This is a genomic window from Dyella sp. GSA-30, assembly GCF_027924605.1.
Lineage (GTDB): Bacteria > Pseudomonadota > Gammaproteobacteria > Xanthomonadales > Rhodanobacteraceae > GSA-30.
Map to the genome: position 1 here is coordinate 3,668,635 of NZ_AP027042.1, position 115,343 is coordinate 3,783,977.

Genomic DNA, 115,343 nt, shown 5'->3' on the forward strand with positions numbered 1-115,343 from the left:
CGGTCGCCATGACAGTCTTCAGGAAATCACGTCTGAGCATATCGTCCTCACGTGCTGCCGAATGAGTCAGTGCAGCGGCGATCCGCCGGTGGCTGCGGTGTGGTCACGATCTATCAGCGAGCAACTCGTCCAGCTGCGCGAACTGTTCGGGCAGGCCTTCCGCCGAACCGGCAAGAGCTTCTTCGAGGGCTGCTGTCGTGGGGTAGAGTTCGTGCAGCGTGACCAGCGTTTTGCCGGCCTGTTCTTCGAACGTTACCGTAGTCACGGCGCCTTGATCGCTTTCCTCGTTCGTCCATACGAGGCGCTTGTTCGGCGTTACTTCTTTATACGTACCGAAGAACGCCATCGGCTGATCGAAGGCCGGATGACTGAACACAAGACGATACGTACCTCCGGCACGAACATCCATGTCGCACGAGACCAGCGACATGCCCGCGGACTTCGGCACCCACCAGAGCTTGAACAAATCGGGGTTGCTCCACGCCTCGAAGACGATGTGCGCTGAGGCATCGAACGTTCGCGTTACGACGAGTTCGTAATCGGATTTGCGTTTCACGGCGGTGCGGTTCATGGCGGCGGGGCTACCTTCTTTTACGTTGGTCATCTGCCTTCTCCTTGCTTTTCAAGTGTTCGACAAGTTTGTCCAGCGCATCGAAGCGCGCGCTCCAGAGCTGGCGGTGCTGTTCGATCCAGGCGGCCTCTTCTTCCAACCGGCGCTGTCCTAGCTTGCAGGTTCGTACGCGCCCAACCTTTTCCGTAGCCACGAGCCCTGCCTGCTCCAAAACGTTGATGTGCTTCTTCATGCCCGTGAGGGTCATGTGAAACCGTTGGGCGAGGTCGGTGATCGAGGCGTCTGAATCTCCAAGCTGCTCCAGTACGCCGCGTCGGGTGACATCGGAGAGCGCAGCGAACGTGGCGTCGAGGCGGGCTTGATAGTGAACCATGTGGTTCACTGTACGGCGCGTCTGGGTGATTTGCAAGCGGATGACTTCAAGGGCCCCGCGCTCGAAAACTTGACGCTATCACTGGTAAGAAATTAGAGTGAGCACTCACTTTATTTTTGATGCTCATGGACCCCTCCTTCGGAAATGCTTCCCGTCGCCGATTCTTGAAGCTCGGCCTGACCGGTGGCCTGCTGCTCACGGCTGCCCCGCTCGCGCGGCTGGCGGGCTTCGGAGTGCACAGTCCATCCAAGCTACCTGTCCGGTTTTCGACCCCACTCCCCATTCCACCCGTGCTGGAACCGTTCCGAGTCGACGAGACCGGCGTCCATTACGCGCTGGAGCAACGCGAGGACGTGGCCCATCTCTTTCCAGGTCAAGCGACCCGGATATGGGGCTATAACGGTTTGTTTCCCGGGCCTACCATCCGTGCCCGGCGTGGCGTTCCGGCGCATGTGCATCACACCAACCACTTGAGCACCCCAACGGTCGTGCATTTGCATGGCGGGCGCACGCCAGCCGATTCGGACGGATTCCCTAATGACTTTGTCATCCCCCGTGGCTTTTCGGCGGCTGATTTCCCTATTTGCGGCACCAGCAATCCGGACAGCCTGAAGAAGCTGCAGGATTTCGCCAGCAGCGCCACCTATACCTATCCGAACGATCAACGTGCAGCGACGCTCTGGTATCACGACCACGCGATGGGTGGCACCGGCAAAAACGTCTACATGGGTCTGGCGGGCTTTTACCTGATCGATGACGAGGAAGCGTCCGCACTGCAGTTGCCCGCCGGAGCGTTCGATGTCCCATTGATGATTTGCACCAGGCAATTCGACGATGCGGGGCAACTGGTCTATGCCGACCATGGCAAGCGCGGCGCGAGCGGCGACACGGTGCTGGTCAATGGCGCACCGTGGCCCGTGTTCCGCGTCGAACGGCGGCGCTATCGCTTCCGCCTGCTCAATGCCTGTAACGCTACCACCCTGACGCTGGCACTCAGCGAAGGCTCGATGACACTTATCGCCACCGATGGCGGCCTGGTGGAGCAACCGTTATCCCTCGACACACTGCCGCTTGCTATGGCGGAGCGCGCCGACGTAGTGATCGATTTCTCACGTTATCCGGCCGGGCAACAGGTGATGCTGCACAATCGGGAAGCACTCGGTACGCTTGGTGACATTCTGCGTTTCGAGGTGACTGAGGCCACCGGAACGGACGACTCCGCCGTGCCGGCGAAACTGACTGCCATCGCGCCGTTGACGCCGCCCAAGGGCGCTCGCGAGCGCAGCTTTGTCTTCGGTGCCAGACCCGAGTTTGTGTTGCGGGTGCCGCCTATCTATTGGTCCATCAATGGTCAGCGGTTCGATCCCGAACGAGTCGACGCCGATCCCGTACTGGGCGACGTGGAAGTGTGGCGATTCATCTATGCCAGGACGATGTTCCCTACGTCGGTCCATCCGGCCCATATTCACGCGGTCCAGTTCCAGATCCTTACTCGCAACGGTGAACCACCTGCGCCACATGAACGCGGCTGGAAAGACACCGTGCGTCTGGTTGAAGGAGACGACGTTCGGGTAGCGGTGCGTTTCGATGCTTATCCGGGGCGCTACCTGCTTCATTGCCACAACCTGGAGCACGAGGACCACGACATGATGGCGCGCTTCGACATCCGCCCCGCGGCTCAGAACCCGGTTTAATCGAGGAAACATTTATGCGGGTCATCATCATCGGTGCGGGCATCGGCGGCCTGTGCCTCGCCCAGGGTCTTCGACGTTCAGGCGTCGAGGCGGTCGTGTTCGAACGCGCCGCTTCTGCGCAGGCGCAGGTCAGAGGCTACGGCATCCATCTGGACCATCACGGCATGACAGCTCTCAAGGCTTGCCTGCCGAAGGCGATTTTTTCCGAGCTCGATCGCGCAGCGAGTTACGCGGGTACGGTCGCACGTTTTTTTGATCGACGCCTTCGTTTCCTGGCGTCCACAAGCGAACGGGCACCCGACGGAATGGGTGGTCACACCCTATCCCAGCGCCGCGGCATCGGGCGAGCATTGCTCAACCGCTTGCTGCTCTCCGATTTGCCCGATGTGCAATGGAACAAGACGTTTCAACGATATGCAGTCGGTGCAGATGGCCGGGTCACCGCGTATTTTTCAGACGGTAGCTCGGAGACCGGTGATCTCCTCGTCGGTGCCGATGGCAGCAACTCGCGCGTGCGCCAGCAGTATCTCCCCCATATCGAGCGGATGAGCGTGGGCGTCACCGCTATCGCCGGGCGCTACGTGCTCTCGCCGGAACGCAACGACACATTGCCGGCAACGCTGGTGGACGGAGCACCTAATATGCTCGTGCCCTCCTCGCCTGACTGGCTGTTCTTTTCCGCGTGGCTCACGCCGAAGGACGCTTCGAGCGACGAGCCACCAAGTAACGCCCGCGATTATGTCGTCTGGGCATACGTGGCAAATGCACGCGCACTGCCGGCCCATCTTGATGCAATGAATGACGCGGCATTACAGGAAATGGTGCTGAAGCGTACGGTAGGCTGGTCCGATCAGGTACGTACCCTCATACGGGACGCCGAGCCTGGTTCGCTATCGGTTATTCCGCTGAAAAGTATGCCGCACCTCGAACCCTGGCCCGCATCTTCAGTCACTTTGCTCGGCGATGCCATTCACAACATGACGCCTATGGCCGGCATTGGTGCAAATACAGCCTTGCGTGATGCGGCTAACCTGGTGCAATGCCTGTCGGCGGTGATTCGTGGCGAAGCATCACTGAAGGATGAGGTCGCTCGTTACGAAGAGCGCATGCGCAGCTATGCAAATCCCGCCGTATTGAAATCACTTGGTAACGCGCAACGCGCGGGCTCGGGGCATCGCTTAGGCCGCATGATATTTCGCACTTTACTGCGACTCTCCGGGAGATTGCCCTGGGTCGAGCATCGACTGTTCCACGGGGAGGATCATTGACGTTCCGCTTCGCGGGCGCGTCCGTATAGCGGAAAAGCAGCGGTTAACGTTTTGTGCGGGATGCTTTCGTTTTTTCTGCCGCCTTGGCCGTTTTCGTTTTGACAGCAGTATTTTTGCCCGATGGGCCGGCAACTTTCCTGGACATCGTCGGAGTGGCGCGATCGTGATTCACACCAAGCCCTGCGATCTGGCCGGCGACCAGGCGTTGTGCAAATGCTTTGGCGGACATGTCCGGAAAGATCGACATCCCGGTAGACCGCGTGGAGAACACCCATTGGAAACATGGCGCCATCAGCGCAAATGCTGCGAGTGAAGGATCTATTGCTGCATTGATTCGCCCAAGTGCCTGCTCGTTCTCAAGATAGTGAGCAATGGCACGAATCATGTGCTGAGGCCCTCCTTTGCGCAGGTCCACGGCTTCATGATGGCGCGCCAGAAGCTCGGCATCGGCAAACACCGAAAGAATGACCGGAAGCACATCGTCGTAGAACGTGATCACGCCACCGGCAATCTCAACAAGATTCCGCTCAACGGTCTTTGTGCCCGCTTCAGGAATAGTGAGCAGAAACTTGGGTGCTCGCTCCAGGATAACCGCCAGGACCAGATCGTCTTTACGGGCAAAATGATTAAACAGCGTGCCTTCCGCCAACCCGGCTGCTTTGGCGATGTCCTTGGTCGTCAGGCGGGCAACACCGCGCGTACGAAGCAGATCTTCCGTGGCAGCGAGGATGCGCTGCCGAGTGTTGGCGGCCATGGCGATTTCCGGTAAACCCAACGGCACGTTAGGGAGGTCCGCGTCGATCGTCAACTGTCGTTCCCAGATTCGACTAGGGGATATGCAAGTGGCCCCAAGCGTGTTGCTCGTCATTGCCGTAGCCGGCAGACTGCCCTGCACTCACGCACAGCCGTTGCCCGGTCCAAAGGAATCTCGACGTGGAATGGAGCGATCTTCGTATCTTTCTTGCCGTCGCCCGCCGGGGCTCGCTAGGGGCCGCTGCTCGTGCCATGGATCTTAGCCATCCTACTGTCGGTCGGCGGATGCGTGCGTTGGAACAGGACGTGGGTCAGCCGCTTTTCCAGCGGCACAACAACGGGGTACTCCTTACCGAAGCCGGATCCACGGTGTTTCAGCTCGCGGAAGAGATGGAGATATCCGCACTGACCATCCAGCGTCGATTGGCTGGCGAAGACAGCAGACCTGCGGGGCCGTTACGCATCTCCTCGGCAGACTGGTTTGCAACCTACGTCTTGCCACCTGTCATTGAAACGCTACTACGCGATTACCCTGGCGTGCTGCCAGAGCTCATGGTCAGTTCCCGGCGATACGATCTTTCGCGCCGAGAGGCGGACGTGGTGTTCCGGGTGGTGCCCTTCGAGGAGCCAGGCGTAGTCCAATGTCGGCTCCTGCGTGTCGCCTACGGTCTGTATGCCAGGGATGGTTCGGCGCTCCCCATTCGCGGCGATGGTAAGGAGTCGCGCCTGTTACTCATGGATACGGCAACGCATAGCTATCCGGAAGTTGAATGGCTCCGAGATATCTTGCCGAATGCACACCCGGCCGTCATTGCCAATCACCGCGCCTTGCAAGCACGGTTGTGTCAGCAAGGCATGGGGTTGGCCGTGCTGCCCCGTGTGGTTGGCGACGCGACGATCGGACTGATGCACATTGATCTGGGCGAAGCGCCGCCCTCCCGGCACATCTGGATGGGCTACCACGAGGACATGCGTGGCATGGACAGGATCCGGGCAATCGCGGATATCGCTAAACGTCTGCTCGGTAACGCCGATGATGCGGAGCCCGAACAATAGTGAAGGGGTGACGAACGTTCATGTCAGTGTGCACCTGAGCCTGTAACCGCCAGGCTAGAGCTCCCTTTGCTTCTGAGCCTTGACGATGTGCGACGACAGCCTGTCCGTGTCTCTGCCCCCCGTTCCTGAAAGCCCCCCGGCATCCGCCGAGGCAGGCTTTCATCGCTTCCATATCGGAAGGATGACAATCACGGCATTGTGTGACGGTCACTTCCCGCTATATGCCCAAGACATATTGCGCAGTGGCGAGTCACCACTCGACAAGCTCTTGATGGAAGCTCGTCTGGGCAATGTCGTGCCCAGTCATGTCAACGCGTTTCTGATTGAGGATGGCCAGCACCGCATTCTCATCGATACCGGCGCGGGCGAGCTTCAGGATGCAACGTTGGGCCGACTGGGAGCGAGCCTGATATCGGCGGGCCATCAACCAGCCGACGTCGATATCTTGCTGGTGACGCATCTTCATGCCGACCACATCGGCGGCCTGACCCGGCATGGCGAGGCGGTATTTCCGCGCGCTGTCGTCTATGTGCCGCATGAGGAGGCAGCGTTCTGGCTGGAAGCATCCGATCGCGATATTGTCGACCCCAGCGTGCGGGCGACGTTCGACCATGCTCACCGGATGCTGGCGCCTTATGTCGCTGACGGACGCTGTCGCTGGTTCGGCTCGGAGACCTCCTGGTACGGATGTCTCACGCCAGAATGGCTGCCAGGCCACACCCGTGGCCATACCGGATACCGTCTGCAAACAGGCGAACGGGATATCGTGTTCTGCGGCGACCTTTTCCACGTGGCCGCCGTACAACTTGCCGAGCCCGAGGTGACCGTCTGTTACGACAGCGAGCCGATGCAGGCGAAAGCGACAAGGCAAGCCTTTCTGGCAGAGGCCTGTCGCCGGGGAGACATCGTAGGCGCAGCTCACGCGCCGTTCCCCGGGCTCGGACATATTCACAAGAGCGCACGGGGATACGTATGGCATCCCGTGGGCTAATCCTTGCCGGTGATGCGGCAACGTTCCCTGCCACCTAGCGCGCTGCCCGCTCGCCCCGTGAGCCTCAAGTTACGTACGGATTGCTAGTGTTTTATCGCTTCTTACCCTTCTCCCGACCGGGCTTTGCGCGCGTCGGACGACTCATCATGTATTCCGGAGATTCCGGTATGGCTCGGTTTTTTTAAAACCCTAACCTATGTCCACCGCAACACACCGACCTAACCGACTCGAACTTCACTACAGGAATCTCTCTCATGAAACTCGTTCTCGCCGCTCTCATCTCCTCCGCTCTCGCCTTCGGCACCAACGCCATGGCCGCCGAAAAGCCGCCGATCGTGCTGGTCCACGGCGCATTCGAAAATGCCTCGGTCTGGGGCCATGTGACCGCCAAGCTTCAAGCCGACGGTTATAAGGTCGTAGAGGTCAATCTGCCGGGCCGCCCGGGGAATCCCGCCGCACCGGACAAAGTCAGCCTGAGCCTGTATGGCGACACTGTCGTCGGTGCGCTGACGAAGCTCAACCGTCCCGCGGTGGTCGTGGGCCACAGCTTTGGCGGTATCGTGATCGCCGACGCGGCTGAAAAGGCGCCGGCGAAGGTCAAGACGCTCGTGTTCACGGCTGCCTACTTGCCGCACGATGGCGACTCGCTGGTGTCGATGGCGAATAAAGACGCCGATGCCAAGATTGGTCCCCACCTGCAGATCAAGAAGGAACAGGGCATCGCCTCGATCGAGTACTCGGCGCGCGCGGATCTGTTCGCCAACGGCGCTCCCGAAGGCCTGCGCAAAGCAATCCCCGACTTGATCCTGGACGAGCCGCTCGCCCCGTTGGCCACGCCTGTGCACGTCACGGCTGGCAAGTTCGGCAAGGTCGACAAGGTCTATATCCATACCGCCAATGACCAGGTGATCAGCCCGTCCTTCCAGGCGCAGATGGTCGCCAGCACACCGGTGCGCCGCGAGTTCACCGTGCAGACCGGCCACACGCCGTTCCTGACGGCACCCGATGAGCTGGCCGCGGATATCGAAGCCGCCGCCACCCGTTGATACCGTCGATCCACTCGCGCGTACGGGGCGGTAAACGCATCGCCCCGTACGTGCACTCATTTTGCAGATCTCGCAGGAGTCGCTCATGTCTCACAATATTGAACACAAGCCTTTCAATGGCGTGCGTATCGAAGTTACCACCTCGACCGGTTTTGACGAGGTACTGAACCGCCTTCGTTCCCTGATGGGACGCGTCAGCACGTCGGAGATCGTGGCTCTGGCGCAAACGGACATCTCTGAAGCGGAATTCGTCCGTACCGTGCAAGAGCGGTTCGAAGGAGAAAGCGGGTTCATGCTATTTGCCGAGATCGATCACGGCGGCTGGCTATCTAAATTCCAGATCCAGCGGCGCACGGTTCGTTGGATTCTTGGCAACCCGGTGATCGCCGTCACGATGATTCGGCATGACATCACCGCTGGTCTTTTCGCGCCCGTCGAGATTCTGGTCACGGAAGCCGAGGACGGTCAGGGTACGATGGTGACGTACGTGCGTCCCTCTTCGCTGATGGTGATCGAGGAGAATCCGCCACTCCTTGCCATGGCGACGCTGCTGGATGCCAAATTCGACGCTCTCATTGCTAGCGCTACCCGTTCCTAAGCAACTAAGCGAGCCTCGAATAACCTCAGTTTTTATGTCTCGTCATTCCGGCGCAGGCCGGAATCTAGTGGCTCTGCATTCGGTTATCGCGAAAGTCTGCAAGCGTCTGCTCTATCGCGAAAACTGAAAACTGATGCCACTGGGTTCCGGCCTGCGCCGGAATGACGAGTTAGGAGAGGTTTTTTTTGAGATCCGCCGAAATCGGAAAGCGTTTGAGCAAAAATACTGCCGGGCTGATGCACGGTCAAACTGCAGTCGTCTGAATCTTCGCCTCGCTGGGCGCGTATCCGAAGTGGCTCTTAAACGCCCGGCTAAAGGCAGCATCGGAGGCGTAGCCTGTTTTGTACGCCGCCTCTGTCACCTTGAGCCCGCCACTGCGAAGCATGTCCGCAGCGATGGTCAGGCGCCACCGGGAAAGGTAACGCAGCGGCGGCTCGCCGACGGCTGCGGTAAAGCGTTCGGCAAAGATCGAACGCGACATCGCCGCTACGGAGGCAAGCATCTCGACCGTCCACCGTTTGAACGGGTCTGCGTGCATCGCTGCGAGCGCACGTCCGATCCGTTCCTCGGCCAGCCCCCCAAGCCATCCTACGCGGTTCGCTTCGCTGGCCGCCCAACTGCGCAGTGTTCGGATAACGAGCAGATCGATCAGCCGGGAGATCATCAGCGACGATCCTGGATCGGGCCGCTGCGCTTCGTCGACGAGAAAGTGCGAGATAGCCGCAAGCCATGCCGGCGCACCTGCATCTCCCTTCGGGATGTGGATCAAGGCAGGAAGCGCCGACATGACCGCAGGCAGCGGGCTGCCCTCGAAACTGAAAAAGCCACAAACCAATTGGCTTGTCGGCCCCTCCCCGCCATGGCGGAGAATGAGCTTGTCGCGATCGAAGTGATCGGGAGCAATGGCGTCAACGTTATCGATCGGCGAGCCCGCCGCATCCGTAATGGTGTGACCTTTCCCGAGCGGCAAAAGCACCAGATCGCCGGCGTTGATCCACAGAGGCGGATGCCCGGTGGGTGTCACCCAGGCTCCGCCAACCTCCACGAAACAAAAATGCGCGGGTCCCGCCGGAAAGCGCAATCCCCAGGGCTGGCTCAGACGCGTCGTGTAGACGAGGTCCCCGCGCAGCCTGATCAGGGTGAGCACCTGCGAAAGCACATCGGTACGCGCTGCGGACATTCCGAAATCGGCGGTCATGTCGGACGATCCATCATGTAAACGGGAGGCCATGATATATCTCATCGTCGGTGCTCTGACTACTATTTTCTCACGGCATTGAGCCGCTTACTCACACTAAAGAGAGGATAATCGTCATGAGCCACGCAAATTCAGTTGAAACGAACAACAACGGCAACATTGCAGAAAAGCCGGCCGTCATTCTGGTGCACGGCGCCTTCTCCGATGGCCAGGTCTGGGGCTACGTCGCCGGAAACCTTCGCGCTGCAGGTCACCCTGTCGTCACTGTCGACCTGCCCGGCCGTCCGGGCTCGCCCATGGCCGCCGACCAGGTCAGTCTCGACCTGTATCGCGATACGGTTGTCCAGGCTTTGAACAATGTTTCGGGCCCAGCGATTCTGGTGGGCCACAGCTTTGCCGGCATCGTTATCGCTGCCGCGGCCGAACAGGTACCAGAGAAGATCAAGACTCTGGTGTTTACCGCCGCCTATCTGCCGCAGGATGGTGATTCTCTGCTGTTGCTGGCCCAACAGGACCATGACGCCAAGATCGGCCAGCATCTGACGATTGATAAAGAGCGCGGGATGGCCGTGGTGGAATACGCGGCACGCGCGGAACTCTTTGCCAATGACGGCCCCGCTCCGCTGAAGGCAAAACTGCCTGATCTCATCCTTGACGAACCGGCAGCACCGCTGGTTACCCCCGTCCGCGTGACTGCCGAACGGTTTGGCCAGGTCGACAAGATCTATGTGTCCACTCAAGTGGATCAGGTCATCAGTCCCGCTTTCCAGGCCCAGATGATCTCGCGCACTCCGGTGCGAAAGGTCGTCTCGCTCCAGACCGGTCACCTGCCCTTTCTGACGAACATCGAAGGCATGGTGCAGGCGATCGAGAACGTTGCGGCCTGAAGCTTGCGCATTCGATGGAATACCGCGGCGGGATTACGCTCAAAGGGTTTCCCGCCGCGAGTTTTACTTCGAAGCATCTGCTAGCCGGCGTGCAGTCTCGTAGGCTGCGTCATGGCCCGTGTTCCAGTCTTCAAACCTGAGCGGTACGACAATATCCGGCTGCAGGCTCGTCACCCTGACTGGATAAAACCAGTTGAGCCAAAAACATTCGCGCCAGTTTTCGCAAGGGTATTGGTAGTCGTGTTTCGCCGTTTGCGGATAGACGCACACCATTAGATTCGGCAAGCAGGCTTTGTTGCCTTCAGAAAAAAAGGACAAACGGTCGCCCACTGGTTCACCAATGATGGTGACCCGGTCGCCGCCAGCGTCTTTGACGAACGCGGCAGTTGTGATGGCGGCGGAAAAAGTCTGCGAATTGGTGAGTACGAATAGGCGACCGCCTGGCGCGAGCAAGTTCGGCAGCATGTGCGTGAAGTGCCAGACGTTGGTGTAATCGCCACCATCATCGCCGCGCAAGTCGAGGATCACGGCGCAAGGCGGGTTTGCGCGAAGCGTTGCTTCCGTTGCGGCGAGAAATGGCGCAATGCGATAGCTTCCGACGTCTCCGATACTCTGCAGCCGCACCACCTTGGCGCAGCTACCCGTGGCCGGAAATATCCGGAAAGGATTCTCAAAATCCAGCCATGTTTCCGGCAGTTCGGCGGATTGGGGATGGTAAGCGCTCCAGTCTTGCTCGACGCCCTTGCTCGGTTCGGGCGACAACCAACGTCCGCTCGAAGGAATGCTGTCGCCTCTTTGCATCGAGTAAGCATCTAGCCGACGCGTCACCGTTCGACCATCGGACAGTACGACAATCCAGGTCGAAGCCTTGGCGTCGGTAGCAATGCCCAAACCGTAGAGCAAGCCCTGTACGACGATATATCTTGTGTCGTTTTCCCGACGAAAACCCTCTACGCCGCCGCGAAGCGTGTCCAGCTGAAGCAATATCTGATCGATCGGATGCCCGTCGATGCTTACCACGCGCCCGCCAAGCATCTCGCGATAGGCTGCCGCCGCCCGAGTGACGTAGAAACCTTCCGCAAAGCGCGTCACTCTTAGCGGAACGATCAGCGTGCCCTGATCGGTCGTTGCATCCATCCGAGAATGACCATTGTCGGCCAGCGCCATCACTTGCATCAGCGCTACGTGCAACATGGGTGACGGCAGCGCATTCGGCAGCGCTCGGAGAGCGGCGATACGTGCTTCCGCCGTTTTGCGTTCGTCCGGCGAAAAAGCACGATCGCGCGCTATCACTTTGGCGAAATAGTCGACATCTTGCTGCTGGGCCTCAAGTGGCGATGTCGGCGTCGAATAGCTAGCGCTTGGCGCTGCGCGATGGAAATTGAAGTGGAATGCAAGGATCAATCCGCCCCATATCACAATGAGGGCCAAGGCCACGCTTGCGAGAACGAGAACCACTCGTCGAAGGATTGCGCGCACTGATCACCCGTTTGTCCAGCCCATGACGCTCAGCAGCAGAGATAGCTTGCATCGGGAGCCTGATAAGCCAGTAGTGCCGCAAGTCACGCGAACCTCGACTAAGAGTGATTGACGAACTCATCTGGCAGATGCAGCCCTGTCCCCCTCTGGCCGGATGCGCTGCATATGTTCGTGGCACAGCTGTTCGACCAGCGCACGATGATCTGGCAGGTCGTGGAGTGCACGAGTAGCCGCCTGCTGGATCATCGCGAACTCCTGGCGCGCCGCTTCCATGTGCGGATAGGCGCTGCGCATGGATTCAAGATCGGTCCGGAACTCCATGCCGTACAGAATGTACTGCCAGCTGGCGGTCATGAACATTTCCAGGTCGCCAACGAAATCCAATCGATGTGGTGGGCGCTGCGTCCACTTCGCGAGCTTCTCTTGCAGGGTTTGCGGGATGCTGGCGACGTCGGCGTTGTCGATCCAGAACTGCGAATCACGGCGCTGGCTCAGGCAGTAGTGCATCTTGATGAAGTCGATGATGCGGTCGTAGCGTGCAACCATCATCTCGTTGAAATGACGCGCCGTACTTTCCATGGCGTCGGTGTCGCTGGGCAACAGATGCGTGAGCAGGTAGGTCGCCAGCTCGATCAGCGCGATGCCGGTGGATTCCAACGGCTCGACGAAGCCGCCGGCCAGTCCCACCGCCACGCAGTTCTTGCGCCAGTGCTCGGGGCGATATCCCGTCTCGAACTTGATGTGCATGGCCTTCAGGCCTTCGCCGGCACGGCCCAGATAACGCCGGAAGACTTCTTCGGCACGATCGTCGGTGGTGTGCCGCGATGAATACACATAGCCGGTACCACGCCGCTTCTGCAAACCGATGTCCCAGATCCAGCCGGCCTCCTGGGCGGTGGAGATGGTGTACGACGGGATCGGTGTATTGGGTGTTTCGTACGGCACCTGCATGGCCACCGCGCGATCGGCGAACAGCACGTCCGCACGGCTGCGGAAGGGTGATTGCATCACGTTGCCGATCAGCATGCCGCGCAGCCCGGTGCAGTCCACGTAGAGATCGGCGGTGAGTTCGCCCGCCTCCTTCGTCACCACACGCGCGATGGCGCCGTGTTCGTCCAGCTCCGTGCGCTCCACCGTCGCCACATGCCGAACCACGCCGAGCGCCTGCTGGCCGTGCTCGGCAAGCAGGCGCGCGAAGCAGGCGGCATCGAAGTGGAAGGCGTGATTCATCGGCCCCTGATAGTCGGCATCTCTTGCACGCTTGGGCGCGCGCGAGTGATCGGCCAGTGTGCTCTGCATCGACACAGCATCCGCGAACGGCATGCCCTCCGGTGCGGCGCCGAGCAGCCAGTACGGCAACAGCTCCGGGCCACCCGGACGCTGACTGGGTGCATTGAATGGATGAAAGAAGTGATCCGCTCCGGGCGTTCCTTGCGGCCGTACCCAGTGGCGATAGTGGATGCCCTGTTTATACGTTGCGGTGGCGCCGACCAGAAAGCGGCGCTCGTCGAGGCCGATGGCCGACAGCGTGCCGCGAATGGAGGGAAACGTGGCTTCGCCCACACCAAGCAGGCCGATATCTGGCGATTCCACCAGATGCACCTGCACGCTCCGGGGATCGACCGCGTTGACCGCTTTGGCCAGATAGCACGCCGCCAGCCAACCGGCGGTGCCGCCACCCACGATCAATACCTTCTTCAGACGCGCCATGGTGTCCCCGCCGGTACTGCATGATGAAAGAAAGAATTGCCGGCCCCGCCCCACGCGGACCCGGCAAAGAGCCGTTCAAAGGGAGGATCGGCGGCGCCCACCCAGAGCGTCGCCGGCAGAACGGCAAACCTCAGGCGGCACGTGCGTCATGGCGGCCGCCGTGCATCACCTCAGAACCACACGCCGAGTTGAACGCCATAAGTACGCGGGGCGAGATACTGCGACACGTACTGCAGCGAGCCATCGGACATCAGGAAACGGCCGGCACTGGTGCGGATCTTGTCATCGGACACGTTCTGCACGTATGCGTTGACCCACCACTTGTCGCCCGGCTCGGTGTAACGCAGCGACAGGTCGCCGCGCGTGTACGCCTTCTGCTGGTCACCCGAATCCAGGTTGAAGTAACTCAGCCACTGCGTGCTCTGGTACTGCACGCTGATGCGCGGCGTGAGGCGTCCACCGTTGGAAAGGTGAAAGTCGTGCTCGTAGATGCCGGTGAGCGACACGTTCGGCGCATGCGGCAGATCGTTGCCGGTAACGTTCATGCAATTGGCAAGGTTGGACTGCGGCGGGCATGCCGGCAGGCCCTGGTAGTCGTTGGAACCGGCGTAGATCAGCTTGCCGAGTTCCTTCTTCGGAATGGCCGAGAAGATCAGGTTGAGGCGATCGTCCTTCTGCTGATAGGCCAGCTCCGATTCGATGCCGAGCACCTTGGTGCTGCCGCCCACGTTGGAGAAGCCCAGGCCGTGGTTGCCGTCCGGATAGACGATGGGCGCGGAGAGCTGGAAGTTCTTGAAGTCTTCGTAATAGATGGCCGAGTTCCACGTCATGTGGCCATCGAGGAAGGAGAACTTGCTGCCGATTTCATAGTTGGTCAGCGTCTCGGGCTTGTACAGCGTGCCCGCGTCCTGCGTGCCACCCGACTTGTAGCCGGTGGACACGCTGGCGTAGACCATGCCGTTTTCGCCAACGTCGGTATCCAGGCGCAGCAGCCAGGTCGGCTTGCTCTTGCTGTACTTGGCGGTGTTCCGCTGCGAGATGCTGAAGCCGTTCGACGGATCCGGATACACGCCCGGAGAGATCGGCACCTGCGGAACAGTCGGGTCGTAGTCCCAACCCCAGTTGATGCCGCCCTTGTTCTCCTTGTCGTCATGCGACCAGCGCGCGCCACCCGTGAGGCGCCAGTGATCGCTGAGATGCCAGGTGGCCTGACCGAACAACGCGTACGACTCCACCGTTTCCTTCGGCTGGATAAAGGAACCCTGCCAGTTCACGGTGCCGTAGCGCGTACCGTTCATGATGGGGATGTCGAAGCGGATGTTGTTGTCTTCGTAGGCGTAGTACGCGCCGACGATCCAGTCCACGGTCTGCTGCCCGCTGGACTTCAGGTCCACTTCCTGGCTCCAGCTTTCGTAGTTGGAATAGTTGGTGCGGTCGTCCTGATAGACGCCATTGGTGGTGAAGCTGGTGGGTACGCTGACGCCGACGTCCTGGTCGAAGTCGCTCTTGCCGGAGTAACGGTTGTAGCCGGCGATATAGCTGAGCTGCATGCCATCGTTGATGTTCCAGTCGATGCGGCTGCGCACCGTCTTGGACGTACGGTCCAGGTACGGTGCGGTGTCGATCAGCGCGGACCAGAAATCCTGCCCCTGTCGCGGCGTCTGCATCAGGCTGAGGCTGGGCGTGCCGCGATCGGCGAAGTACTCGTACGACAGGTTCCACTTGAACGCATCGCTGGGCTGCCACAGCGCACTGACGCGCGCGGCGGACTGATCCTGCGCGTTGTACTTGTTGCCACCCTGCACGTACTGACTGGGATCGATCGGCTTGAAGTTGGCCAGCGTACCGCCGGAAGCGAGATACGCCTGCTGCTGTTGCGCCACGGTGGGCAGTTCGCTCGACGGATTCTGGTAATCGACGTAGCCATCGTGTTGTTCGTGCACCACGGCAACGCGCATGGCGAAGGTGTTGCTGATGGGCAGGTTGAACGCGGCGCGTGCGCCGATCAGGTTGTAGTTGCCCGCTTCAACCTGCGCATTGCCGTAGAAGCCCGCGCCGATTTCCGGTTTGGCCGTCTGGAAGCTGATGGCGCCGGCGGTGGAGTTGCGACCCCAAAGCGTGCCCTGCGGACCGCGCAGCGTTTCGACACCATCCATGTCCAGCAACAGGCCCGATGCGGCCTCGGCGCGAGGCGCATACACGCCGTCGACGAAGGTCGCGACTTCGGGATCGGCGTACTCGGTCTTGGCGCTGTCGTTGCCGATACCGCGCATGGTCAGCGTCACCACACCATGATCGCCCTCCGACGTACCTTGCAGACCTGGTACCAGTTTGGTCAGGTCCTGCACGGTCATCACGCGCTCCTTATCGAGCGTGTCCGCCGAGATCGCCGTAACTGCCACCGGCGTTTTCTGAAGCGGCGTCTCGCGCTTGGTTGCGCTAACCGAGATGGCATCCAGATTCTTTACTTTCTTGTCGGCGCCTGCCGGATTCTGGGATGACGGGTTTTGCGCTGTCGCGTCCTGATCGGCTGCAAGCAACGTACCCGGTGCAAGCACGAGTGACATGGCGACATACAACAGCTTGTGATGCAGATTCATCTGGCTCTCCCCTCTAAATCGTTCGGATCAGTGTTGTCTGCCGCACAAACGGCCATGACAAAGGTTTCCCAACTCCCCAACCGGCACGTCATTTATCCCGAAATGACAGCGCTGTCATTTCGGGATAATAAAGCGCCACCCCAATGAATGCTTGCCGCATGGCAGCAAGTGATCGAGACAAAGCAAATAGACGCCCTGGCGCCCAATCTCACGGAGACGCGAGCCAGCTGTTAAGGCGTAACCGATGGCCAAGCCGCGCTGGCGCAACGATCCCGTCGATATCGCGAAACCGGCCAACATCAGCAACATAACCATTACGGGTAGCGACTCGACATTCATGGCTTGTCCCCCTGCGTCGCGCATGTCAGCGTCCGGTCCGCTACCGTGCCGAGCGACACCTCGGACACAGCGATCCGATCGCCGGAATGACTGGACCATTCGAAGGGCCGGTCCAACCTGCCCATGCTGGCGCCGGCGTCACGGAAACATTTCAACGGAATGCCCAGACGCAGCCACTGCCCCTGAGGCAGCTCAGCGAGCTGTCGCCCCACCGGTACCTGAGCACCACAACCGACACCACAGCCGACACCGATCATCGCAGCACTCCCTGGCGACACTGTGTCGATCCTCAACGTGGTTACCAGCAACACATCGCCGTTGGTTTCGCGTTCCACATCGAGTGGCGTTGGCGCCACCAGCTCGACACCTGCGGCGCCGGTGCCAGACCAGCTCAGGCTGCGCGCGTCTTCCTGTGCCTTGTAGTCGAGCGCGCTGATGCGCAGGCTACCGTCTGGCGTGGCGGCCGGTACGGCGTCGACATTCATCGCTGCGCCGTTTGCGCCGGTCAGGCGCACCACGAAACCTTGTGCCGGTTTGCCGCGAGTGAAGTAGACGCCGGCCTGTGCGGCATTTAATGCGATCCCTGCATCCTCGGACAAAGGAGCGGTAGTGCCACGATCGGCATAGGTCAGGCCGAAGCCGTAGGGAAACTGCAGATGCTCGCCTCGTGCGACTGCGGCGACGGGTACTTGTGCTGCGCTGAGCGGCCACGCATACGCCAGCTTGCCGTGAAAGTCATACGCTATACGACCGTCACGGGTACGCAGCAGCACGTCGGCAATACCCTCGCCTTCGCTACCCGGGAGCCACGCCACCACAAAGGCATCAGCGGCGTTGATCTCGCGATTCATCCATAGCGGCCGTCCAGTCAGGAATACCGCAACTACGGGCACGCCCTGCCCGCGGAGCCGCCGAAGCAGGTCAAGATCGTGATCGTTGCCCGGCCGGTAGGCCAGGTTCGGCAGGTCTCCCTGGAATTCGGCGTAGGGATCTTCGCCGAACACGACGATGGCCACATCGGGTTTCTGCTTGTAGTCGCCTTCCACCGACAGCTCGGCGCTGCCGCCAGCTGCCTGCACCTGCGCCTGGAGGCCGGCCCAGATGGAGGTGGCTCCGGGGAAATTTGCATTGGTCAGGCCCGTGCCCTGCCAGGTCAGTGTCCAGCCGCCGTTCTGCTTGGAGATGTTGTCGGCACCGTTACCGGCAACCAGAACATGCTTGCGCGGATCGATCGGCAGCACGCCCTGGCTGTTCTTCAGCAGCACCAGCGACTCACGTACTGCTCGACGCGCCAGCGCACGATGCGTAGGACTTCCGATCACCTGCGCCGACCGGGCCACCAGCGGGTTGGTCGATGGCGCCCCGGTCTCGAACATGCCCAAGCGCATCTTTACCCGCAGGATGCGCATCACCGCATCGTCGACGCGACTCATCGGAATCACTCCGGCCTTCACCTCGGCCAACGTGTTCTTGTACAGACCTTTCCAGGAATCGGGCGCTTCGAGCATATCCAACCCGGCGTTGTACGCCGCTGCGCAATCCTCGCTGGTGCAGCCAGGCACCTGGCCATGCGCGTTCCAGTCGCCCAACACGATCCCGTCGAAACCCATGTGCTCTTTCAGCACACCGGTGATCAGTGCCTTGTTGCCGGCCATCTTCACCCCGTTCCAACTGGAGAACGAGACCATTACCACCTGCACGCCGGCCTTGATCGCAGGCGGATAGCCGGCTGCGTGCACGTCGCGCAGCGTCGCCTCGCTGATCTGGGCGTCGCCCTGGTCCTTGCCGTCGTGGGTGCCCCCGTCGCCGACGAAATGCTTGGCGGTAGCGATCACATGCTCGGCGTCCAGGAACTGCGCTGTACCCGGCTTGCCCTCCAGACCGCCGATCATGGCGGCGGCGTATTGCGCTACCAGCGCCGGATTCTGCGAATAACCTTCGTAGGAGCGACCCCAGCGCACATCTTGCGGCACGGTGAGCGTGGGCGCGAACGTCCAGCTGATACCGCTGGCACGCAGTTCTTGCGCGGTGGCCTCGCCAATATCGTGGATCAGCTGCGGATCGCGCGTAGCACCCAATGCGGAGTTCTGCGGGAACAGTGTGCTGCCGACGAGGTTGTTATGGCCATGCACGGCATCGATGCCAAACAGCACCGGGATCGCCAAGCCACCCTTCGAGGTATCCATCGACGCGCGGTAAAACGCGTCGGATAGCGCCTGCCACTGCGATGCCACGGGGTATGGCTGTCCGGGCGGCTTGGAATTGCCGCCGGCCAGAATCGAGCCCAGGTGGTACTCGCGTACATCGTCCGGCGTCACGTACTTGATGTCGGCCTGGATCATCTGGCCGACCTTGTCCGCCACCGACATCTTCTTCAGCAAAGCCTGCACCCGTGACTCGATCGCCGGGTCAGCCGGCAGCGGCGAGCCGCCTTTGGGCCACTGTTCGGGGTGAACGACGGTCGCGTCGCCGGCCATGGCAGGGACGGCCATCAGCAGTGCGCCGACTAACGGCAGGCTTATGGAAACGCTTCGCGGGAACGAGCTCAATGACTGCAGCAATGGCACGGCAAAGCCCTAGGGTGGCGTACCGGCGGTACGCGTCGAGCCGCATGGTGGCAGGAATGACAGCGCTGTCAATTTGCTCTGCAACATGACCCGGGACGATTCAGCCGAGCGGGAGACCTTAAGGTACGGCGGCCGTGGAGCCGCGGATCTGCAGGGAGAAAGGCACCTGCACCAGTCGGCCGGGGCCATGGCCGCGCAATACGCTTAGCAGTTGTTCGGCCGCAAGCTTGCCCATCTCACGACTAGGCTGCTGGACGGTGGTGAGCGCCGGCCACAGCTGTCGCGACAGCGGCGTATCGTCGAAGCCGCAGACCGACAGATCATGCGGCACCTTCAAACCGTACTCGCCCGCCGCCCACATGACGCCGGTGGCCATGTCGTCGTTGGCAGCGAACACCGCCGTCGGACGCTTGGCCAGCGAAAACAGTTGCCGCGCCGCTTCCACGCCAGAGCCGAAAGTAAAAGCGCCCTGCACTACCAGCGCTGGATCCTCGGGGATAACCGCTGCAGCCATGGCGTCGCGATAACCGGCCAGTCGCCAGCGGCTGGCGCCATGGTCGGCAATGCCGATCACATGAGCGATCCGCCGATGGCCCAGCTCCAGCAGGTGCTCCATGATCGCCCGCGCAGCCCGCTGCTCGTCCATCGTTACACCGATGGTTTTGCCGTGCCGTAGCGGCGACACGCTGGCGTAAGGCACATCGCGCTCGCGCAGGCGTTTCAGCAGCGGCGCATAGTCGGTGATCGGTGGCGTCAGCACGACGCCGTCGGGGTGGTGATCGGAAATCAGCGCATCGAAGCGGCGGATGAAATCGCGGTCACGCATGCGCAGCGGCCGTACCATCATGCTGTAGCGATGCGCATCGCAGGCCTCGAGCACACCATCCTGGATCTCGGCCAGATAGGTCGAGGCCGGGTTGTCGTTGTTGTCGTACAGCATCGCCACCAGGAACGAGCGATTGCCCGCCAGGCTGCGCGCCGACGGATGCGGGCGATAGTCCATCGCCTCCATGGCTGCGCGCACGCGCTGACGCGTGGCGTCGGTCACGTTGGCCTCGTCATTGAGCACGCGCGACACCGTCTTGGGCGATACGCCCGCTGCGCGCGCCACATCTTCGAGGCGTACCCGCATGGATTCTCCGCTGTCATCACACTGTCGATTGACTATGCCGCCAGAGCCCTCCGCTTTACAAGGACGATCGGCGTTGCGGTGAATACTTGCGCAGGCGCCGGTTACCGTGCGGCGGCCTTGCGTACCATGCAAGCCCGTCCCTGGCAACAAAAGGTGTCGATGCTGCGGTCGCAGCATGCGGGATGCGTTACGCCATGACATAACTGCTGCTGGAGGGAGGCATCCATGACGAATTCGACCACCGCGCGGACCCCACGCTGCGCGCGATACGGCGCCACCTATGACAAAGGGTAGGCTCCGATGACACAGAAATCCGCACTGTCGTTCTGGCAGATATGGAACATGTGCTTCGGCTTTCTTGGCCTCCACTTCGGCTTTGCATTGCAGAACGCGAACGTCAGCCGGATCTTTCAGACACTGGGTGCGGACGTAAACGACATCCCGGCTCTATGGATCGCTGCGCCGCTGACGGGGTTGATCGTGCAACCGATCATTGGCCACTACTCCGACCGCACTTGGAACCGCCTGGGCCGGCGGCGGCCGTACTTTCTGTTCGGCGCGGTGTTCGCCTCGCTGGCGCTCCTATGGATGCCGAATGTACCAGCGTTGTGGATGGCTGCCGGCCTGCTGTGGATTCTGGACGCGTCGATCAACGTGTCGATGGAGCCATTCCGCGCGCTGGTCGGCGATCAACTGCCCACCCAACAGCGACCCGCCGGTTATGCGATGCAGAGTTTCTTCATCGGTGCCGGTGCCGTGATCGCCTCGATGCTCCCATGGGTCTTGGCCCGGTTCGGCGTGGCCAACGTAGCGGCGAACGGGGGCATCCCCGATACGGTGAAGTACGCGTTCTATGGCGGCGGCGCAGTACTGCTGGGCGCGGTGCTTTGGACCATCGTAACCACGCGTGAATACCCGCCTGCACAGCTGCAATCGTTCAACGACAACGTGCCCGATGGACCGGCGGCGGACGTGTCGCGCGCGTGGCAACCGGGTTTGCTACTGCTGCTGGTCGGCATGGCGGTATTGTTCGCGATCAGGTACTTCTCACTGGAAAAAGAGGTTTACCTGCTGGCCAGCGGCCTGATCGCGTTCGGCCTGCTACTCACATGGCTGAGCCACACCCGTAGCCACGGAATGCTACGCGACGTGATGGGTGATCTCTATGGCATGCCCATCTCGATGCGTCGCCTGGCCGGCGTGCAGCTGTTCTCCTGGTTCGCGTTGTTCGCGATGTGGATATATACCACCGCCGGCGTGACGCAGACGATTTACGCCACCACCGATACCGGCTCATCCGCCTACAACGAAGGCGCCAACTGGGTCGGCGTGTTGTTTGCCGCGTACAACGGGTTTGGCGCGCTGGCCGCGGTGGTTATCCCGCTGATGGTGCGCCGATGGGGCCTGCGCATCAGTCACGTCATGAACTTGTGCCTTGGCGGAGCCGGCCTGCTGTCGTTCCTCTACATCCGCGATCCGCACTGGCTGCTCGCGTCGATGGTAGGCGTCGGCTTTGCGTGGGCTTCGATTCTGTCACTGCCTTATGCGCTGCTTTCCGACAGCCTGCCCACGGCGAAGATGGGCGTCTACATGGGCATCTTCAATTTCTTTATCGTGATCCCGCAATTGCTTGCTGCCAGTGTGCTCGGCCTATTGCTGCGCCTGTGTTTTCACAACCAGCCCATCTGGGCGTTGGGCCTCGGTGGCGCGAGTCTGCTCGCGGCGGGACTTTGCACTCTGCGTGTAGCCGAGCCCGAAGGCGCCTGACCAGGCACGTTTGCGTCACTAATCACCATCTGACAGCTGGCGCAGATACCCACCAAGCATTTGGAACGCCCCATCAACCATCCGTTTTACGTCAGCGCCATGCCGAATCTTGTATAGCAAATTCGGCTCTGCGGTCACAAAAGCTCCCCACTCATCGGTGGTATCGAAGCGGTTGCCACAGCCAACCCATAGCGGAAATGGCTTTCGCTGGAGCATGACGCACCAACCCCAGTCTTCACCCAGCACTTTGGCACCCTGGAAGACCTCGCCTTCTGAAAATTTCCAGGCCAGCCAGTTCGCCATTGATTTCCCGAATCGACCTGGATTGGTCGCTTCATCCTCCCCGGGCTCTATGTCAAAGAAATCCGTCTTAATCCAAATCTGTGGTGATGATGTCATTCTATAAATGCTCAGCTTTGATATTGATGCCGCGCCGATACAGAACCAATTCAGTGGCTTTTCTTCAACCGCCAAGCGTTCCAATATTCTATAGCCGTCACCACAGAGAAAAATGCAGAGATGCACGTAAGCACCTTAGCCGCCGGGTAGAACTTAAATACAAACAGAACCACACACAGCACCACAAGGAATCCCACCAATCTGAGCCCGCTCCTGACACGGATATCAGATTGTCTAATGCGTTCTTCTCTCTTCATATCCGTCAACCGCGCTTTATACAATCGTGTAGAGCCGAGGCCCAAAGGCTTTCTACGCACTTCGCCTACCAATCAAGCTCTCTCTCGAGTCAACTCGTATCAGGCGTTAAGAGTAAGCTGACCATCGCCCGAGACAACGACCGCAGGCGCCTCCGCACGAGTGTCCGCCACGACCTGGTTGCGACCGCCCTCTTTCGCCCGGTAAAGCGCCGCGTCGGCATCAACCAGCAACACGCGCAGCATATAGCTCGAACTGCTGGCGCAGGCGAGCCCCAGACTGGCAGTCACCGTGACGGTGACCTGAGAATCCAGCGTCACCGGCGTAGTGGCCAAGGTATGGCGGATGCGATTGGCCACCTCCAATCCCTGGTTGCACGAACAGCCAGTCATCAGGATGCCGAACTCCTCGCCGCCGAGGCGACCGAGCAGATCGGTGGAACGCAATTCGTCGCCTATGATCGTCGCGGCAGAACGTAATACCTGGTCGCCGGCGGCATGTCCGTGCGTGTCGTTGATCCGCTTGAAATGATCCAGGTCCAGCACAACCAGACAGGCGTCGGTCCCTGCCTTGTGCAGCCGCCGCAGCGTGCGCCCCGCTTCGACGAAAAAGTGTTCGCGGTTGTACGCCCCGGTCAAGCCGTCGTGCCGCGCCATCCAGCGGAAACGTCGCCAGGAACGCCACAGCCACAGCAGCGCCAGAACGAAAAAGGCGATCACCGTCAGCAGCAGCGCATTGAACAACTCGCTGCTTTTATGTGCCTGGCTCGCCAGAGCCTGGCTAAGCTGCAGGATCCTGTTCTCCTTGCTCAGCGCATCCAGCTTCATCTTCTCGGACAGCACCTGCTGCCTGACCGTCTGGTAGGCCAAGGCGATGGCCCGGGCGTTGTCCAAGGCGGCGGTTTTCTGGGCGTCGTACTTCTCGTAATAGTTGAGCGCGGCGGTATCGTGGCCCTCTTTCTTTTCCGCCTTATAGAGCACCTCATAGGCGGCCCGCAGTGTCCACAGCGGACTGTCCGGTCCTGTGATGGCAATGCTGTCCAGGGCGAACTTTCGTGCATTGGCCCCGTCGCCGAGGCTGAGGTAAGCCTGCGCCTCGGTGACAGGCAACGAGGCCAGATAGGGTGTGTACCCGGTAGCCTGAATCTCGGGGGCGATGCTGCGTAACAAGGCGATGGCTTGATCGGCATGGCCTTCGTCAATCATGGCGCTGGCCAGATCCAGGCGCACCGCAACAGCTTGACGCAGCTCCCCCGCTGCAAGGCATGCGTTGACCGCAGCCTGAAAGGCAGGATGGGTCGAGGACAATTTACCCGCATAGAGCAGGGACTGCGTTTCAAATGACCTGGCGTGACACTGGCCTTTATCCGAAGGAAGCAACCCCTTCATCTGCCGGGCATAGTCCAGCGCAAGGTCGTATTGCCCCACAGCTTCCTGGTTCAACATACGGATGACTTCATCCATGCCTTCCAGGCGAGCCTGCGGATCAACGCTCTTGGGCAGCTCGGCCATCAAGGTGTTGGCCAGCGCATAGGCACTCACATAGTCCCGGCTGAAGAACTTGCCTCGGATCAACGCCGCCGTGGCGCGAACGGAGAGGGACTGATCGCCTGAGTGATCGATGATGTCGTGGAGGGTCGGCTCGACTTTCGCATAGTCACCGTCGGACACGGGCAGACGTGTATCAAGCAGTCGCAAATGCCAGCGCTGTGTGGCGCTCAACTGATCTTCGCGCTGATGAAGCTGCGCCAGAATGTGTCGGAAACGGAAAGTATCATCTGGCCACGCATCATCAGCCTGGGTGAACCATGCCGCGACCGGCGCGGCATCTGTCGATGCGCCGCTTGCCTTTGCCGTGCACAGCAGGAACACCGCCATTGCGGCGGCGCCTGCCAGACAAGACAACACTCGACGGGCCATCGAATAACTAGCCGGTCATGACTTGCGCTCCGGAGGCTGATGCGTTTCATCCGCTTCGCCGCCCTCGCGCCGTGGCTCGTTTTGCGTATCGTCTTCGTCGGGCTCGCACCCTCCGGTATTGTGGTTGACGCGCACCGGCGGACGATTGTTTCCAAGCTCCTCCTCGAGACGACTCTTGTCGCCAGATGCCGCGGCCACTTTAAGCCCCTCACTGGCATTCAGTGCATCAAGCGCCTGCGCCAGGTCTTCCTGAGATGCGTGACGCAACGACGCATCCTGCCCGATAAGTTCCAGCAGCTCGATCGTCTTGGACATGTTTACCCCCTGCTTCTTTTGTGGATGAATCGTTCACCCTGCGGGACACGATGGAATGCCTCTCCAGGGTGATCACGCTGTATGCAGACAGGCGCACAGCTCCGAATTTCATCGCAGCTCGGCGCCCCCAACGCCACTATGCAGCCTACCACCGATCGGCAAGCCACACGATGACTCCGGGCGGCCCTGCTGGCCCTAGGCCGGCGACTCTGTGCCCCGATCCAGCACGGCCAGCCGCTCGCGTACTGCATGATTGGCGCGCAGCGGCGCAGCCGGGCGCAGAACGACGGTTTCGTCGCTGCCCACCTCCGTTGCTGGCAGATCCCGCAAGGCCACGTGGCGAATACGCGGCTGCTCGACCGGCAACGTGGCTCCGCGGTAAATGATGACCTCGTGGTCTAGCGGGTAATCCCGGCTTAGCACGTCCACCAGCACCTGCCGGTACTCGGGTCCGGTGGAAAAACGCGCCATCGAGCGGTCGCCGACCAGGCCCACCTGCCACAGCACCAGACAGGCGCCAGGGTTGATAGGTGTCTCGTAGAACAGCAACTGGCTGGCCTCGTAATGCTGGCAGCCAAGGCGTCCCGGGTCGATGCCGAGGTCCGCATACAGGCAGTCCTCGGCGGAGATGCCAGGCTCCATATGGGCCCGGAAACCTTCCGTGCGAGCCAGCCTGATCACTTCATGCGGCGACCAGGCAAAGATGCCGGGATGGCCGTAGAACACGGCACAGACCCGTTTGCCCGCCCGTACCTCGGCCATCATCACCTCGACCCATTCGCGATAGGTGACTGCGCGCGACTTGCCATTCTTGCCGTCGCCGTAATACGGCTGCAGGCTGCGCACGTCGGGGTGCATGTGCTCCAGCCACAGCTCGACAATAGCGTCGGAAAGTGCCGCGAACACCACCTCCGCCCCCTGGATATGGCTGCGCGCCAACGGCGAGAGATGCGACCCCAGGGTCATGCCCAACCCCACGCACACGATGCTGCCGCGTGGCTCCGCGTCTGCGGGCTTGGTCGGTAATACAGATGTCATAGTAGATATCCAGGAAATTTAAGGAATAGCGCCAGCATCCGCGCGCCGAAACTCCTTTTCGGCGTTGGCAAGTGGCAAATATACAGTTTCGCGGGCTCGCGTCGCAGCTGCCTGGTTTTTCATCACTCTTTACGGTCCGCCGCGAGTTAAGGGCCAGATTTATTTGCTTATGCAACGGCATGCAAGAAAAAAACAAACCCGATCGCCCGGCCTGTATTCCCGTTGACGGGTAGCCAAAGCACGCCACAGAATTCGGAGCACGGCCCACTATGGGGTCTATTCGCAGTCAGGTTTTATGAAGAATGCTCCACCCGGATACGAGTGTCCCTTCTGCGGCATTGCTGAAACGCTTCCCTCGCCTGCTCCAGAATCAGCCGTTGTCCTGGTGGATGCCAACGTGTTCGCTTTGGTTCCGACGCACCACTACGCTGGAATAAAAGGCAATTGCCTGGTGGTGCCTCGGGGCCACTATGAGAACGTGCTGGACATCCCGGACAACCTTGGCAGCGACTTCTTTCGTGCAACGCGCCGACTGGCACAGGCTATGCGGAATGCTTTCGGGTGTGAGGGAATCTCCACGCGCCAACACAACGGCCCAGCCGGCAACCAGGATGTGTGGCACTACCATCTTCATGTATTTCCTCGTTACCCAAACGACGGACTGTATGGGGGGCAGAAAGTGCCATACACCACTGAGGAGCGTATTGAGTTGGCGGCCAGTCTCCGGACTGCGTTGCGGTAGCGCATACCGTCTGATGTCAGAAAATTTTCCACCAAGGGCGTTTTGGGGCTTTGGTTTTGGCCGCAGCATCCGCTTGAGCGGCGTCTTCTTGCACTACCAGCTCACCATCCGCCCCGTACTCCTCGCCATCATCTCCAAGGACGCGCGCGCCAAGTGCTTGGGCAATCTCAAACATCTTCTGGCGGATTTCTTCATCTGGGTTCTTGGCAATTATTCCGGCTGATCCAGGGTAAAGCCATGCCATGTTGCCGTTGACGCCGTGTCCAGAGTAAGCGATCCAGACAGCAAGCCCTTCGTGTTCGACTCGAAGAACGTCTCCATTTCCGGAGGTTGCTTCCGCATAGCCGTCTAGACGCATGTCAGGGTCAGAAGATAGGTAGGCCTTCCAATCCTCTAAGGAGATATTTGGCCCGTCGTTGTCGAGCCACTCCTTCTTGCGGGTGATATGAATTTCGTAGCCCATGACATCTTCCTTGAAAGCCAATCACAAACTTCGGGGCCAGGGGATGGTTAAGAGGATCTAATTGCCTCCGTCCCGACAGCTCCGAGTCCCATCAACCGCCGTATTGCTTTGGGATTGGCAGACCGGGGCGCTCGCCTTGCCAATAGATCGTCACTACCCACCAGCGGTGACCGTCGAACAACAATTGAAAGCTGTTGATACCACGCTGGAATGGCTCGGCATCTTTCGTATGGCGCGATTCGTACGTGCTGAACACCTGGGCGATGTTGCCGTAACGGTCTTCGGCGCGGTGTGCCTCGCGTTCGAAGAAGCCGTCCTTTTTCAGCAAAGGGGCGCCCAATCGGATGTAATCCTCCACGCTCATCACATGTGCCGTGGTGAGGCCATCCTCGCCGGTATGCGCGGAAATCAAGCGTGCGCCCGGCACAAATAGCGAGCGCATGCGATTCCAGTCGCGGTTCTGCCCTTTGGGGCCCGAAATCACGTCGTAGACGGCGTCGATGATGGCGCTCATCGACGCCACGTCCGCGGGGCGTGCGGCCGGGATTTCTGTCCCGCTCGTGGCGGTTTGAGAGGATGCCGGAGCGCTTTGCGCGGCGGCAGACTGCAGCGGCACCCCGGCGAGCGCCAGGGCGCAAAACATCGTCAACTTGCGAAGCGATAAAAGGTCCATGGCGTGCCCTCAGTAGTAAAGGTAGCGCTTCCCAACGTCGAAGCGGTGGGAACTATCCGAAAGTTTGACGCCCCGCTGGCAGCTTGGACTTAGTGGCGTAACGCGGGCAATCCAGGTGCGCTCAAATTTCACGATAAGGAGCTTGGCAAGCGCGGGCAAGTGCGCTTCGTCATGCCGATACAGCTGGTTTGAAATCAATCGGCGCCATTGATACTGCGCGCTACCGCTTCGGCCACACGAATGCCATCGACCGCGGCGGAAAGGATGCCGCCTGCGTAACCGGCGCCCTCGCCGGCGGGAAACAAGCCGTGTGTGTTGAGGCTCTGGTAATCGTCGTTGCGGCGGATGCGCACCGGCGATGAGGTGCGGGTCTCTACGCCGGTGAGCAATGCGTCGTGCATGGCGAAGCCCTTGATCTGGCGATCGAATGCCGGGAGGGCTTCGCGGATGGCGTCGATGGCGTACTCCGGCAGGGCCGGCGCGAGATCGGTCAAATGCACGCCAGGCTTGTACGAAGGCTGCACGCTGCCCAATTCGGAGGAAGCCCTGCCTTTGATGAAATCGCCCACCAGTTGGCCCGGCGCGCTGTAATCGCGACCGCCCAGTTCATACGCGCGTGATTCAAGGGCGCGCTGCAAAGCGATGCCGGCCAGCGGGCTGCCGCTGTCGTCGAAAGCGGCAAAGTCCTTCGGCTCGATACCCACCACGATGGCCGCATTCGCGTTGCGTTCGTTGCGCGAATACTGGCTCATGCCGTTGGTCACTACGCGCTCCGGCTCGGATGCTGCAGCGACCACGGTGCCACCCGGGCACATGCAAAAGCTGTAGACCGAGCGACCATTCTTGCAATGGTGCACCAGCTTGTAATCGGCAGCGCCGAGCAAGGCATGCCCCGCCTGCGAACCAAAACGCGCCTGGTCGATGATCGACTGCGGATGCTCCACGCGAAAACCGATGGAGAACGGTTTCGCCTCCATGTACACACCGCGGTCGTGCAGCATGAAGAACGTGTCGCGCGCGCTATGCCCGACGGCGAGGACGACATGATCGCTCAGCAGCTGTTCGCCGCTGGCCAGCACCACGCCGCGGATCTGGCGTGAACCATCGGTGGCGGTGTCGACCAACACGTCGTCAACGCGTTGGGTGAAGCGAATCTCGCCCCCCAGCGCCTGGATGGTCTCGCGCATGTTTTCCACCATCGTCACCAATCGAAAGGTGCCGATGTGCGGCTTGCTGACGTAGAGGATTTCCTCCGGCGCGCCGGCTTTCACGAACTCGGTGAGCACCTTGCGGCCATGATGGTGCGGATCGGAGATCTGGCTATGCAGCTTGCCGTCGGAGAACGTGCCTGCGCCACCTTCGCCGAACTGCACGTTCGACTCGGGTTCCAGCTTGCGCTTGCGCCACAGGCCCCAGGTGTCGACGGTGCGCTCGCGCACCGCCTTGCCGCGGTCGAGAATGATCGGCCGGTAACCCATCTGCGCGAGCAACAGGCCAGCGAACAGGCCGCACGGTCCAAGGCCGATCACGATGGGGCGCTGTTTGAGGTCGGCCGGCGCTTGCGCCACGAATCGATAGCTGGTGTCCGGAGAGGGCTGCACGTGCTTGTCATCGGCGTGCCGCTTGAGCAGGCCAGCTTCGTCCGCCACTTCCACGTCCAGCGTATAGATCAGCTGGATGTTGCCGCGCTTGCGCGCGTCGTAGCCGCGGCGGAACACCGAGAAGCCCAGCACACCGCTTTTGCCCAACCCCAGCTTGGCGCGGATGGCTGCCTCGACGGCACCTTCGGCGTGATCGAGCGGGAGCTTGATGTCGGTGAGTCGGATCATGCGAGAGGTCGGCCAGACGGTGTGGCCGAGTATTTTCGCATGTCTGGGCAGTCGAGGGCTTGCAAGCCCCCCGCCTTGAGGGAACGGCCCGGTACGTTCAGTGCGAACCCGCGCTGGAGGAAGCCGCTGGTGCGGACGACTCGGTGGCGGCGCGCTTGGGCGTGTCGGCTGGACACCAGCTCTTGAGCCGCTTGCCCGCACGGTACAGATCGATGCATTCACGCATTTCGGCCTGGAACGCCAGGTCAGGCGTGTTTATCGGGCAGCCCTGCGACAGCGACTTGCCATCGTTGTACTCGGCGATGCAGGTAGACAGTGGCATCGTGACCGGAGGTGGGTCACCGACCAGCGATGCGGGCGGTAGATTGAGGCGCTCGTCATGATTCTTGCGCGACGGCGGCAAGGGAGGCGTGCCGCACAGCAGGTCGGCAGCCGTACTGTGCTTGGTGGGATCGCAGATGCTTTTGGTGATCGCCTTGATCGCGTTATCTATGTGACGCCCCGCCGCGCCGCCCGCCGTTTCGTTCGGCGGCGGGAAATACTTATCGAAACGGGTGGGATTGACGGGTGGCCGGCTGCTGTCGTGCTGCATGATCTGATGATCGTCTGCGGACTGGGTCGGCTTGGCCTCCGCACCTGCAGTTACCGAGGCACCCGTCGACACAGGCGGTAGTCGTAAGTTGAGGGAGGCCGGTGTCGCCGTAGAGGCTGCCGGCGCAGGTGTCGCCCCATGATCCTGCACGACCATCGCATCACGGCGCGGCTTCTCGTGCGGCACAGGCCGAGCGCGTGGAGGCGCTGCCTGCTGTGGTGGTATCAGCGCAGGCGGCGCGGGCGGCGGCGCGGCACGCCGCGTGCTGGCGCCATCCAGTAGCCGCACGATCAGCACCGGGTCGCTATTGGCAGGTGCTATCGGCTGGATCGCAGACCACAGCATCAGCGCGAACGCCACGTGTAGTGCCAGTACCACAGCAAGCACGAACACCCGCGCCTGACGCGGCAGCGTCAGCTGTCGCCAATGCCTGTGACCCAAGGTTTGATGTCGGCCCTGCCCGGAATGTTCGATGACACAGCCTCATTCAAGCCCATTACCCGCGCAAAAAATTACGCCTATCGTCATGCGCGTGTAGCGGCCGACGGCGGTAGACAGGTTCTTTCATCAAGGGTTCCCTTGAAATGGCGGGATGTCCGAAAGGTATGGATCGGCATACCATGAACATGCATCCCCAGCCGGGAAGAATCGCCATGTCCACCCTGATCAAAATCCTCGCCTTGAGTGTCGCAGCCCTCGCCGTTTCCACCAGCGCCTTGGCTGCAGGCAAGGACGACCCCGCCGCCGAGTTGGCCAAGTTGCTGGAGGGCCGAGTGGCCGGACCTCCCGTGAACTGCATCAGCCTGTCCCAGGCGCAAGGTACCCGGGTGATCGACCGCACGGCCATCGTGTACGACTTCGGGACGACGATCTACGTCAATTACCCCAGGGGTAGTGCCGACGCCTTATCCAGCGACGATATCCTGCTGACGAAAACCTTCAGCACGCAGCTGTGCAAGATGGATATCGTGCGCATGGTCGATCGGACCGGGCACTTCCCGAAGAGCTTCGTGAGCCTCGGACAGTTCATTCCCTATAAGCGGTCCGCCGGGGCGAAGTGATAACAACGGCTCAAGCTTCAGGCTGTGCCAGCGGAAACTTCCATCTGCCGTCCAGAATTTTCGTCTGCGGGCGGAACAACCGCACCGTATAATTCCAACCCTTGATGATCGGCAGGCAATTGGGAATTTTTCCATCGCACCCGCCGAATTGAATAGGGATCGCCCCATCGGGATTTTTCACTGCCGTGAGGCTATTGAGGGCATAGGCCTCATAGGGGTTGGGCTGGAGATAGCCGTCTTCGTTGTATACCGTCAGTGACCAGAAACCATCGACGGGGACATCCTTGACCGTCAGCTTGTAAATGGTGTTGCCATCATTGCGCGTCGGTGTGATCGGCAAATAGAGGGCATCTTTTTCGGGATAGCCGCCCCATAGCATGGCGGTTCCAATCAGATGTTTCACGGGATCCACTTGATGTTCGTCAGCGCCGAACATGTGCCGCGTGTCGGAGATCGTAGAGCCCAATTGCAAGAGCGCTGCCTGCACTTTTTTAAGGCTCGCCATATCCCACAGAGGGACATCGAAGTTGCCAGGACTTTTCTGGCTGAGCTTGATCGCATCCTGTAAAGCATGGACCTGCCTGACATCGTCCTTGTCCGAGAAATTGACCAGGAAACGGACCACGGCGATCGCATAACGGGTGCCGATTGCCGCCCGGGTCAAGGTATAGGTTCCCCTGCTGTAATACGTGGCCCGGGTGTACTGGTCTTGATTGACGACCTGCATTCCCATGAATCGATGGCCGGCGTCAGGCAGCGTAATGGTTGCCGGGCCGGCATCGAGGTCGATGATCGCGAATGAATACAAAGTGTCGCGATTGGGCCGGACGATGCCTCCCTGAGCGGGCGGGGCAAGCTCGCGGCCATGCCGGAAGGTACCAAAGCCTCCGCTTTTGACCACACCCTCAAAATTGACGTCCGTCTGAGCGCGGTTGTAGTTCTCGATAGTGACGGGAACGGTTTGAGAGGCGGCTGTTTGTATAGAGGCTGTCGCGCTCATTGCCGCCAGCGACAGGATGGCCAAGGCTCTCGCATTTGTCTTCTTCATGGTGTTCCCGCAGCAAACTGGCTATATCAGTCAGGCACTGTAGGCCAATCAAATATGTGGAATGAAGGCGTAAAAATGGCAACTGGCCTATCATATTTGATAGGCTTGGTGGATGGATTTAAACGCCATCCGGATGTTTGTCGCCGTTGTGCAGGCTGGCAGTCTTTCCACGGCCGCTGCCCGCCTGGGAACACCACTCCCCACGCTGAGCCGCCGGATCCGCGATCTGGAGCGGCAACTCAACGTGCAGTTGCTGGAGCGCTCAGCGCGTGGCACCAAGCTTACCGATGCGGGCACCCGCCTCTACGAGCATGCCAGCCGCGGTATCGAAGCGCTGCTGGAAGCCAAGCAAGCCGTAACCAGCGACCAGGCACGCTTGAAGGGGCACCTGAGGCTATCGTTACCTACGTCGTTCGAGCCGTGGTGGGACTTGTTGGCTGCTTTCCAGGAGCGGTATCCGGATATCCAGGTTCACGTCTACGCCACCGAGCGACGCGTTGATCTCATTGAGGACGGTATCGATGTTGCTCTTCGTGTCGACGCGATCATTCACCAAGGCATGGTGGCGCGGCATGTTCTGTCGTATCGCCACATTCTCGTGGCCAGTCCGAAGCTGATCGAGCGTTTAGGCATGCCGGCGACGCCCGACGAGCTTCAACGCTTTCCATGCGCTGTCTGGTCACCGCGTGTTGACGTCATAGCCACGTGGGCTTTGGGCGAGCAGATGGTTGTGCCCAAGGCGGTATTGTCTGTTAACGACTATCGACACCTTTACACCTGCGCAGTCGATGGTCACGTTGTTACCGAGCTGCCGCCGTTCATGGTACGGATAGCCATCAAGGAAAAGCGCCTGGTGCCGCTGCTGCCGCAATGTCCGCTGCCTGAGCAGCCGATCCATTTGCTTTATCCACGCCACCGGCACCCATCGGCGATCGTCCGAACCTATCTGAGCTTCTGTCAGGAGCACGTGCCGCAGGTTTTGGATGCTTGCGATATCGCTGTGCGGCGGGATGAACGTATTGGGTGATTTGTATTTATTGAATTGCCAGGGAGCAGTCGGCGATGTGTATAGAGTCAATGAAAGCACGCAGCGCGAAATAAATTCTCCCATAGTGCGAACGAAAGCATTTTCGCCGGAAAATCGACACTTGCGAAATAGTCATACAATATGTTTGCATGCGTATTCGTGCCACCACGAAGAGGCAAAAGATCATGCAACGCACTGTCTGGATAAGTACGATGCTTTATCTCGCAACGCTGGCAACGAGTGCGCATTCAGCCACGGATGCCAAACGTGAAACATTCGGCACGATGCCTGATGGCGCGCGCGTTGACGCCGTCGTACTTACCAATGCGCATGGCGCGACCGCTCGAGTCATTTCATTGGGCGCCACGTTGCAGTCGTTGATGGTGCCGGACCGCCAAGGCAAGTTCGCCAATATCGTGCTGGGCTACGGCGCGCTCGATGGCTACGTCAAGAAGTCGCAGTATTTCGGCGCCACGGTCGGGCGTTACGCGAACCGTATCGCCAAGGGCCATTTCACGTTCAACGGTCAGGCTTACGATGTACCTATCAATGATGGCCCCAATTCGTTGCACGGAGGTACCAAGGGCTTCGACAAAGTCCTCTGGACCATTGGTGAGGTGAAACACGACGTCAATGCAGCCAGTGTCACGCTGACTTATGTCAGCCCCGATGGCAATATGGGCTATCCCGGCAAGCTGACCGTCAAGGCGACCTATACGCTGGACGGAGACAATCGCCTGTCCATCGACTATCGCGCCACGACGGACCGCCCTACCCTCGTCAATCTGAGCAACCACGCGTACTGGAACCTGTCGGGTGAAGGCTCCGGCAGCGTGATGGACCAGCGCCTCACGATTGCCGCCGATGCCTACCTGCCGATCGACGCCACCTCGATTCCAACAGGCGAAATACGCAGCGTCACAGGCACGGTATTCGACTTCCGCCAAGCCAAGCCGATCGGTCGAGATATCCGTGACGGCAGCGAAATCCAATTGCTCAATGGCCGTGGCTACGACCACAACTGGGTCATCAGCCGCACGATGGCATCCGAGCCACGCGTTGTCGCACGCGTGTCCGATCCTGCGTCCGGTCGCGTGCTTACGCTCAAGTCCGCGCAACCGGGCCTACAGTTTTATTCGGGCAATTTCCTCGACGGCACGACCGTCGGCACAGGCGGCCACGTGTACCGCGAAGGCGATGCCTTTGTGCTCGAACCGCAGCTTTATCCGGACACACCCAATCAACCTGCTTTTGGTAGTGCGCGCCTGGATCCGGGCCATGAGTATCGCAACTTGATCGTTTACGAATTCACTACTGAGCCCGGAGGCACCTCCGGTCGATGAAGCTCATTCTGGCGCGGGACTCGGCGCCAGATGAGTGGCTGATGGCCTTGCCCTCGCAACTACCACCTACATACTATCGACGCATCGCCGATACCCTTGCAGCCTATCGGCACTATCTGGCTTCCGGACCTGACGATGGGGAGATCAAGGCTCGTGTGGCATATTTGAGCGCGCCTTAGCTCATCAATGAATCACGTCACTAATCTGCTGTCAATGGCTCCCCTTGTTGGGGGATTCGTAGCGCTTTATCTGATATCGCGCCGCGAATCCTCGGCGCCGGGATTGACGGTTGAGGCCAGCGAACACGCAGTTCAAGTCTTTCAATACCCGCGAGGGATACTGAAAGCTATTCTTGCGTCCGCGATCATCTTGCCTTTGGTCTTCTTTCTGTTACCGGATGAAGCGGTGCAAGATGCAAGGCCATTATTCAATTTTGCTGCCGTAGTCTTGGGCGGTCTGCTGCTCTACGCATGGGTGTACTTGCATCAATATCGGATCGTTGTCGAGCCAGACATGATCAAATATGGCGCCTTTTTCCTGACCTCTGTTGACCTGAGAAAGGTCACATCAATTAAATATTTTTGGGTTGGAAATGGCATCAATCTCAAACTTTTCGACAACAATAAGCGGATCGCCATCTTCGAGGGAGGTGTCGAAAATTTCGACGGCTTTGCTAAAGCTGTAAGACGACGCTTGCCTGATACGATCCATGCCGAGGCTGTCGGGAAAGCATCTTTCTAGTGACATTCTTGCCGCATACATTTTGCCAATCATCCCGCTCCCTTCAATCGTGGCCTCCTCACCTGGATTCGGCCACCAGTGGAAATCAAGTCAATCCAGTAAACATCGGCACTAATAGTCAAACTTGATTTGGCTGCCATCATAATAAACCTGCCCCGTGCAGCCATGCCGATGCCACCGACAGCGCCCGCATCAGTGATCATGCATATCCGCCGGCGTTCCGTCGGACCAATGGGGTGCCGGGACCAGGAAGACAAGAATCGGCGGCAGTCCTTTCATTTGAGTGGGCTCTGTCGAAGTTACGAACCAGTAAGGGCTCGACATGACCGGTGAGCCTTCGGCCCCGGAACCCCAATCGTTGGCGTCTTTGACCTGCGTGTCGAACATCAGATGAGGCATGTTGTGGCCTCCCTGGTCAGTCAGATACGACGACTTCGACATCATGTAATCCATGGCGCCGTCTTCGAGCTCCGGCAATTGCTTGCTTTCGTACGCAGCCTTGACGGCTGCCAGCATTTCCGTCTTGGAGCGACCCGCCATCGCCATCTTGGCGCGCAGATAAAAGATGGGCACCAGCGAGCGTGCGGCTTGAGGGTTCAGGCAGTCGGCCGCCCTTATTTTCGGGTTCCAGAATTCAGGCCAGTCAAACGGCCCCGTCCAGCTTCTGGCCACGATGCAGACAAACCCGTTCTTGCCTTTGACCGCGGTCTCGTAACCCTTGCGTCCCAGAACCAGGATCGTGGCATCGCGGGAAATGGATTCCGGCGCGGCACTGCGCGCCAGGGCTATCTCCGCGGCTTGATCGGCCATGAGGTATTGGTCGAGCGGGGCCATCTTCGGATAGGGTGTGGCGACATCCTGGGCCATCGTCTGGTGCGCCGTCCCTAGTCCGATAAGCAGGACGACGTACTTCATCAAGAAAGCGCCAATCTTGTTCTTACGCACGGTCCTTTCCTCCAGTTAGCTATTTCACGCAAAGAGTGAGGCCGGATGCCCAGCCCTCTCTGTAGTGACGAACGGCAATGTCGGATTTCGACAAGCCGCGCGGAAAAATTTCGGATCTTTCCAACCCAGGTAGACGTGCTCGCGGCACCGTGGCCCACTACACCGGATTGGCGAGCCATGCTTTCCTGGATCGACAGGTATCCATGGCGCGCTGGTAGCCCTCGCGTGCGCTCACGCGAGCCATATAGGACCGCTCCACCTCACCGAACGTCACGCCGCCACATGTTTGCGCCAACTCCAAGGCGTAGGTCACCGAGATGTCGGCAGCAGTGAACGTCTCGCCGGCAAGATAGGGTGTACGTGCAAGCTGGCGTGTCACTAAGGTCAGCCGGCTTTCGAAAACGCTCAGCGCCTGCCCGGCGCTCCAGTTCCCGCGTTCGGATTCCGGTGCAAAAAGGCGCGATCCCACGACGAAGTAGATGGAGGCCGCAAGGCCGGCTTCCCCGAGGTGGAGGAACTGCTGATAAAGGGGGAACGCGGCATCCTGGGGGCCAGGTGCGAGCGGCGTCGGCCCGTAGCGAGCCATCAGGTATTCCATGATCGCGATGGACTCAACCATCGTGACGTCGCCGTCCTGGATCGCCGGAATGAAGCCGGCCGGATTGATCGCAAGAAACTCCGAGTCTTTCTCGACACCGGCCAGAAGATCTACCGGCCTCAACCGGTATGCGACCCCCATTTCCTCCAGGAGCCAAATGACTCGGAAACCTCTTCCTTCGCCAAAAACGGTGATCATGTTTGATCCTTTTGAGATTCGGCCTTATCGCCCTTTACCGGAAAGACGAATGGGCGTTCCCAGAATCGACATGGTCGACAGGATTTTTAGCTCAGCGACGGCGATGCCTTTCGTAAGAAAACCTGAGCTGCGGGCCGCTGACCTCCGTCCAGTCGGAAGACGACATCAATTCGAAGCTGGATCGGTAAATGTCGATGTGGGCAATGCCGCGCTCACAGCAGCCAACAAGATGTTTGCGCTCTCCATAACCCACTCCCTGTAGTGGTCCTCGGCCGCGATTCTCTCCTCGTCGGCCTTGGCCAGCGCATCAGTAGCCCAAAGCTCTCGTACCCGACCGACCGGAAATCTATCCGTTTCAGAATCGACGCCAACGAATGGCCGGAAAAGTTCTTCGTTCAGTCCGTGATTCGACCAACCCCATTGGACAACCTCCCTGACACCCTCAGTCAGGCAGACGTTGCCTGCCAAAAGATCTTCAAGAGCCTGCTTGACGTGCCTCAGGACCACGGTGTTCGAATAGCCGACTTCCATATATCTCCATATGCATGTTCAACAGCAAGGCTCGTCTTGAGTCGGACGCAGACGCTCTCAATTCAATCCAACGATGATTCAAGCCTGGAAATTTCGCGCCGAAGCTGCTCGATTCGAGATTTAATGTATACGCTCCGCTGGCTTGCCTGTATCGACGTCATCAGCGGAGACAAATAGTCGCAAATGGCATCGTGGCCGCCCAGCCGAGCCGTTGTAAATGGCAGGTCGCCTTCGGACTGAGCGAAGAGGTCTGCGCCGTGGGCAACGAGAAGCTCGACAACAGCGATGTGACCTGCCATGCAAGCAATGTGCAGGGGCGTGTAACCTCGTTCACCAAACTGATCAATGTTGATGCCCGCATTGATCAACGTTTTGGCAGCCTCTACGTCACCCCACAGGCATACGCAATGCAGCGCGTTGTCTCCCATGACGTTAGTCGCATTTACGTCCACGAGCTCGACACATGCAAAGTCAGCGGTCGAGGCGACCCTGTCCAAAATCAGTCGCAGTTGGCTGTCCATTACTAGTCCTTCGGGCTATTTTGGCCTGCAGAATTGCCGGCCTTGAGTCGAAAACGGAGCCTTCATAAGGCCAGTTATCTGACCTTAACTACGATCAACTCTGGGCCACCGGCTAGGCTTGGCAGCCTGTCGGTCAAGTGTGCGTGGTCAAAGCCATCACCCTCCATTTCGGAGGCCAACTCAGCGAGGACCTTTGCGATAGCTCTCAGTTCGCCCGGGCTAGCTAAGATGCTTGCCTCAGAGAGTTGGATGGGTGTCTTCTGTTCGTCATTCCCCTCCTCGTAACCAAACAGTTTCATGCCAGTCTCCTTCTTTGATTCTCGTACTTATGAACTGTCCACTTTGAGTCGAAGGTGCACCTTCGTCGCCGTAGCTATGCCCTTTAACGACTCAAGAGTCCAAGCGTTTCACTTGAGCTCAAACGAAGTGCGAAGCGGCACACTGGCTTGGCGAACATTGTCCTTGAGCAACACGCGCAACACCCATGTACCTGATGGATCGCCGGAATCGCCAGTCCACCCTATAACCGCTGGCGATAGGAAAGTATGAGTTGCGGGTTCGTTGATAACGCCCTTGAAACAGGACATGCCGAGCTGATGAAACGTTGCTTTTCCATCGGGCCGAAGCACATCGATATCGCACGTGATATCCGCGGTGCTGCCTTCCTTTAAAAGAGGATTAGCGAAGAAGATCAGGAAAAAGACCTGTTGCCCTCTCGGAATAGCTTTTGCCACAGTAAAATGAGGGATGGTGTCGGATGGCGTTTGCCATTTGGCCTGCCAATCCGCGTCCGGCGTGACCAGCAGCCTGCCGCCAAATCCCTTGATGGACCTCTGGGAGTCGGAATCGGGCACCGGATGTCCATGCTCGTCCCTCCACCCTTCCTGGCAAAACGCTGGCAAAGACAGCAAGGTCATCAGTAGCAAGCTCAGTCGCTTTGGCATGGATCCTCCATTGAGTTGGCAAGCGATGCCAGTGTTCCGGCGTTCCCCTGTGGCGTCAACACGTGTGAAGATGGCCGTTTGGAGTCGACGCGGACTAACGCCATATCAGCTGCTAGCTTCGCGTAAAGGCATAGAGAGCAAAACACCAGCAGTAAACTCCCGCACCTATTTCTGTATGTAATACATAGGCAAAGATGAGGGTTCCCGCGATCCACCCAAGCCAGTACTTTGCGACAGATGCCCAGCCAAGCTGGTTGTGACGGAACGCCGTGAAGAAGGCCATTCCGATGCAGCCAAGAATAAAATTCACCCATCCCCCTAAGTGGCGTCAGATTTCGGGCTCGTGACAGACCGCTTTAATGTTGCGTCCGTCCGGACCCACGACGAAAGCTGCTAAGAAAAAAGCCTTGCTCGCTTCGTAGCCGCTGACTCCGAATACGACATGGTCAAACATGAGTTCTCCTGAAAGGTGTTCGAGCCGCGACTTCCGTTTGACACCCGCTGCGGGTCGAACGCGAATCTTCCTAATCTGACTCGGGACAGTGCGGAAACTCGATATATGGAGCCGGAACATGGTCGGTAAGCCAAACGCCGTTCTTGGACTGATAGAAAACACACCCGCTGTGCCACATGTCCTCGGCCAAAATCGTAAGGACAACGGGTGGTCCATGACGAGCTCCGACCGCGTTCGCCGTGTCCGCATCTTGCGATAGATGGACATGATGCCTCGCGCCTTTTATCAGCCCCGATTGACGGATCGAGGGCAGGAAGCGCGTCGCTGTGCCGTGATAGAGAACGGCCGGTGGCTGGAGGGGCGCAAGTTCAAGATCTACCTCGACGGAATGCCCTTGGTTTGCCCGAATTTTTTGCCCGGACGAATCGAGCGTGAAGCGTTGCTTCTCGCTATTTCTGACAATAACCAGAATATCGTCGGCAGTTATGTCGTGGCCGCTTGCATTGGCGAGCCGAACAAGCTCCTGCAAGTCTGCCCACCCATTTGCGTCGAGGCTTAGCCCAATCAACGCAGGCTGATGTCTAAGCACCAGGCTAAGGAATTTGCTTTTGGAGACAAGGGCTTTGTCCATGTGCTCTAGCTTCCTCCTCAACGGTCATTGGGCTGCACCGCCCTCAATGATATCGGCTGAAGCGCTCGCCCCATACTGTCTCCTCCCGCGCGACGAAGGAAAATGGCACCATGGCGAGGCCGTTTCACCGCTTCGGGAAGACCAAGTATGTTCAACGCATCTCTGCATTCACGCCGTATCGCTCTAGGCCTGGCCATGGCTCTGGTTTCTGCGCCAATGCTGGCTTCGGATGCGGCGCCGAGCGCTGACATCGTCACCGGGCGCCTGTCGGGTATCCACGATGCCAAGACCGGTTTGAACGAGTTCAAAGGCATTCCCTACGCTGCGCCGCCCATTGGATCGCTGCGCTGGAAGCCACCGCAATCGGTCGTTGCATGGAAGGATGTACGCAAAGCCGACCGTTTCGGCCCGCGATGCATGCAGCGTCCCATCTTCAGCGACATGGTGTTCCGCTCCGACGGCATGAGCGAAGACTGCTTGTATCTCAATGTCTGGACACCCGCAGATGCTCCGAACAAGAAGCTGCCAGTGCTGGTGTATTTCTACGGCGGCGGTTTCATCGGCGGCGATGGATCGGAGCCGCGCTACGACGGTGCCAGCCTGGCGCAGCACGGGATCGTGACGGTTACGGTCAATTACCGGCTGGATGTCTTCGGCTTCCTGGCCTCCCCCGCCCTGGCGGCCGAATCTCCCGAGCATGCTGCCGGTAACTACGGCTTGCTCGACCAACACGCGGCGCTTGAGTGGGTGAAGCGCAACATCGCCGCGTTCGGTGGCGATCCGGATCAGGTCACCATCGGTGGCGAATCCGCCGGCTCCATGTCCGTGTCGGCGCAGATGGCTTCGCCACTCTCCAAGGGGCTGATCCGCCGGGCCATCGGCGAAAGCGGCGCCATGCTCGGCAACCTCAATCCGACACCGCTTGCCCAGACCATGCGTGAAGGCGAGGCCTTCGAACGTCGCGTCGGTGCGCGCTCGCTGGATCAGCTTCGTGCGATGAGTGCACAGGCGCTGCTGGATGCCGCGGGCCAAAAAGACGTGCCCGAGTTCAGACCCACGATCGACGGCTATTTTCTCCCTCGCCCGCCCAAGGACATCTACGAGGCCGGCGAGCAGGCGCATATTCCCTTGCTGCTCGGCGCAAACTCGCAAGAAGGCAGCTACGTCAGCCTGTTCGAGGGTCAGCCGCCGAACCAGGCCAATTATCGCGCGGCCGTGCAGAAGCGTTTTGGCGAACATGCGGCCGAAGCCCTCAAGCTCTATCCGGGCGAGACCGACGCCGACATCAAGACGTCCGGTACGGCGCTCGCGGGCGATGACTTCATCGCCTTCTCAACGTGGCAATGGATGCGCATGCATCGCCAAACCGGTCGCGCGCCGGTGTACTACTACTATTTCACGCAGGCACGTCCGTCCAAGCGCGAAGGTAACGCCGGCCCGGATGCCGGCGCCGTGCACAGCGGCGAGATCGAATACGCGTTGGGCAATCTGTCGGGCAACGCAGTCTATGCCTGGACAACGACCGACCGTCACGTCTCGGAAGTGATGCAGGGCTACTGGGCTCGCTTCATCCAGACGGGCGATCCGAATGGTCCAGGCCTGCCGCACTGGCCAGCGGCAGCGAACAAGGACGGCGGTCTGTTGCGTCAGGTCATCGGCACGGATACGCACACCATGATCGATCGCAATGCAGCGCGTTATCAGTTTCTGATGGGCGTCGAGGGCACTAAAGTTCTGTGAAAATCGTTACGTAAAGTCAGGGCCGGGCGTCCACCAAAGCGAAGGAACGATTCCTTCCATCGCAACCTGCTATCAGGCCGCCCTCACATAGCGCACATGCGTGGCGGTTGATCCCTCAAGAACCCTCTCGATGCGAAATTGCGGCGCGGGCTCGTGCAGGTTCTCGAACAGGCGTCGTCCACCGCCGAACAATACAGGTGCCAGGGCGATTTCCAGTTCGTCGACAGCGCCCAGGTTGAGGTACTGCTGGATCGCCTCCGCGCCACCCGAGATGCGGATGTCACGATCGCCTGCGGATTCCCTAGCCAGCTCCAGCGCACGCTCCGGCCCCTCATTGATGAAGTAAAACGTCGTCCCGCCGGAGCGCTCCCAGGGGTCGCGTTTCTCATGAGTAAGGACGTAAACCGGGGTGTGAAACGGGGCGTCCTCCGGCCAGGAGCTCTCGCCCTGGTCGAACATCCGCTTGCCCATGATGTTGGCGCCGCAACGCTCGTTGGTGCTGCGAAGCAGGTCGTTCACCGGGCCTGTCTCACCTCCGGGTCCGAGCTTGAGGAGGTTCTCGCGAAAGTACTGTTGATTGAGGATCCAGGCCATCATCGCACCCCACTTGGCACCCCAGTTCTTGTACTCGGGCTTGCCCATGGTCATGCCTTCCGGTGCCATGTAGCCATCGAGGCTGAGTCCGATGTTGACGAATACCTTGCTCATGATGCTCCTCCGTATGTTCGAATGTCGGCCTGATGCTGGCATCAGGCGGCTGCGAAGCCATCCGCCTCGAACGAGTTGTCAGGTAGCATAATGACGAATGGGTATCTCCAGAATCGACATCGCCGGCTGAACTTTAGCCCGGCGACGGAGATGTCTTGGAGCCGACGTCAGGAACGGCCGGTGCGGGAGATGGCAGGCGGCCAACCGCAAACATCTGCCAAGTAAGCGATGATCCTCGACCCCATGTCTCGCGGTGACCGCGACACACGGGGTCGAACAGACGATTCAGATCCGGAACGTCACGGATTTTGTTCCGAACGGCGTATAGCCATCATCGAAGAAGTACCAGGCGTCATATCGACCCGATGGCAACGCGCCACCGGTGGCTGCTGACAGCGTCACTGAACCCACGCCGCGTGGCGCGCAGACCCAACGCAGAAGATTGGCTTTCGAGGGAGTCGCCCCTGCCGGAAACACGCCGAGCCAATTCTTGGGACTATGACGCCACGGCGGCGTCGCGTAGTCGAAGCGCAGCGTCTCGTAAGTACTCCCGTGAATGGCGAACGACGGCCGGAACAGTCGATCATTGCCGATGGCCGGGTCGGTCATCGGCTCGCGAAGCCGATGCTGGACGCAACCGGCCACTCGCCTGAAGTAGGCGGCATCGCCAGCCACTCGAATACTGGCGTCGTACCAACCCGCACTGCCCTGCCATTCGATCGTTCGCTCGCTTCCGGCATCTACCCGAATCTGGAGCGGTTCGTTCTCGTAGTACGCGTTGTCGGTCAACTGAAAAATACACGCGCTCAAGCTTGCCCGGTTGTCCAGCTTGATAAGCAGATTGCCGCGCAACGCATGCTGCGAAGTGATGACTTCAGGGGCCTGGCCCGATTGCACCATCCCATTCACATCGCCGCGGAACTCGCGCACGAAGCCGTTGGGGCCGAATACGGACCAGTCGTAGACACCCTTGTCGCCAACCGACATGGGAGGCTTGGTCAGCAGTGATTTACCCGCTTCGACGGTGTAGTGATAAGGCTCCTGGGTGCTCGACATCGGGTCACGATATGCGATGAAGGCGACGCCGGTCGTTCCTGTGTTGGTGAAGCGAACCGAAAGGTGATCTAAGTCGACCTGAGCGGCGGCGGAAAAGGCATAGCCCAGACGACACGCCGACCGCATCTTTGGAGCCTGCAGCGGAAACGCCTGCGGGTTGGGCACGGCAGCCTGGGCGGTACCGTTCTTGAACGTCGTGCTTGTGTCGATCGGCCGCAGTTGGCTCGGCCTGAAATCAAGGGCCTCGGTAAGGTCGCCGCAGACCGACCGGCGCCAGTCCGAGATAGCCTGGCATTGCGTGCTTCCGCGTGCCGCGCTTTCGGTCCCGAGCGCCTTGGCGATCGACCATTGCTCCAGAAACTGCAGCACGGACGTGTGATCGCACAGCTGCGAGTAGACCTTTCCGCCTGCGGTCCACGGAGAGATGATCAGCATGGGCACTCGCGGCCCCAGCCCGACGGGAACCGACGCATAGTTTTCCGCTGAGCCAGCATCGGCCAAGGTCATTTCGCCGTAATGGGGACTGATGGCGGGAATCGGCGGAGGAACATGGTCGAAGTAACCGTCGTTCTCGTCGTACATAAGCATGAAGACGGTCTTGCGGAAAACCTCCGGATGATCGTTTACCAGGACGCTGAGCAACCGGGCGGTGAACGACTCACCATCTCCGGGCGAGGAGCTTGGATGCTCGCAAAACTGCGCCGGCGCCACGATCCATGAAACGCGTGGCAGTCCGGATTTCACCGTGCCCAACGCGGGGTTATCGGGCTCCATACCGGCTGCAACGTCCTTGGCAAACTCGGCGATGATGGCATCACCGGTCTTTGCCGCATTGGCGGCGAATACACGCCCACGCTGATACAGCGACTGAAAATAGGGATCTTCGGATTGATTGATCGGCTTGCCGCTGTTGTCGATCCGGAAATTTTTGAAGTACTGAAGGTAGTTGTCACCGTAGTTGTCGTACTCCTGGTAGACCTTCCAGGTGATGCGATTGTCCGTCAAGGTTTCTGCGTAGGTCTTCCAATCCGCGATGCCGGCGTTGACGGCCGCGTCTCTTGCCTGGGGCGTCTGCCCATACATGGCGGGCGTGATGTCCGTGTTGATATCGCACTGAATATCGGAGACGTAACCGCAGCTACCGTAGTTGTCCGGGAAATTCATGGGCGGTGGAACCGTTCCCGACCATAGACAGAATCGGTTGGGGTCCGTCGCTGCGAAGATGGAACAGTGGTAGGCATCGCAGACGGTGAAGGCATTGGCGAGCTGGTAATAGAACGGCAGGTCTTCGGCGTTGAGGCAGCCCATCGATTGCCTGCTCTTCAAAGGCACCCAGGTATCCCAGTTGCGCCACGTATCTTGCGAAGCCTTCCAGCTATGGTCCAGATCCGTCATGTACTGGTACTGCACATTGCCTGGCTGGTTGAGCCTGAAAGGCAGCACGTAATGGGCGGACTGCGCCGCGCGATCGGTGTCGTACCAGCCGGAGGGCGACGTCCAGCTGGCATAGGGCACGTGCGCGCTGAAACCTCTTGAGCCGGGATTCAAGCCTTCCGGTTGATACCAGACATAGTTTCCACTGGGCATCGGCACAGGCCGTGGGTCGCCGTAACCACGAACACCGGGAAGCATGCCGAAGTAGTGGTCGAACGACCTGTTTTCCTGCATGAAGATGATGACGTGTTCAACGTCCGCCAGGCTTGGATTGCCGGTGGGATTGTGTGGCTCGATGGCCAGCGCCTTTTCGATGAGGCCCGGCCACGCCGATAGCGCAGCCAACCCGCCCGCCGTTCCTGCAGTCATTTTCAAGAAGCGTCGGCGCTTGAGGTCGTCAATCTCGCTCATGAGGTCTTCCGGGTGGTTAACAGATGTTGTTGATCTGCAAGTTCACTCCGAATTTGTTGCACGCGGACTTCAACGAGGCGCCATCACCTCGCCGCAGTTCACAATTTGCGAGATTGGCCAGCGCTTATGCATCAGGCTGCGCTACTGCCTTGCGAGATGTCTTCGACGACATCGAAGTCTTCCACCATCGAACCTGTCGCCACAGCCATCCCGATGAGGTCAGCCACGAGCCTTCGAAATGCCTCTTCGTGAGGCCGGCAAGTGTCTTATTATTCGGTGCAGCCCACGTTGAAGGAATAAACCATGTTTTCCGGCTTGAGTGCCTTTCCACTGACTCCCTTGAACGAAACGGGCATCGACGAGACCACGTTTGTCCACCTGATCGAGCGCCTCGCCAGCTCTGGGGTCGATTCCATCGGCGCCCTGGGCTCGACGGGCAGCTATGCCTATCTCACGCGACAAGAGCGGCTGCGCGTCGCGCAACTTGCCGTCCAGCACGCGGGAGATGTTCCTGTGATCGTCGGCATCGGCGCGCTGCGCACGCGTGACGTACTGGAACTGGCACAGGATGCACAGAAGGTGGGCGTGCGCGGCGTGCTGCTGGCCCCCATGTCCTATCAAAAGTTATCCGAGGATGAAGTCTTCGGCCTTTTTGACGCCGTGACGCGTTCTCTGTCCGTGCCACTATGCGTATACGACAACCCGACTACCACGCATTTCGAATTCAGCGATGAATTGCATGGCAGGATCGCGCAGCTCCCCCATGTCGCCTCGATCAAGATTCCAGGCGTACCCGCCGACCTCGACGCAGCACGCTCGCGCGTTGAACGGTTGCGCGCCCTGATCCCCGCGCATGTGACGATCGGCGTCAGCGGCGACGCATTCGCTGCCACCGGCCTGAACGCGGGATGTGACGCCTGGTATTCGGTGATCGGAGGTCTGTTCCCGCAGATCGCCCTGGCGATTACGCGCAGCGCCCAAGCAGGGAACGTGCAGGAAGCCGAACGACTGTCCCAGCGGCTCGCGCCTCTGTGGGCGCTGTTCCTTCAATACGGTGGCTTGCGCGTTATCGCTACAGCCGCCGAACTTCGCGGGCTGGCTGCCAGCAGCCTGCCCTTGCCGGTCAAACCGCTCCAGGGGGATGTGAAGCAACGCCTCCACGCCATTCTCGATGAACTGGAGCTGGCCTGAGACGGCTGTAAAACATGTCGTCGCTCACGCGATGACGATGCCCGGCGGCAGTGCCATCGCTACTGTGGCCGGCTATGACCTCCCCTTTGGAATGATCCCACCATGTCTGTGTCTTATACCCATCGCCTCGCGATCGCCACTTCCATAGCCGAGCCTGGCATCCACCCGGATGACAAGCACCTCGTCGCGTCACTGAAAGGTTTCGGCGTCCAGACGATGGCTTGCATCTGGAATGATCCAGCCGTGGATTGGACCGCATTCGACGCTGTGCTGATACGTTCGATCTGGGACTACTTCAAGCATTACGCCAGCTTCAAGCAATGGCTGGCTCAGCTGCCCGTGCCGACGATCAACAACAAGGAGCTGCTGCTCTGGAATAGCGATAAACGTTACCTGATCGAGTTGGAAAAACACGGGGTTCCGATTATTCCCACACAAGTCGTGTCGGCATCGCAGTTGCAGAACACCTTGGCGGCCATGCCTGCTCGTGAAGTGGTGATCAAGCCAACAGTAAGCGGTACGGCATGGCACACGGTGCGCGGCGTGGCCGGCGAGACGGAGTTTGATCAGGCTGTCGCGCGGCTTCCGTTAGAGCTCGATTACCTGGTGCAGCCCTACCTGCCAGAAGTCGCCAGCGATGGGGAATGGTCCTTGCTGTTTTTCGGTGGGGAATACAGTCACGCCGTCATCAAGCGACCCAAGGCTGGCGATTATCGTGTACAGAGCGATTACGGCGGTGTCGCCCAGGCAGCCGAACCCAGTGCGAGCCTTCTTGCCAGCGCGGCTCGTGTTCTGGAGGCCGCGGCGGCGATCGGCCACGCTGACGGAGCCTATGCACGGATAGACGGGATTGTCTCTGAAGGACGTTTCTTGCTGATGGAGCTGGAAATGATCGAGCCCTTCCTGCATCTCGGACACAGAGCGGACGCGTCAGAACGCTTTGCTGCCCATTTGTTCAAGCGATTGTCGGGCTCGGCAAGCCATGCCGGTCACGCGGTCTGGCAGGCCCCTTAGGGGCCTGCCCTTCCCTATTTTATTCAGCAGCGAAAACGCCGCCGAGGCGCACGCAATCTGTGGGATTACTTTTGTTCGGCCCCAAGCTTCTCGCTCACGCCACCGTTGAAAGGCGTGGGGTCGCTGGTGACAAGGCAGTTGTAATCCTTGCCCTCATTGAGAACCAGTACTGACGACTTGGCTCCCTTGAAGTCGAGTCCAATAGAAAACAGCACGTAGTTGTTCGGCAATGCCGGCGGGCGAAATGCGCCGAAAGCATACTGACCCGCGATACCAAGCGGCGACAGCTTGATGGAGAGCTGAATGGGTTTCGTGGCCTGCGGAGACGGCAATGACGATGTTGCTGTCATGAGCATCGTCTGTGCATCGATGGAGTACTGCGTCGTGACGGTAACGCCAAGATACCGAGAGCCCGGCGCCGATACCTGTTTGCGGCAGGCAGCATTGTCTTCCGGTTTGTTGTCGGGCTGACCTGTCTGCAAGGTTGCAAAGACATGGGTCAGCCGGGCCGATGCTTTTCCTTGCACGGGTGCCGCCAAAGTGGCGGCGCTATAAGACAAGGCGGCGAACGAGGACACGCCGCACGCTAGAAAATAAGCCAGACGATTAACGCGCATATTGACTCCTCCATTATTGATTGAGATACATCTAAGGCACTCAACGAGCGCTATTCGTGAGAACGCATGGGCCATCATGCAAAAAGAGTGCAGCATTTGTCGGCAGCCAAACTGTCGTCTGACTAGTCGAAAAAGTGCAATCAGACTCGCTGAAGCGAGGCCTTGGAGTTAAATAAATCTATCGCCACGCCAAAGCACGCCGAAAGCTCAAGCGGCTGATACTTCTTGTGCGGCACAAACCCCTTTCCGGCCGAGCAGGCCTAATATCTGAATTCCCCGATAGCTATATGAAGCTATCACGCATTTGTGTAGAAATGGCGTGAATATGGGTATGATTACCCTACCTAATGGGGATCGAATGGCTACCAGAGGCTGGAATGCCTCCGGACGAGCAAAATATTGGGGTTTCCATCTATTCGTGTACAAGGCCGGCTCGGTTTACAGCCATCCGAGGGAGCTTGTGATGTCAAACGCCATCAAGGATGGAAAGTATGCCGCGTTTGCGCAGCCATTTTGTCTGATATATCAAACGATATAAGAAGTTTTCCTAGGTTATTGAGAGCCGGGGCTTATGCGCCACTTTCCCCGGCCTTTGGTATCACTTCAAAGCCAGAAAAGGAGCATTCCGCGATGACAACGTCGGCTTCAACCGAACACTCGGCAGTTCAGCCCAGGCTGACTGCCGATCAGGCCCTGCAACGATTGATTGACCTGTTGCGTGACAGCAAAAGCATTAATGATTTCACCCCCGAATTCATTGGCAAGGGCATGGGCGTCGACATCAAGGTCGTTGATGCCGATACCTATGGCTTCGGCGAAAAACTCGATGCCGACTGGGGTTGGGGCATCCAGCGCCAGAACGTAGCCTCGCTCGGGCCGCGCGTGGACTTCGGTTTTAGCGCCAAGCCCGGCACCGAGCCGGCGGCTACCGCGATCTGCGGGATCGACGCGGCTAGATTCGGCTCGGAGCTGGAATCCATAGGCTTTACACGCACGCCTGCTTATGCCGCACGTGGCCGCATCGCGCATTTTAACTTCGACCGCGACAGTCTCCATGTGGAGGTTCTTCCGCAAGCCGAGTTTCCGCAAAACAGAAGCGACGGCGAAAACCGCGCTTGCGTGAAAACGGTTCTCATCCGCTGACTGCTAAGGAGAGCGACATGCCTTTACATGAAGATGCTCAAAGACTTGTTGATGAGTTTGGCCGTCAGCCCGGGGTTAGCGCGACCCAGCTGCAGAACCTGCAACAGGCCATCAATGCCTCGCCCGCATTAATCGACGAAATCAATCAGGCGGTTGCCGGCGGTCATCTCACGCATATCATGCCGGAGACCGATCCGCATATGGGCGGCTCGTTCAACCCGGACAACAAGACGATGAACTTACAGCTTGGCAGCCTGACCCCGGCTGCGGGGCGACCGTTCGAGTCCGGCGAAGTCACGTTCGTGCTCGGCCATGAGTTGCAACATAGTCTCAACGGGCCAACTATCGAACCGGCGGAAGCGAAATTCAGTCGCGACGTGGAGGCCATCGCCAGGTCGCCTGGACCCAATCATGACTACACCGCAGCGGTTCAGGAGGTTGTCGCAGCCAATCGCCGTGATGAAGCCGGCGCGGAAATTTCCGGCTGGAATGCCATCGCCAGCGCAGCTCGCCAAGATGCCACTGCGCAGGGCAAGCCATTGACATTGGAGGCAATCTATAACCGCAGCCCCGAGCGTATGCAAGACTTTATTGACGTCGATCGCACCCAGGTCCCGAACACCTATGCGATCAAACCCAACCTTGCGTTGCGGCCCGATATGAGCATGGAAATGTCGGCGCACAACATCGAGGGCATGGGCAAGAACTTCTTCGATCAACCCAGGCCGCACCCCTTTGGCCTGGGCCAGGGCGGCAATGCGGACTACCAGAATTATTACGGCGCCGTTGCCCTGGGCGAGGCAGCGCAAAACGAACGATTCCACAATCCGCCGCAGGCGGGCGTAGCGCAACCCATCATGCAAGTAAACATGCATACGTTGCGAATGAACCCGCAGACTGTGCAAGACGTCGGCATGTACTTGGGCAATGACCACACACCGGTTCCGTATCAGGACACCGGCACGCAGCCGCCGACAGCACGCCAGTTCACGCACACGACCGCCGATCAGGCGCTTTCACCGCTGACTCGCAGCACTGCTGCCGCCGATCCGCAACTCAATGAGCCGACCCATCCCAACAACGCATTGTTCAACCGGGCTCGGGATGCGGTGTATCACATGGACGCGCAGGAGCATCGCGCATCGGACCGTCTCAGCGATAACCTGGCTGGCGCGATCACGGTGGAGGCGGCAAAGAAAGGCATGACGGATGTGCACAGCGTGCATCTGAGCGACGACAAGTCCAAGGTCTACGCGGTGCAGGGTGACCCGAATTCGCCGCTCAAGCAGATGGCGGAAGTAAGCACCGTACAAGCGGTCAACACGTCGATCGCGCAGAGCACGAATGCGATCAATCAGGTCACACAGCAACATGCTGCACAAGGCCAGTCGCCATCGCAACAACAGAACCAGCAGGCGACGCAGCCCGAAGCGCAGCAGGCTTCGGGCGGTATGCATCATTGATGGTGGCCGGCACGACTGGCTGATCTGTCCAGTCGTGCCGAGCCTTGCTATTGCAGAGTTGGAGAGGTGTCAAGCGAAAATTAAACCTTGATCGCGGTAAATCCTGACGATTGCACCCAACAGTTTCAACCCATCCAATAAGGGGGAATGGATATGAAGACTGTAATGCGTGGTTTCTTTGGAGTAACGATTGCTGTATTGGTTCTCGGCGGATGTGCAACGACCGCGAAATGGCCTTGGATGGTTAAAAGCGGCAACAATGCGTCGCCTTGCGCTTCCGGGACATGCACACCCGCAGATGCCGTCTCCGCTCTCTCTGCTGCAAGTGCATTCTGTAGGCAAGTCCAGAATTATTACGAAGCTAGTGGCACCATAACGAGCAGGTGGAAATTAGCGACAGCGATCACAGGGACATTGGCCGGCGCGGTAGCTGCTCCCATCGCAAAAGGTTCTGGCAAGAACGCGTGGGCGGGATTATCAGGTTCGGCCAATGGTCTACAGCAAGAAATGGAGGACGCGTTCTCGTCCGTTCTCAACGCAAAACGCCGAGCTGCTGTTACGAAAGTCTATCTGGATACCATCAGCTCGTACGATGCGAACAATGCCCCGGATATAAATGTAGCCGTTTCCGTGAGCATGGCGGCTAAATGCGCCATGGCACCCGCGCAGGTAGATGCAGATGGGCTCGCTCAGTTGATGAAACCGAGCGACTCCTCTAACGGCACCGAACAGAACATCAAGACCTCCACACCTCAGCAGCAACCTGCTGCCTCCAGGCCCACAACCGAGAAGGTGCCAGGTGCGGGGGTTGCGGTGCCCAGTTCATCTACTGCTCCCAAACCCCCCGCTACGGACGTGCAACTGATCGCTCCGCCACCCGTGCCGTCCGTTAAATAGTCGAGCAGCGGCTGCCCGCCAGCGCCCTCTGATTAACTGGCATTTACGAGTTCTATCGATCTCCCTGCCCGCCGACTACTTGAACCTCGCAAGCCATTGCAACAAGGCTTGCGAGAGTTCCGTTCGCTTGTCGGAATACGCATGGTCGGTTGCCAGATGAAGCGTCGTCACCCGCGCATCGCCGGCCTGGCGAAGCGCGGCGGCGAAGGCGTCGTCGACAGGTGCCAGTCCATCGTCCGAGGTCATGACGAATACCGGTCGATCCTTGATCGATCCAGCCTTTGAGCGAAATGCCCAGGCGGAAGCATGGTCCGACAGTTCCTGCGCCAAACCATCCGGCGTGCATCCGCTGAGCGGCGCCATGCCTTCATTGGCCAGCAGCGCACTCATTTTCTTTATCCCGGCTGCCTGCGAGTCCTGCGTCTGCATCTGGCTCAACATCCCGGCCATATCGGCTCCAGAGATCATCGCGATGCCTTTGATGGCAGGGTCGGCGGACGCGGCCTGGACGGCCATGAATCCACCCATGCTGTGACCTACCAGCACGATCCTGGAAGGATCCAATCGCAGCCGCTTGGCGTTTTCGGGCTTGCGCAGATAGGCGATGACCGCCGCCACGTCATCGATACCGTGCGAGAAGGAGAAATCCCCGGATGAACCCCATGACCCGCGATAGTTGAAATAGAGAACGTCCCACCCTGCCCGCCGCATATCCTGCGCAAGATCCAGGTTTCGCTCGTTTCCCGGAAAGCCGTGCAACAAAATCACGGTCGGATGTGGCCCGACACCCGCCGCCACATAGACCAGCGCATTCATCGGCGATCCATTGCTGGGAATCTGCATGGTCTCCATCGATGCCTTTGTCTCGCCTTGCAGCCTCGCTGCCGGCTCGACCTTGGATGGCGTGTCGTCAACCATGGCACCGTCATGGGCATGAGCGGTAGAGAACGCTATGCACAGCAACAGATATGCCGCGAACCATGCGGACTTCACGCAGACATTCATCTTGTCTCCTGGAGTGAGATGCTCAGAACCGATAAAGCGGCCAGACCGAACTCTAGGGGGAAAGCACCTTGTCGGGGAAGTCGTTCCGTGTCCTGTGCAAAAAGAGTGGCGATCGACGCCCTGGCTGACGTCCTTAGTGAAATAGTGAAAAGGGACGCAATTTCAGAAATTGATAAATCAAGCTATTTTCTTAAATTACAATAGTGTATATCGCGAATATGCTGTCATTAGTGCAGGGAATATGTCGTATGACATGTAGCGGCGCTTCGACGCCAGCCTGACATTGCATGCTGGACATTTAGGTAAATGTGGGGATGGGCCTGGGGAATGACCGTGCTTCGGTCATAGGCATTCAAGCCTTTGCAGCCTGAGAATTTGGACGAAAACAGCTGGCTGCCGATGTCGCTATTTCACATGGTTGAAGTAGGGAAGCTATGGCCAGCAGCAACGACTCAGATGCGGAACATCTCGATCGGCACGTAGCTGCCATGCGTCGTTTGGGCGAGTTGCCCGGCGTCGTACAGGTCGGTTTTGGCCTGAAAGAAGCCCGTGGGGAAGTTTTACCCGTATGGGCGTATCGGGTTTACGTGCGCCGGAAGCGGCCTCGCGACGAATTATCCAGCGAGGAAATAATCCCCGCGGAAATCGACGGCATAAAGACCGACGTGCATGTGTATACACATGTCCAGCATCACACCAAGACGCCCTCTATCGCCCCAGGCGACGAAATCCAGCGCTGGCTACCCAATAACCCGCAAGATGCCGGAACGCTGGGACTGATTGTTCGCAAGGGCGGCGCCCGCCACATCCTTACGTGTCACCACGTACTCATCGACAGCTCGTTGCTGCTCAGCGGCAACGCGGATGTCTACGATCCGCATCGCAAGAGCTGCGCCGGTATCCAATGCAACAACCCTGTAGCGGCGATCATTCCCAACCAGGGCATGCGCCAGAACTACACCTACGCAGCGGACAGCAAAATTTACTGGGTCGATGCCACGATCGCCACGGTCAATGCGGGGATCGACTCAAATAACGCCATCCCAGGCATTGGAGCGCTCGATCAGGGGATTCGCGATCTCTCTACCGAGCCCCTGAGTGGCAGTGCGCCAACGAGTATCGTCACGGTGCAAAAAGTGGGGCGAAGCACCGGCTTCACTCAGGGTGTGGTGGTTCAATTGTTCTCAGTCATATCGGGCGATACGGTATGGGATATCCGCATCAAACCCTCGCCGGGCTATGCCTATAGCGCGAACTTCGAGCTTGCCGCGGGGGTCGACCCGACTCTCATTATCGATGTGTACAACAGCGATACCAATTTGGGCGTTACCGCAACGCTGGATACCTCATCGGGAAAGAACGTCATCAGGCTGAGCGGTCATGTGTTCTCGCTTCCTGGCGACTCCGGCGCGATCGTGGTGGACAACCAGCGAAAAATCGTCGGCCTGCTGCACGCCGGCTCGGTGGTACCCGACGTAAACGTGATGCAGGATGGGAGCATTCAGACTGTCCCCCTGGAAACAGGCAATACCTACGCGGCTTTTATCAACCCTTGCCTGGTTGCCATGGGCATGGACCTGGCAACGGCAGTGGTGCAGCCCGGCTCGCCCTCGGCGGGCGCGGTCGTGGAAGGCGAACTGCCGCTCGCCGCGCGCGAGCGCGATTGGCATGCAACGCCGCAACGTATCCTTGGCGAAGTGGAGCGACTGGCGGAGCGCTCGCAGACCGGTCGGCGCATGCTTGGCTTGGTGCAGCAGCACTATCCGCAGATCGCGCGCCTCGTGCACCACCGCCGACGAGTGAAGGTGACGTGGCATCGCAATCGCGGCCCTGCCTTCGCCAACCGGCTGTTGCATGCGCTTGGCGAGCAACAGGGCACGTTTCCCGAGGAGATCGGCGATGTGCATCTGTGCGATGCGCTCGAGCGCTTTCGCGCCGTCCTGATGATCGAGGGCGACGACGCGCTTCGCGCATCGCTGGAACGGGATGGCGACCTGATCGTCGACCTGGCCAGGAAGGCAAGAAGCCTGCCCGAGCTCCTCAAACTTATCGAGGGGGAGCCGTAGCCATGCTTCCCATCGTCAATGCGCGTGGCGTTCCCGGTTGTGCCGGAGCATTGGCTCGCGGGGCGGACGGGGCGCGCTACCTGGTGAGTTGCTATCACGTGCTGTATGGACACGGCGCTACCTCGGGCGATCCCGTGTTCGCGATGGACGAGTCAACGGGACGGCGGCGTTATGTCGAGCTTGGCTGTACCGTCCGTGGTTTCATCGGGCATGTCGATGGAGGGAATGTCGATGGACAGACGCACGCCTCCTTCGTCGATTGCGCCATCGTCACCCTCGACAAGGCGACGGAGCTCCCGCCTGTACTGCGCGACACGCTTCACGCCATGGCTTGCCCCGACGGCGTGGGCCATGCGGAACGTGGCTCCCGAGCTTTCAAGGACGGCTGGATCAGCGGTCGCACCGAAGGCGTCGTGGTCGATACGGCGCACTACGAACGCCCCTTTTTCGAAGACGGTCAGCGCGACTCACCAGGGCAGATTCTGATCCAGTCGCTCGAAGACGAACGCGCCTTCTCGGTAGCGGGGGAATCGGGCAGCGCCGTGTTCGACGAGCGCCGTCGGCTTGTCGGTTTCCTGTGGGCATGCAACGCCGCCGGCGAAAGCATTGCCTTCCCTGCACAGGCTGCACTGCGCCAATTGGGTGTGACGGTCGAATCGACATACGGGAGAGGCGGCGATGAGCGATGACCCGAACACCGTTCACAAGCCAGGCGACGTCATCGGCAACCCGTCTGCGTCCGATGACAGCGACTCCGGATCGCTAGGCTGCTTTGCCCGCAACCGGGCCGATGGCTCGGCCGTGTTGCTCAGTTGTGCGCATGTCCTGTTCGCCAACATCACCGATGGCAACGCATTGGCGATCTATTCGCCCGCATCGCACTCCACCTGCTGCACCCATCGTCAGATCGCCTCCACGCTCAGGTCGTGGGAAGAAGGTTTCGGCCCACTCAACAACGCCGGGCAGGCCAGTGCGGTAAGCATGACGGCAGCCGGCGATCCCACCACCTATAACGGCTGGGAGACGGATGCCGCGATCGCGCAGCTCCAGCCCAACGTGCTTTACAGCAACGAGTTACCGGGCGGCCTGGGCATGATCACCGGCGTACCATCCAGCGGCATCGGTGTGCCGGCGGGGCCGGCGTGGGGAACGCCATGGACCGATGCCCAGGTAGTTCGCTTCTTCAGCCCACTCACCGGCAGGGTGCATTACGGCACTCTGGTGCCACCCGATCATCCAGGCACTTATACCAGCGGCGGCAGCGGTGCGGTCGACCCGTTGCGGTGGCCCTATCCCGCACACGATTCGAGCGACACCGCCAGCAATGCGCGAGCCACCATCGGCGCCCTGCTGGCCCTGCCTCGTCCCGGTCCCGGGGAAACCTACGCCGACTACAGATCGCGACCGCTGCTGTTCGGACAGCCCGGCGATTCAGGCAGCGTGGTGGTCAACAACGCCATGCAGGTCATCGGCATACTCGTTCGCTCCGGCCCGCACCCCCGCGGGCTCGATGATCCCGCCTATTTCGCGGCCTGGCAGCAGACGGAATGGATCGCAGCGAACAGCATCGGATGGATCGTGCCCATCCAGCTGGTGCTCAATCGGCTCAATATCGAGATCCCGGCCAGCTACGCGCAAACGACCATGCCGTCGACCAGTGCCGTCGCTTTCGGCGTGCCGACGCTGGAGACGGCCGCCGAGTATCGACTGGAACGTGGCCGTCAACGTATCGCCGATGCGCTTCGTACCTCGCGCATGGGCAAGTTGCTGCTCGGCAAGATTGGACAGCATCGCGTCGAGGCGCGCCGCATTGTCCTGGGTAATCGACGCGCGCAAGTGGTCTGGCAACGTCACCAGGGGCCGTCGTTCATACGCCATTGCGTGGAAAACATGCGGGATTCCACGCATCCCATTCCCACGTCCATCAACGGTGTAGCAAGAACGGATTTCGTCCAGGCCGTTGCCACCATGCTTGCGCGGTATGGCAGTCCATCGTTGGCACGCGACGCGGCAAGGTTCGAGCGAATCATCACCGTGCATGGCATGGACGTCACCACGCTCGACGAAGTACCCACGATCCTAGCTGGCCTGCGTCGTTCACGCGGCACCGATCAGGGCATGCCGTCATGAGCGACTCACAAGGCACCGTCGCCCTCATCCTTGGGGAGATCCACAAAGTCTTCTCACCGCTCGCGGCGGGCCTTCGTCCCGAAGCGGCACCGGGCTTCTTTGCATCGCTAGGTGTCGGCATGACGCCAGCGCAGGTCTCCGCGTTGGCGTCCGCCTTCTCCACCACCCTCAACGACATGGAGAATTTCGTCAGCGTTGTGCAGGAGTTGGTCCAGGCAAGCGATGCCTCCACGGAGATCGAGAAAGGCGTCGAAACCGCGGTCAAGCTCGCACGCGTCATCGCCGACATTCCGCCCTTGATGAGCGCGCTCGGCAGCCTTCCCGGAGTGACTCCGGCGGTGATCGACGCCCTGCCCGATCGCCTGTTCTCGCTGTTGCTGGCCGACTACCTTGGCCGTAGCCGCGGGCTCAACGAGGTGCTGGAGTTCACCGGCATCCTCGAGCGAGAAGATTTCAACCTCGACTCCACCGATCCGACCAAGCCGTTCTACACCATCAACACATTCCACTTCGATCGCGTGGGAGGCTGGCTCAGCAACCCCACCCAGCAGCTTCAGTCACTGTACGACTGGGGTAGTGCCGCGTTCGACGGAAAAAAGTTATTGCAGGCGCTGGACACCTTTTTTGCCATGCTCGGCCTGCCGGTCAGTTACGACGACTCGGGGGCAACGCCGACGCTCGACCTGATCGGTATCGAGGTGGTGCCCAAGACCACCGTGACGCCCAAGGGGCTGGCCATCACGCTGAAGGACAAGTCGGCGCAGTCGACGCTGTCCTTCGACGGCGTCGACTGGACGGTCACGCTGACGCTGGAGTTTGGCGTACTCGCCGGCACCGAGATCGTGGTGCAGCCCGACGGCAACATCACCGTGACGCCGCCGGGCGCAGCTAGCGTTTCGGGCAAGAGCACGATCGCGGTGGTCAAGCAAAGCGATGCATCCAATCCCATCGTGCTGCTTGGACAGCCCGGCAGCAGCCGGCTGGAAGTGCAGAAGCTCGAACTGGACCTGGGCGCGGGTTTCACCTGGAACGCCGGCAAGGCCAGCGGCAGCTTCAGTATTGGAGGCGCGTTGGGTGGCGGCAAACTGGTCATTGGCATGGATCAGGCCGACGGCTTCATCGGTACGCTGCTGTCGGGCGTGCATGTGGAATCGGATTTCGATCTCGGCTTTGGTTACTCCACCGATCATGGTTTCTATTTCGTCGGTGCCGGCTCGCTGGAGATCCAGATGCCGATGCATCTCGACCTCGGTCCTGTCGAGATCAGCGCACTCACCTTCTCGGTGGGCATCAAGGGCCAGCAGTTCCCGGTGGGATTGGCGGTCGATCTCAATGCCTCGCTGGGCCCCTTGCAAGCGGTGGTCCAGCAGGTGGGCATCGAGATCGATTTTGCACTGAAGAACGATCGCAGCGGCAATGCCGGCCCGATCGATGTCAGTGTCGGCTTCAAACCGCCCAAGGGTGCCGGCCTGAGCATCAATACCGGCCTGGTGACCGGCGGCGGCTACCTGTCGTTCGATCCGGACAAGGGCGAGTACTCCGGCGTGGCGCAACTGTCGATCGCCGAGATCGTAACGGTGACCGCGGTATCGCTGATCACGACCAAGATGCCCGATGGTTCCAGCGGGTTCTCGCTGCTGTTGATCATCACCACCGACTTTCCGCCGTTGCAACTGGGCTTCGGTTTTACGCTCAATGCGGTCGGCGGCCTGCTCGGCTTGAACCGCTCCGTGCTGCTCGACGTGCTGCGCGATGGCGTACGCACCGGCGCAGTCGACAGCATCATGTTTCCCACCGACGTCATCGCCAATGCGCCGCGCATCATCAGCGACCTGAAGGCGGTCTTTCCGCCACAGAACGGCACCTTCCTTGTGGGCCCCATGGCGAAGTTCGGCTGGGGCACGCCATCGCTGATCACGCTCTCCCTCGGCGTCATACTGGAGATCCCACCGGGGAACATCGCCATTCTTGGCGTGCTCAAGGTGGCGTTGCCCGATGCGGATCTTGCGCTGATCCAGATCCAGGTGAACTTCGTCGGCACCCTGGACGTCACGCAGCAGCTGATCGCGTTCGACGCGAGCCTGTACGACTCGCACGTGCTCTTCATGACGCTGGAAGGCGATATGGCGGTTCGCCTGAAGTGGGGCGACAACGCCGGCTTCGTGCTGTCCGTGGGCGGTTTCCATCCCTCGTTCACGCCGCTGCCCGGGCTCAACCTGCCGGCGACGATGAAGCGGCTGAGCATCAGCATCCTCGATTACGACTGGGCGAAGATCAAGGTCGACTGCTATTTCGCCGTCACCTCGAACACCGTGCAATTCGGTGCGCACCTGTACCTGTTCTTTGGCGTAGACGACGCCAACATCTCCGGCCAGCTCGGTCTCGATGTGCTGTTCCAGTTCTCGCCGTTCTACTTCGTGGCGCTGATCACCGGCTCGCTGGGCATTTCCGTGTTCGGCTACGACCTGCTCAGCATCGACTTGCGCTTTCAGCTGTCCGGCCCATCGCCGTGGCGTGCCAATGGCACCGGCAGCATTTCGATCCTGTTCTTCAGCTGCGACGTGAGTTTCGACGTGACCTGGGGCGATGCGAAGGACACATCGCTGCCGCCCGTGGATGTCATGCCGATCTTTCTGGGCGAGCTCAACAAGCAGGAAAACTGGCGTGCACTGCCGCCGCCGTCGAGCAATCTGCTGGTGTCGCTGCGCCAGCTCGATCCCTCCCTGCTGATCCTGCATCCGTTCGGCGCGCTGACGGTATCCCAGCGCGCCCTGCCCTTGCACCTGAAGCTGGACAAGATAGGCAACCAGAAGCCCGACGACGTCGACCAGGTCGATATCTCCGGTGCCAACAGCGGGCCGGTCAGCCTTTCCGTGAGCGATGCCAACGAGCAGTTCGCCATCGCCCAGTTCCAGGACATGTCCGATGCGGAAAAGCTCTCGCGTCCGTCGTACCAACCCATCAAGGGCGGTGTGACCATCGGTGCGAATACGGCGATCCAGTCCAGCAAGATGACCCGCCGTACCATCGACTACGACATCACCATCATTGACAGGCAGCCACGCAAGCCGCTTGCGCTCGGCGCGCTCTATCGCGCGAGCAGTGTGTTATTCCACCCCTTCCTGAGCGGCTCCACCGTGGCGCGTTCGTCGCTGTCGCAGCAGACGAAATCTCAGCTTCGGCCCTACGCCGACATGATTGCGGTAGGAGCGGAAAGCTTTACGGTCAGCAACCTTCAAGACAACACGCCGCTCGACGCCAGCTCGACCTTCGGCAGCGAAGCGGCGGCGCGACAGTACATGCAGGAACGTCTCGCGGCCACACCCTCATTGGCCGGCGCCATTCACGTACTGCCCGCCTGCGAGGTAAATGCGCCGTGAGCGACCCGACCTATTCCTTCCTGCCGTGGTTACGCAGCGGCGTCGCCAACAGCATCACGCAGGCGGACGGTGACGCCAGCATCATGGTGCGCGCGACCATTCCCGTCGACCTGACATTGAGCGGCACTCAGCTGGATGGAAGCACTACGACGCAGACGGTTCATCGCGATGTGAGCCTGTACGGTCCCGGCGATATCGTCGGCATCGAAGGCAGGGCGATCGTCAAGGTCGACCCGCGCGACTACATCACCAACTTCGAGCCCAACTATCTCGCCTACGTGGAGTTTTACGACGAGGATTTCCCCTGGCGGTACACGCCCGCGGCCGCCGATGTCGGCAAGAGCCGGTTGCGGCCCTGGATCATGCTGGTCGTGCTGAAGGAAACCGAGTTCACTGACGGCAAGGACATCTCGGGCAAACCGCTGGGATACATCGAACTGGCATCCGGCGTGGACGGCAGCAGTGTCTTCCCCGCGCCGTCCGAACTGTGGGCATGGGCACACGTACACGCGAACGTCGACCTGTCCAATCAGGGTGACGAAGCGATCGGCGGCGTGCTCGACAAGCTGACCCAGACCATCGCTTCCAATGCGGACCTCGCCTATTCGCGGCTCCTTTGTCCACGACGCCTCGAGCCCGATACGGCCTACCACGCCTTCGTCATTCCGGTGTTCGAGAGCGGCCGCCTGGCAGGTTTGGGCGCTGACATCCCTGGTACGACCGTGGCGACCGCCTCGTCCTGGGACAATCACCAGGCGCAGTTTCCCTACTACTACCGCTGGTATTTCAAGACCGGCGATTTCGGCGATTTCGAATACCTGGTCAAACTCCTGCAGCCGCGCCCGGTCGACAGCCGCGTGGGGGTGCGCGACATAGACGTCATTCATCCCGGCGCCAATCTGCCGCCCATCGACACGCCGGCGACATTGGGTGGCGTGCTGAAACTTGGCGGCGCCCTGCGCGCGCCGTTCGCCACGCTGCCGCCGCAGGACCAGGCCCAGGTCACCCAGTACGATCAATGGGACCAACCTTTCCCGCATCCCTTCGAAACCGCGATGGCCGACCGCATCAATCTCGCGGACGACTACACGCGCGACGCAGCTTCCGCGGTCAATCCCGATGGCGATCCCGACCCTGTCATCACCTCGCCGCTCTACGGTCGCTGGCCTGCGCTGGTCAAGCGCGTTCTGAAGGCGAGCGACGGCAGCACTTTGCCGAATGATCAGAACTGGATTCACCGGCTGAACCTGGATCCCCGTTTTCGCGTAGCGGCCGGCTTCGGCACCGATGTGGTCCAGGCCAACGACCAGAGCTATATGGCCGCCGCGTGGCAGCAGGTCGGCGACGTACTCGCCGCCAACGAAAAACTGCGCTTCGCACAATTCGCCATGGCGGCCTCCGCCGGCCTCTACGATCGGCACATCACGACGTTGACGCCCGAGCGACAGTTCCTGCTCACCGCGCCCGTCCATGCGCGGGTCATGGGCAGTCCGACCACGGTAAGCGCCCTGGTGCGCGCCAGCGTGTTGCCGCCCGTGCTCACTTCCGGTGTGTATCGACGGATCACCCGGCAAGGCACGGCACTGATGAATCGTCTGGCGCTGGCGTCGACGGCCCCAGCCGCCATCGTCACTGGTGTCAACGCCGGACAGTGGTTGACCGCGCCACCCAAGATCGCGCCGACCGGAGCGATCGGCATCGGCGATGCCGTCGCTGCGGTCACGCCGTCCAACGAGCCATCGTGGATAGCGCAGCTGCTTGCACAATATCCGTGGCTGCGATTCCTGCCGCTGCTGATTTTGCTGATTGCATTGCTGCTTGCCTTGGGACTTGGCATCGTCGCTCTGGTGGCGGTGGCCGTGCTGCTCGGCGCCCCGCTGGTGATGCTCTTCAAGACCCTGAGCCAGTGGGCTCAAGCCGGTCAGGTGGTGACGTCCATCCAGGAAGAGCAGCAGACACCCGCATCGGTCGATGCGCTGCCGACCGTGCCGAACTTCGTCATTACCGAGCCGGGCACCAGTTTCACGCCGCAATCGGGCACGACGGACAGCATCGAAGCGACGAACTTCAAGCAGGGGCTGCGTGACGCCTACACCTACACGTCCATCCAGTTTCCGGTAGCGCCACGACCGCAACTGGACCTTGCCGCTCTTTCCTCGAAGGTGGTCACCGCGCTCAACCCGAGGATCGCCATTCCAAAACGCATCAAGCAGATCGTCTACCTGCCGTCCTGGCTGCTCGACAACATGGTCGAAGACTTCACGCCGGTGATGGCCTATCCGGTATTCGACCTGCCGATGTACAAGCCGCTCAGCAACCTCTCCATCGAATACTTTCTGCCGAATATCAACCTTATTCCAAACAACAGTTTGACGTTGCTGGAGACCAACCAGCGTTTCATCGAGGCCTATATGGTGGGTCTCAATCACGAGATGGCGCGGGAACTGCTGTGGAACGAATACCCCACCGACCAGCGCGGCAGTTATTTCCGCCAGTTCTGGGATGTGAGCCTGCAACTGCCGCCCAATCCCACGCCGGCCGACAAGGAAGCGCTGCGCGACATTCCCGAGTTGCACAAATGGTCGTTGCATTCGCAACTGGGCGATCACAACCTGCGCGAGCAGAACGGGGCCGCCGCACTGCTGGTGCTGGTGGTGCGAGGCGAATTGCTCAAACGTTATCCGACCGCGGTCATCTACGCGCAGAAAGCGCAATGGCAAACCAAGAACGGCAAGGTGGACACGAGCGAAGACCGCGCACTGGTGGAGCTTTCCCAGGCCGAGGAAGACAGCGACAAGCCGCCCGAATCCAAGGTGAGACTGCCGCTGTTCGAGGCGAAGGTCGACCCCGATATTTACCTGATCGGTTTCGACCTCACCGCCGAGGAAGCCAAGGGCGGGACACAGCCGACCGATGACGCAGGATGGTTTTTCGTGATCAAGGAGCGGCCCGGCGAGCCTCGGTTCGGCATGCAGGACGTTCCCGCCGGCAGCGGCAAACCTCCGCTGGTGAAGTGGAATGACCTGGCCTGGGTAGATACCGACGTCGTGCCCGGTGGAGTCATTCAACTCAACAAGACCATTTCACTGCTGCCACCGGTCGTGCCCACGCCGCCCGATCCGCAAAACCAGTCCGACCCTGCCGATGCACAGGCGAAATGGAACCCCTCCACCGACGCGGCCGAACTTGCCTACATCCTCTATCGGGTGCCGGTGCTGGTGGCCGTCCACGCCTCACGGATGCTGCCGTCATGACATTCACGGACCTTCAGGCCCAGCTGGCTCAGGCCAGGGCGCAAGGCGACGCAGCGCTCACGTCGCTGATGTCGCAGCGCGAACAGCTAAGGTCGGTGCAGCAACAGATCGCCACACTCAAGCGACTGGACAACGGAACCGGACAGGCGCACGAACAACTGCTCCGTTTGCAGGCACAAGCCGACACACTTTCGACGCAGCTGGGCCAGGCGCGCCAGGATGCCTCTCAGCTGCGTGCCAGTGCCGTCGGACTGCTCGGTCAACTCGCGGCACTGGAGCCTCCGCAGCAACAGATCGAGCAACTTGTCGACACGGTGCCGATTCTGCTCTTTCCGGTACGCATCGAAACACGCTTTCAGGTGGCGTCCCAACAGGTCCGCGGCAGTTCCTCCCAACTATGGGTTCGTATTTACCCGGACGATTGCCAGATCGACACGTTCGAGTCGATGCTAAGCGCTACCGAGGTGACTAACGCCACGGCGTTCTGGATCGCCATGTGGCGCGCCGGCAACATCGAGGCGCAGGAGCGCGGCGCATGGAGCACCCTGGTCAGCAGCTCGGGCTCGGGCCGGGCCGCCTATGTGATCCAGCAATTTGCGCCCATCAACGCTGCCGCCAAGCCGACCAAGACCAACCCGCAGGATGTCGTCCTGGTGATCGTGCCGCAGATCACCGTGAGCGCGGCCGAGCAAACCGCCGCCTTTGCTTACTGGATTGCAGTGTGGAGCGCGGATGGTGCGACAGCACCGATCCAGAATGCCTTGACCGCGCTTCAGGCAGCGGTTGGCAACGCAAGGGCCGATCAACTGATCGCCGGCTTCGCGCCCGATCCCAACGGATGGGATCCGCCTACCGGTTACACGCGCGCCCAGGTCAACGCGACCTGCGCTGTGCTGGAGTTGCCCGCATCCCCCGTCACGAAAACGGCGTCATGGACGCAGGCGGCAAAAGCCTTTGCACTGCCCGATCGCTTCGCCGTGCTGGCGTTCAACCAGGGCGTGCAGGTCAAGAACGTGATCGGCAATCCCATTCCCGATGGTCTGGCTACGACGCCCGATCCTTCGCTGCCATCGGGCGACCAGATCACGGTGACCGATGACGATGTGCAGTTCAACGACGATCTGCGCTGGATCGCCGATTTCGATCATGCCGTTGCTGTCGGCATGGGCATCAAGATCGACCTCACCACGGAAGAAGCCGTCAACGGATTCGATCGGCTGCTCGTCGTCGGCATGCGCTTCTCGTCGGATCAGAAAGAGGGCCAGTCGCTGCTGCAAACGTTGATCACCCACCAATGCGCAAGCAAGGGCGGCTACAGCCTGGTCCCGCAGGGCAGCCCTACCAACAACACCGATGGACAGGGCGCCGCCTATTCCTGGGTCGACGATCCCGATGCCGCCTACGACACGCTGTTCAAGGGTAAGGACGAGTACGCCGACAGTACCGACCCCTTGCAACGCAGCGATGGCGAGTGGTTCGCCAAGGCGCTGGGCATCGATGATGCGATCGTCAAGCGTATTCCCAATGCAGGCGGTTTCGATCAGGCCGAAGCGCGGGCCATGAACGTTGCGCTATGGAACGGCACGCTTGGCTATATGTTCGAGGAAATGCTTTCGCCAGTGTTTTCGAAAGCCGACGTAGCGTCGACGCGCCAGTTCTTTACCCGCTACGTCTCGGGACGGGGCGCGCTACCGGCCTTTCGGGTCGGCAAGCAGCCTTATGGGTTGTTGCCGGCCATGACGTTCGCCAACTATCACGGCCCGACCGGGCGGGCCGCGGCCGGCCTGCTGGCCGCGCCATGGTCCAGCTACCTGCAGCGATTGCACACGCTGCTGCTGCGTCTGGATGGCGAATGGAAGACGCTGTCCGCGAATGTTGCCCATATCGGTCAGAGTGGCGACCCGCACCAGTTGTTGCTCGACATCATCGGCCTGAACTCGGGTTCGGTCGAATATCACCAGCGCTACGCCGAGAGTTTCGACCAGCTCTACAACAAGCTCGTGCTTGAACTGGGACAGTTCTTCGGCGGGCTGCTTGCCCAATGGTTGCAGCAGCGCGGTGAGGCATTGCTCACCCAACTCGGAGCCGATCCGACCCTCAAGCCCGCCATCCTGCAGAAGTTCTTCTACGGGCAGAGCGCCCAACTCACCGGTCCTGTCGTCGACGATGTTCCCTTGTCCGAGAGCACGCCCGTTCGCGCCTATACGGCGGACAACAAGAACTACATCCAATGGCTGGCGGGTGCGTCCCTTGACGTTATTCGCCGTCAGGACTTCGGTGGCAACGCGCCACCCAACGCCCTGCTCTATCTGATGCTGCGCCATTCGATGATGCTCTCGCAGTGGGATACCGGCGTGCGTTTCCTGGAATCGCACGGCCTGGCCAGTGCGAACGCACGGCTCGAACCGGCATTCATCAACGTGCAGACCGCAGCCAACACAGGCGAGAGCAAGTTCAATCAGTTGTATCAGCCACAGCCTGCGATTACCGGCGGCGCAGCGGCGACGCTGGCCGACTACGTGCTGTTGCCCGCCATCCTGCACAGTGCGGCCGAAGCAGAAGATTTGAACGAAGTCGTGGCTGCCCTGGGCCGACTTGCCGGACTGCCTACGGCACGTTTGGAGCGGCTATTTACCGAGCACATCGATTGCTGCAGCTATCGCCTCGATGCCTGGAAAGCGGGTCTGGTCGCCACGCGTCTGGAAGAGATGAGAGCACCCGGCAACGCGAGTGCGTCCGACCAAGGTATCTACCTCGGCGCTTTCGGATGGCTAGAAGATGTGCGCCCGCGCGCTGCAGCGCTGGAGGCCGTGCGACTGGAAGGCGACAACCAGAAGGTGTTCCAGCGGCCCGGCGATGCGCCGCTCAAGTACGACATCGCCAATGCCGGCTTCATCCACGCACCGTCATTGAACCAGGCGGCGACGGCGGCGATCCTGAAGAACGCCTATCGCGTCAACGCGTCCCCCGCCCATCCCGACACTATGGCGGTGAACCTCACGTCGGAACGTGTTCGGCAGGCGCAGACCATTCTGGAAGGCATGCGCAACGGTCAGACGTTGCCGGCCCTGCTCGGCTATCGCTTCGAGCGTGGCTTGCACGACGATTACCGGCAGGCGGAGGTCGACAAGTTCATCTACCCGCTTCGTCAGGCCTTCCCGTTGGCAGCCAACAAGCTCAAGAGCACGCAGACCGACGGCACGGTGGACATCAGCCTGATCGACGCCGACAACGTGATCGATGGGCAGGCCCTGATCAATCGCACCCAAACGGCAGGCAACGCGACCTACCCATTCGGGCTGACGATCGGCAGCGGCCCGGGCCAGGTGCCCGCCGCGACATCCACGGAACAGGATGTCATCAACGCACAGGTCGATGCGCTGCGTGATCTGTATGACGCGTTGGGCGACATGGTCATGGCCGAGAGCGTGTATCAGGTCGTGCTGGGCAACTTCGAGCGTTCCGCTGCGGTGAGCAAGTCGCTCAGCTCGGGCGCGCAGCCACCGGATATTCAGGTGGTCGACACACCACGCAGCGGCGTATCGCTGACGCATCGGGTGGCGCTGCATCTCGATCCGACGGTAAACCCGGCCACGTCTCCCAGCAGCGTGCCGATGACGCCGCGCGCTACCGCCGAAGCGCCGCTCAACGCGTGGCTTGCGACCAACATGCCGCCACCTGCCTCGGTGGTGGTCAGCGTCAGCTACAGCACGCCCGCACTCTCCGCACCCAAAACCGTGGTGCTCACACAAGCCGATCTCGGGCTGCAGCCGATCGACTTGCTCTACGTCGCCAACCTCGACCTGGATCAGGCAATGGGCGAACTGGACGACCGCATCGTCCAGGCAGTGCGCTATGGCAGCGACGGGCATCCTGATATGGACGTCTCCATCCAGTATCTGACCCCGGTGCCCGGCAAGACCACCTTCTTCGAATTGGCGGCGATGGTGCGTAGCCTACGCAAGATCATCCTGCAAAGTCGCACCATCGGCCCGACCGACATGACGATGCCGCTGGAGGCAAAGTCCACGGAAGCGATCTGGGACGACGCGGAACTCGCCTCTCGCGTCGATACCGCCATCGCGGCGCTCACCGTACGGCGCGATGCACTCGTCGCCCTGCAAGCCGACGCGTCCGCACTGGACGACTACGCGCACCTGGTGACCGACGAGTTGCTGCGCTGCGCCCTGCACGGTATCGCCCAGGCCGGCACCGGCCAGATGCATGGCGACATGCGCTCCATCTACGACGCCATCACCGTCAAGCTCAATGCCGTGGTCACCCGCTGGCAAGGCAAGAGCAGCGACTTTGCCGCGCTGATGGCTACCTGGCCCTCACTGGCTACCGACCCGGAACGCTTCGCCCTGCTCAAGCAGGCCGAGCGCCTGATCATGTCCAACACCACCGCCACACCACCGGCGGACCCCAATGTCTATAAGGCAACGATCGACGCCGACAAGACGCAGTTCGACCTGCACCTGTCTGCATTGCAGGTGGTGCTCGCCTTCAACGGCGCGCGGCTGGTCGACTACGCCAATGCCGTGACGGCGCTCGAGCCGACAGTCGCGCAACATGACGCCACACCGCTGGACATCAGCGACCAGCAGGCAGCCATCACCAACCTGCGCGTAACCATCGTGTCGCGCATCACCGCCGTGGCCAAGGATCTGACCACGCGCATTACTGCCGCCACCACCATTGTCGGCAACCCGCCGACGGACTCGTCGCAATCGCGCGTGCAGCAGCTGCTGGCCGCGGCCAAGCAGGTACTCGGCGACGAAGCCCAGATTGTCCCGCGCTTCGTGTTGTCCGATGCGCATGGCACTGAGTTCAACAACGCCTGGACCGGCTCGTCCTCGCTGCTGACCGATGTGCTCGCCAAGGGGCGCCAATTCCCGGTAGACGACTGGCTGTACGGCGTGGCGCGCGTGCGCAGCAAACTGGGTGCGTGGGAAAATCTCGCGGTGCTGAGCGAGGCGTTTGGGGCTGCCGCCCCGGCGCTGGTCCCGCTCCAGCTCCCGTTCACCGCAGACGATCGCTGGATGGCCTTGGAATTCGATGCCGTCGCGGCCGGCCAGGGCGACCATCTGCTGTATACGGCGCACTTTGCCGCCCCCTTCGATCCGGGCGCCGATCAATGTGGCCTGCTTATCGACGAGTGGCTGGAGCTGGTGCCGGCAAGTGACGTGTTGTCCGGGCTCACCTTCCATTTCGAGCGACCGAACTCGCAGCCGCCCCAGGCTGCCCTGCTCGTGCTGCCATCGGTGCTGCGCGGCCACTGGCAATGGGACGACCTGGTCGGCGCGCTCAACGACACGCTCGATGCCGCCAAGGCGAGAGCGGTCGAGCCTGCGCAGATCGACACGACAGACTATGCGTCGTTCCTGCCAGCAACAATGATGGCGGTGACGCTGTACCAGATCACGATCGCCACCAATCTCGCGCTCAACAACAATATCTACGCGCGCATGGGGAGCTGACGATGACCATTCCGGAGAAATACACGGTCGCGAATCTGACCCAGGCATTGGCGCAGCGGCTGTATCCCACGGTCACGGTATGGAATCGCCTCGAGGGCCGGCCACGCACTTCCAACTTCGATCGCGCGCTCAAAGCCGAAGTGCGCGATGCGCTCTGGATGCTTACCAAGCAATGGCAGATCGGCGAATTTCGCGCCGACGATGCCGGCTCGCCGGTCTCGGCAAAAGTGCGGATGCGAACCTCTCCCGTCACGAAATACCAGGCGGCGGGCGGCACCGCCGAGGCCTATGACGGCAGCCTCCCCATGGAGGCGCGAACCGAGCAGCTTCCCATCGCCTTGCAGTGGGACAGCAAGGCGATGCGATTGGACTTGCGTGCGCAGTTGGGCCGTCAGTGGCGCAAGCTGCTGGACGGCGCAGGACTTTCGACGTACACGCCACAATACCTTGCACGCTATCCCTTCCAGTTGCCCACGCAGGACACGCTTGGCGACTATGTCTACGCCCATCGCCAGGGCTGGCAGCAATACGCCGCACTGGCGGGGCGCTGCATCGATGGCGGCAACCTGTATGTCTACCTGACAGCCAATCCGGCCCAGCACGCGTCCGACGGCGTGACGTTGTCGTCGCCCGGCGACCAGTCCGCGCTGGACAATCTTGGTGCGCAGTTCGTCGCCTGGTACCACGCACAGTATCTGCAGGAAACCGGCCAGAGCGCGTGGCAGCCCGATTACCTTGAATATCAGCTCGCCTGCTCCGCCACACAGGCTGGCCAGGAAGTCGTGCTTGCAGCCAGCGAGTACGCGCAAGGTCATCTCGACTGGTACGCGTTCGATCGCTCCACACCCGCGGGCGGACTGGGGCAAGTGACACCCGCGCCGACTGCCGTCGAACAGGTGAGTGTCACACCCTTTATTCCCACACCGGTCACCTTCCAGGGCATGCCCGATCCGCGCTGGTGGGCACTGGAAGATCGCAAGACCGATTTCGGCAGCGTGTCGCCATCCACCACCGATGTGGCTCAGTTGCTGCTGATGGAGTTCGGCCTGATCTACGCCAACGACTGGTTCATGCTGCCGTGCCGGCTGCCCGTCGGTGAGCTTGCGCGCATCGAGGGCCTGACGGTGACGAATGTGTTCGGCGAGCGGTTCTGGATCATCACCGCCGGCACGGGAAGCCAGGACAACTGGCATCGCTGGTCGATGTTCCAGCTCAGCTCGGCGCCACCCGCGCAAGGCATGGCCGATACGAGTCTGCTGATTCCTCCGTCGACGGCGACCACCTTCGACGGCGATCCCATGGAGATGGTCGAGTTCGCTCGGGACGAAGTAGCCAACATGGTCTGGGCGATCGAGCGGACCATTCCCGCCGTTGCCGGACAAGGGCGCTCGGGCAAAGACGAGGCGCGTGAGACGTTGCTCTACCAGCAACAGTTGATCACTACCGCCGCACCACCACCTGCGGCCTATGCGGCGCCGATTGCCTATCGCGCGATGAGCAGCGTGCCCGAGCATTGGATTCCATTCGCACCCGTGCATGTGGACGGCTCCAACCGGCAGATCCAGCTTCAACGCAGCCGCATGCTGCGGATCATCGATGGCGATCCGAACCCGCCGGTCAAAATACCGCCGCGCACCACGCTCGTGCGGCAAGGGCTGGATGTCACGCCACCGCAGCCCTACTTTGTGCATGAAGAGGAAGTCCCACGGGCTGGCGCCATCCTGACAGAACGTTTCCGGCGGACACGCTGGAACGGCGGCACGACCTATGTCTGGCTCGGCGTACGCAAGCAGACCGGCCGCGGCGAGGAAACCAGCGGACTAGCCTTTGATAGTCTGGTGTCGGTCACGCCACAAAATGCCGGCCCATAAAAGCTGATGATTGGATTCAGACAAGCAAATATTTTCATTGTGGGAGTGCCTTCAGGGAACCTCGAATAACCCTTTCTACTCGTCATTCCGGCGCAGGCCGGAACCCAGTGGCTTTGTGAACGGTTATCGCGAGAGCGTGCAAAAGTCAGCTCTATCGCGAAAACTGAAAACCGATGCCACTGGGTTCCGGCCTGCGCCGGAATGACGATAGGAAGACTGAGGTTATTCGAGGCTCCCTTTGATCGCGACCGCCGTACATCACGACGAGTATTTGTCGTGACTGAAGTCGCTCCTACAAGATAGGCTGTCGTTCGCGGTTTAGTGTCGAGAGCTTTATACCCGGATCATGAAACGCGTTGTCATCCACATCCAAGCGGGCCCCGGATTGACCTGGCGAAGTCGCCTCATGGGCGTTGCCTTGGCGGGCATCATTCTCTCGATATTTCTGTTGTTGATGCTGGGTATCTGGATCGCGTTGGCCGTGGCTGCCACTTTGGCGATTCTGGTTGGGCTCACCCGGGCGTTTTTTCCGTCCGCCCTCGGCGGGCTCCGTTTCCCTCGCCGGACGTCGCCCTCCATGGGCACGCACACGTCCGCGCCGGCCAGCACCCCGTCATTGGAGACGCACGGCCATAGCCGATCGCCTGACGGCGATTCGTCGCCCCCGCGGGAATAAATGTTGATCCTGGATGGTATTGCCTCTCGTGAGCACTCCTTTCGTGCCCCGCTTCAGAGGTTTCCATCATGTCCGTATCTGTACAAGCGTCATACGCCGTTCCAATGTCACAGCCAGCGTCTTACACAAAGGTCGCCATCGCCATACATTGGCTGATTGCGCTGCTGATTTTTCTTAACGTCGGGCTCGGCATCTTTATGGAGAGCTTTCCAAAGAGCGCTCCAGGCCATGACGCGGTACTGTTCTATCACGCCTCGATTGGCAGTCTGATTTTCATGCTGGCCGTGCTTCGTCTGCTGTGGCGAATCACTCATAAGCCACCCGCACTTCCAGCAAGCATTCCATCGTGGCAGCAAACGGTTGCGCATGCCCTGCACTGGTTACTGTATTCGTTGATGTTTCTCGTGCCTATTACCGGCTATCTGCATCGCATGGCGGGCGGGCATCCGGTGAGTTTCTTCGGGATCGGCTTCCTGCCCGTTGTGCTGGGCAAGAACGAGCCCTTGCGCTTGCTCACCGATACCCTGCATGTGTGCCTGGTCTGGGTCTTTTGCATTCTCGTGGTCGGCCATATAGGTGCCGCTCTGAAACACAGGCTTATCGATCGCGATGGCGTTCTCCAGCGCATGTTGCGCGCATAAGGCGCTATGGACCGACAGGGCTGCTACCGACCGGGTTTGAGATAGATGAAACGGGAACCGGCGCGCATGAAAATCGCACCGGCCAGAAAAGCGATGCCCAGTCCGCCGGCCCAGAAGGTAGCGCCCCACAGCGCGCCGAAGCTATCGACCGTTGCCGTCAGTTTCGGCAACGAAGGATCGTACAAGACCTGCACTTCCTGTCCGGCCTGAAGGCAGACCGCACCATTTTGGGGGTAGTCGACCGCCGCATCGGCTGCAGTTTCAAAGTGAATCTCGACATGGGCGCAACCGTGGTTCTGGCGCGTGACCTTTCCTGTGGCGTGGCTTGCCGTGTGGATGAATCGCCAGGTATGCAGACCGGTGAAACCGCAGGCAACGAGGAAAATCGCGCCAACACAACCGAAGAAAAGTAGGTAGCCGGGAGTGGCCTTCATGACTGCGTTCCGTGGAAATCAGGGCGGTTAGTGGCCAGTGAAGAGTGGCATAAGGTGGCATGACGGCAGGCGCAGTTATCAGCCTTCCCGTTTGCAGGCATCGATCGGGTATTCGCAGCGCAGCTGGTCGGGTTGCGCGCCGGGCGAGGTCGCATCCATGTATTCGGTGGGCACGTTCCATACAGCCAATTTACGGCGCGAGGGAGCGCCCTCTTCTTCCAGGTAGAGCCAAAGCTTGTCGCCTTTCCAGCTGAATGCCGCGGCGGTCAATGCGTAGCCTTGTGGCGGCAGCAGATTCACCAGAGGCTTGCCCGTCTTCATATCGAATACGGTGATCGGAACACCGGCCGACGTGCTCCCGATGGCCAACAAGCGTCCATGAGCGGTGCGCGCGGCGCCGGCCATATAGGAAACGCCACGGGTACGCCAATCGCCACGGGATTGTCCAGTCGACAGGTCGATCACGCGCAACACAGGACCTTCGCCGGTCGGCAAATTTGCCAAGGCGATGGCCCATCCCGCGTCACGGCTGCCGAAGAAGGCGCTGTCGATCGAGGTCGTGACATTGGCGACCACCTTGCCTGTGCGCGGAGATACGCCGTAAGCGTCGCGGTCTGTCCACCAGAACAGGCCGTCGTTGAAATGAACGGTCGGACTCCAGAGCCAGGGCAAGGCGTGCTCCAGGCTGTCGGAGACATCGCGGCGTAGCTCGCTGTTCCATGCCGTGCTTTTCAGTTCACCCGGCTGGCCGGAGGTGACGTAAAACTTGCCGCCGATAAGCAACGCTACGCTGCCGTCAGGCGTGAGTGTCCAGTTATCCAGGAGCTGGTCGGCACCCAGCATGGGCAACGGTGTCGATGTGGCCTTGTTTTGCCCAGGCGACCAGGCGATAAGCCGCGTCGTTTGCCCATCGTCCTTGAACCCCCAGACAACGCCATGGGCATCTACTCTTGGGCCGGCCCGGCCGACATAACTTGGCGGTTCATCGGCATGCACTACCGCATCGTTTTGCACGACATAACGACGCGACTGATGACCAGCGGCCAATACGCTGCCATCGGGCAAAGGTAACAATCGCCAGGCGTCGTTGTCGTAACGTCGCAGGTCTTCTTCATCAGCGGGTAGATCGTAGACCGTCAAGCTTCCGTTCGGCGCGGTTGCCGTGTCGCGAACCTCATCGGATTTCTGCCGGCTGGGTAAGTCACGAATCAGCACATGCATACGTGCATCGGCGTCGCTTTCGCCAAGGGCATGCAGGGTCGTGGCGACGGCATGCAGGCGGTTATCGAGATCCGTGTCGATGTATTGGACGGCGTCCTCCTTGCGATCGATGCCTGGCGACGGAAAACAGGTCACGCCGGTCATGCAGCCGAAAAGGTGCAGCTGATGCCGGGCAATCGACTTGCTGCCGGTAAACCACACCAGTGTCATGGGCGTCCGGTTGAACATCGGCGACACATCCATGACACCGCCCTGCTGGTCATAGCGCGCAAACCGGTCGAGGCGCGTGCTGCCGAACCGCCAACGCTCGATCTGCTGGGCGAAGAAAGGCAGGTTCTTCAGACTATCGCGCTCGAACTCATTCTGGCCGGCGAGGGCCTTTTCAAAATGCGCCCTCTCTTCAGCGGTCAATACGCCTTGTGATAACGCATTGTCCATCAGAGGGGCGGTCTTTGCCGCAGCCTCATGCTGAAGTGCCGACGCAACCTCGGGACGGTTGCGCATGCTGATGTCCACCCAGGCCGAATCCATGCTCCACAACGGTGCACTGTCGTCGTTCCATTGGTAGTCGTCAGCTTGCAAGCTGCTTTTGAGTGCATCGCGCACCTGCGCCGATGGCGCGGGTATCAGGTAATAATTAACCTGCTGAACCATTTCATCATGGCTGCGCTGAAGATAAATGAGCGTGTGTACATGGCTGCTTGGATTTGGCGTCAATTGCCTTGCTACATGTGCGTAGCGTCCAAACGATACCGCGACCACCAGTAAGACGGCCATGCTTATAAGAAAGATCTTGCTGGTCAGCGCTCTACGAAACACGCCTGGCTTCCCGCCTCTGGCCACGTCGGTCTTCCCTGTTTAGTTGTTGGGTGAATTATTGCGCGGCACGCTTATCCGATCGCATCCTATACCCATGTCGCAAAAGCGGCCAGTTGCCGAAGGCGGCGGCACTGAATTCCCCGAATCTGCAAGGCGAATTGAGAACTGCGCCATAAAGGGTAAAGCCTGGCGTTGGCCTGCGTCATCGCGATGTAACGGGGCCGTCCATCACGCGGCGTTATCGTTGCATGCGGAAAATGTTCGCGGTAGCGTCACACGGTCCCTCTTTTCGCTTCAGGAGATCTTATGAAACTCGGCATGATTGGCCTCGGCCGCATGGGTTCCAATATGGCTCAGCGCATCGCGCTCGGCGGGCATCAGGTGGTGGGTTTCGACCTCAATCCGCAGGCGCGCAAGGAGCTGGAAGCCAAGGGCGCGGCATCCGCCGATTCGCTGGCCGCGCTGGTAGCGGCCCTGCCCGCCCCGCGCACGCTGTGGCTGATGGTGCCGGCGGGGGATATCACCGATAACACCCTCAAGGATCTTCTATCGCTGTTGGCTGCCGGCGACACGGTTATCGATGGCGGCAATTCGAACTACAAGGACACGGTGCGCCGGGCGCGGATATTTGCCGAAAAGCAGATGGACTATATCGACTGCGGCACCAGCGGCGGTATATGGGGCCTGACCGAAGGCTATAGCCTGATGATTGGTGGCGAGAAGGCGGCTGTCGAGCGTGCGCGGCCGCTCTTTGAGGCGCTCGCACCCGCCAAGGATCAGGGCTGGGGACATGTGGGTCCGGTGGGGTCCGGCCACTTCACCAAGATGATTCACAACGGCATCGAGTACGGCATGATGCAGGCTTACGCCGAAGGCTTTTCCATTCTCAAGCACAAAAGCGAGTTTGCGCTCGATCTGCATCAAGTGGCCGAGATATGGCGCACCGGCAGCGTGGTGCGCTCGTGGCTGCTGGATCTGACCTCCGATGCGCTTGGGAAGAACCCGAACATGAGCGGCATTGCGCCTTATGTAGTCGATTCGGGCGAGGGGCGATGGACGGTGGATGAGGCGATTGCGCTCAATGTACCTGCACCGATAATTACGCAATCGTTGATCGAACGGCTGCGGTCGCGCGACGACGATTCGTTTACCGACAAGTTGCTGTCGGCGATGCGTAACGAATTTGGTGGGCATGCGATCAAAAGTGAATGATTTGTGCCGCCCGTAACCTGGGGCCTTGCGCTTTGACGTATTGAACACGCTGGGCCCCGGCCTTCACTGGGGCGCCGGGAAATGCTGAGGCTGTTTCAGATACGGCGTTCCGCAAGCCGTCTTGTCGCGCGAAAGTGAAACAGGACGGCAAGCAGGGGGATGGCGACTGAAAGCGCGTACTGGCTTCGCGACACGCCGACGCCGAAAGGAAACCATATCCCGGGCACGCCGATCGTATTGATCTCCTCGGCGAACATGGCGACACCGGTGGTGAGCATGGTTATCAACGCAAACGTGCGCCCGCGTCCGTGCCTGACGATATGCCATGCCACCCAGACAAACAGCGCAAGCAGCGCCAGGCGGCTGGCCACCCGGACGATCTCAACGTGCTGTCCGACGAGGGCGGCGATCGCTGCAAGGACGGCAAGAGCCATCGCAAAGCGATCGATCCGACGATCGGGCGGAGACACCCAGCTGTTCCAGGCGATAACCCAGGTGCCGAGAGTAAGCGGCCCGAGCACGACCGATCTGACGACATCGTATGTTTTCAGGCTTTCGATCTCCGTCCAGGCAGATACCGCCTGATTGAAGCGAAGTAAAGCGATGGAGATCAGGGCCAGGGCAACCCTGGTCCAAAATCGATCCGGCAGACTGATGCTTCGTAGCGACAAGGCATACAAGGCCAGGCCCACCAGGAACACCGGCTCGATCACCTCGACAACGTAGCCCCAGAAGGTCTGCCACCACTGCGTGAGCAGGCGTGCATGGCCTGCATTCGATTCGGCCAGGATCGGAGCAACGTGCACCCCGCCGGCTTCACTCGCACTGACGTTACTTTGCTGCAGGTAGACGTGAATGGCGACAACCGCATCGCCAGAAGATGCAGATTCGGGCAACTTATAAAGAACGGGATGCGTTGAAAACGCTCGTGGAGGATCGGCGCTGAAGTCGCCAACCCCACCGATCTTTTTGCCGTTCCAGAAAATCTCATACGCGTCATCGACAAGCGTTGGACCGATCAGTACCGGCTGCGCTCCCTCCGGCACGCTCCAGTGGAGGCGCATCCGGTACCAGGCATGGCCCCATCGGCCGGCGTGTCCGTGCGCCGTCCAGCCGGGGACATAGTTCGATAAACCGACGTCGCCATCATGCGCACCGGCCAGTGGCGTCAGATCGATCCGCTCCCAGCTACGGTCGTCAAACTGTGGCATTGCCCATTGCGGATCGTTGCCAAAACTGAATTGCCATGGACCGGTCAGGGACACCTCTGCTGACGCCAACCTTACATCGGTGGCTGCTTGCGCCAACGGTGGCCAGTGCAGAACGAGCGCCAATCCAAGCAGCCCGAGGAACGCGCTCGCTAGCTTCATGTACATGGCCCATCGCAGCAGAAGCTGGGGTTATATCGACGTTCCAACGAGCACGCAAGATGCTACGACGCCCTGCTATTGAGCCGTCGCCATGGGGATTCTCTAAGATAGGAGCACCATGCATGCATTCGACTAGAACTCCCAACCATGCGTTGCCTACTGATCGAGGATGACATCCCCACCGCCGAACTGATTCGGGAAGGCCTGTGCCAGGCCGGCCATCAGGTCGAGCTATGCCATGACGGCCATGACGGGCTCGCGCGCGTCAGCGACGAGCTGTGGGACCTGGTTGTGCTGGACCGTATGCTGCCCGGCGGCCTGGACGGTCTCGATATTCTCGCGTCGATGCGCTTGCGCGAAGATCGCACGCCGGTATTGGTACTGAGCGCCTTGAGCAGCCTCGACGAACGCGTCCGCGGATTGCGCAGCGGCGGCGACGATTACCTCACCAAACCCTTCGCGCTGGACGAGCTACTCGCGCGTATCGAGGCGCTGGCGCGGCGTGCCGGTCAGCGCGCCGAGCCCGAGCAGCTTGACGTGGGCGACCTCACCCTGGAGCCACGCACGCGACGGGTGTTTCGAGACGGTCGCCCGATCCTGCTGCAACCGCGCGAATATCAGCTGCTCGAATACCTGGTACGCCATCGCGACGAGGTGGTCACGCGCAAGATGCTGCTGTCGGCGGTCTGGGGCTATCACTTCGATCCGGAAACCAATGTGATCGACGTGCAGATGAGCCGCCTGCGCAACAAGATCGACAAGGACGGTGTGCCGCCATTGATCCGCACCGTCCGCGGCGTGGGCTTCACCATCGGCGCGCCCGCGCAGGATGGCGATGATGTCGACGGCTAGCTTCCGCCATTCGGTGGTGTTCCGCATGGCGGCAGGCTACGGCCTGTTGCTGCTGTTGTCGGTGGCGGCGATCTCCGCAGTGTTCTATGTCGCCACGGCGGGGCTGCTTCGCCGCAATATCGACGAGCAGCTGCGCAGTACGTCACGCCATCTATTGCAGGTGAAGCAGCAGGATGCCGACGCGCTGGTGCGTGAAATCCACGGCCTGCTTACCGACAACCAGGACAGCGATACCGAGATCTACCTGTTGTTGGATGGCAGTGGCCACAAGCTGATCGGCAACCTCACGGCGTGGCCATCCGCCGCCATCGCTACCAATGGCTTGCGCCAGTTGGACGTAGAACGTCTGGGACGCTACTCGGCAAGCCGCTTGCTCGCGCATCGCTTCGCCGACGGCAGCGTGCTGCTGGTGGGGCGCGACATGCGCGATGTGTTCGAGCTGGAGCACATGATCCTGGTCGCGCTGAGCCTGGGCGGTGTGTTGGCCGTGTTACTGGCCGGGGGCGGCGCCATGCTGTTTCGTTCGCAATTGCAGCGTCAGCTCAAAGTCATCCATCGCACCACCACCGAGATCGCCGCCGGGCGCCTGGATCGCCGTGTCGCCATGGGACGTTCACGTGACGAGTTCGCGGTGGTGGCGCACGACATCAATGACATGCTCGATGAGATCGAGCGACTGATGGATACCTCGCGCAATGTCTCCAATGCGATCGCACACGACCTTCGTACGCCGCTTGGCCGGGTGCGCGGCGCGTTGGAACAGGCCTTGCGCTCACCGCAGCGCAATGAGCGTCTGCCGGATGGTGCGCAATACGCCATCGACGAAATCGACAGCCTGATCACCGTGCTCGACAAGTTGCTGCAGATCGCCGAGGCCGAATCGGGCGTGCGCCGCGGGAGCTTCGAACCGCTTGTCTTGCGCAACCTGGTCGAGGATATGGTGGAACTCTACCAACCCGCCGCCGAATCGGTGGCGATCAGCCTGGACGGCATCGTGGATGGCGAGCCATCGGTATTGGCCGACCGCCATTTGTTGGCGGGTGTACTGGCCAACCTGCTGGACAATGCCCTCAAATACGCCGGCAAAGATGCGAGCATCACCGTGCATGCCGCTCGACATGGCGAACAGGTACAGATCAGCGTGCAAGACACCGGCCCCGGTATTCCCGAGTCAGCGCTTGCTCGCGCCACCGAGCGGTTCTTCCGCGTCGACACCAGCCGCCATCAGCGAGGCAACGGACTGGGCCTGAGCATCGTGGCTGCGGTCGTGGCGTTGCATCGCGGGCAGCTCACGCTGACCAATACCTCACCCGGCCTCAACGTCACCATCACCCTGCCCGCCACGCCCCTTTCCAAACCGTAACTGTTGCCATCGCGGGTGCAAGGCTAGAGTTCCGACATGTCTTCGGCGCGCCTCCTGCGTCGCTCAACATGGCAACAGATACATGAAGAAGCATCAAGGACGGCTGGCAGCGGTCGGTTACGCGCTGGCGGCCGTCATCCTGATACTGGCCGAGCATGCAGTGACCGACAAGGTAAAGGCCGCGCCCCACCCCAGCGCTCCTGCAGATACCCAGACCGTCGCGATCAACGCCGAACAGGCCAAACAGGTTCGCCTGGCCGATGTCACTCAGCGCGACTTTGCCCCACATGTCGATGCCGTGGGCTATGTGGATTTCAACCAGGACCAACTGGCCCAGGTGAGTTCGCCCTATGCCGGCCGCGTGCGCGATGTATTTGCCAAGGCCGGTGACACGGTAAGTCGCGGCCAGGCTCTGTTCTCTCTGGATAGCCCCGACCTGACCCAGGCCGAAGCCTCGCTGGTGAGTGCTGCCGCCGCGCGCGCGCAAACCACGGCGGCCCTTGAACGAGCCAGAAGCATGGCGCAGGTACAGGCCAACGCGCCGCGCGATCTCGAGCAGGCGGTAGCCGATCAGCAGACTGCTGAAGGCAACTATCAGGCGGCTCGCCGTGCGCTACGTATCTTCAGCAAAAGCGATGCACAGATCGATCGCATCGCGGCCACACGACGCGTCGATGGCGAGTTGCGCATCGACAGTCCGGTCGCCGGCCAGGTGACTTCGCGCAACGTCGCTCCCGGTGACCTCGTGCAACCGGGCAATGGCCCTGCGCCCTTCGGCGTGGGGGACTCGAACAGCTTGTGGCTGGTCGCGAACGTGGTCGAGGCCGACGCACCCCAGGTGCATGTTGGCGAGCCGTTGTTCGCCTCGTTACCTGCATTGCCGGGACAACCCATCGAAGCGCAGGTGGATTATGTCGGCAGCACTTCGGACGCGGCGACGCACCGTGTGACGCTACGCGCCGTGCTGCATTCGCCACCGGCTGGCCTGCGTCCGCAGATGCTGGCCAACTACAGCATCGTCACCGGGGCGCCAACGCGTCACGATGCCCTGCCCGCGGATGCGGTCGTGCGCGAAGGCAGTGGCTCGATGGTGATATTCACCACCTCCGATGGCCTGCATTTCACTCGCCATCCGGTGCAATTGGGTACGCCGCAAGACGGCTATTACCCGGTGCTGTCCGAACTGCAGCCCCACCTCCGCATCGCCACGGAAGGCGCGCTGTTCCTCAGCAACGCGCTGGCGCTGCAGTCGCAGTGAGCCCGTCCGCACTATTATTCCATTGCAGGGATTGATCCGTGTTCAAAGGCCTCGTCGCGTTCGCGCTGACACGTCGCGCCATCGTGCTGATGACGCTTGGCGCATTCGTTATCGCCGGGCTGGCCGCGTACGCCAGGCTCAATATCGAGGCTTATCCCAATCCAGCGCCGGTGATCCTGGAGATCACCGCACAGGCCCCCGGCCTGTCCGCCGAGGAAATGGAACGCAGCTATACGCGTCCGATGGAAGTAGGCCTCGCCACCACGCCCGGTGTGGAGAGCATCCGCTCCACGTCGTTCTATGGCCTATCGTTCGTGCGCGTCACATTCAAGTACGGCACCGACTATTACTTCGATTACACCCAGGCCGCGCTGTCGCTGCAGCAGAACGTCAGCCTGCCTAATAACGTGCAACCACAGATCCAGGCATCCAGCCTGGTGGGCGAGGTCTTCCGTTATCAACTGGTGGGCCCACCCTCGATGAGCCTCACCGAGCTGCGCACGCTGCAGGACTGGGTGGTGACGCGTCGCCTGTTGTCGGTGCACGGCATCGCGCAGGTAGTGACCTGGGGCGGCACCACCAAGGAATACGACGTCGAAGCCGACCTCACCAAACTGCAGGGGTACGGCATCACCCTGCCGCAGCTCGTGGCCGCCATCGGTAACGCCAACAGCAATGTGGGCGGACGCACGATCAACATCGGCCAGCAGTCGGTGAATATCCGCGGGATCGGGCTGATCAAGGACGTCGGCGACATCGGCAATATCGTGCTCAACCAGTCCAATGGCACGCCGGTGCTGGTGAAAGACATCGCGAAAGTGAGCATCGGCGCGGTCCCGCGCCTGGGTCGCGCCGGCCGCGACCAGCAGGACGACGTGGTTACCGGCATCGTGGTGATGAACCGCACGCTGCAGACCAACGAAGTGGTCGCCGCCGTAAAGGACGAAGTAGCCAGGCTCAACAGCGACGGCACCCTGCCGCCTGGTGTGAAGCTGGTGCCGATCTACGACCGCTCCACCCTGGTCTCGGTCACCACGCATACAGTGTTGCACAACCTGATCTTCGGCTGCCTGCTGGTGTTTCTGATCCAGTGGATTTTCCTCGGCGACCTGCGCAGCGCTATCATCGTCAGTGCCAATATCCCGGTGGCACTGTTCTTCAGCATCATCATCCTGGTGTTGATGGGAGATTCGGCCAATCTCCTATCCCTGGGCGCGGTCGACTTCGGCATCATCGTCGACTCGGCGGTGATCCTGATCGAGAACATCTTTCGCAACTTCCAGAAGAGCGCCGCACAACGCCAGGATCTGTTGCACGAGGCCGCGCAGAGCGAGCTTGGCACCTATATGCGCGAGGACGCCGGCCACGCCTGGACCGAACGTCTGCGCTTGCTGTACATCAGCGCCATGCAGGTGGACCGCGCGGTGCTGTTTTCCTCGGCGATCACGGTCGCCGCCTTTATTCCGCTGTTCACCATGCAAGGTGTGGAAGGGCAGATCTTCAACCCGATGGCGCGCACGTATGCCTACGCGTTGTCTGGCGCGCTGATCGCCACCTTTACCATTTCGCCGGTACTGGCCTCGTTGCTGTTGCCCAAGCATGTCGAGGAGACCGAGACGCTGTTCGTGCGTGCGATCCGTCGCGTGTACACGCCGGTGCTGCACTGGGCACTCGTACGCCGCCGCACCACCGTGGCACTCGGCGTGGGTTTTCTGCTGGTCGCCGGTCTGTTGCTGACGCGCGTGGGCACGGAGTTCCTGCCGGCGCTGGAAGAAGGCAATCTGTGGATTCGCGCTTCGATGCCAACCACCATCTCGCTGGAAGCGGGCGAGGACAAGGTGAGCCAGATGCGCCGGATTTTGCTGCACCATCCGGAGGTCGTCACGGTGGTATCGCAGCACGGCCGTCCCGATGACGGTAGCGATGCCTCGGGCTTCTACAACGTGGAGTTGTTCGTTCCACTGAAACCGCAGGACGAATGGCCCAGCGGCCATACCAAGCCCGGGCTGGTAGCGCAGCTGCAGCAGGAGTTCGGCGACGCCTTCCCCGGCGTTGAATTCAACTACTCGCAGTACATCCAGGACAACATCGAGGAAGGCCTGTCCGGCGTAAAGGGCGCGAACTCGGTCAAGGTCGTCGGTCCGGAGTTACCGGAACTCGAACGACTGGCCGACCAGGTGATGCATGAGATGCGCAAGGTCCGCGGCGTGCAGGACCTTGGCGTGTTCCACGTGCTTGGCCAGCCCAATCTCAATATCACAGTGGACCGGGCCAAGGCGGCCCGCTATGGCCTCAACGCGGGCGACATCAACACCGTGGTACAGGCGGCCGCTGGCGGCACCGAAGCTACCACCGTGCAGGAGGGCGAACGCCAGTTCTCGCTGGTGGTACGCCTGGCGCCGCAGTTCCGCTCCAGCGTGGAGGCGATCGGCAATATCCAGGTGAGCTACCCCTTGCCCAATGGCGGCAACGGTTATGTGCCATTGCGTGATGTGGCGGAAATCTCGCTGGATACCGGCGCGTCCTACATCTACCACGAGCGTAACGAGCGCTTCGTGCCGGTGAAATTCAGCGTGCGCGGCCGCGATCTGGGAAGCACCGTGGCTGAGGCGCAGAAACGCATCGCCGAGCATGTGATCCTGCCCAGCGGCTATCACCTGGCATGGTCTGGCGAATTCGAAGATCTGCAACAGGCCAAGCAACGTCTGGCCATCGTGCTGCCGATTGCGATGGGCTTGATCCTCGCCCTGCTGTTTGCGCTGTTCAACTCGCTGCGCGACAGTCTGCTGACACTGGCGGCCATTCCGTTCTCCATCGCCGGCGGCATCATTGCGCTCTACCTTTCCGGGCTGGATCTGAGCGTATCGGCGGCGATCGGCTTCGTGTCGCTGTTTGGCGTGTCAGTGATGAACGGCATCCTGGTCATCACGTATTTCAACCATCTGATCCTGGGTGGGCATACGCCGCTGGACGCCATGACCCAGGCCGCCGAACAGCGCATGCGCCCGATGCTGATGACGGCGCTGTCCGCCTGCATTGGCCTGTTGCCTGCGGCGCTGTCCTCGGGCATCGGCAGCCAGGTGCAACGCCCGCTGGCGACGGTGGTCGTTGGCGGCATGTTGATTGGACCGGTGATGCTGCTGGTGGTGGCGCCCGCGCTGCAGGTGCTGGTGGTGGAATGGTCGAACAAACGCAAGCAACGACGCGCCAGTGGAGGTACGCCATGAAGCGCTCACTGGTTTCCCGTTTGCGCCTGGCGTGGGTGACGACACTCCTCGCAGGTTGTGCCGGGTGCGCCGTCGGCCCCAACTATCAGCGTCCCGCCACGCCCTCGCCGACGCAATTCACGCGCACGCCGATGACCACCATCGCAGGCGGCAATGCTTCCAGACCTCAGCAACTCGTCGCGGGCCAGATCATTGCAGCGACCTGGTGGCAGGTGTTCGGTTCCGACACGCTGAACGAACGAATACAGCGTGCGCTAGCCCGCAACCCGGACATCGACGCCGCCACCGCGGCACTGCGCCAGGCGCAGGAGAACATCGCAGCCCAACGCGCCAGCTTCTTCCCCTCGGCACAGGTGAGCTATGCACCGGCACGCCAACGTGACGCCGTGGGCACGCTCTCGCCCACGCTGACGTCCAATGCGACGTACTACACGCTGCACACCGCGCAGTTGAATATCGGCTATGCGCCGGATGTCTTTGGGCTCAATCGCCGCTCGGTGGAATCGCTGCAGGCCCAGGCCGATAACCAACGTTTCCAGCTCGAGGCGGCGCAGCTGAGTCTGGCGTCCAATGTGGCGAACGCCGCGATCCAGGAGGCGTCGCTGCGCGCGCAGATCGAAGCCACCGAGGCGGTGATCGCCGCACAGACGCGTGCGCTGGCGATCCTGCACGACCAGTCCCGACTCGGCTATGCCTCGGCGCTCGACGTTGCAGCCCAGGAAAGCGCACTGGCCCAGGCCAGGCAGGCTTTGCCGGGGCTGCAGAAGCAACTGGAACAGAATCGCGACCTGCTGGCGGTATTGTGCGGCGACACACCGGACCAGGCGGGCGCGCCGCAGTTCGATCTGGAGCACTTCACGCTGCCGGCGACGCTGCCGCTCAGCCTGCCTTCGCAGTTGGTGGAGCAGCGCCCGGACGTGCGTGCGGCCGAAGAGAACGTCCATTCGGCCAGCGCCCAGGTCGGCGTGGCGCTGGCCAATCGCTTGCCGCAGTTCACGCTCTCGGGCACCTATGGCGGCAGCTCCACCTCGTTCGCTCGCATGTTCAGCGACGACAACGTGTTCTGGACGTTGGCCGGAAGCGTCACCCAGAGCGTGATCGATTTCGGTGCGCTCCGGCACAAGCAGCGCGCCGCCGAAGCGGCATTGCAGCAGTCCGCCGCGCAGTATCGCGGTGTCGTATTGGGTGCCTTCCAGAACGTGGCCGATGTACTGCACGCCATCGACACCGATGCCAGCGCCTATGCCGCGGCCGATGACGCCGAGCGCGCGGCAGCCCATACGCTCGATCTCACACAAAAACAGCAGCAGATGGGTTACGTCGGCGCGCTTGGCTTGATCAACGCGCAGCAGGCCTATCAGCAGGCGCGTATGAGCCGTATACAGGCCCAGGCCAATCGATTGGCCGATACGGCAGCACTGTTTCAAGCACTGGGCGGCGGCTGGTGGAACAAGGGCGATACACCTTTGCCTGCAACCGGCGCGCACCTGGCAACCTTCTCTTCGGTGAGTAAATAAGATGTTGCGCCGAGTAGCCGCCCTCATGTTCATCCTGCTGGGCGGGTGCGCCGATACCCGTCCCGTCGTCGAACCCGCCTCAAGCTTCGACGTTCAAGCGTTGGGTCAAGGCATGGCCACTGGCGCGTCGACCATCATCGGCCAAGCCTCATGGGTCACCGAAAAAGGCATCAAGCATGACGCCATGAATGAAACGGTCACCTTGGTGCCAAGCACACCTTATGTCGCGGAGTGCGCACGCATCGTGCTGGACGCGACATCGCATTGTGCGGATAGGCTCAAGCCATATTTGCGATCGACCAGGACCGATGCAGAGGGTCACTTTGTTTTCGGAGGCTTACATCCAGGGACGTACTTTTTAACGACCCGTGTTTGCTGGGCCGGTGGACGCAGGAGACTGCGTCCTTGCCAGGCTGTTCAGGGCGAAGCTGTCATACAGCGTGACGGGCAAACCGTTGAGGTCTCCTTATAGCGCCCTGGTTTCTACAGGAGCGACTTTAGTCGCGACATGCGCGCTCACCGCAGATCGTTGCCACGACTGACATCACTCCTACAAGCCAAGAGGCCTGATTTCTTCCCGGCATGATTGACCGAAGGCCTTTAGCAGCTGTCTTCAGCGGTTACATTTCCATGGTAGGCCTTCGCTCGCCGCAACCGTCTCACTAAAGGCAGACCAGGCCAGTAGCGTGCAAAGCGTTTTTGGCCCAGAGGCGTCATGCGATGTCAAACAGGGGAAGGTTCGCTTGGAACTTGCGTTCTTTGACGATGTTGGCTGCCATTCGGACCGGCTCCCTGCGCCGTCCATTGGCACCTGCATCCGTACCGTCAGCGACCTGCCAAGGCGCTGCCCTTGTCTTGCCGGCGGTCACCACCTCCCGCGTCGATCATTTCGTCTGTCTGCACCACCACCCTCAGAAGACATCACTCCCGGCCACCCTGCGGCGCGGAGCGAGGCTCTTTCCATCACCTTGCTGGAGAATTCGCATGACAAGAGGACACCTGAGTCTGTACGCGTGTATCGCCGCGGCTATCGCGGCCCTGCCCGTGGCAGCCTTTGCGCAGACGGCAACGACCGACGACGCCACGCTTGCCGGCCTCAACACGGCCGAAGCGCCGCGTGTGACGCAAACAGTCAATAACAATGCCGTGTCACCCATCCAGAACACGCATTTGTCCGCGGTCAATGCGATGACCTCGCAAGGTGCGGTGACCGATTCGACGCCCCTGAACCACATGCAGCTGGTACTGCGCCCCAGTGATCGTCGCCGCGTTGCGCTCGAGACGCTCATTGCCGCGCAGCACGACCCCCATTCGCCGTTCTTTCACCACTGGCTGACGCCGCGACAGTACGGCAAGTATTTTGGCGCGCTCGACACCGATGTCGCCGCCACCGTTGCCTGGTTGAAAGCCAATGGCTTTACCGTCAACGGTACTTACGCGAACAACACCCAGATCGACTTCAGCGGCAACGCCGGCCAGGTGAAAAGCGCGTTCCATACGCAACTTAATCACTACATCGACTTCAACAAGGAAAGCCATATCGCCAACGCTGGCGATATCAGCGTGCCATCGGCGCTGCAGGCCGTGGTGGCAGGCGTGGCTGGCTTGACCGATTTCCATCCGAAGGCCATGCATGTGCCGACCAAGGTGGCACAGTTCGATCCGGCAACGCAGCGCTTCAAGATTCAAGCCGATAACGCCAGCAGCCACGCATCCACGGCCGCCAAACCTGCGGTGAAAACCGACGCGATCACCTTTACCAACGGCGCACGCGGCCTAGTGCCCTACGATCTGGCCAAGATGTATGGCGCCGATACGTTGCACGCGCAAGGTATCACCGGAAAGAACGTCACTATCGCGGTGGTCGAGGATAACTCGATGGTGCCCGCCGACTGGACCAATTTCGTCAGTCAGTTCAGCCTCGGCGGTTACGGCGGCAGCTTCTCGCAGATCCAGCCACAGGCGACCGGCTTCACCAATTGCATCGATCCGACTATTGCCCACCCAGGCGAGGACGACGGCGAGACCCTGCTCGACGCCGAATGGTCCACGGCCATGGCGCCCGGTGCACATATCGTCGTTGCGAGCTGCGATGACTCCAACAGCAATAACTTCTTCGGTGGCGTAACCACCGCCGCCACCAACCTGGTCAATGGCGACGACCGGCCTAACATCATCAGCGCAAGCTATGGTTTTGGCGAGACCAATGTCGATGCCGCGAGCAAGGTTGCCATCGATCTGCTCTGGGCACAGGCCGATGCGGAAGGCATTTCCGTGTTCGTGTCCACCGGCGATTCGGGCTCCAACCCGAGCTTCAACGCGGGATCCATCTTCAATCTGCCGATCAATGGCGAAGGCATCAGTGCCAACGCCCTTGCTACCTCGCCGAATGTCACCGCCGTTGGCGGCACGGACACCGCCGATGTGCTCGACGGCACCAGCAGCAAGTACTTCAGCACGAAGTTGAACTCGGCCTATGGCTCGGTGCTTTCCTATATTCCGGAAATCCCCTGGAACCAGTCCTGCGCCAACCCGGTGGCGGCACAGGCCAACGGCTTCAAGAGCCCGCTCGATTTCTGCAAAGCTGTACTCGCAACCGACCCCAATGGACTGACGCTGACCTCCGAAAGCGGCAGCGGCGGCCCCTCCTCGGTCGATCGCAAGCCGTTCTGGCAGCGGCTGGTGCGTGGCGCGGCTAACGACAACTCGCGAGATCTGCCGGACGTGTCGCTGTTTGCCGGCTCCTATGGCGGAGACACCTGGGTGATCGTGTGTAACGCCGCCTTCCCCTGCAATCCTGGCTTTACCGGCTCCATCTCGATCAGCGGTGGTACGTCGCTGGCCTCGCCGATGTTTGCCGGCATTCAGGCGCTGGTGGACCAGGGCCTGAGCCGCCATGGCCAGATCGAGAACCAGGGCAATGCCGCGCCGACGCTGTATGCGCTGGCTTCCGAAGAGTATGGCCTGCCGTTTGGTTATTCGCCGAGCAGCCTGGACGCGTGCAACTCGGACAACGGCGCCAAGGGCACCGGACATTGCGTGTTCCATAACGTAACGCGCGGTGGTATCTCCACCCAGTGCATCCAGCAGTTGCCGGACACGGTAACGCCGGACTGCTATTTCTACGCCACCATTACCGACTACGAGCTCGATGTGGAAGGCTTCCTGGTTCCGGCAGGCTCCGTCCAGCTCGGCCTGACTTCGACCAGCACGTCACGCTATGCCCCGGCGTACCAGGCGCAGCGTGGCTGGAGCTTTGCCGCCGGCCTGGGTTCGGTCAATGCCGGCAACCTGCTCTCGGCATGGAAGTCGTTCAATCGTTCGTGGTGGTGAGTGAGCCAGTGAAACTCGATTGATCTCGGTTTCTCCTATCGTCGTCCCGGCGCAGGCCGGGACTCAGTGGCACCGGTTTTCGCGTCAGCGCCAGTTCTTGGTGACTATTGCGACAACCGGCTGCAAAGCCACTGGATCCCGGCCTGCGCCGGGATGACGGGTAGGAGGGGTCTTGGACGTAGATTCAGTTCAGCGCTCTTCCTGTGCCAAGCGCTTGAATTTGAGCCCGCCTCAAAGCTGCTTCGACTTGAAAAATGGTTGGCTCTACAAGGGGCTGATTTCAACGCCGAGGTCAGATAGGGCGATGTAATGCCACTCTGCGAAGCCGTGCTCCACGAACGCTTCCTTCGCGGCTCGATCCGGCACCACGATCGTCACTTCTTTTGGGGAAATCGATAACGCTTCTGTCTTGATACGCCACTCGCGCTCCCATGTGTGATCAATGTTGTATTCGTCGGAGAGCCAGAACCTCACATGCCTGTACTGCATGTCTTCAGGAAGTTTGGCGTAATCGGGATCAGGCCCGTAAATTGCCGGCCGACCTCCTTGCTTGAATAGCCATTTTTTGTCTACCAGCACGCCATACGGCTGATATTTGAAGCCGCTCGGATCTTTACTAGCCAGAATCTGAGAGAGCTTGCCAATAGGTGCTTCGGAGAAGCACACACATATATGCTTCCCCTTGATAAACCCGCTGCCGCCACGCAGAGACTTTTCCTTGAGAATGTTGACAAGATTCTTTGCCGCCTCACCGCGGTGCTTTGCTGGATCGTCACTACTGCCTTTGCTCAAGTGAACAAGTTTGTTTCCGATATCGTCGCGCATTGCTATAAGAATCCAACAAAAGTGAGTGCCAGGTCCTAAGCGTGAATGGTTCGCCCTGGATTTGAAGCCGGCCCTCTCCCTGGCTTTACCAGGGAGAGGGCCGAGGGGACAGGAAACCCATCCCCCACAACTTGCTTAACAAGAGTCAGAGCCCAAGGCTTACTTCTTTTCCTGCAAGTACTTCACCACCTTGTTGATGATCACCGGCGCAAGCGTGCCGGCCGTATCCGGCGCGGGATCGGGTCCACCGGCCAGGATGAAGCTGAAGTCGGCACCGCCATGCTGCGCATTGCCATGGCAACCCATGCAGCCGCCCATGTTGTACGCCGAACCCTGGTAGGCCACGTTCTTGAACGGCTTGCCGTCTGCCGTGAAGTCAGTGATGGTGTTGGATAGCGTGCCGCCCTTGTTGCCGGGGAGCTCGGGTGAGTACGGGTAGAACTGGCCGCTGAACACCTGCAGGTCGTAGTCAGTCTCGATGGTGCTGTTGGCCTGATAGTACGTAGACGCATCCGGCTTGTCGTACGTCACGCCAGCCGTCGGCTTGTCGATCGGCTTGGCTTGCACGCTGACCAGCTTGTAGTACGCCCACGGCGACTTCGGATCCTTGGGGAAATTTTTCTCCAGGTATGTCTTGATGGCCGCATGAGCTTCCTTGTTGACCGCAATGACTTCATCGGCGATCAAATGCTCGCGTTTCTCCACTTTGATCGTGCCAGTGACCAGGCCAGTATTGGGAACATTGGCGAAATGAAGCTGCGTCTGCGTCTCCCCGAGCTCGCCCTCGGTGAAGATGAAGGACTGCCCGCTATTGGCGGTCGCGTTGACGGACTGTATATCGGGCCTCAGCGGATGCGTTGCACTGCCGGTGTAGTTTCCATCTGCGTCTTCCACCGGCTTGCCGTTCGGGTCCAGGATGTTGTCGGCTTGTTCGAACGTGGCAAAAATAAAGTACGGCGCCGAAGGCGTCTTCTGGATGATATGCAGGCCCACCAGGGCGAGCGTATCGTCGACAGGTGCGATGCCGGTGGGCACGGCCGAATCATTGACGTAATAGCGTACTGTCGTCGTATAGAACCGGCTGGCGTCTTCCTTTGGCCCCAGCTTTCGCCAGGCGGCCTTAACTTCGATCGTGCCGTAAGGGAAGCTCACCAGATCCTTCGCACCGGGCGTGGGATCGGTATGTGTTTTCTGGATCTGCTTGGCCGTGTTGCTCTGGGGAGTGGCCAGGTTGGCCGGCAACCACCAGCCTTTCGGGCAGACGTAGTCAAAGTCCGTGCGATTGGCCTTGGCCATGAACAGGATCTGCGTGCCCAACGGAAGGGCTGCCCCCGTGGCCGCGCCTGCGAAGATGTGATCCAGGCCAATCTGGCTGTTCTCGTCCAGGTTGATCCAGGGCGGCGTGCCTGTCGATGACAATCCGTTCGCATAGTTATATTGCGGTGCGACGTCATAATTGCAGGTATAGGTGTTACCGCCCAGGTTCTTGGTCGCGCCTGGTGGCAAGCCCGCTCCTGGAAATATCTCCACCTTGCCGCGGAAGGTGTGCCATACCAGCGGCCCCTTATAACCAGGATCACCAAACTTCACATGGGTGTCCGGCGTGTCGCGGGTGTTGGCGCCCCCGGTTTGTTTGACCGCGGCCCAGTTCAAGGCGATGAACTCTTGCCAGGCAAAACGTGCGGCATCCGTAAGCGAGGCGTTACCGGCGCCGCCCTTGATATCGCTTGGCACGGTCGAGCTGATTTCGATGGATGGGTGTGTTGGAGTCGGTTTCTCGGCCGCCGACACCGAGCCGATCAAACAGGACGCCATAGCGATACTTATCGTGGAAAGCCTGACGCCGAAGCGTGTCTTCATGGTGGATCCCCCTTGAGTTAATGAACATCTTGCGATGGACACGTACATTGCTACGACGCCCTGGATCGAGCCCCGTATTTACTGCAATGAAAACCCGTCCCCTCAGGTCCGGGCGTAGAGATACCTAGGCTTTATTTATCGGCGATGCCGATATGAAATGAAGCCACTTTTGCAAATATGGGAACCAATCCGCATTACGGAATGCCTCGGTACGGCTGCGGAGTGCATAAGAACGCTCGGCAACGGCTGTCGAGTAAATGCGAACATATATTCCACTGCCCCAGCTCCTTTTGCGGTGAACCGGAATCTAGCCAATTAATCAGGCATTTTCAATTGGAAAAATGCGAGGACTTATAAGTGCCGTTAATGCGCAATTATGGACGTAATACGGCACCTTGGCGGTTATCAAGCACCGACTGCCAATTCACTTAAAACCGTCGACATCCGAGTTTCCCAGGACCCGGTCAGTAACCGATATGCCACTCCGCCTGCATGAAGTTCTCGCACATACCATTCGTGCTGCCAACGCCTGAATGCTTCGTCGCGGCGCGTACCGTCCTGCACGAATGGGACATCGGGGGCGCATAGAAACACGCGATCGTACGTGCGTCTTGCAAGCACATTCAGCTCCTCGGAAACCTCTCCAAAAAGCGCCTGTGAATAGAGCGCGGTGGTCAATGGCGTCGTGTCGCAAAACAGATATTGGACAGCCGTCGGCGCAAGCGAATCCTCTCGCGCCATTTGGGTCTGGGCGATATGGATCATGTCATTCTTTATCAGGACGCCCTGCTTTGCCTCCCAAAGCTCGCGGCCGTATTCGGCGGCATGAACGGTTTGCAGTCGCGATGCCAGCTGTTGGGCCAACACGGACTTACCCGTGGACTCCCCGCCCAGGAACGCAACGCGCCTGATGAAATCCTTGTAGACCCCGGGCGCGAGGTGACGGCGCAATCCGTGGATGTCGGCACGTAAGGCCGTTCCTGAAACCGGAACAGCATGGCGCTCGGCATCCACCATCACGTGGCGCACTGCTGGCCCGCCGTCAGCCTGCTGTTCCCGCGATAGCACTGCCGCGAATCCCTCGCCATAGGCTTCGCTGGTGAACACGACATCCACCGTCGTCTCCAGCAGATGTTTCAGCAGCCATGCCACAAACTGTCGATGCGTATCATCGGATGCCGAATTGTCGGGTACGACCGTGACGGGCAAGCTCCGTTGGCGGCACTCGGCAGCCAGGCGCATGTCATCCAGCACCAGACGTGTTGCCTCGGGATACAGATCAGCCAGCCAGCGCTCCCGCCGTGCCGGCTCGCAGCCTGGCAGCTCGGGCTTGGTGTAACTAAGGATGATCAGGCGCTCGCATTCATGCTGTGCGCGTTCAAGCAGATACTGATGGCCGCGATGCAATGGGCAGAACTTGCCTACTATCAGGCCATGGCCGAACGTCTTCATGCGATGGCATCTGCCGTGCGGTACAGCCGTAGCCAGTGACGCCATGCCACCAGCGCATTGACCCAATACGCCGCATACAGCACTGCCGTGACGGTCAGGCCACGCGACGCGTAGAGCGGTACGGCAATCGTGTTGACCAATAACCACGCCGGCCAGTTTTCGATACGGCGACGCATCAGCAACAGCTGCGCCAGTACCGAGATCGCCAGCACGGACGAATCGGCGAAGGGTGCATAGGCATCGGTGAAGCGATGCAGCAGCGCGCCATAACCGCACGTAGCCACTACCGCAGCTGCCGACAGCCAGAGCAGCACAGGCGTCGATGTGCGGCGGATCGCCCCATCGCCCTGCCCGCCCTTGTTCATCCACCGCCACCAGCCCACCGCGCTGGCAGCGACGAAAAAGATTTGCAGCACCACATCGGCGTACAAGCGTGCGCCCCAGAACAAGAAGGCGAACAACGTGCAGCCGACCATGCCCGTCCACCAGGTATGTACGCTGTTACGCCCGGCCAACAGGATCGACAAGGTGGCCAGCGCATTGGCCGCACCTTCCAGCAACGTCATCGGGTCAATCCTTCCGGCAGATCGGTGGTGTATTGCAATGTCTTGTCTTCGCCGTCCAACAGAGCAACAGCTACCTCGCCGCCATGTAACGCCATGGCGACGCGAGCCGCCGCGTCCTGTGCGTAGCCACGCTCCGCATCGGCCAGTCGCAACGTCACGCGGCCATCGACGGCCTGATGTACCGAATAACGCGAAAGAGGCAGCGCCGCCAGTGCATGGGTCAGGTCGATATTGTTGATCCATGCCCCCGACGCTGTGCGATAGCGCACCGGCTGGCGTCCCTGCAGATGCGAGATCGCCGGGCCGTCCCGGGTAGACAGCAATGCGCCATGGTCGCCCGTGCGATAGCGCAACAAAGGCAGGCAGAAGTTGAAGCCACCAGTCAGCGTGATTTCGCCCGAGACTCCGGGCGGGACGGGTTGCCCCGATGCGTCAAGTATCTCCACATACATGCCTGGCTGCAGTAGCAAATGGCCGCCGAGTGTCGTGTCATATACGCCCAGCGGGCCGGCTTCATTCATCGAATAGACGTCCAGCACCGGGCACCCGAAGCGATCGGCGAGCTGGCTGCGCAGTGAAGGCGAAAGCGCCATCGAGACCGACAGCATCGCGCGTGGCCGGTGCTGCACCGTCAGCCTGAGCAATTCGGTGAACGAGATAGGATCGCCAGCGATAAGTTCAGGCTGCATGGCGTCGATATAGCGTGCGCGATCGCCCGCATCGCGCCAGTCGTCCGGGTGAAGATTGATCTTGGCCAACCCCGATTCGTCCATGCTGGGCGTGACCGAGACGTAGGTAAAGCACTTGCGCTGCATCCCCAGCAGCATCACGCCGACCTCGCCGCGACCATGGTGCAGCTCGATGCCGGCACGCCGCAGCGCTCGCTTGTGGTAAGCCAGATAGCGTCCCGCCACGAGCGGATGCGATGGCAGCACGAGCGGGTGACCCGTGGTACCGGTGGTGCGGAAGTTGATCATGCGATCGAGCGTCACCGAATCCGGTACGAAGCGCGCGATGTCCTCGGCCAGGTCGCCGCGATCCACCGTGGCGATATCGTGAAACGGCGGCGGCGCGCCCTTGCCGCGATAGTACGGCACATCGTCGTATACCCGCGTCACGAAGGCCGCAAGCCATGGCGGCAGCGTGTCCGGTGACCATTCGAACGGCGCCTGCGCGATCTCGCGCTCATACTCGCGCAGTTCTGCCACTTCTTCGGCGAGCACACGGTTGCCGCTGCGGTTACGAAATAGCGGCGCGCTGGGATGCTCGGTCAACTGCCGAAGCATGGCGCGCCCCGCGTCGGTCAAGGTGGGGTAGCGTTCGGCATCGGTGGGCTCCCGGTTCACTCGCGCGACCACTTGTCGGCCGACTCCTCGGCAGCCTTGCGTGCGAGCGCCTCGCGGATAGCACGCGCCCGCTCCTCGGCGGCACGGCTTGCCTCCAGTAGGCGGCGACGCTCCACGCCACTGACGCTGGCCAGCCGATCGGACGCCTGGTTGGCGGTTTCGCCAGCCGGCAACAACGCCAATCGCGCTAGCGCCGTGCGCGCCAGTTCCTCACGGCGCTCGGGTTCGAACACGTAACGCGAGGCATCGGCTTCGGCCGCCAGCGCTGGTATCGCATCGGCAAACAACGAAGGCATGGCCACCAGCTCGGCAGCCGTCTCGCTCCAGCTTTCGTCGGCCAGCAGCCACGCCAGCACCGCGGACAGGGTCAGCTGGTTGGCGGTCACGCCTGGGAGATCGCCCGATAGCGTAGCAAGCAAGGCCGGCGGCACCGGCTGGCCATGCATCGCGAACATGTCGTTGACGACAGCGGCAACGTGCACGCGCCCTTCTCCGCCGCGACGTGGGGGATCGAGGAAATCGGGCGGGACGTCCACGAGACGACGCAGCAAGGGTTCGAGTGAAGGACCGGTCCGCATGCTCATGTTCCGAACTTGGCAAATACCTGGGTGGAGGGGCAATCGCCGCAGACAGCGGCGGGCACCGCACGGCGGCGCTCGGCCAGGCGCGAGCGTAGTTGCGCGACATCCTGCACGGTGCGCACCTCATGTGTGGGAAGGTTGTGGACGTCGAGCGTGAAACTGCACGAGGCAATCTGTCCGTGCTCATCAATAAAGATCGTCGGACGGCGCGACTCGCAATTTTCCACCGCCATCGCGCGGCCAGACGCGGTTGCCGCGAATCTGGCCAGGTACGCATCGTTCGCACACAGACGTACACCGCGTGCTGCCATGCGGGTTACCAGGGATGGCATCAAGGTGCGCAACTGCGCCACATCGGAAAGATGCAGCGCCTGGGAGGGATAGAACTCTGGACGGTCGCGGCCGCCCAGCTGGTTGAAGGTGATCTCATCCACACGCCATTCCGCCAGTCGGTCGCACAGTTCGGCGAATGTCGGCAACGTATCGCGCATCAGCACGACATTTGCACGTAACCGCAACGTATCGCTTGCTTCACGCAGCCGCCGCACACCCGCGTCCAATTTCGCCCAGCCATCGTGCCACCCTCGCAGCCGCTCGTGCATGCCGCCTGGCGCATCGACGCTGACCGTCACTTCGTCGAATGCGGCGGCAACGGCTGCCGCCACGCCGCTCCGACACAATGTGGTGCCGTTGGTGGTGACGCTGACGCGCACGCCATGCTGTTCGCGCAGCCGTTGCGACAGGTCCAGCACGCCCGGCCAAAGCATCGGCTCACCGCCCAGCCAGCTCAGCAGAACATCGTCGCCGCTGGCCTGTCGGTATGCACCCAGCAGCGTGGCGAAGCGCTCCACTTCGGCGGGATCCACATGCACTCGATCCATCGGCACGCGACGATCATAAGCACAGAAGCCGCAAGCGAGATTGCACAGCGTGGTAATGCGCCATAGCACGATCATGCACGCGCCTTGGGCGCCGAGCCGTAATGACGTTGGCTGAAGTCGCGCGCAAAGGCCAGCAGTTGCTCCATGTCGCGAACGACATGAATGGCCCAGCCTTCCGAGCGGGCGCGCAGCAGGTCAATGACCCAGGCAGTCTTGCCCGCATCGGCAAGGCGCTCGGGCAGCGGCTGGTAGAGATTCAACGCCATGGTGCCGCCGGCGCGCCCCACGCGTAGCGCGTTCGCGGCGACATTCCAGCCACTGTTGCCGCGTTCGTCGTTGGCAAACATCGTCGTGATGCCATCGTCGGACAGATGCAGGATGTGCACGGCACGGTCGTGCGGCGTGCGCGCCGCATACGTGTCACGCAGACGATGGATGGGAAACGCGGTGGCTCCGCCGAAGAATCCGGTAAGCACGCGAAGGATCGCGTCCTCCGATCGCACGAAGCCTTCGGTGTGAAGCTCCTGCTGCTTACCGCTCCACAATGTCACCTGCACACGCGAGCCCACGCGCAGCGCAGACAGTGCGATCACGGCACCCGCCAGGGCCAGGTACGAGGTATGTGTCTGTGGATTGGGCATCGAGCCGGAGCTGTCGACATAGAGGTCCAGGTCGACGGGCTCGCTAGCGGGCTCGCGCCCAGGCGCCAGGCCATAAGTGCGTTGTACGGTGGTCAGCCCTGGAATGACTCGCGGCGACTGCAGCACGGTCTGCATCCAGTCGAGCGCATCGAGTGGGTCGCCCAGCTCCCATGGCTCCAGGCCTTCCATCTGCGGCTCCATCGCTTGCGGTTGGGGCCGGGTGGGAAAGCGGATGAGGTGCGGTAGTGCACGCTCGCGGTAATAGCGCACGGCAATATCGTGATCGCTGAGGTTCAGCCCGGCCGCGCGCAGGATCTCACCGTACTCGAATGGTTCGCGTGCCTGCGCACCGGTGTTGGAATGCCTGGATGTGGATGTATCCGGCAACGCCTGATCTTCGCCGGGGGACTCCTGCGGCTTTTCACCGGTAATACGCGGATCCAAGGCGGGATGCAGCACGGGCGTGAGTTCATCGTCGTCGATGCGATCCAGCCCCACCGGTTGGCTGCCCTGCGCCGCGTGGCGCGTATCCATCAGCGCGTCTACACGCGGGTCACTCACCGATTGCACCAGATAGGGCAGCAGCAGCGCCGCGAAGCGAGTGGCGCCATCGAGCCAGTCACCGGCATAGGCACGAACCACGCGCGCGCCCAGCCACGCATCACCCCTCATCGCGTCGTCATCGACGGGGCCGCCAAGCGTACCCGAACCTTGTTGCCACAGTTGCTCGTAAATGCCCATGTAGAGCATCCACATCGGCGTGGTGGCCGCACTGTTCCGATGCTCGGCAATGCGGCGATAGATATCGGCCATGCGCAGGCCGCACTGGCGTTGCAGCCTGTCGTTAATCAGCAGGTCGGCGTAGAGGTTGGCGACCATCGGCGCGTGCGCTTCGAGCGTTGGCAGCGCACGGCGGATACGTGCCACCAGTCGGGCGTGATCCGTCGCCGTGGCAGGAGCCAATACATGGTGGCCTATTTCATGCGCGAGGATTTCCAGCGCGTAGTCGGCCAGGTCCAGCCGCGCAATTTCTTCAAGGTCGATCACCACGCGCTGGTCGACCAGCCGAATCATGGCGAAGCTACCGGACAGCCCTTCCTTCGAAGCTTCGGCCTGCGTACGACACAGCCGTGGATCCTGCAGCCGCGTAAAGCGACTCCACGCGGCAAGCGCCGCCGGCCACGCGTCACGCCATGGCGCCAGGACATCGTCGACGGGTAAAGGCTCGCTCACGCGCGCACCGGCAGCACGCGCAGGGTATGTGTCCATGGCGAGAAAAGCGCTGCGCTATCGACACCCATGGCAGCTTTCGCTGCATCGCCTGGCAGGCGAACGGCGATCTCCCGCCCTTGCACATTCACGCCCGTAGGCGTGACTGAAACGTTGATGGTGCCCGCATCGGCACCGGCAAACTCTCCGGCTGTCGCAGGCAGGACCACCGCGCCAAACGCGTCGCTGATCACCAGAAAATGGCGTTCTCCGCTCTGCACGAGAAAGCCGTCGGTGCAGGCGCGCGCTACCGGCGGCGTGGCGAACGGACCACCGAAGCCAGTGAAGCCCCCGACTGTTTGCCCTTGTGCCTCGATGCCATCGATAGGGCGCCACCAGCGATCGGCGCGCAGGCGGGCCTCCAAATCGGACCATGATTGGTTCGGCGCACCCATGGCAGCGGCTGCCAGCGCGGGATCGATCGCTGCGGCCTGCTCCAATGCGGCCTGTCGCAGGTGCGCCATGCCCGCGCGCCAGGCACAGAGTGCGCCGACGCTGCGTAGTTCCTGCAGTTTTTGGCAACGCGGTGTCAGCGCAGCCATATCGGCGATCCATGCGTCGACTCGCACGCCGGGCACGCCGCACAGACGTACGACGGCATTGGTCACGGTGCCTAATGCATCAGCCGGAGACTGCACCAGCAACGGCGTCATGGGCGATGCCAACTGCTGCCATGCGCGATCCACCCACGGCGAGCGCGCCGCCGGTCCGGCCAGACCTTGTGCCACCAGCCCCAAGCCAATCTCAAAGGCAACCTCGACGACCGCGACCGTTGCCTGTTCGTCTACCTTGCCAATCGCCCGGCAGAGGGGATCGAGCGTGTCGGTAACAAAACCGCTGAATGCCGCCATGTCGAGCTGGGGCGCGCGATGGCGGGCTTCGGCCACGCGCTGATTGAACAGCGGGCGCCGGGCGGCCAGCACATTCGCCAGAAGGGGCGACACCATCTCAGCGCGCCTGCTGCCAATGCAGGTAATTGGTATAGCGCTGATGAAGGTATTTGAGCTTGAGCAGGTCGTCGTAGAGGTGCCCATACAGCTTGCGGCCCTTGACGCGCTCCTCGATCAGCCGCTCGATGCGCACGATCCGCGCGCGCGTCTCGCGTTCGCTCAAGCCGTCCAGGCCGTTGGCGAACTGCTCGGACAACTCACCCACCGGATCGTTGCGGTCAAGGTCGAGGCGATCGTATTCCGCACTGGAGGCGTCAAACAGCCAGCGCAGCCAGCTGAGCCTGTCGGTACGGTATGCCGCGTTTTCCGGCAAGGCGAAGAACGGCGCATCCAGATCCGGCTGCAACTTGTCGTTGAGCACGAACGGCAGCACCTGCCGAACGTCGTCCAGCGACACGGCGGCATTGCCGCGGAAGTACGCCAACGCCTTGGCAAAGACCAGCAGCGTCATCAAATTGCGTACCGACAGGCCGTTGAGGGTCTGGCAGCCCAGGTCCTTCATGCGGTCGCGGCCGCTGTCTGCGGCCACGACCTGTGCCCAGTCGATGCCGGCCAGGCGCACCGTATCCTTGGTCAGGTACTCGAACTGCGCGCCGGCGCCCTCCATCAGCTCGAACTGGCTGCAGAAGAATTCGATGCGGCGGCGCACGTCGTGCGGCACACCCACCGCACGGATCTCCTCCGCCATGCGGTCGGTTTCCGCCTCGGTGAAGATGATGTCGCGCGGCATCACCTCTTCCGGACGAATGTTTTCCTCGATGCGCAACAGCATGTCGTCGAGGAAGCGCGGGTTGAACGCGAGCGCCTGCACGACCACATCAATGCGGTCGCGCAAGGCCTCGATCACCTGATAGGTGCCGCCGCCGCGATCGTCATTGGCGGTGAGATACCACGCCGATTCCGGGCACTCGTAGACGTGGTTGAGGACCTCCGCATAGTTGTCGCCCATGACGGTGAGCAACGCGCTCTGCGTGCGCGTGGGAATGCGGTTGTATTCGTCGATGATCTTCACCCGCATCGACAGCCATTTGCGCCAGGCGATGCGGATATCCCCCATGTCCTGCGCGGCGACCAGATCTGCCGGCAGCGGGTTGCCCAGCAGGTCGGCGATGGTCATCTGCGGATGGCCGTGCTGCATGGCGCGCCGCACCTCGCGCACGGGATAGCCGGCCAGCACGCCCATCAGGATGGCGCTGGCCGTCTTGCCGCGGCCGGGCCCACCCACGATCAGGCACTTTCGCCGTGTGGCGAAGGTCAGCAGCGGCAACAGCACATAGCTGGAGTAGCTCTGCGCGGAAGGCAACACCAGCTTGCGATGCGTGTCACCCACCGAAAACGACGCCGAGGGACCGTCGTGGTATTCGATGTCGTAGTGGGGGCTGATGATCGCGTTATTGACGATCCAGAAATAGGCCTGGCGCAGCTTTTCATCGAGACGGACGGCGGGCTGCTCGGCATCGGTGGAGAGCTGCACCGGTCCCTCGTACAGCTCGGCCACATCGAACGTTCGTGGCGCCTGTTCGGCGCGGGGATTGGTGGGCGCCCGCGATACCCGCTGAAACAGATTGAAAGGCGACACACGATCCTCCGGTCGATAATCCTTCCCATGATTCTAGAGGGCCCCGGGATGCTTGTAACGGTCCTAAAAAAACCTTTCCCGCCCGTCGTCGCGCCAAAGCCGGGATCCGGTGCCTCGCGCTGCAACGAGCTAAAGACGCTGGGCCCCGGCCTTCGCCGGGGCGACGATGAAAACTGAAGTGAGTTGAAGCATCGATCAACCGCGACGCACAAGTCGCAGGAAGTTTCGAGCAAGCGGACATTATTGGCGGCCCAAATCTCGGCTTTGGCACGCATACTCGATATGCTAGAGAGGCCCATACTGCTTTGATGATCGTGGCTTTAGTCCATAACATGCCCCAGATGCCCCGTGCGGACATCACCCCCAGTTTCATGACCGGCAGCATTGCCAGGCAGACATCGGAGTATCGATGCTGACGGCGCTTCTTTTTGCCGCCTCGCTGCTTGGCAACCCCACGCCGCCGACCGAGGCACCCCGGGCGCCCACGCCACAGTTTCGCCGCTTCGGTACCGCGGAGGGGTTGCCCGATCCGACCATCAGCGCGCTGCTGCAGGATCGCGACGGTTACATCTGGGTGGCGACCGGCTCCGCGCTTGCACGCTATGACGGCGTGGAGTTCAAGACCTGGCCGCACCGGGCCGGCGATCCCTACGCTGCTCCGTCGGACCGCGTACGTGCCCTGCTGGTCGACTCGCAGGGGCAATTATGGGGCGGCGGCGACGATGGCCTGGTGCATTATGACGCCGCCCGCGACCGCTTCATGCATTGGCGCCATGACGACAAGGCGCCGGGCAGCCTCGGCGGGAACCAGATTGATGCGCTCGCGCAAGATCACGACGGCACCCTGTGGATTGGCTTAAGCGACGGCGGCCTGGAACATATGCTGGGCGCGGAGCGCTTCGAACATATCCGCCATGACCCGGCTAACGCGCGCAGTCTGAGCAACGACGACGTACACGTGCTGCTGGCTGCGCCGAATGGCCATCTATGGGTCGGCACCGGCGCTGGCCTGGATCGGCGCGAAAGCGATGGCGGCTTCAGTCACGTACGTTTCGAAGAACTCGATCGCCAACCGGTGGCCTCGCCGCTGGTGTTCGCCCTGGCTGAAGATGGCAATGCCCTGCTGGTCGGCACCGTGCGCGGCCTCTTCCGTCTGGCCGCCGATGGCGTCGCTCGCCGCGTGCCGCTGGAAGGCGTAACGCCCGCGCCGATTACCTCGATCGCACTCGATGGCATGGGCCGCTTGTGGCTGGGCACCACCAACGGCCAGGTGCTGCGTGATCGCGACGGGCGCCTTTTCCACTTCGGCGCCGATCAACTCCTGCCCTATGCGTTGCCTGGCCAGATCGTGCTGCGCCTGCTGCATGATCGTGAAGGCGGCCTATGGCTGGGCACCGAGAACGGCCTGGCCTATCTCGCGCCGGACTGGAATAACTTCACGCGCGGTATTCATCGGCCAGACGATCCGGCCAGCCTCAGTCCCGGCACCTTTACCGCGGTCGCCGCGGCAACGGACGGCGCGTTATGGATCGGCAGCCAGGACGGTGTGATCGACAGGCTCGATCCGGCCACGCAGATCGTGGAGCCCGCCGCGGTACGGTTGCCCGGTGCACACCACAACAGCGTCTATGGCATGGCAGCGGATGCGCACGGGCGGTTATGGATCAATGCGGCAAATGGCAGTTTCCGCTACAGCCAGGGCCATCTCGAGCCTATTGCCGTCACCGCGCCGGCGTACAACGTAGAACTGGACGAGAACGGTACGGCCTACATGGGCCTGGTACCCAGCGGTTTATGTGCCGTGACCGCCGATAGCACGCATTGCGAACCATTGACCTTCGCCAACGCCGAACTGGCCGAGGCTTCCAGTAACGATATGCGCTGGCATGACCGTGCTTTGTGGGTCGCTACGGACAAAGGCATGCTGCGCTGGGAGCCAGGCCAACCGGTGAGCTACGTGGAAGGAGTGGAGCGGCGTTTCGTGCGCGCGCTGGACCTGCGTGATGACGAATTATGGATAGCCGATGCCGATAGCCTGTCGGTCTATCGCTGGCAGAAAGGCCATGCGACACGTCTGGCGCGCTATCCCCTCGACGATCAGCGCACGATCAACAGCGTGATGAGCCTGCGCGTGGACGGCGCCGGCCGCGCGTGGCTGTTCACCCGCAGCGGACTTTGGCTATACGACCCGGCCGATCGCAGCCTGCACGGCTTCGGTCTGCAAAACGGTCTCGTAGACACCTACTTTGGCAGCAATGCGATCGCCCGCCTGCCGGATGGGACACTTTACGCGCCTTCCAAGAACGGTATCGTCGGTTTTCAGCCGGAAGCCATTCAACCGGATCAACGGCGGCCGGAAGTGCGACTGAGCGCGCTACGTGTGCGCGGCCCCGATGGCATGCGCGAGTTCGTCCCCGGCAATAGCGCTGTGACGTTGGCCTGGAATGATCGCGACTTCGCCATCGTGGCGCGCGCGCTGTCCTTCATGGCGCCGGAGCGAAATACCTATCGCTTTCGCCTGGATAGTGTCGACAACAACTGGGTCGATACCGGCCGCCGTGGCGATCGCACCTTTACCCAGTTGCCCAGTGGCGATTTCACCTTGCACGTGCAAGCCGCCGGGCCCGATGGTGCATGGGGCGAGCTGGCGACACCGCTGCGCGTGCACGTGGATAATCCGCCGTGGCTGCGCTGGTGGGCCTGGCTTGTTTATACCTTGCTTCTGGCGTTGCTCTTCATGGCCCTGCTCCATGCCATGCGCCGTCGCCAATCGCAGCGTCATCGCCTGGAATTGATCACGCAGGAACATCATCTGGCCAATGCCGCAAGCCAGGCAAAGACCGAGTTCCTGGCCCAGCTCGGCCACGAGATCCGCACGCCGATGACCGGCGTGCTGGGCATGGCCGAACTTCTGCAAAGCCGGCCGCTTGCCGACGTCGAGCAGCGCTATGTGCAGGCGATCCGCAACTCCGGCGAAGTTCTTCTCACGCTGGTCAACGATGCGCTCGATCTGGCGCGCATCGAGGCCGGCCACTTGCATCTGGCACCTGCTCCTTTCGATCCACGCGCCTTGATCCAGGACGTGGCCGAGTTGCAGCGGGCCAAGGCCATGGCCAAGGGGCTGGATGTGCGCGTGGATATCGCCACCGACGTGCCGGCCTATGTGCTGGGCGATGCCGTGCGTATCCGGCAGGTCCTGCTCAATCTTGCTGGCAACGCCGTCAAGTTCACCGAGCATGGCGAAGTTCGACTGGCGCTGGCGAACGAAGCCGATGGGCTGCGTTTCACTGTCAGCGATACCGGCCCGGGGATCACGCCGGCCGACCAGGCCAAACTATTTCAGCGCTACCAGCAATTGGACAGTCCGCAGCGCGGCTCGGGCAGCGGGTTGGGTCTGGCGATTTGCCGTGAGCTGGTGACGTTGATGGGCGGTGCCATCACGTTGGAATCGACACCCGGTTCGAGCAGCACATTCCATGTACTGCTGCCCTTGCCTGCCGTGCCCGCCTTCATTGAACACCCACACTCGATCAGCAGCAAGGAAGGCCCGCGCTGGCACCTGCTACTGCTGGAGGACGAGCCTACTGTCGCCGCCGTCATCGTTGGTCTGCTGGAGGTGCAAGGACACACGGTCGGACACGCGCCCAACGCGTTGCGCGCATTGGAGATGCTGGAGCACCAGCGCTTCGACGCGGCGCTGGTCGATCTGGATCTGCCCGGCCTGGACGGCCTGCAATGGGCACGGTTGGTGCGCTCGCGTGAAGGCTACACCACGATGCCGATGATCGCCATTACGGCGCGTGTCGGGGGTGACGAGGAAAGTCGCGCCTATGCCGCCGGCATGGGTGGCTTCCTGCGCAAACCGTTGCATGGCGAACAACTGGCTCAGGCGCTGGCAGCCACTCTCAACCCTCCTGATCCTGCGTAAGCGACTTCAGTCACGACAAGCCCTGACGCAACCGTGGGTCGCGACTAAATCGCTCCACAAACTTGGAGAGCTTCCTGCTCGTGCTGGCACCTCATTAAATACTTCCAGCTACTTAGGCACTGCTGATGGAGGCTTCGCTGCTGAGAGCGAGACATCCTGGACATTGAAGTTATTGTCATCGGAGGTGCATATCTTGTCCGGAGTGCAGTCGATCGTTGCGCTAGCCTTGACAGCTCCACCTTGTATGACCTCGCCTGAGCTACGAAGTAGAGTGAAGGTGAAGATAGCATCCGCGGAGTAACGAAGGTGGTCACTCCGCCATTTGGATGTGCTGACATCACCATTTGCACCAAAGCTTGCCGCGTCTACCAGGAGCATTGCAGCGCCATTCGCGGCCGGAACTTTGGCAATTTGAACAATGGCCTGCTGATAAGGAGATAAAGAGCCTCCCTCTGGCACCTTGTTATATTGGTCAACGATTGACTGTCCCGAGATAACGCGTTCCTGGTATGCCTTCAAGAGATCGACGAGCGACTTATTCGCCTTATCCGACCCACCCTCTGCCTTGATTTCTTCATTTGCCGCATCAATTACTATAGAGGACGCTGCGATATCATTGCTCAAATTTGCAAATGAGTCGGAAAAATCATTTTTTGAAAGTGCGTCTTTATAAGTCGGATAGTGAAGCTTGGTGGCAACATCATGCACTGACGCCAGCCCGGCGATGATTGAAGTGGTTTTCGCGGTGATCTGCAGGGAAGTAAGTGCATTATCTGATTTGAAGGCCGCAGCCAACGCTTGCACGGCGCTGACCGCAGCGGGCAAAGCCAACACAGCCGCGACACTGTTCGCATGAACAACCCCGCCTCCTACTCCTCCCTTCTTGGCTTGTGCCACGGCGTCGATTAAAGCGACTCCGGTTACTTCAATAGAGTTGGAGGCCGCCTGAAGCCACTTTGTTGTGGCCGCGATCTGGAGCTGGCTGGCAATGTCCGCATCGGAGACGACATAGAGCTGGGTGATATCTACATTTTTCACCTCAGACGAAATGTTTTTTCCTATATTGATAGAGGCTCTGGTCAACAGTTCCTGGGCTAAAGCTTGCCCGACATGGTCGGATGCGGCCGGCGTGGTGATGGTCCCCTCCAGATGCGGAATAGCTTGGAATGCGGCTACGACCGTTGAGAGCTCGGATGTTTTCGCATCGCGACTAAGATTGGCCACAACTTGCGACTCATAGCTCAAGCAGGACGTTCGGAGCGATTGTTTCTTGGCCCTGTCCGGATCAGATTCACCATCGACGTCCTTGAGCTTGTCACTGGAACAAATATCGCTATAGGAGGGCACGGCCGGCGAAGCCGAAGCATTGGTGTCGGCGGCAGTGGCGACATTTGAAAAAGCCACCGCCATAGCCACGACTAGCGTTAAAGTCAATGTTTTACCTGAGCTCGCGTATACCTGCTCCATGAACAGCTCCTTGAGTTAGGCGGACATGATTTAATGAGCAAACACATTCACTGGCGGTAGAACCACCTGCGGTTGCCACACTGATAATCTGATTCCCCAAAAAAAATCCTACGCTACAAGCAGACTCCACAGTATCTACCAAATGGCCTAGATATCATCACGTCCACAGGTATAACAGGCATCTAACTACGGCTTACATATACGATTTTGGCAGCATGCGTGATTGCTTCTATCTCGAATGAATTTCCATAAACTCATTCCAGCGATTTAAATGGAAACACCATGGATTGCTCTGCTACAGACGGAAGCCGCCTCGCTAGCTCGGCGTGCAGAAAATCGACAAACCGGCGTACACGCGGTGGCTGAAACACGTTCGGGTGGTACATCGCATGGATGGGTGTGGGTGCTGACCATGCGGGCGCGTTGACGAGCATCAACCGGCCTTCGCGTACATCCGACATCACCGCCCAAAGCTGACGATAAGCAAAGCCGCGACCGAGCACAGCCCAGGTACGTATGACTTCGCTGTCGGTGCTCTCGTGATATCGCCGGACCCGCACGACGTCTTCCCCGAGACGCCACTCATTTCGAGGCCCGGCGTTCGTGGTGAGTACCAGTGACGGCAGTTCAGCGAGGTCCTCGGGATGCTTCGGTATGCCATGGGTCTCGATGCACGTGGGCGAAGCGCAGACCACGCGCCAGCTATCGGCAAGATGACGCGCCACCAGGTCGCTGTTCTCCAATGGGCCGACGCGGATAGCCACGTCGATATCATCCGGCACGAAACGCGAGAGCGAATCCGACAGTGTCAGAACAATGCGCACATCCGGGTGCAGGTCCATGAAACGATCCAGGATGTAGACCAGCAGGTTGCGTCCCAGATCCGAAGGCGCCGATATGCGCAGCGTGCCGCTTACAGCATCGGTGCCGCTGCGAACCACACGCTCGGCTTCTTTCATGGTCTCGATGGCGATCCGACAGGACGCGATATAGCTGCGCCCTTCATCGGTCAGGCGCAATTGCCGGGTCGTACGTTCGAAGAGCCGCGCGCCGAGCATGGCCTCGATTCGTTGCAGACAGGCGCTGGCTGCAGCAGGCGAGAGCCCTGCCCGTCGACCGGCAGCCGACAGGCTGCTCAGATCGGCCGCATCGACAAGGAGTTGCATGTCGCTAAGGCGGTTCATGAAGTCACGGCTGCGGAAGGGCCAGAAGGCATAATCTTCAAATAAGATTTGAAGGTCAATAAATATACAGGCCTATTATCAATATAAGACGCGCAGGTGACGATGCCCTCACCCCAACCCACCCGAGGTTTCGACATGTCACGCGCCAAACTCTTGTTGCTTGCCTCCCTGCTTGCCCCACTGGCTGCTTCGCCCGTCCTGGCCGCCACCCCGGCCCAGGCTGGGGCGATGAAACACAGGGATGCTGCCGGCGACCACATGATGGTGCCGAAGGAACTGATCGGAGCCTGGACCCTGGTCCGCTGCGACAACGTCTATCCGGACGGGCATCGCGTGGAGCTCTATGGCCCTAACCCGGAGGGTATGTGGCTTATCGATGCACAGGGCGACTACATGATGCAGATCGTGCGGGCAAAGCGTATGCCCTTCGCCGTAAACGACAAATCCAAAGGGACCCCGGACGAGTACCGTGCCGCATCGATGGACAGCAATGCCCACTTCGGCCACGTCAGTGCCAACGGTACCGTCATGCACAGCCAGATCCTGCACGCATCGTTCCCAAACTGGGACGGTAAGGGCGGCGACACGAATTACACCATTACCGACGATGAATTGACCTATACCGTGGCCAAGCCGTCCAGCGGAGCAGCTGAAGGAGCACACGGCGAGGTCGTATGGCGGCGCGTTCGCTCATAGCGATGTCCCTCCCGACGAATGCATGTCGATGCGGTAACCACCCGCATCGGCGTGCGCTCGGTCTTTCGCTATTTTCCGCATTGATCATGGGGACAGCATGGAACGCTGTCTGTAGCACAAAAACGCTACACGCGCTCTCGCCTATTGAGTTGCACAATGATGCTCTTTAGGGATCACGGACTCCTCATGGATTCACCGACCATCGGCCAGCCACCGCCCTTGATCCACGTTGCCATCGTGGAAGATGACCTGGGCTTCAGCCGTGCGCTGGCTGAGGCGATAGCGAGTGCGCAGGATATTCGGCTTGCCGGCACCGCTGGTACCCGCGCTGAAGGGTTGAGCCTGTTGCAGGGCGAGCCCACTGATGTGCTGCTGGTGGATCTGGGTTTGCCCGATGGCTCCGGTATCGACGTCATCAAGGCCGCCGTGCGGCTGTGGCCCAGCTGCAGCGTCATGGTCAGTACCAACTTCGGCGATGAGGTCCACGTCATCCGCTCGATCGAGGCGGGTGCATCGGGTTATCTGCTGAAGGACAGCACCCCCGCCAGGATCGTCGACGAAATTCGCAGCGTGGCCAGCGGCGGCAGCCCGATCAGCCCCATCATTGCGCGGCAGGTGCTCGCCCGATTCCGGCAGATCAAGACCGGGGATGCAGCTCGAACGACCGCGCCGGAGGAAACACAGTTGCTGCTGTCGGCACGCGAGAAAGAAGTGTTGGAGCTGATCACCAAAGGCTTTACGGCCAATGAAATCGCCAAGCTGATGTCCTTGTCGCCCTTTACTGTGCGAAGCTTTGTGAGGCGCATTTACAGCAAGTTGAACGTGACATCCAAGGCGGAAGCAATCTATGAGGCCAGAAACCAGGGGATTCTGGACGGCTAGTTCGGCTCGAACATCGACATCGGGTGAAGCTGCCATCGAAAGGAAGCCTCATCGCCTTTTAAAATACTTTCCCGCCGCCGCACTTATTTTCTCGATAGCCATGCTGGCTGCGGTAGGCGCACTCCTCTCCCTGGCGGTTAGCGGCATCCAGCGATCTGGCGAGAGTCTGCACCTGACGCACGCCAGTTGGCAGGAAGTGGAAACGCCCGGCTTCAGTACAGCGCCTGTCTCATTGGACAGCCGCGGCTTGCCGGATGCGTGGCATGACACGGCGCTACCCCTTGCCATGCACCCGGTCTCGCAAGCCGAGGGTGCCAAGGCCGGCGCGGCCCGCATCACCTGGGTCAGAGTGCCCGTGGACGGACAGCCGTCTACAACAAAGTCGCTGTCGTTGTATGGCGCGCGCCTCAAGACCGACGGCCCCATCGACATCTATATCAACGGCAAGCTGATGTATCGGGGGCAGCAACGCGGCCAGCAATGGAGCAGCTTGTTCACCCCGTTGTGGGTAGGGTCGGAGCCAGGCATGGGCGACGTGCCGATGCGGGAAATTCTGATCAGGCTTGAACACACACCGCAATACGCGGTCGCCGTGTCCTCGTTGTGGCTGGGCCCTGCCGATGCCTTGCGCGGCCGTTATGAGATCCGGCAGTGGTTGCAGCGTGGATTGCCGGCCATGTTGAACGCGGCATTTTTGGCGGTGGGCGTCTTTGCCCTGTTCGTGTGGTTCAGACGTCGCCATGAAACGGGCTATCTGCTGTTCTTCAACCTGTCCGCTATCGCCTTTGTCGCACACCTGCACTATTACGTGGATTTGCCGATTGCCCAGGACTGGTTCGGCTGGCTCGTGCTCAATTCCATATGCTGGGGACTCACGGCAGTACATTTCTTTTTGCGGCATCTGCACCGTCACCCGCTGCGCTGGCTCAGTCGAGCCATGGTGGCGGCGACCGTGCTGATTGGCGTCGCCACCCTGCCGCTCCCCTGGGCCTTGTCCGGTACGGCACCGGTCCTGGCGGCGATCTACGCAATCGAATTGTTGATGGCCATGGTGGTGGGCATCGTGGGCGGCGTCAGTACCTGGCGTGCCTCGCGGGAGGGACGCCTGGTAGTCGTGGCGATCGCCGTCTGCGTCCTGCTCGGCATGTCCGACTGGATGTTGCACAACAACGTCGTCGGTCCGGAAGGCTGGTTCCTGGGTGCGTACACCAATGGCGTCACCTTCGTCTTCTTTGGCTTGCTGATGTATCGACGTTATGTGAGTGCTATCGAAGAAGTGGAACGAATCAACGCCAGCCTCGCCGAACGACTACGCCTGCGTGAGATCGAACTGGAACAAAGCCATCAGCGGCTGCGCGAGATCGAACAGCGCCAGCTGCTGAGCGACGAACGCCAGCGTCTGATGCAGGACATGCACGATGGGCTCGGCTCCAGTCTGATCAGCGCCATTCGCTCGGTGGAGCAAGGCCGCATGAGCGATACCGAGGTATCGCAAATACTCAAGGACTGCATGGATGACCTGAAGCTGGCGATCGACTCGATGGAACCGGTCGAAGCCGATCTCCTACTATTGCTGGCCACCCTGCGTTTCCGATTGGAACCCCGCATGGAGGGCGCCAATGTTGCATTGATCTGGGACATCAAGGAACTGCCCCCACTGGCCTGGCTGGACCCGTCAAGCGCGCTGAACATCCTTCGTATCGTCCAGGAAAGCGTGGCCAACACATTGCGCCACACGCGCGCCACCATCATCAGGATGACCACCGCCGTCGAGGGGGCCGGCGTACAGATCGCCATTGAAGACAACGGTCAGGGCTTCGATGTTGCGACCGCCCTTCGGCGAAGTAACGGACGTGGCCTGCAGAATCAGCAGCGTCGTGCACAGTCGATCGACGGGCGGGTTACGTGGCTTTCGGGAGAAACGGGCACGCGATTTACGCTGTGGCTGCCGCTGGAACGCAGAAGTTAGCGTCGCTTATCAGCTCACCTGCCGAGCAAGCCGCTCCAGCCAGAGAAATGACACCAGCACCGCCGTGGGCACGGGTTCACGCGTGGTGGCTACCCGATCCAGCAATTCGAGTGCCGCCTTGGGCTGAACCATACCCAGGTCGGCCAAAACGCATTCGCGCAGTTGCGCGGCAATAGCGCTGGCATGCCGGGCAATCACATCGGGAAGCACATGCGCGAAGCTTTCCTTGACGTAACCCTGCGAGAAGATTTCCTCACCCAGATGACTGCGCAGGTATTGCCTCATGACTTCCCTGCCCTGGCGATGCTCTGTCGGCAATCGATGGCAGAAGGTCACAAGATTGGGGCTGCTCAGTGGATTGATCGGCCAGAAACCGTGCCGGAGCATATCGGGAGTGCGCGATGCATGCGCCAGTAGCACGCTCGCTGGCACGGGGCTGGCCGGAGCTTCGAAATGATGCAGGCTGTTTGCAGCGTTCCATGCGCGTGGCGTGAGTAGTTGCTCGACGTAGTGCGGCGTTTCGCTTTGCCACGCTTCGACATGCGCTGCCTGTGTTTCATCCAGGTAATACGGAAACAGTTCGTCGCCACCGATGCCAGTGAAGAGCGTGTCGCATCCCCGTGCCCTCGACTGTGCCCAGAGCGCCATGGAAGGTTCGAGGTAGTACTCCCAATAGAGTCTGGGTGTTTGGCCGGGCGCAGGCCGTACATCGGCAGCCGGCGGATAATCGGCCATCTCCACGGTGTAATCGCGCAGGCCAAGCCGGTTTGCGATCCGTTGACGGCGCTGCTCCTGACTTTGGCGCGTATCTCCGTCCAGAAGAATGCCCAGGCTTTCTACTCCTTCACGCGATTCGGCCAAGGCGCAGGCCACCGTGGCCGAGTCCATGCCGCCGCTCAGCTCCGCCGCCACCTGCCCTTTTCCCTTGGGTCGCATGGACACGATGCGTTGCAGATGCTCGCCGAACGCCGCCATGGCGTCGCGGCCTTTCGGCAGGGGCGATGGAGCCGTCTCTTCTACCGGCGACGGATACCGGTAACTGACCTTGCCCGGTTCGACATAGAGCAAGCCACGCTCGGTAAGCAGCGTGACACCGACGCTGAGTTGGCGCGCCGCATAGATCGAATGAAGCGCAAGGCGATGGCTTGCCATCTCTACGTCGATGGCCAAAGGCCCAACCAGCAGATCGCCCGGATCCCAGGAGAGCATGACCTGATCGCCGAAGGTTCGAAAATACAGCGGCACGGTGCCGAAAACGCCTGCCCGCACCTTCATCCGACATCCCGCCTGTGCGACCTCGATCATGACGTAGTCGAGTGGCCAGAGCAGGCATTCCTGATAAAGGCGATTGAACGTCTCGATATCGACGTCTCGCTTTGCGGCCAATGCGTCGGGCGCTCTGGATGCGAGGCGCTCCCGAACCGCCATAAACCATTGGCCATCCGTGCGCACAAAAAGTACTTCGAGCATTCGATGCGGGAAGGGAGTGATCTGGCTTTCGCCCACCATGATCGAGTCATTTATCCAATCCGCATTCAGCGCGAGATCGGACAGCGTGATAGTGGCCTTGAGCATGATCGATTTCCGCACGCAAAAAAGGTCGCCTCGCGAAAGAGGCGACCCTGGTATTCACGGCAAACCAGATAATGGCTTGTCGGCATCTCTTCCAGCCCTGAGCGCGACAATCAGGGGCCGTGCCCTGCAATATCGCCAGGAATGGGAAGTTTCCAGGTCTGCTTTTTAGTCTTTACATGCCGCGACATCGGCGCTTCTACTTGAACATCGAAATGATTGATTTCACTCACGCTCTCTTCTTGCATGACAACGTCTTGCTGTTCCATAAGAGTATCCGTTGAGTTGGCCGCCAGGTGCGGCATTTCCGACGCTAGCACAGCCGTGAGGCTGGCAAACGAATCACAGATCACTATTGGCTAGATGTCCGACCACAATTTATTGCGCCCCTCCTAATCTCCTACCACAATTTATTGCGCCCCTCCTATCGTCATCCCGGCGCAGGCCGGGATGACGATAGGAAGAACTGAAGACATCCTGGTTAATGAAGCTCTCGCACGCACCGTTCAAGCCAGAGAAACGATGTAAATGCGGTGGTGGGTGCAGAAGCCTTCGTGGCTGCCACCAGTTCGAGCAAGCTCAGTGCGGCGCGCTGATCCACCAAACCAAGATCCGCTAACGCGCAATCGCCCAGCTGCGCTGCAAGTGACGAAGCGTGATGAGAAATCAGCTCCGGGAAAACCCCGGCGAAGGTTTCCTTGGTGTAGTTACTTGGAAACACCTCGTCGCCCAAGTGCGCTTGCAGATATTGCCGGATGAGCTCTCTGCCCTGTCGATGTTCGCGGGGCAGTCGATGACAGAAGGCGATGAGGCCAGGGTCGCTCAGCGGATTGACCGGCCACAACCCGTGCCGCACTAGATCAGGAGCACGGCAGGCATGTGCCAGCAGCGCTGTGGAGGAGACGGGACTGGGTGGCGCGTCGAAGCTGCGAAGGCTGGTGGCAGCGCTCCGCGCATGGGGCGTGAGCAATTGCATGGCGTAATGCCTGACTTCGTGCTCCCTTCCCGTCGTACTCGGATCCTGCTTCTGTACTTCGTCGAGATAGCTCGGAAACAGCTCGTCTCCACCGATGCCGGTGAAGAGGACGTCGTGTCCTTGCACACGCGCCTTGCTCCATAGCGCCGAACAGGCTTCCAGGTAGTATTCACGTGACAGGCTTTTTGACAGGACTGGGCGTTGGATATCGAGATCGGGCGGAAAGGCCGTCATCTCCACGGTATCGTCGAACAGGCCCAGTCGCTTCGCAATCTGCTCCCGGCGCTGAACTTGCGGTTGGCGAACGTGGCCATCCAACAAGATCCCCCTGCTTGCCACCGGCCCGTGGCGTTTCGCCAAGGCACAGGCCACGCTGGCCGAATCCATGCCGCCGCTCAGCTCCAGCGATATTCGATTCGCCGCCATCGGCCTGACCGACACGGCTCGCTGCAGGAGTTCGTCAAACATCGACAGCGCATCGCGTCCTGCGGGTAACGGCATGGGAGAAGTCTCCGCCGCTGGCGTGGGATACCGATAACTTGCCCTGCCCGGCTCCACCTCAAACGAAGCACGCTCGGTCAGCAACTGAATGCCCACACCCAGCTGTCGCGCCGAATAGACCGTGTTCATCGCAAGACGATGGCTGGCGATCTCCGCATCGATCGCTAAAGGCTCGGTGGCCAGATCCGTAACGTCCCAAGAGAGTTTGACGCTGTTCTGAGTGGCGCGACAGTAAAGTGGTAACGAGCCAAACACACCGGCACGCACTTTCATTCGGCAGCCCATCTGCGCGGCCTCGATCATGACGTAGTCGAGGGGCCACAGAAGGCATTGTCGATAAAGCCTTTGAAATTCCTCGTTGTCGACATCGCGCGCCGCAGCAGCTGCATCTGCCGATGCTGTGCGCTCCCGCACTATGGCGAACCATTGGCCTTTCGTCCGTACCAGCCATGCCTCAAGACTCGGATGCGCATGAGGCGTGATTCGACTGTCTCCCAACACGATGGCGTCATCCCGCCACTGCGGGTCATGCGATAGATCCGGTAAAGCGATATCGGCCTTGAGCATGCTGGGTTCTTATCCATAAAGAAGCCGTCTCCGATGAAGGAGGCGGCTTGAGTATTACCAAAGAACGAGATCAGGTTTCGCGATTGCGTCGCTTAACCGCCACCGCCATGGATGGTACCGGCGCGGCCGATATCACCGTCGTCGTCGATCTTGGGTGCGCGCTTTCCCGTCGCAGCCAGATTACGCAGCGGTCCGTCCAATTCAACGCCGAAAGGATTGATTTCGTTCTGAAACTCTTCGTGCATCACAACATCGAGCTGATTCATGAGGGCACTCCGATTGAGATAAATGGGCCACCCCTATGGCGGCCTCCAGAACCTATCATGATTTACCGTTTCAAAATGCCACCAAATGGGTCGAATGCATTTACTATGAAACAGCGCACATTTTCAGAAAACCTGCCTTTCAGTGTGCTAATCACGTACAGCAATATTTTCTACCCGTTTGAAATAGCGATATTTTATTTCCTAAGAACCTTAGATAATTTGGAAACATGCCCCATGTATCCGTAACAGAAATCATGGGGCCCGCCTCTAATTTGCAGCCAGAGTGCCGCTACACGTCGCGAAGCG

General features: G+C 60.6%; 91 protein-coding genes (2 of these 91 only partly in view). 39 read left to right on the forward strand and 52 right to left on the reverse strand.

Annotated features, from left to right (window positions below; genetic code table 11):
- From QMG46_RS15750 to QMG46_RS15760, 3 genes are all read right to left on the reverse strand, one after another.
- Positions 1 to 40 carry the beginning of an alpha/beta fold hydrolase gene (locus QMG46_RS15750; protein ID WP_281848784.1) on the reverse strand. The gene continues 845 nt to the left of window position 1, outside the view, so the window shows 40 of its 885 coding nt (coding positions 1-40); it begins with the start codon at positions 38 to 40; the stop codon falls past the left edge of the window.
- Between the two features lie 63 nt (positions 41 to 103).
- Entirely contained in the window at positions 104 to 604 is a 501-nt protein-coding gene (locus QMG46_RS15755; protein ID WP_281848785.1) for an SRPBCC family protein, read from the reverse strand.
- Positions 582 to 980 carry an ArsR/SmtB family transcription factor gene (locus QMG46_RS15760; RefSeq protein ID WP_281848786.1) on the reverse strand — a complete coding sequence of 133 codons (399 nt, stop codon included), beginning with the start codon at positions 978 to 980 and terminating at the stop codon, positions 582 to 584. Before QMG46_RS15760 ends, QMG46_RS15755 begins: the two co-directional genes overlap by 23 nt.
- A gap of 89 nt (positions 981 to 1,069) precedes the next feature.
- On the opposite strand from QMG46_RS15760, the gene QMG46_RS15765 reads away from it, so the two are divergent.
- Together QMG46_RS15765 and QMG46_RS15770 are read left to right on the forward strand one after the other, a co-directional pair.
- Entirely contained in the window at positions 1,070 to 2,638 is a 1,569-nt protein-coding gene (locus QMG46_RS15765; protein WP_281848787.1) for a multicopper oxidase family protein, read from the forward strand.
- 14 nt (positions 2,639 to 2,652) lie between these two features.
- Positions 2,653 to 3,906: an FAD-dependent oxidoreductase gene (locus tag QMG46_RS15770; protein WP_281848788.1), complete on the forward strand. Its 1,254-nt coding sequence runs from the start codon at positions 2,653 to 2,655 to the stop codon at positions 3,904 to 3,906.
- A gap of 43 nt (positions 3,907 to 3,949) precedes the next feature.
- Here QMG46_RS15770 and QMG46_RS15775 read toward each other — a convergent pair whose 3' ends face one another.
- Complete coding sequence (locus tag QMG46_RS15775; protein ID WP_281848789.1) at positions 3,950 to 4,714, reverse strand: TetR/AcrR family transcriptional regulator; 765 nt, start codon at positions 4,712 to 4,714, stop codon at positions 3,950 to 3,952.
- A 125-nt stretch (positions 4,715 to 4,839) separates the two neighbouring features.
- Between QMG46_RS15775 and QMG46_RS15780 the strand changes: the two genes are divergently transcribed.
- The 4 genes from QMG46_RS15780 to QMG46_RS15795 all read left to right on the forward strand — a co-directional run bounded on the left by QMG46_RS15780 (position 4,840) and on the right by QMG46_RS15795 (position 8,350).
- Complete coding sequence (locus tag QMG46_RS15780; protein WP_281848790.1) at positions 4,840 to 5,715, forward strand: LysR family transcriptional regulator; 876 nt, start codon at positions 4,840 to 4,842, stop codon at positions 5,713 to 5,715.
- Positions 5,716 to 5,800: 85 nt separating this feature from the next.
- Positions 5,801 to 6,706 (forward strand): MBL fold metallo-hydrolase, encoded by a 906-nt coding sequence (locus QMG46_RS15785; protein WP_281848791.1) that lies wholly within the window; start codon positions 5,801 to 5,803, stop codon positions 6,704 to 6,706.
- A 254-nt stretch (positions 6,707 to 6,960) separates the two neighbouring features.
- Positions 6,961 to 7,752 carry an alpha/beta fold hydrolase gene (locus QMG46_RS15790; protein WP_281848792.1) on the forward strand — a complete coding sequence of 264 codons (792 nt, stop codon included), beginning with the start codon at positions 6,961 to 6,963 and terminating at the stop codon, positions 7,750 to 7,752.
- Between the two features lie 85 nt (positions 7,753 to 7,837).
- Positions 7,838 to 8,350 (forward strand): DUF302 domain-containing protein, encoded by a 513-nt coding sequence (locus QMG46_RS15795; protein WP_281848793.1) that lies wholly within the window; start codon positions 7,838 to 7,840, stop codon positions 8,348 to 8,350.
- 244 nt (positions 8,351 to 8,594) lie between these two features.
- Here the strand turns inward: QMG46_RS15795 and QMG46_RS15800 are convergent, their stop codons facing one another.
- Positions 8,595 to 9,548, reverse strand: a complete 954-nt coding sequence (locus QMG46_RS15800; RefSeq protein ID WP_281848794.1) for an AraC family transcriptional regulator — start codon at positions 9,546 to 9,548, stop codon at positions 8,595 to 8,597.
- Between the two features lie 116 nt (positions 9,549 to 9,664).
- On the opposite strand from QMG46_RS15800, the gene QMG46_RS15805 reads away from it, so the two are divergent.
- Positions 9,665 to 10,435 carry an alpha/beta fold hydrolase gene (locus tag QMG46_RS15805; RefSeq protein ID WP_281848795.1) on the forward strand — a complete coding sequence of 257 codons (771 nt, stop codon included), beginning with the start codon at positions 9,665 to 9,667 and terminating at the stop codon, positions 10,433 to 10,435.
- Positions 10,436 to 10,498: 63 nt separating this feature from the next.
- Here the strand turns inward: QMG46_RS15805 and QMG46_RS15810 are convergent, their stop codons facing one another.
- The 6 genes from QMG46_RS15810 to QMG46_RS15835 all read right to left on the reverse strand — a co-directional run bounded on the left by QMG46_RS15810 (position 10,499) and on the right by QMG46_RS15835 (position 20,262).
- Positions 10,499 to 11,866, reverse strand: coding sequence for a S41 family peptidase (locus QMG46_RS15810; RefSeq protein ID WP_281848796.1), 1,368 nt, complete (start codon positions 11,864 to 11,866; stop codon positions 10,499 to 10,501).
- Positions 11,867 to 12,031: 165 nt separating this feature from the next.
- On the reverse strand, positions 12,032 to 13,624 hold the full coding sequence (locus QMG46_RS15815; RefSeq protein WP_281848797.1) for a tryptophan halogenase family protein: 1,593 nt from the start codon (positions 13,622 to 13,624) through the stop codon (positions 12,032 to 12,034).
- A 170-nt stretch (positions 13,625 to 13,794) separates the two neighbouring features.
- Positions 13,795 to 16,224, reverse strand: coding sequence for a TonB-dependent receptor (locus tag QMG46_RS15820; RefSeq protein WP_281848799.1), 2,430 nt, complete (start codon positions 16,222 to 16,224; stop codon positions 13,795 to 13,797).
- A 114-nt stretch (positions 16,225 to 16,338) separates the two neighbouring features.
- Positions 16,339 to 16,563: a hypothetical protein gene (locus tag QMG46_RS15825; protein WP_281848800.1), complete on the reverse strand. Its 225-nt coding sequence runs from the start codon at positions 16,561 to 16,563 to the stop codon at positions 16,339 to 16,341.
- On the reverse strand, positions 16,560 to 19,055 hold the full coding sequence (locus QMG46_RS15830; protein WP_281848801.1) for a glycoside hydrolase family 3 protein: 2,496 nt from the start codon (positions 19,053 to 19,055) through the stop codon (positions 16,560 to 16,562). The genes QMG46_RS15825 and QMG46_RS15830 overlap by 4 nt, the downstream gene beginning before the upstream one ends.
- 193 nt (positions 19,056 to 19,248) lie before the next feature.
- Positions 19,249 to 20,262 carry a LacI family DNA-binding transcriptional regulator gene (locus QMG46_RS15835; RefSeq protein ID WP_281848802.1) on the reverse strand — a complete coding sequence of 338 codons (1,014 nt, stop codon included), beginning with the start codon at positions 20,260 to 20,262 and terminating at the stop codon, positions 19,249 to 19,251.
- A gap of 300 nt (positions 20,263 to 20,562) precedes the next feature.
- On the opposite strand from QMG46_RS15835, the gene QMG46_RS15840 reads away from it, so the two are divergent.
- Positions 20,563 to 22,029, forward strand: a complete 1,467-nt coding sequence (locus tag QMG46_RS15840) for an MFS transporter (protein ID WP_281848803.1) — start codon at positions 20,563 to 20,565, stop codon at positions 22,027 to 22,029.
- Between the two features lie 18 nt (positions 22,030 to 22,047).
- On the opposite strand, the gene QMG46_RS15845 is transcribed toward QMG46_RS15840, so the two are convergent.
- The 4 genes from QMG46_RS15845 to QMG46_RS15860 all read right to left on the reverse strand — a co-directional run bounded on the left by QMG46_RS15845 (position 22,048) and on the right by QMG46_RS15860 (position 25,955).
- On the reverse strand, positions 22,048 to 22,554 hold the full coding sequence (locus QMG46_RS15845) for a hypothetical protein (RefSeq protein WP_281848804.1): 507 nt from the start codon (positions 22,552 to 22,554) through the stop codon (positions 22,048 to 22,050).
- A 230-nt stretch (positions 22,555 to 22,784) separates the two neighbouring features.
- The gene (locus tag QMG46_RS15850; RefSeq protein WP_281848805.1) at positions 22,785 to 24,560 is read right to left on the reverse strand and encodes a tetratricopeptide repeat-containing diguanylate cyclase; all 1,776 of its coding nucleotides are present in this window, start codon (positions 24,558 to 24,560) and stop codon (positions 22,785 to 22,787) included.
- Positions 24,561 to 24,617: 57 nt separating this feature from the next.
- Complete coding sequence (locus tag QMG46_RS15855; protein ID WP_281848807.1) at positions 24,618 to 24,917, reverse strand: hypothetical protein; 300 nt, start codon at positions 24,915 to 24,917, stop codon at positions 24,618 to 24,620.
- 195 nt (positions 24,918 to 25,112) lie between these two features.
- The gene (locus QMG46_RS15860; RefSeq protein ID WP_281848808.1) at positions 25,113 to 25,955 is read right to left on the reverse strand and encodes an SAM-dependent methyltransferase; all 843 of its coding nucleotides are present in this window, start codon (positions 25,953 to 25,955) and stop codon (positions 25,113 to 25,115) included.
- Between the two features lie 295 nt (positions 25,956 to 26,250).
- On the opposite strand from QMG46_RS15860, the gene QMG46_RS15865 reads away from it, so the two are divergent.
- A complete protein-coding gene (locus QMG46_RS15865; RefSeq protein WP_281848809.1) occupies positions 26,251 to 26,697 on the forward strand; it encodes an HIT family protein in 447 nt (148 codons plus the stop codon).
- A gap of 16 nt (positions 26,698 to 26,713) precedes the next feature.
- Here the strand turns inward: QMG46_RS15865 and QMG46_RS15870 are convergent, their stop codons facing one another.
- The 4 genes from QMG46_RS15870 to QMG46_RS15885 form a co-directional block, all read right to left on the reverse strand.
- On the reverse strand, positions 26,714 to 27,160 hold the full coding sequence (locus tag QMG46_RS15870) for a hypothetical protein (RefSeq protein WP_281848810.1): 447 nt from the start codon (positions 27,158 to 27,160) through the stop codon (positions 26,714 to 26,716).
- A 91-nt stretch (positions 27,161 to 27,251) separates the two neighbouring features.
- The gene (locus QMG46_RS15875; RefSeq protein ID WP_281848811.1) at positions 27,252 to 27,833 is read right to left on the reverse strand and encodes a hypothetical protein; all 582 of its coding nucleotides are present in this window, start codon (positions 27,831 to 27,833) and stop codon (positions 27,252 to 27,254) included.
- Between the two features lie 194 nt (positions 27,834 to 28,027).
- Entirely contained in the window at positions 28,028 to 29,662 is a 1,635-nt protein-coding gene (locus QMG46_RS15880; RefSeq protein WP_281848813.1) for an NAD(P)/FAD-dependent oxidoreductase, read from the reverse strand.
- A gap of 97 nt (positions 29,663 to 29,759) precedes the next feature.
- Entirely contained in the window at positions 29,760 to 30,695 is a 936-nt protein-coding gene (locus QMG46_RS15885; protein ID WP_281848814.1) for a hypothetical protein, read from the reverse strand.
- A 212-nt stretch (positions 30,696 to 30,907) separates the two neighbouring features.
- On the opposite strand from QMG46_RS15885, the gene QMG46_RS15890 reads away from it, so the two are divergent.
- Positions 30,908 to 31,315 (forward strand): hypothetical protein, encoded by a 408-nt coding sequence (locus QMG46_RS15890; RefSeq protein ID WP_281848815.1) that lies wholly within the window; start codon positions 30,908 to 30,910, stop codon positions 31,313 to 31,315.
- 10 nt (positions 31,316 to 31,325) lie between these two features.
- Here QMG46_RS15890 and QMG46_RS15895 read toward each other — a convergent pair whose 3' ends face one another.
- Positions 31,326 to 32,363, reverse strand: coding sequence for a DUF1254 domain-containing protein (locus QMG46_RS15895; protein WP_281848816.1), 1,038 nt, complete (start codon positions 32,361 to 32,363; stop codon positions 31,326 to 31,328).
- Between the two features lie 112 nt (positions 32,364 to 32,475).
- Here QMG46_RS15895 and QMG46_RS15900 point away from each other — a divergent pair, with 112 nt between their 5' ends.
- The 3 genes from QMG46_RS15900 to QMG46_RS15910 all read left to right on the forward strand — a co-directional run bounded on the left by QMG46_RS15900 (position 32,476) and on the right by QMG46_RS15910 (position 35,474).
- Positions 32,476 to 33,390: a LysR family transcriptional regulator gene (locus QMG46_RS15900; RefSeq protein WP_281848817.1), complete on the forward strand. Its 915-nt coding sequence runs from the start codon at positions 32,476 to 32,478 to the stop codon at positions 33,388 to 33,390.
- Between the two features lie 185 nt (positions 33,391 to 33,575).
- Positions 33,576 to 34,733, forward strand: coding sequence for an aldose epimerase family protein (locus QMG46_RS15905; RefSeq protein ID WP_281848818.1), 1,158 nt, complete (start codon positions 33,576 to 33,578; stop codon positions 34,731 to 34,733).
- Between the two features lie 186 nt (positions 34,734 to 34,919).
- Positions 34,920 to 35,474, forward strand: coding sequence for a hypothetical protein (locus QMG46_RS15910; RefSeq protein ID WP_281848819.1), 555 nt, complete (start codon positions 34,920 to 34,922; stop codon positions 35,472 to 35,474).
- A 192-nt stretch (positions 35,475 to 35,666) separates the two neighbouring features.
- Here the strand turns inward: QMG46_RS15910 and QMG46_RS15915 are convergent, their stop codons facing one another.
- The 8 genes from QMG46_RS15915 to QMG46_RS15950 form a co-directional block, all read right to left on the reverse strand.
- Positions 35,667 to 36,419: a hypothetical protein gene (locus QMG46_RS15915; protein ID WP_281848820.1), complete on the reverse strand. Its 753-nt coding sequence runs from the start codon at positions 36,417 to 36,419 to the stop codon at positions 35,667 to 35,669.
- A 157-nt stretch (positions 36,420 to 36,576) separates the two neighbouring features.
- On the reverse strand, positions 36,577 to 37,215 hold the full coding sequence (locus QMG46_RS15920) for a glutathione S-transferase family protein (RefSeq protein ID WP_281848821.1): 639 nt from the start codon (positions 37,213 to 37,215) through the stop codon (positions 36,577 to 36,579).
- Between the two features lie 165 nt (positions 37,216 to 37,380).
- Entirely contained in the window at positions 37,381 to 37,746 is a 366-nt protein-coding gene (locus QMG46_RS15925) for a hypothetical protein (RefSeq protein ID WP_281848822.1), read from the reverse strand.
- A 62-nt stretch (positions 37,747 to 37,808) separates the two neighbouring features.
- The gene (locus tag QMG46_RS15930) at positions 37,809 to 38,267 is read right to left on the reverse strand and encodes an ankyrin repeat domain-containing protein (protein ID WP_281848823.1); all 459 of its coding nucleotides are present in this window, start codon (positions 38,265 to 38,267) and stop codon (positions 37,809 to 37,811) included.
- A 74-nt stretch (positions 38,268 to 38,341) separates the two neighbouring features.
- Positions 38,342 to 38,566 (reverse strand): Imm32 family immunity protein, encoded by a 225-nt coding sequence (locus QMG46_RS15935; RefSeq protein ID WP_281848824.1) that lies wholly within the window; start codon positions 38,564 to 38,566, stop codon positions 38,342 to 38,344.
- Positions 38,567 to 38,674: 108 nt separating this feature from the next.
- Complete coding sequence (locus QMG46_RS15940) at positions 38,675 to 39,211, reverse strand: hypothetical protein (RefSeq protein WP_281848825.1); 537 nt, start codon at positions 39,209 to 39,211, stop codon at positions 38,675 to 38,677.
- Between the two features lie 328 nt (positions 39,212 to 39,539).
- Entirely contained in the window at positions 39,540 to 39,665 is a 126-nt protein-coding gene (locus QMG46_RS15945) for a hypothetical protein (protein WP_281848826.1), read from the reverse strand.
- Positions 39,666 to 39,735: 70 nt separating this feature from the next.
- Positions 39,736 to 40,296: an RNA 2'-phosphotransferase gene (locus QMG46_RS15950; RefSeq protein ID WP_281848827.1), complete on the reverse strand. Its 561-nt coding sequence runs from the start codon at positions 40,294 to 40,296 to the stop codon at positions 39,736 to 39,738.
- Between the two features lie 147 nt (positions 40,297 to 40,443).
- On the opposite strand from QMG46_RS15950, the gene QMG46_RS15955 reads away from it, so the two are divergent.
- Positions 40,444 to 42,036, forward strand: a complete 1,593-nt coding sequence (locus QMG46_RS15955) for a carboxylesterase/lipase family protein (protein ID WP_281848828.1) — start codon at positions 40,444 to 40,446, stop codon at positions 42,034 to 42,036.
- A 72-nt stretch (positions 42,037 to 42,108) separates the two neighbouring features.
- Here the strand turns inward: QMG46_RS15955 and QMG46_RS15960 are convergent, their stop codons facing one another.
- Both QMG46_RS15960 and QMG46_RS15965 read right to left on the reverse strand, forming a co-directional pair.
- A complete protein-coding gene (locus QMG46_RS15960; protein WP_281848829.1) occupies positions 42,109 to 42,744 on the reverse strand; it encodes a dihydrofolate reductase family protein in 636 nt (211 codons plus the stop codon).
- 285 nt (positions 42,745 to 43,029) lie between these two features.
- On the reverse strand, positions 43,030 to 45,645 hold the full coding sequence (locus QMG46_RS15965; protein WP_281848830.1) for a phosphocholine-specific phospholipase C: 2,616 nt from the start codon (positions 45,643 to 45,645) through the stop codon (positions 43,030 to 43,032).
- A gap of 303 nt (positions 45,646 to 45,948) precedes the next feature.
- On the opposite strand from QMG46_RS15965, the gene QMG46_RS15970 reads away from it, so the two are divergent.
- On the forward strand, positions 45,949 to 46,836 hold the full coding sequence (locus tag QMG46_RS15970) for a dihydrodipicolinate synthase family protein (RefSeq protein WP_281848831.1): 888 nt from the start codon (positions 45,949 to 45,951) through the stop codon (positions 46,834 to 46,836).
- A 102-nt stretch (positions 46,837 to 46,938) separates the two neighbouring features.
- Positions 46,939 to 47,850, forward strand: coding sequence for an ATP-grasp domain-containing protein (locus tag QMG46_RS15975; RefSeq protein ID WP_281848833.1), 912 nt, complete (start codon positions 46,939 to 46,941; stop codon positions 47,848 to 47,850).
- 65 nt (positions 47,851 to 47,915) lie between these two features.
- On the opposite strand, the gene QMG46_RS15980 is transcribed toward QMG46_RS15975, so the two are convergent.
- Positions 47,916 to 48,428, reverse strand: coding sequence for a hypothetical protein (locus QMG46_RS15980; RefSeq protein ID WP_281848834.1), 513 nt, complete (start codon positions 48,426 to 48,428; stop codon positions 47,916 to 47,918).
- 669 nt (positions 48,429 to 49,097) lie between these two features.
- Here QMG46_RS15980 and QMG46_RS15985 point away from each other — a divergent pair.
- From QMG46_RS15985 to QMG46_RS15995, 3 genes are all read left to right on the forward strand, one after another.
- Positions 49,098 to 49,610 (forward strand): hypothetical protein, encoded by a 513-nt coding sequence (locus tag QMG46_RS15985; protein WP_281848835.1) that lies wholly within the window; start codon positions 49,098 to 49,100, stop codon positions 49,608 to 49,610.
- 17 nt (positions 49,611 to 49,627) lie between these two features.
- Positions 49,628 to 51,073 carry an XVIPCD domain-containing protein gene (locus QMG46_RS15990; protein WP_281848836.1) on the forward strand — a complete coding sequence of 482 codons (1,446 nt, stop codon included), beginning with the start codon at positions 49,628 to 49,630 and terminating at the stop codon, positions 51,071 to 51,073.
- A gap of 153 nt (positions 51,074 to 51,226) precedes the next feature.
- The gene (locus QMG46_RS15995; RefSeq protein WP_281848837.1) at positions 51,227 to 51,970 is read left to right on the forward strand and encodes a hypothetical protein; all 744 of its coding nucleotides are present in this window, start codon (positions 51,227 to 51,229) and stop codon (positions 51,968 to 51,970) included.
- Between the two features lie 75 nt (positions 51,971 to 52,045).
- Here QMG46_RS15995 and QMG46_RS16000 read toward each other — a convergent pair whose 3' ends face one another.
- Positions 52,046 to 52,786, reverse strand: coding sequence for an alpha/beta hydrolase family protein (locus QMG46_RS16000; protein WP_281848838.1), 741 nt, complete (start codon positions 52,784 to 52,786; stop codon positions 52,046 to 52,048).
- Positions 52,787 to 53,463: 677 nt separating this feature from the next.
- Here QMG46_RS16000 and QMG46_RS16005 point away from each other — a divergent pair.
- From QMG46_RS16005 to QMG46_RS16040, 8 genes are all read left to right on the forward strand, one after another.
- Complete coding sequence (locus QMG46_RS16005; protein WP_281848839.1) at positions 53,464 to 55,041, forward strand: hypothetical protein; 1,578 nt, start codon at positions 53,464 to 53,466, stop codon at positions 55,039 to 55,041.
- Positions 55,042 to 55,043: 2 nt separating this feature from the next.
- Positions 55,044 to 55,730: a hypothetical protein gene (locus QMG46_RS16010; RefSeq protein ID WP_281848841.1), complete on the forward strand. Its 687-nt coding sequence runs from the start codon at positions 55,044 to 55,046 to the stop codon at positions 55,728 to 55,730.
- Entirely contained in the window at positions 55,720 to 57,171 is a 1,452-nt protein-coding gene (locus QMG46_RS16015; protein WP_281848842.1) for a hypothetical protein, read from the forward strand. The genes QMG46_RS16010 and QMG46_RS16015 overlap by 11 nt, the downstream gene beginning before the upstream one ends.
- Positions 57,168 to 60,551, forward strand: a complete 3,384-nt coding sequence (locus QMG46_RS16020) for a DUF6603 domain-containing protein (protein WP_281848843.1) — start codon at positions 57,168 to 57,170, stop codon at positions 60,549 to 60,551. The genes QMG46_RS16015 and QMG46_RS16020 overlap by 4 nt, the downstream gene beginning before the upstream one ends.
- Positions 60,548 to 63,805, forward strand: coding sequence for a hypothetical protein (locus tag QMG46_RS16025; RefSeq protein ID WP_281848844.1), 3,258 nt, complete (start codon positions 60,548 to 60,550; stop codon positions 63,803 to 63,805). The genes QMG46_RS16020 and QMG46_RS16025 overlap by 4 nt, the downstream gene beginning before the upstream one ends.
- On the forward strand, positions 63,802 to 69,285 hold the full coding sequence (locus QMG46_RS16030) for a hypothetical protein (protein ID WP_281848845.1): 5,484 nt from the start codon (positions 63,802 to 63,804) through the stop codon (positions 69,283 to 69,285). The genes QMG46_RS16025 and QMG46_RS16030 overlap by 4 nt, the downstream gene beginning before the upstream one ends.
- A 2-nt stretch (positions 69,286 to 69,287) precedes the next feature.
- Positions 69,288 to 71,156, forward strand: a complete 1,869-nt coding sequence (locus tag QMG46_RS16035) for a hypothetical protein (protein ID WP_281848846.1) — start codon at positions 69,288 to 69,290, stop codon at positions 71,154 to 71,156.
- Between the two features lie 780 nt (positions 71,157 to 71,936).
- Positions 71,937 to 72,473, forward strand: coding sequence for a cytochrome b (locus tag QMG46_RS16040; protein ID WP_281848847.1), 537 nt, complete (start codon positions 71,937 to 71,939; stop codon positions 72,471 to 72,473).
- 23 nt (positions 72,474 to 72,496) lie between these two features.
- Here the strand turns inward: QMG46_RS16040 and QMG46_RS16045 are convergent, their stop codons facing one another.
- Together QMG46_RS16045 and QMG46_RS16050 are read right to left on the reverse strand one after the other, a co-directional pair.
- Positions 72,497 to 72,907, reverse strand: a complete 411-nt coding sequence (locus QMG46_RS16045) for a DUF3592 domain-containing protein (RefSeq protein WP_281848848.1) — start codon at positions 72,905 to 72,907, stop codon at positions 72,497 to 72,499.
- A gap of 78 nt (positions 72,908 to 72,985) precedes the next feature.
- A complete protein-coding gene (locus QMG46_RS16050; RefSeq protein ID WP_281848849.1) occupies positions 72,986 to 74,782 on the reverse strand; it encodes a hypothetical protein in 1,797 nt (598 codons plus the stop codon).
- Between the two features lie 471 nt (positions 74,783 to 75,253).
- Here QMG46_RS16050 and gnd point away from each other — a divergent pair, with 471 nt between their 5' ends.
- Positions 75,254 to 76,159 (forward strand): phosphogluconate dehydrogenase (NAD(+)-dependent, decarboxylating), encoded by a 906-nt coding sequence (gnd, locus tag QMG46_RS16055; RefSeq protein WP_281848850.1) that lies wholly within the window; start codon positions 75,254 to 75,256, stop codon positions 76,157 to 76,159.
- A gap of 95 nt (positions 76,160 to 76,254) precedes the next feature.
- Here the strand turns inward: gnd and QMG46_RS16060 are convergent, their stop codons facing one another.
- Positions 76,255 to 77,529: a glycoside hydrolase family 2 gene (locus tag QMG46_RS16060; RefSeq protein ID WP_281848851.1), complete on the reverse strand. Its 1,275-nt coding sequence runs from the start codon at positions 77,527 to 77,529 to the stop codon at positions 76,255 to 76,257.
- Positions 77,530 to 77,676: 147 nt separating this feature from the next.
- On the opposite strand from QMG46_RS16060, the gene QMG46_RS16065 reads away from it, so the two are divergent.
- The 7 genes from QMG46_RS16065 to QMG46_RS16095 all read left to right on the forward strand — a co-directional run bounded on the left by QMG46_RS16065 (position 77,677) and on the right by QMG46_RS16095 (position 89,079).
- Positions 77,677 to 78,381 carry a response regulator transcription factor gene (locus QMG46_RS16065; protein WP_281848852.1) on the forward strand — a complete coding sequence of 235 codons (705 nt, stop codon included), beginning with the start codon at positions 77,677 to 77,679 and terminating at the stop codon, positions 78,379 to 78,381.
- Positions 78,365 to 79,744 (forward strand): HAMP domain-containing sensor histidine kinase, encoded by a 1,380-nt coding sequence (locus QMG46_RS16070; protein WP_281848853.1) that lies wholly within the window; start codon positions 78,365 to 78,367, stop codon positions 79,742 to 79,744. The genes QMG46_RS16065 and QMG46_RS16070 overlap by 17 nt, the downstream gene beginning before the upstream one ends.
- Positions 79,745 to 79,826: 82 nt before the next feature.
- Positions 79,827 to 81,002 carry an efflux RND transporter periplasmic adaptor subunit gene (locus tag QMG46_RS16075; protein ID WP_281848854.1) on the forward strand — a complete coding sequence of 392 codons (1,176 nt, stop codon included), beginning with the start codon at positions 79,827 to 79,829 and terminating at the stop codon, positions 81,000 to 81,002.
- A gap of 38 nt (positions 81,003 to 81,040) precedes the next feature.
- Positions 81,041 to 84,229: an efflux RND transporter permease subunit gene (locus tag QMG46_RS16080; RefSeq protein WP_281848855.1), complete on the forward strand. Its 3,189-nt coding sequence runs from the start codon at positions 81,041 to 81,043 to the stop codon at positions 84,227 to 84,229.
- Entirely contained in the window at positions 84,226 to 85,746 is a 1,521-nt protein-coding gene (locus QMG46_RS16085) for an efflux transporter outer membrane subunit (protein ID WP_281848856.1), read from the forward strand. The genes QMG46_RS16080 and QMG46_RS16085 overlap by 4 nt, the downstream gene beginning before the upstream one ends.
- A gap of 25 nt (positions 85,747 to 85,771) precedes the next feature.
- Complete coding sequence (locus tag QMG46_RS16090; RefSeq protein ID WP_281848857.1) at positions 85,772 to 86,218, forward strand: carboxypeptidase-like regulatory domain-containing protein; 447 nt, start codon at positions 85,772 to 85,774, stop codon at positions 86,216 to 86,218.
- A gap of 512 nt (positions 86,219 to 86,730) precedes the next feature.
- Entirely contained in the window at positions 86,731 to 89,079 is a 2,349-nt protein-coding gene (locus QMG46_RS16095; protein ID WP_281848858.1) for a S53 family peptidase, read from the forward strand.
- Positions 89,080 to 89,343: 264 nt separating this feature from the next.
- Here QMG46_RS16095 and QMG46_RS16100 read toward each other — a convergent pair whose 3' ends face one another.
- The 10 genes from QMG46_RS16100 to QMG46_RS16145 form a co-directional block, all read right to left on the reverse strand.
- On the reverse strand, positions 89,344 to 89,904 hold the full coding sequence (locus QMG46_RS16100; RefSeq protein ID WP_281848859.1) for a hypothetical protein: 561 nt from the start codon (positions 89,902 to 89,904) through the stop codon (positions 89,344 to 89,346).
- Between the two features lie 159 nt (positions 89,905 to 90,063).
- Complete coding sequence (locus QMG46_RS16105; protein ID WP_281848860.1) at positions 90,064 to 91,764, reverse strand: hypothetical protein; 1,701 nt, start codon at positions 91,762 to 91,764, stop codon at positions 90,064 to 90,066.
- A gap of 405 nt (positions 91,765 to 92,169) precedes the next feature.
- Positions 92,170 to 93,216 carry an AAA family ATPase gene (locus tag QMG46_RS16110; RefSeq protein ID WP_281848861.1) on the reverse strand — a complete coding sequence of 349 codons (1,047 nt, stop codon included), beginning with the start codon at positions 93,214 to 93,216 and terminating at the stop codon, positions 92,170 to 92,172.
- Positions 93,213 to 93,782, reverse strand: a complete 570-nt coding sequence (gene pnuC, locus QMG46_RS16115) for a nicotinamide riboside transporter PnuC (protein ID WP_281848862.1) — start codon at positions 93,780 to 93,782, stop codon at positions 93,213 to 93,215. The genes QMG46_RS16110 and pnuC overlap by 4 nt, the downstream gene beginning before the upstream one ends.
- Positions 93,779 to 95,128, reverse strand: a complete 1,350-nt coding sequence (locus QMG46_RS16120; RefSeq protein WP_281848863.1) for an AMP-binding protein — start codon at positions 95,126 to 95,128, stop codon at positions 93,779 to 93,781. The genes pnuC and QMG46_RS16120 overlap by 4 nt, the downstream gene beginning before the upstream one ends.
- Entirely contained in the window at positions 95,125 to 95,712 is a 588-nt protein-coding gene (locus tag QMG46_RS16125) for a hypothetical protein (RefSeq protein ID WP_281848864.1), read from the reverse strand. The genes QMG46_RS16120 and QMG46_RS16125 overlap by 4 nt, the downstream gene beginning before the upstream one ends.
- Positions 95,709 to 96,665 carry a radical SAM protein gene (locus tag QMG46_RS16130; protein WP_281848865.1) on the reverse strand — a complete coding sequence of 319 codons (957 nt, stop codon included), beginning with the start codon at positions 96,663 to 96,665 and terminating at the stop codon, positions 95,709 to 95,711. Before QMG46_RS16130 ends, QMG46_RS16125 begins: the two co-directional genes overlap by 4 nt.
- Positions 96,662 to 98,500, reverse strand: coding sequence for a hypothetical protein (locus tag QMG46_RS16135; RefSeq protein ID WP_281848866.1), 1,839 nt, complete (start codon positions 98,498 to 98,500; stop codon positions 96,662 to 96,664). Before QMG46_RS16135 ends, QMG46_RS16130 begins: the two co-directional genes overlap by 4 nt.
- Positions 98,461 to 99,447, reverse strand: a complete 987-nt coding sequence (locus QMG46_RS16140) for a hypothetical protein (RefSeq protein ID WP_281848867.1) — start codon at positions 99,445 to 99,447, stop codon at positions 98,461 to 98,463. Before QMG46_RS16140 ends, QMG46_RS16135 begins: the two co-directional genes overlap by 40 nt.
- Before the next feature lies 1 nt (position 99,448).
- A complete protein-coding gene (locus QMG46_RS16145) occupies positions 99,449 to 101,029 on the reverse strand; it encodes an AAA family ATPase (protein ID WP_281848868.1) in 1,581 nt (526 codons plus the stop codon).
- 409 nt (positions 101,030 to 101,438) lie between these two features.
- Between QMG46_RS16145 and QMG46_RS16150 the strand changes: the two genes are divergently transcribed.
- The gene (locus tag QMG46_RS16150) at positions 101,439 to 104,957 is read left to right on the forward strand and encodes a hybrid sensor histidine kinase/response regulator (RefSeq protein ID WP_281848869.1); all 3,519 of its coding nucleotides are present in this window, start codon (positions 101,439 to 101,441) and stop codon (positions 104,955 to 104,957) included.
- A gap of 108 nt (positions 104,958 to 105,065) precedes the next feature.
- Here the strand turns inward: QMG46_RS16150 and QMG46_RS16155 are convergent, their stop codons facing one another.
- A complete protein-coding gene (locus QMG46_RS16155; RefSeq protein ID WP_281848870.1) occupies positions 105,066 to 106,424 on the reverse strand; it encodes a hypothetical protein in 1,359 nt (452 codons plus the stop codon).
- A 254-nt stretch (positions 106,425 to 106,678) separates the two neighbouring features.
- The gene (locus QMG46_RS16160; protein WP_281848871.1) at positions 106,679 to 107,608 is read right to left on the reverse strand and encodes a LysR family transcriptional regulator; all 930 of its coding nucleotides are present in this window, start codon (positions 107,606 to 107,608) and stop codon (positions 106,679 to 106,681) included.
- A gap of 135 nt (positions 107,609 to 107,743) precedes the next feature.
- On the opposite strand from QMG46_RS16160, the gene QMG46_RS16165 reads away from it, so the two are divergent.
- The 3 genes from QMG46_RS16165 to QMG46_RS16175 all read left to right on the forward strand — a co-directional run bounded on the left by QMG46_RS16165 (position 107,744) and on the right by QMG46_RS16175 (position 111,155).
- The gene (locus QMG46_RS16165; RefSeq protein ID WP_281848872.1) at positions 107,744 to 108,304 is read left to right on the forward strand and encodes a lipocalin-like domain-containing protein; all 561 of its coding nucleotides are present in this window, start codon (positions 107,744 to 107,746) and stop codon (positions 108,302 to 108,304) included.
- Positions 108,305 to 108,490: 186 nt separating this feature from the next.
- The gene (locus QMG46_RS16170; RefSeq protein WP_281848873.1) at positions 108,491 to 109,186 is read left to right on the forward strand and encodes a response regulator; all 696 of its coding nucleotides are present in this window, start codon (positions 108,491 to 108,493) and stop codon (positions 109,184 to 109,186) included.
- 100 nt (positions 109,187 to 109,286) lie between these two features.
- The gene (locus tag QMG46_RS16175) at positions 109,287 to 111,155 is read left to right on the forward strand and encodes a sensor histidine kinase (protein ID WP_281848874.1); all 1,869 of its coding nucleotides are present in this window, start codon (positions 109,287 to 109,289) and stop codon (positions 111,153 to 111,155) included.
- Positions 111,156 to 111,164: 9 nt separating this feature from the next.
- Here QMG46_RS16175 and QMG46_RS16180 read toward each other — a convergent pair whose 3' ends face one another.
- The 5 genes from QMG46_RS16180 to QMG46_RS16200 all read right to left on the reverse strand — a co-directional run.
- Positions 111,165 to 112,730 carry an asparagine synthase-related protein gene (locus QMG46_RS16180; RefSeq protein WP_281848875.1) on the reverse strand — a complete coding sequence of 522 codons (1,566 nt, stop codon included), beginning with the start codon at positions 112,728 to 112,730 and terminating at the stop codon, positions 111,165 to 111,167.
- A 110-nt stretch (positions 112,731 to 112,840) separates the two neighbouring features.
- The gene (locus QMG46_RS16185) at positions 112,841 to 112,996 is read right to left on the reverse strand and encodes a hypothetical protein (protein WP_281848876.1); all 156 of its coding nucleotides are present in this window, start codon (positions 112,994 to 112,996) and stop codon (positions 112,841 to 112,843) included.
- 212 nt (positions 112,997 to 113,208) lie between these two features.
- Positions 113,209 to 114,771, reverse strand: a complete 1,563-nt coding sequence (locus QMG46_RS16190) for an asparagine synthase-related protein (protein ID WP_281848877.1) — start codon at positions 114,769 to 114,771, stop codon at positions 113,209 to 113,211.
- Positions 114,772 to 114,863: 92 nt separating this feature from the next.
- Complete coding sequence (locus tag QMG46_RS16195) at positions 114,864 to 115,037, reverse strand: hypothetical protein (protein ID WP_281848878.1); 174 nt, start codon at positions 115,035 to 115,037, stop codon at positions 114,864 to 114,866.
- 289 nt (positions 115,038 to 115,326) lie between these two features.
- A protein-coding gene (locus QMG46_RS16200; protein WP_281848879.1) for an ankyrin repeat domain-containing protein crosses the window boundary here: on the reverse strand, positions 115,327 to 115,343 show its end. 1,540 nt of this gene lie beyond the right edge of the window; the window shows 17 of its 1,557 coding nt (coding positions 1,541-1,557); its start codon lies beyond the right edge, outside the window; the stop codon is at positions 115,327 to 115,329.

Coding starts and splice junctions, on each gene's coding strand:
- QMG46_RS15755 (WP_281848785.1), bottom strand. CDS start 604: ATGACCAACGTAAAAGAAGGTAGCCCCGCCGCCATGAACCGCACCGCC.
- QMG46_RS15765 (WP_281848787.1), top strand. CDS start 1,070: ATGGACCCCTCCTTCGGAAATGCTTCCCGTCGCCGATTCTTGAAGCTC.
- QMG46_RS15770 (WP_281848788.1), top strand. CDS start 2,653: ATGCGGGTCATCATCATCGGTGCGGGCATCGGCGGCCTGTGCCTCGCC.
- QMG46_RS15785 (WP_281848791.1), top strand. CDS start 5,801: ATGTGCGACGACAGCCTGTCCGTGTCTCTGCCCCCCGTTCCTGAAAGC.
- QMG46_RS15790 (WP_281848792.1), top strand. CDS start 6,961: ATGAAACTCGTTCTCGCCGCTCTCATCTCCTCCGCTCTCGCCTTCGGC.
- QMG46_RS15795 (WP_281848793.1), top strand. CDS start 7,838: ATGTCTCACAATATTGAACACAAGCCTTTCAATGGCGTGCGTATCGAA.
- QMG46_RS15800 (WP_281848794.1), bottom strand. CDS start 9,548: ATGACCGCCGATTTCGGAATGTCCGCAGCGCGTACCGATGTGCTTTCG.
- QMG46_RS15805 (WP_281848795.1), top strand. CDS start 9,665: ATGAGCCACGCAAATTCAGTTGAAACGAACAACAACGGCAACATTGCA.
- QMG46_RS15815 (WP_281848797.1), bottom strand. CDS start 13,624: ATGGCGCGTCTGAAGAAGGTATTGATCGTGGGTGGCGGCACCGCCGGT.
- QMG46_RS15820 (WP_281848799.1), bottom strand. CDS start 16,224: ATGAATCTGCATCACAAGCTGTTGTATGTCGCCATGTCACTCGTGCTT.
- QMG46_RS15825 (WP_281848800.1), bottom strand. CDS start 16,563: ATGAATGTCGAGTCGCTACCCGTAATGGTTATGTTGCTGATGTTGGCC.
- QMG46_RS15830 (WP_281848801.1), bottom strand. CDS start 19,055: ATGGCCGTCCCTGCCATGGCCGGCGACGCGACCGTCGTTCACCCCGAA.
- QMG46_RS15835 (WP_281848802.1), bottom strand. CDS start 20,262: ATGCGGGTACGCCTCGAAGATGTGGCGCGCGCAGCGGGCGTATCGCCC.
- QMG46_RS15840 (WP_281848803.1), top strand. CDS start 20,563: ATGACACAGAAATCCGCACTGTCGTTCTGGCAGATATGGAACATGTGC.
- QMG46_RS15850 (WP_281848805.1), bottom strand. CDS start 24,560: ATGGCGGTGTTCCTGCTGTGCACGGCAAAGGCAAGCGGCGCATCGACA.
- QMG46_RS15855 (WP_281848807.1), bottom strand. CDS start 24,917: ATGTCCAAGACGATCGAGCTGCTGGAACTTATCGGGCAGGATGCGTCG.
- QMG46_RS15860 (WP_281848808.1), bottom strand. CDS start 25,955: ATGACATCTGTATTACCGACCAAGCCCGCAGACGCGGAGCCACGCGGC.
- QMG46_RS15865 (WP_281848809.1), top strand. CDS start 26,251: ATGAAGAATGCTCCACCCGGATACGAGTGTCCCTTCTGCGGCATTGCT.
- QMG46_RS15870 (WP_281848810.1), bottom strand. CDS start 27,160: ATGGGCTACGAAATTCATATCACCCGCAAGAAGGAGTGGCTCGACAAC.
- QMG46_RS15875 (WP_281848811.1), bottom strand. CDS start 27,833: ATGGACCTTTTATCGCTTCGCAAGTTGACGATGTTTTGCGCCCTGGCG.
- QMG46_RS15880 (WP_281848813.1), bottom strand. CDS start 29,662: ATGATCCGACTCACCGACATCAAGCTCCCGCTCGATCACGCCGAAGGT.
- QMG46_RS15890 (WP_281848815.1), top strand. CDS start 30,908: ATGTCCACCCTGATCAAAATCCTCGCCTTGAGTGTCGCAGCCCTCGCC.
- QMG46_RS15895 (WP_281848816.1), bottom strand. CDS start 32,363: ATGAAGAAGACAAATGCGAGAGCCTTGGCCATCCTGTCGCTGGCGGCA.
- QMG46_RS15900 (WP_281848817.1), top strand. CDS start 32,476: ATGGATTTAAACGCCATCCGGATGTTTGTCGCCGTTGTGCAGGCTGGC.
- QMG46_RS15905 (WP_281848818.1), top strand. CDS start 33,576: ATGCAACGCACTGTCTGGATAAGTACGATGCTTTATCTCGCAACGCTG.
- QMG46_RS15910 (WP_281848819.1), top strand. CDS start 34,920: ATGAATCACGTCACTAATCTGCTGTCAATGGCTCCCCTTGTTGGGGGA.
- QMG46_RS15920 (WP_281848821.1), bottom strand. CDS start 37,215: ATGATCACCGTTTTTGGCGAAGGAAGAGGTTTCCGAGTCATTTGGCTC.
- QMG46_RS15925 (WP_281848822.1), bottom strand. CDS start 37,746: ATGGAAGTCGGCTATTCGAACACCGTGGTCCTGAGGCACGTCAAGCAG.
- QMG46_RS15930 (WP_281848823.1), bottom strand. CDS start 38,267: ATGGACAGCCAACTGCGACTGATTTTGGACAGGGTCGCCTCGACCGCT.
- QMG46_RS15935 (WP_281848824.1), bottom strand. CDS start 38,566: ATGAAACTGTTTGGTTACGAGGAGGGGAATGACGAACAGAAGACACCC.
- QMG46_RS15940 (WP_281848825.1), bottom strand. CDS start 39,211: ATGCCAAAGCGACTGAGCTTGCTACTGATGACCTTGCTGTCTTTGCCA.
- QMG46_RS15945 (WP_281848826.1), bottom strand. CDS start 39,665: ATGTTTGACCATGTCGTATTCGGAGTCAGCGGCTACGAAGCGAGCAAG.
- QMG46_RS15950 (WP_281848827.1), bottom strand. CDS start 40,296: ATGGACAAAGCCCTTGTCTCCAAAAGCAAATTCCTTAGCCTGGTGCTT.
- QMG46_RS15955 (WP_281848828.1), top strand. CDS start 40,444: ATGTTCAACGCATCTCTGCATTCACGCCGTATCGCTCTAGGCCTGGCC.
- QMG46_RS15960 (WP_281848829.1), bottom strand. CDS start 42,744: ATGAGCAAGGTATTCGTCAACATCGGACTCAGCCTCGATGGCTACATG.
- QMG46_RS15965 (WP_281848830.1), bottom strand. CDS start 45,645: ATGAGCGAGATTGACGACCTCAAGCGCCGACGCTTCTTGAAAATGACT.
- QMG46_RS15970 (WP_281848831.1), top strand. CDS start 45,949: ATGTTTTCCGGCTTGAGTGCCTTTCCACTGACTCCCTTGAACGAAACG.
- QMG46_RS15975 (WP_281848833.1), top strand. CDS start 46,939: ATGTCTGTGTCTTATACCCATCGCCTCGCGATCGCCACTTCCATAGCC.
- QMG46_RS15985 (WP_281848835.1), top strand. CDS start 49,098: ATGACAACGTCGGCTTCAACCGAACACTCGGCAGTTCAGCCCAGGCTG.
- QMG46_RS15990 (WP_281848836.1), top strand. CDS start 49,628: ATGCCTTTACATGAAGATGCTCAAAGACTTGTTGATGAGTTTGGCCGT.
- QMG46_RS15995 (WP_281848837.1), top strand. CDS start 51,227: ATGAAGACTGTAATGCGTGGTTTCTTTGGAGTAACGATTGCTGTATTG.
- QMG46_RS16000 (WP_281848838.1), bottom strand. CDS start 52,786: ATGAATGCGCTGGTCTATGTGGCGGCGGGTGTCGGGCCACATCCGACC.
- QMG46_RS16005 (WP_281848839.1), top strand. CDS start 53,464: ATGCGTCGTTTGGGCGAGTTGCCCGGCGTCGTACAGGTCGGTTTTGGC.
- QMG46_RS16010 (WP_281848841.1), top strand. CDS start 55,044: ATGCTTCCCATCGTCAATGCGCGTGGCGTTCCCGGTTGTGCCGGAGCA.
- QMG46_RS16015 (WP_281848842.1), top strand. CDS start 55,720: ATGAGCGATGACCCGAACACCGTTCACAAGCCAGGCGACGTCATCGGC.
- QMG46_RS16020 (WP_281848843.1), top strand. CDS start 57,168: ATGAGCGACTCACAAGGCACCGTCGCCCTCATCCTTGGGGAGATCCAC.
- QMG46_RS16030 (WP_281848845.1), top strand. CDS start 63,802: ATGACATTCACGGACCTTCAGGCCCAGCTGGCTCAGGCCAGGGCGCAA.
- QMG46_RS16035 (WP_281848846.1), top strand. CDS start 69,288: ATGACCATTCCGGAGAAATACACGGTCGCGAATCTGACCCAGGCATTG.
- QMG46_RS16040 (WP_281848847.1), top strand. CDS start 71,937: ATGTCACAGCCAGCGTCTTACACAAAGGTCGCCATCGCCATACATTGG.
- QMG46_RS16045 (WP_281848848.1), bottom strand. CDS start 72,907: ATGAAGGCCACTCCCGGCTACCTACTTTTCTTCGGTTGTGTTGGCGCG.
- QMG46_RS16050 (WP_281848849.1), bottom strand. CDS start 74,782: ATGGTTCAGCAGGTTAATTATTACCTGATACCCGCGCCATCGGCGCAG.
- gnd (WP_281848850.1), top strand. CDS start 75,254: ATGAAACTCGGCATGATTGGCCTCGGCCGCATGGGTTCCAATATGGCT.
- QMG46_RS16060 (WP_281848851.1), bottom strand. CDS start 77,529: ATGAAGCTAGCGAGCGCGTTCCTCGGGCTGCTTGGATTGGCGCTCGTT.
- QMG46_RS16065 (WP_281848852.1), top strand. CDS start 77,677: ATGCGTTGCCTACTGATCGAGGATGACATCCCCACCGCCGAACTGATT.
- QMG46_RS16070 (WP_281848853.1), top strand. CDS start 78,365: ATGATGTCGACGGCTAGCTTCCGCCATTCGGTGGTGTTCCGCATGGCG.
- QMG46_RS16075 (WP_281848854.1), top strand. CDS start 79,827: ATGAAGAAGCATCAAGGACGGCTGGCAGCGGTCGGTTACGCGCTGGCG.
- QMG46_RS16085 (WP_281848856.1), top strand. CDS start 84,226: ATGAAGCGCTCACTGGTTTCCCGTTTGCGCCTGGCGTGGGTGACGACA.
- QMG46_RS16090 (WP_281848857.1), top strand. CDS start 85,772: ATGTTCATCCTGCTGGGCGGGTGCGCCGATACCCGTCCCGTCGTCGAA.
- QMG46_RS16095 (WP_281848858.1), top strand. CDS start 86,731: ATGACAAGAGGACACCTGAGTCTGTACGCGTGTATCGCCGCGGCTATC.
- QMG46_RS16100 (WP_281848859.1), bottom strand. CDS start 89,904: ATGCGCGACGATATCGGAAACAAACTTGTTCACTTGAGCAAAGGCAGT.
- QMG46_RS16105 (WP_281848860.1), bottom strand. CDS start 91,764: ATGAAGACACGCTTCGGCGTCAGGCTTTCCACGATAAGTATCGCTATG.
- QMG46_RS16110 (WP_281848861.1), bottom strand. CDS start 93,216: ATGAAGACGTTCGGCCATGGCCTGATAGTAGGCAAGTTCTGCCCATTG.
- pnuC (WP_281848862.1), bottom strand. CDS start 93,782: ATGACGTTGCTGGAAGGTGCGGCCAATGCGCTGGCCACCTTGTCGATC.
- QMG46_RS16125 (WP_281848864.1), bottom strand. CDS start 95,712: ATGAGCATGCGGACCGGTCCTTCACTCGAACCCTTGCTGCGTCGTCTC.
- QMG46_RS16130 (WP_281848865.1), bottom strand. CDS start 96,665: ATGATCGTGCTATGGCGCATTACCACGCTGTGCAATCTCGCTTGCGGC.
- QMG46_RS16135 (WP_281848866.1), bottom strand. CDS start 98,500: ATGGACACATACCCTGCGCGTGCTGCCGGTGCGCGCGTGAGCGAGCCT.
- QMG46_RS16140 (WP_281848867.1), bottom strand. CDS start 99,447: ATGGTGTCGCCCCTTCTGGCGAATGTGCTGGCCGCCCGGCGCCCGCTG.
- QMG46_RS16150 (WP_281848869.1), top strand. CDS start 101,439: ATGCTGACGGCGCTTCTTTTTGCCGCCTCGCTGCTTGGCAACCCCACG.
- QMG46_RS16155 (WP_281848870.1), bottom strand. CDS start 106,424: ATGGAGCAGGTATACGCGAGCTCAGGTAAAACATTGACTTTAACGCTA.
- QMG46_RS16160 (WP_281848871.1), bottom strand. CDS start 107,608: ATGAACCGCCTTAGCGACATGCAACTCCTTGTCGATGCGGCCGATCTG.
- QMG46_RS16165 (WP_281848872.1), top strand. CDS start 107,744: ATGTCACGCGCCAAACTCTTGTTGCTTGCCTCCCTGCTTGCCCCACTG.
- QMG46_RS16170 (WP_281848873.1), top strand. CDS start 108,491: ATGGATTCACCGACCATCGGCCAGCCACCGCCCTTGATCCACGTTGCC.
- QMG46_RS16175 (WP_281848874.1), top strand. CDS start 109,287: ATGCTGGCTGCGGTAGGCGCACTCCTCTCCCTGGCGGTTAGCGGCATC.
- QMG46_RS16180 (WP_281848875.1), bottom strand. CDS start 112,730: ATGCTCAAGGCCACTATCACGCTGTCCGATCTCGCGCTGAATGCGGAT.
- QMG46_RS16185 (WP_281848876.1), bottom strand. CDS start 112,996: ATGGAACAGCAAGACGTTGTCATGCAAGAAGAGAGCGTGAGTGAAATC.
- QMG46_RS16190 (WP_281848877.1), bottom strand. CDS start 114,771: ATGCTCAAGGCCGATATCGCTTTACCGGATCTATCGCATGACCCGCAG.
- QMG46_RS16195 (WP_281848878.1), bottom strand. CDS start 115,037: ATGAATCAGCTCGATGTTGTGATGCACGAAGAGTTTCAGAACGAAATC.